The organism is Veillonella sp. R32 (assembly GCF_010093125.1).
In the GTDB taxonomy this organism is placed as follows: Bacteria; Bacillota; Negativicutes; order Veillonellales; family Veillonellaceae; genus Veillonella_A.
Map to the genome: position 1 here is coordinate 1 of NZ_NMZQ01000001.1, position 115,343 is coordinate 115,343.

Here is a 115,343-nt window from a genome sequence, read left to right on the forward strand (position 1 = left end):
ACTCATATTCAGTCAGGCCGAACATTAGGCGTGGCTTTATCTGTGTTGGCATTGTGTGCGGGGCTTACAGCTGGTGTAAATGCAGCAACTCCGTATTATAGTGTGAATGATTATAATGCAAAGTTAGCTCCGCTAGGCAATGCAAATGGTGATGCTGCCGGTGGTATTGGTTCTACCGCAGCGGGTATAGGCACTTCTGTTAAAACTAGTAGTCAGTTGCAAGGAGCTACTGCCACAGCGGTAGGTATGCTAAATACTATTGATGCATCTACCGGAGGTATGTTTGATGGCGTTGCTAATGCTGTTGTTGGTGCGGCTAATACAACACAGAATGCAAATGCAACATTAATTTTTGGCGCAGGAAACTTAGTTACCAACTCATATGGCGCAGTAATGATAAATCCTGAAACCATTAATCCGACGGACCCAGTTGGATTAAGCAAAACGTTAGCTGGTGCTGTAAAAGATAGTGGTGGACAAATTTTAGTTGTTGGTGGCGCCAATGTTGTTGATCATGCACGCTTTTCATCTATTACAGGGGTTAGTAATAACTTGACTGGTACTACAGATAAAGATAGTGAATATAACTTTATTTCTGGTGCTAAAAACACTGTTACTGGCTCTGACCATGCGTATGTAATTGGTACAGATAATGAAGTAACAAATAGTACTGGTAATACTCTAATTGGTGATAATCGTACCTTAACGGGTGTTACTAATTCAGTGATTTTAGGTTCTGGTTTAAATAGTGATACTAAATTAGGGGCTAAGGATGTTTCTAATGTAGTTGTAGCTGGTTATAAGGCAAATGCTACTGTAGCTGGTGGTGTAGCTATTGGATCTGATTCTATTGCTAATGTAGAAGCTGGTAAGATAGGTACAGCACCAACAAATACTACTGTAAGTGATGATGATAAGAAAAGTGCTACTTGGACATCTACCTTAGGTGCTGTATCTGTAGGTTATGCAGAATATAAGGATGAGAATGGTACAACAGTTCCTGCAGGCACTCGCCAAATTACAAATGTAGCAGCTGGTACACAAGACACTGATGCAGTTAACTTGGCACAGTTGAATAAAGTAGCTAGCTTAATCAATACAAGCAATACGGACAATGGTGTTAAATATGTGTCTATAAATTCTGACGCTGATGGCAATAAAGATAACTTAGGTGCAAGTGTTAACAATTCTATGGCTATTGGCCCTAATGCTAGCACAGCAGCTGTAGATAGCTTAGTGATTGGTAGTAGTACTATCAAAAATACAGGCACATTCTCTAAAGTAATTGGTAATGGCAATACCCTTTCTAGTACAGACGCATTTACCGCTGAGGACAGTAAAGTATTTGGTGATAATAATACAATAACAAATAGTAATCGTCAGTTAGTATTTGGGGATAATAATATAGTGAGTGGTCGTGATCAGGGCACAATATCTCCTGAAAAACGAATTACAGTATCTGATGTAATCATTGGAAAAGGGAATAATATTACAGGTAATGAGACTTATTGGTCAGGAAATGAATCACTCACTGTTATTGGTAATAATAATATTGGCAAAAATCCAGCTTCTGGCATTGTTATTGGGAATAATCAAAGTTTAGATGTAATATCGGCATCTGTTGTTATTGGCAGTTTAAAAGAGTCGATAAAAAATCAAGATTGGTATGGTGGCGGTAGTAATGTTGTTATTGGTCATCAAGCAATTAGTAAATCTAGTGGCAATGTTTTACTTGGAAATTCTACTGTTGCAGGTGGTGGGTTTCAAACGATAGCAGGTGCTGATACTAAGACTGGATATAGTGAGGATGGTAAGTCTGGACTATTAACGGCTGTATATGGCGCATTTAATAATATTGAGCATGGATATGAATTTGATAGCGAGGATATGGATGCTACAGCGAGCAGTATTGTAGGCTCATTAAATCATACGAATAGAGCTCGTGGTACAGTCATTGTGGGGGCTGGGAATGAAGTATTAAACTCTAATGGAGAAGGCGATGCTTCTAGCCAAACAATGGAAATAACGGGATTAATGCAATTTGGTAGCGAATATATACTTGAAATTGGGGATACTGATCATAAATCTTTACTAGAAAAAGAACTTAATTTGCTTAAATATACTGGCGGGGCTTCTGTAGTGTTAGGGAGTGCTAATAAATCTGATTATGCTAATCGTTCACAAATATTTGGCAATGGAAATATTTTAGAAGGTAAAGATAGTATTATTAGTTCATATAATACTATTAGTGGATATTCTAATATAGGTAATAATATCAGTCGAACTGCAATTATTGGGTCTGGCAATACAATTTCTAATACAACGGATAATATTGTACTAGGGGATTATCATGAAAAATCAGGTGGCGAACATAATGTTATTTTAGGATCTCAGAAATATACAGAAACAGCTAAGAAAATTAAAAATAATAGTTGGTTTGGCGAAATTGAATATGATGTAGTTATGCATACCCCTCAAAAACCTCACGCCAAAGATATCTCCAACGCTGTAATGCTTGGTTATAACACTGATGTATCTATCAACGGTGGTGTAGCGCTTGGTTCCGAGTCTATTGCAGCAACAGATTCTAGCGTACAAGGCTATAATCCAATTGCAGTAGAATCTACTACAACCGCTCTTACAGCTAGAGCAGCTGCTGATGCGTCTAGTGATGCTTCTGCATTAGGCACACCTACCTGGACATCTACCTTAGGTGCTGTATCTGTAGGTTATGCAGCTGATGGAGATACTCCTGCAGGCACTCGTCAAATCACAAATGTAGCAGCTGGTACAGAAGATACTGATGCTGTAAACGTAGCACAATTAAAAGCAGCTAAAGTAACTGTTACAGGGGGGACTAATATTGCTTCTGTAGAGTCTACAGCCACTTTAGATGGTGGTACTGTATATACAGTTAACGCCAAGGACATATATGTTACAAGTGCTACACTTAGTGATGGTACGTTAACAATTAACCAGAATGAAGGGAGCCCTATTAGAGTAACGGGGTTGGCAACTACTTCGGATGTGGAAAACAGTAAAGTGCATTACTACTCCACTAAAAGTGATAAAAAAGCAGACGGCTCTAACTTTGCAAATGATGGTGCTAAGGCTAATGATTCTATAGTAATTGGGATTAATTCTAGCAACTCGCAAGATGCGGTTAACTCGATTGTATTAGGTAATGGTACAACATTAGAAGGCTCTAAGAACGGTACGAATGGAAAAGTTAATAGTAGCGTTGTAGTAGCAAATGGTGCGACTATAAATGGTATTTATAACAGTGTACTAGCAACAGATTATAATAATAGTCCTTCAGGAGTAGCCACTCCAACGACTGTGAAGGGGCAACATAATACAGTTATTGGTGCAGGTAATACAGTAAGTGGAGACCAAGGTGTAACGATTGGTACACTTAATAATGTTATTGCGGCCTATGCCATTGGCCAAAATAATACAGTAAAGAGCAAAGGTTTAGCATTTGGTTCTAATAATACTGTCGGTCAAACTAGTGAAGATGGCGGTATTGCTATCGGTAGAAATCTTACTGTTGAAGGTTACGAAGGCGTAGCTATTGGTGGAGAAACTCAAGCGTTAGCTGATTATTCAATTGCCATTGGTAGTGGTATTCGCGCATCAGAACCAAGTACTGTTGTTGAAAAAGCAGCTACACAAGGTATTGCTCTAGGATATGGAGCTAAAGCTAAAGTTTCAGGTGGTATAGCCTTAGGGGCAGGCTCACAAGCCACTACGGCTGCCAAGGTAAAAGGATATGATCCAAGTACAGATGCGCAATCTACTAATACGACTGGCGTGTGGCAATCTGGTAAGGGTGCCTTATCTATAGGTACGCCTAATAATACTCGCCAAATCACAGGCGTAGCCGCTGGTTGGCAAGATACTGATGCTGTTAACGTAGCACAATTAAAAGCGGCTAAAGTATCCCTTGTAGGAGGAGATAATATTGCCTCTATCAGTACAGCATTTACTCCTGAAAATGGCACAACATATACAATCAACGCAGTAGATACTGATACAACTATTACTAAGGGCGAAGTAACATATAATGGCTCTGCAGGTAAACTAGTTTTAACAGATAGTAATGATAAAACTCTTGAAATTACTGGTTTGAGAGATCTTGATACAACAGGCGTTACTTTAAATGGTGACACATTAACCTTTACACGTAATGATGGCACTACGTATACTGTAGGCGGTTTAGCTACAGCTACTGATTTAGCGGCAAACAAGATTCATTACTACAGCGTAAATGGTCCTGCTACTCCAGGTGGCAACTACAATAATGATGGCGCTAAAGGTGACAATGCCTTAGCTGCTGGGGTAGGTGCTAGTGCGGTGGCTCACAATAGTATCGCTATTGGTAATAAGGCTTGGATTATTGATAGTAACGGTGGTAAAGGCAGTGGTGACATTGCTATTGGTAATGGTGCTAAGGTTGAAAATTATGCAGACCAAAGTGCTGGTATTTCCTTAGGTCAAAATGCATATGTTGAAAATATGGCAGGTAAGCAAGAAGCGATTTTTGCCCTTGGTCAAACTACCTTTAGTGGTAACTTCTTATCCAAAGCTCGTATTCCAGCCGATCCATCTAAGGTAGCAGCTGGTATATCCATTGGTGAAAATTCCTATGCTCGCTCTGGTAGTTTAATGGTTGGCACGCATAAGTATATTGGTAAATTAGGTGATGTAGATATTGATACTTCTACAGAAGAAACTCGTAGAAAAGCCGGTGTTGGTGTTAATAATACAACGATTGGTACCAATAGCTTTAATGGCGGTACGTTCTCGACTATTACAGGCGCCTATTCTATTACTACAACTAATTATGCGGGCGGACGTAACTCGATTGATGCAGGCAAGAACTTTGGCTCTACGATTATGGGCTCCTTGAATAGCATTGAATCAGCTACTGCGGAAAATTCTAGTTCTGGTGTAGCCAATAGTGTAGTTGGTTTTGCTAATAAAACGGCTAACGCTAATGGCTCGTTGATATTTGGTGCAGGCAATGAGATTACTAACTCTGTAACAACTATTTCCATTCCTGGTACTGGGTTATTAGATAGTTCTTCAGCAGCCGATTCTGCTAAAGAGTTGCAAGATAAAATGAAGGCTCTTGTTCAACGCTCTAACAGCGGCGGTGCAACCCTCGCTATTGGTGGCGGCAATAAAGCTGATTACACCCGTGCTTCCTCTATCATTGGGGTTAACAATACCTTAACTGGTACTGCTAATGATATTAGTGAATATAACTCCATTATGGGTTATAAGAATACTGCTGAAAATGTTTCTAATGTAACCGTAGCAGGTATTAACAACAAGATTTCAAATACTACAAGCGCTGTAGTATTAGGTGATAATCACAAAGTAACTGGTGCTAACAATAGTATTGTCATTGGTTCGGCTGATAAAGAAACTGAATTGACTGCCACTGATGCGGTTGTAATTGGTCGCAATGCAAATGTGGAAAAAGTAGGTGGTGTGGCTCTTGGTTCTGATTCTATTGCAAATATAGATAAAGGTGTATTAGGTTATATTCCTACTGGTAAGACATTAACTGATGCTGATAAAAAGAGCCCAACTTGGACATCTACATTAGGTGCTGTATCTGTTGGTGATGTGGCTAATGGTAAGACGCGTCAAATTACAGGCGTAGCCGCTGGTAAAGAGGCTACTGATGCAGTTAACGTTGCTCAATTACAAGCGGTAGCTGCAATTGCAGAAAATGCTGGTACAGCAGCCGGTAAACATACCGTTGTAAGTGTTAACGGTGGCGATACAGCTACTAATACAACATATGTTGGTGATGGCAATTTACAAATTAACGTTACAAGCAAAGATGGCCAAAACAGATATGATATTAAGTTAAGTGACAAGCTCACTATTGGTACTAAAGGTGAACCAGGCAAAGATGGCCAGCCAGGTACTAAGGGGAAAGCAGGTAGCATCACTATTATTGGTGAAAATGGTAAAGATGACAAAGGCAATGAACTTCCAGAAGGCAACAATACAAGTGCTAATATTTCCGTAAAAGACGGTGCCAAAGGTCTTGATGGTAAAGATGGCGTAACTCGTATTGTCTATCTAGATGAGACTGGCAAAGTTACTCATGAAGTAGCGACTATGGATGATGGTTTAAACTTTGCTGGTGATGATGCTAAACCTATTCCTAAAAAGCTTAATGAACAGTTAGATATTAAAGGTGGAGCTGATACTGAGAAATTAAGTGATAATAATATTGGTGTTGTTAGTGAAACTAAAGATGGAAAAACATATTTAAGTGTTAAATTAGCTAAAGATTTAACTGGCCTTACTAGCATCAATGTAGGTGGTACAAAAGGGGTTGACGGAAATTATATTGGTGGCATCACAATCAATACTGGTGGCATCAACATGGGTGATACACAAATCACTAATGTACGTAGCGGTGCAACTGGCGAAGATGAAAATGGCAAACCAGTATATAATAACAATAAAAATGTAGCTAATATTGGGGATGTCATTGCACTTGTAGGTAAAGAAGTTGAAGCAGCTAAGGTAACTGCTGGCGATAATATTTCTGTAGAAAATAATAAAGTATCGCTTAAAGAAGATATTACGCTTGGTAAAGATGAAGCTAATCAAGTGGCAATTAAAGGCTCCGACGGTACGATTACAGCTGGCTCTGGTGCAAATCAAGTCGCTCTTGATGGTAAGAATGGCCAAGTAACGATTGGTAACGCTGGCGATCAAATCATCATGGGCAACCAAGAAGTAAGCCCAATTAAACCAGATGGTAGTTCGTTAGGTACAAAAGAAAATGGTCAATTCATTACAGGTCTTGATAATACAACTTGGAACCCTAATTCTAACGGTTATGTACCTGACCGTGCTGCTACTGAAGGACAATTAAAAGATATTGCTGATAAGATTAATAATATTGATACAGCAGTAAAAGATTCTAGTCGTGTATTCGCTGGTGATGATGGCGCGAAAGTAACCGTTAAGAATGGTGACACCTTACATCTTAATGGCGGTGCTGATGCAGCTAACTTGTCTGATGGTAATATTGGTGTAGTAGCACATCTAGATGAACAAGGCAATACTAAAGATATTTTAGATATTAAATTATCGAAAAACTTAACAGGTTTAGAATCTGTAACTACAGAAAACTTGACTGTTAATAAAGGCGCTAATATCGGTGATGTATCTATTGCTGGTGATACAATTACAGTAGGTAAAGGTGATAGCCAAACTATTATCAATGACAATTCTGTAAAAACTGGCAATACGACTATCAACAACGATGGCTTAACAGTTAAAGGCCCTGAAGCATCGAAAGACATTACAATCCAGAACAATAATGTTAATATGGGTGGCAATGTAATCCATAATATTGGTGATGGAGTTGAACCTGGTGATGCTATCAACAAAGGTCAATTTGATAAAACAATTAACGATATTGGTAATGGCATGAATCATATGTCTAACCGCATTAGCAAATTGGATCGTCGTGTAGACCGTGTTGGTGCAGGGGCTGCAGCGTTGGCTGCTTTACATCCATTAGAATTTAGCCCAGAAGCTAAATGGGAAGTATCGGCTGGCGTAGGTAACTATAAAGGGGCTAATGCAGTAGCAATCGGTGCGTTCTATCGTCCAAATGGTGATACTATGTTTAGCATCGGTACATCCTTAGGTGGCGGTGAAAACATGGTTAACGCTGGTGTAACGTTACGTGTTGGTGATGGTGAAACTGAAAATTATCCAGCTCGTAAGGTAATGGCACAGCAAATTAAAGATTTACAATCCGTTGTAAATACGCAAAATGAAAAGATTGAACAATTAACTCAATTGGTTAATACGTTAGTAGGTGCTAATCAGCAAATTCAGCCAGTAGTAAGTGCTCCACAGGCACAAGCTGATGCTGAAGAAGCACAACAAGCTTAATGAGTATAAGACGTGTAAAAATATAAGACGTTTTATCAACTAATTAAGCAAAATAATTGCATATTTCGGTTTGTTTGTGACACACCTTCCTAACCAAGACTGGAACCGTCTCAGTAATGAGGCGGTTTCAGTCTTTTGCTGTTTCACGGGTAGCAAAAATCGCGTATTTTCGGTATAATTAATTGAATAAAGTACTATTTTATTAAATGAGAGGCATTTATCAAAGGTGATGAGGATACACTCGTTTTAGATAGGAAATTTTAAAATTAACAGACGCTAGTAGAAGGTAACAAAAGTTAGCAGAAATTAGTAGACGTTAGCAGAAACTTGTAAAAGTTAGCAAAAGTTAGTAGAAATTAGTAGAAGTATGAGGGTAGAGAGATGAAATACAGAAGTACGAGAAGTGAAGAAACAGTAAATGAGACGTATGCATTATTACATGGCTTGGCCAGTGATGGGGGCCTCTATGTGCCAGCCAAATTCCCAGAACGAACGATTACTTATGATATGGTAGCGGATAAATCGTATCAGGATATTGCGTACACCGTATTGCAACATTTTTTCCCTACGTTTAGCGAAGCGGCATTAAAAGAAATGATTAATGCGGCCTATAGTAAGGCTAATTTTAGCACTACTGATATTGCACCGCTTCATTCCGTGTTAGAGCGATTATCTGTACTCGAATTATTTCACGGACGGACGCAAGCCTTTAAAGATATGGCGTTATCCTTGTTCCCTTATTTGTTAGTAGCAGCTAAAGAAGCGGAAGGGGAAACGGATGAAGTCCTTATTTTAACGGCTACCTCAGGGGATACAGGCAAAGCGGCTTTAGAAGGTTTCAAAGACGTAGCAGGCACGCATATTCAGATTTTTTACCCTACTGATGGGGTGAGTCCTATGCAGCAGGAACAGATGCAAAAACAAGAGGGCGACAATGTAAATATAACGGCTATTCGTGGTAATTTTGACGATGCCCAACAGTTTTTAAAACGTTTATTTGTAGATAAAGAGATGGCAGATAAGGTAGCGGCAAAAGGGGTACGCTTCTCTAGCGCCAATTCAATCAATATTGGCCGTTTAGCACCGCAGGTTGTGTATTATGTAGCTGCCTATGCGGAGCTTGTGAACCAAGGGGCGATTCATCGGGATGAAGCGTTCAATGTGGTAGTGCCAACGGGTAATTTTGGGAATATTTTGGCCGCTTATTATGCGAAAAAAATGGGTGTGCCTATTGGTAAGTTGATTTGTGCTTCCAATCGCAATAATGTGCTTACTGATTTCTTTAAAACGGGCACGTATGATATGAATCGTGCGTTCTATACAACTATTTCCCCATCCATGGATATTTTAGAAAGTTCTAATTTTGAACGATTCTTATATTATGTAAGTGGTGAAGATTATGAATTGACTAATAAGCGTATGAAGGATTTGAAAGCGTCCGGTATACTATCTGTTACGGACGAAGAGTTAACGCGGATACAGCGTGATTTCAGTGGTCAATTTGTGTCAGATGAAGAAACAAAAGCGGTGATTGCGCAGGTATATAATTCTTATGGCTATGTATTAGATCCTCATACGGCGGTGGCTATGGGCGCCTATATGAAGGAATTGCAGGCTCATCCAGAAGATGGTAGCCGTCATACTGTCATTGCGGCGACAGCCCATCCGTTCAAATTCCCAACGCCAATTTGTGAAGCTTTGGAAATTCAACCAGGTGGCACGCCTTATGAAAGTTTAGAGCATATTAGTGCGGTTACAGGGGTGGCATTCCCTAAAGAATTAGCTGCGTTACAGAATAAAGAACTTCGTTTTACTAAGGTTATCGACAAAGAGTTGATGGGTAAAGAGATTTTGAGCTTTGTAGATACGTTTGGTAAATAAGTAGGTGGCGTGATTTAGAAAGAAGTGACTGTGTGAAACAAGCCTTTTTCTATGCTATCGCATCGGCGTTAGCATTTAGTATAATGAATTTATTTGTTAAAATGTTGGGTCAAGCTATGCCAGCCTCTGAGATTACGTTTTTCCGTGGTCTCATTGGCACGGTGGCGGTGCTCGCTTATATGTGGGCAAAGGGCATTGCTTTTTCAACAGAGCATCGTGGCATGCTTACTATTCGCGGGATTTTCGGCGGGGTAGGCACATTGATGAACTTTATTGCCTTGGCGTATATGAATTTGGCGGATGCGTCCATTTTATTTCAACTTTCAGGAATTTTTGTTTTCATTTTTAGTACCTTCGTACTACGTGAAGCGATTCCTAAAGGGGCGGGCAAATGGCTACTTACGATTTTTGTGGCGATTATGATTATGATTAAGCCGTGGTCGCTTAGTGAATTCCATTGGTATTCCTTGTATGCTATTGGCGGTGCGGCGTTTGCGGCCGCTGCATATACGACAATTCGTAAAATTAGCCAGGTTGGCCATCACAGTAATTATGAGATTATGTTTTATTTCTTGGTAACTACAATGATTGTAGGGGGCGCTTTGATGTGGCCAAACTTTGTATGGCCTGATGCGCGTCAATGGGGAATTATTGCCATTATTGGTGGTATTTCCGTATTTGCCCAGTTTTTCTTAACCGGTGCTTTTGTGGCGACCAATGCAGTCGTGGCGCAGTTTTTACAATATATTGGCGTGTTCTTTAATGCTATGTGGGGCTTTCTCATTTTTGGTGAAATTTTATCGTGGCTCACCGTATGTGCCGGTTTGCTTATGTTTGTAGCGTCGGTTATGATTGCTCGGTTGAAAGAGCAACATAAGGCTTAGCCATCATTCTAGGAAAGTAGGTGCTAGCATGTATTTAGCAGCCTTAGCGATTGAAAATTTCCGCAATTTGAATCATATGCAATTGGTTTTTCACGATCAGTGTAATTATTTGATTGGTGAAAATGCTATTGGGAAGTCAAATCTGTTAGCCCTTATTGCGATTATTACAGCTGGTCAAACCTTGCAGGCTTCTGACTTTTTTGATGTGACGAAGCCCGTTAAGGTGCGTCTAGAATTAGTGGTAGACCCTCAGGAAATGTTGCCCAAGCGGTTTCGGGGCGCTGTTAATGGGGGTCGCATTTTATTAGAATGGGAACAATTGGCCGTTATGGCTAAGCCTCAGTTATACGAGGTATTGACAGAGGATAAACGGCGACAGGTGCCGTTACGAGTCTTGCACTATATTCCCTATTTGGCATTGCGTGATATTGGTCTATATCAATTTGATAGGGTGAAACTTGGTGGTAATCCTAGTAGAATGACTGCTGGTGGGAATTCTAGCAGAGTAAATGTTGGTAGTCATCCTAGTAGAATGACTGAGAGTGTTAATTCTAGTAGCGCGGCTGATGGTGACGATGTTAGCAGTGTGCCCATTGAAGCTTCGTATGAGGCGTTGCGTGATTTCTTAGGGCACGCTTTAGAACGAGTGCTGGCACAAGAAGGTTCGGCTTCGCATAAATCTATGTCGCGCATTGCTTTGCGCATTCGACAATTTCAGCTCGTATTGCCACACTTACCAGATTATATGAGTATTGTCTTAGCACAGCTGACGCAGTGGCCTTTATTAGAGCGTGGTTCTTTGACTGATAAAAAAGCGCTTAAAACAGGTATTGCCTCTGGCGTGTTTGCTGGATTTTATACGCCTGATGCGTTGCGCCTCATTACTATGGTGGTATTGCGTTTGGTGAAACAAATTTTCTCCTTAGTTGAAGGGGGAAAGTTTGAATCCCATATAATCATGAAACGAGGCAAGCGCTATTTACCGCTTATCGTCAGTTTGGATGAAGTGGAAGCCCATTTAAATCCGCTCATGCAACGGGCTATGGTGGATTATTTCAAAGAAATTTTAGCCAATGAAAATATTGGCTTTTTACGAATTTTAAAAGACGTATTTGCCGTGGATGGTCTGTTAGGACAATTGTTTATTGTTACCCATTCGGCAGAAGTGTTGTCTGATGATTATCGGCAGATTATTCGCTTTTATCGGCAACCGTCGGGCTCTGTGAAGATTGCCTGTGGCGTTACGTTTGAAGTGTCGTCAGAAGCGGAGGAGCACTTAATTGCTTATTTTTCAGCGGTGAAAGAAGCGTTGTACACTCGCTGTGTTATGATTGTGGAAGGGGAAACGGAATATAGTAGTTTTCGGCAGTTTGCTAAAACGTTGGGCATCCCGTTCGACTTCTATGGCATTGGGCTGATTAATGCGCGGGGTCAAGGGTCGATTAGTCGCCTTGTAGAATTGTTTAACCGTTTTGACATTCCCGTTATCGCTTTGTATGACCGAGATGTGCGCACCGAGGCTAAGGCTTCTAAAAAGCAGGTCTATTTCACCGATACGCTTTGTTATGAATTTGATTTAGTGCATCATTTAATCCGTCGGAATCGCCGTGCTATTTTAGATGATATTGTGCGCATGGTGGTGAATTTAGAAGGCGGTTCTTCCTTGGTGAGTAAGAAAGCTATTACTCAAGGGGTGGACAAATTAATTAAATATGCAAAAGCACAAAATGAATCGCTCCAAGGCTTAGTAAATCGGGCGTTTCACGAACGAAAGTTGAATTCGATTCCCAATCGAGAGCTTCATTTGCTAGAAATTTATTATTTTAGCTGGCTTTTTTTTCAAAAAGGGATTACTATAGGTAAATGTATTGCGTATAATATAAAGGAACGGGAAGATATTCCGCCAGCCTTTGTAAAAGTTATAAAAAAAGCACAGCAGTTGGCGCAACAACAAGATGCGTGGCTAGCTGTGGAAGAGGAGACGAAATATGGAAAACAAAACATATGAATTTGGTTTAGTTGGTTTGGCTGTTATGGGTCAAAATTTAGCACGCAACGTAGCGCACAAAGGGTTCAGTATTGCTGTGTATAACCGTACACCTCAAAAAACGGATGAATTCTTGGCTAAATTTGGTCATGAAGGTACTATCGGTGGTGCTCACAGTCCCGAAGAGCTTGTTAAGATGTTGGCTAAACCTCGTAAAATTATGTTTTTAGTAAAAGCGGGTCAGCCAGTGGATGATATGATTGCAGCCTTTTTACCATACCTTGATAAAGGGGATATTTTGATTGATGGTGGTAATTCTCATTTCAGTGATACTCGTCGTCGCAGTAAAGAATTAGAAGCTAAAGGCTTCCGTTTCTTAGGTGTAGGCGTGTCAGGTGGTGAAGAAGGCGCTTTGAATGGCCCAAGCTTGATGCCAGGTGGTAATGAAACGTCGTATAAAGAAGTAGCGCCTATTTTTACAGCTATTGCAGCGCAGGTAGCCGATGGCCCTTGCTGTAGCTATGTAGGCGATGATGGGGCTGGTCACTATGTTAAAATGGTGCACAATGGCATTGAATACGGTGATATGCAGCTTATTTCAGAAGCGTATTTCATGATGAAAGAATTGCTTCATATGAGTGATGATGAAATGGGCGATGTATTTGCTGAATGGAATAAAGGCTTATTAGATTCCTACTTAATTGAAATTACGTCTAAAATTTTAAAAGTAACGGACAAAGAAACGGGCAAACCATTATTGGAAATGATTTTGGATAAAGCAGGCCAAAAAGGGACTGGTAAATGGACAAGTCAAGAAGGGCTAGAACTTGGTGTGCCAATTCCAACCATTGCAGAAGCTGTATTTGCTCGTGGTATGTCTGCGTATAAGACTGAACGTGTGGCAGCGGCTAAACAGCTTAAAGGGCCTGAAGGCGAATATACAGGTGATAAGAAAGCCTTTATTGATGCCATTCATTCTGCTTTGTATGCTTCTAAAATTTGCTCCTATGCGCAAGGCTTTGCGTTGATTAAAGCGGCGGCTAAGGAATATAACTGGAATATTAATTTCGGTGACATGGCACTTCTATGGCGTGGTGGCTGTATTATTCGTGCGGTGTTCTTAGAAGATATTAAAAAAGCCTTTGAACGCAATCCACAATTAAGTAACTTGTTGTTAGATCCATTCTTCATGGAAGCGATTGAAGAACATCAAGCTAAATGGCGTGAAGCCATTATTGAAGCTAAACGCTTTGGTATTCCGACTCCAGCCTTCTCGGCTTCTTTGGATTACTATGATAGCTACCGTCGTGAAAGCTTGCCAGCTAACATGATTCAAGCACAACGTGACTTCTTTGGTGCTCATACCTATGAACGAGTAGATAAAGAAGGAATTTTCCATACGGAATGGGAACAGGAATTGAAATAAATGAATAAAGCCTGCCATTACTACTTTTGCTCGCTGCGAGTCAAGCTCGTAAGGTCGCTGCAAGTAGTAATGGCAGGCTTTTTGCATGTTATATCTGTGGGAGTGGGGCGAAAGGTAAAAAGACCGTTCCCTATTTTTGCTTCCTACGAGTCAAGCTCGTAAGGTCGCTACAAATAGGGAACGGTCTTTTTTTGTGCCTCGGGGGGAATATATTAAGACTTACTTTGCATTATTTTTTTTACTAGTTTTGAGAGTATATAATAGGCATCTTCGAATTTTACTGATTTTGCATAAGCATATTCTTCTTGATAAGATTTCCACTGGTTTTGTAAGCTTATACTTGATTCTATAGATGAAAGGATTCTAGAATAATTTTCAAAAATAAAAAAGGAATTTCTTTTGGTGGCAGTAGATAATAATGCTTGATAGAGTAATGAATAATCGATGTCTTGAGATTTTAATTTTGCTAATATGTAAATATCATAATAGTCTCTTGGTCGAGTGCTTTGTGTTCCTCTAGATAAAATTGTTTCTATTTTTTCAGCTAATATTGTAGTTAGGTTATAAGCTAATATTTTAATAGATCTATTTTCGAACAAAAGGGGATACTCATATGTAATCTCTTTTGGAGTTATTTTATCACCTGTTGTTATATCAATTTTTAAATCTACTGATAATTTAGTTTCATCATATGTTGCTTTTAAGGAAACCCTATACCCACTGTAGTCATCTTGCTCTCTAATATTTTTGATAGATTGAAGTGAAAATAAGATATTATCGTTTAAGGGAATTTTTATAATATCTAATATCATTGTTTGGATACTTTCTGATGAAACAGGATAATTTTTTATTGTTACATCCATATCCATAGTTGCTCGAGAATTTAGCCCTGCTATTGAAGCAATGAGAAATCCACCTTTTACTATAAAATAATGGACATATATTGATTTTGATATTCTTTCTAGAAAACGCTCAAGCATAAAATTTTGTAAAACAAGTTGTGCTGTTATATGTTTTTTTTCAGCAAGTTTTTTTATTTGAGCTTTAAATTGCATTAAATTTTTCATTGTAGTACCTCAATATAAGGTTTTATTTTTTTTTCTACTTTTAGTATTTTTGCATATTCTGATAAGAGCGGAAGGTTTCTTTTGTAGCTTGCCATATATTGCTTAAAGGCAGCTGTGATTAATTGAATATCTACTCGATTTGAAGGTTTAACTATATCACATAATGTACGCTCGGCATTATATGTTTTTACTAAATTACCAGCTGGTGTTGTAGTAGTAATTATCCCTAGATTAAATTCTGTATTTTTCACTCGATTACAACGGTAGCCTTGATTTCTAGGGGCTGTTACATTATAGGAAGAGGGGAAAGTGAGTGTCAAAATGGCAGGCGTTCGATCAGTGAGGCCTAATAAAAAAAGTGCACTGCCTAGAGAAAAAACACTTTTTTTGTATCGTGTTTGTGCATTTAAGAACTCATCATCCCAGACTTCAGGTAATATGTATACGCCACGAGCTGTATGTTCTAGTTTTCCTATTTTTACTAAATAATGTAAATGGCCACGTGAAATTTTTTCTTCAGTAATCATAGCTGAAGTAATTGTCCCATTATTTTTATAAGCTAATTTTAGTACTTTAGACTGGCTCATACTATCACTCTCTCTCTATTTTTGACTTTCTTGCATTAATTATAAAAATAAAATGCAAGAAAGTCAAATTTGTAGAACCGGTGAATAAATTATATATATTAAGAAGGTCATTAACATAATACTAATAAAGAATTTAATTAAAAACTAGTAAAGAAAATAGGTTAAATAATGGTTCGCCAGATTTACTGTTTTTGCCAGATAATGATGTTGATAATTATACCAATGTGATAATGCGTATTCAGCCAGAGTTTTTAGAAGAGCCTGAATATGTATATAAGAAGGTGAAACGCAATACACTTACAGTCAATGAAAAATTAGATAATTCCCATAAAAAAGAGAAACCTCGTAAAAAGGTTTCTTCTGTAGTTGATGAAATTTTAAATTTAATGAAAGCAAATCCTCAAATTACAGCCGTTCAAATTGCGGATATCTTAGGGAGCATTACTGCGGCCGGTGTACGCTATAACATTGCCAATTTAAAAGCTAAAGGCGTCATTGAACGAGTAGGCTCCACTAAAGCAGGTACTTGGGTCGTATTGAAAGACTTATAAATTTAAATAGTAATTTTTATAAGTATTTTTCTTAGAGTTCAATTTTTAGAACACAAAAGAAGAGCGAATATTGTTTACAGCACTCATCTTTTTCCATCTAGTAAAAAAACTAGCCACTATTTGCAGATTTCAGAAAAAAGTATTTTTGTTGTGAAAAAGCCCATTCCCTATTTGAAGCGACCTTCAGAGCTTGACTCGTAGGAAGCAAGAATAGGGAATGGGCTTTTGCGTTAACACATTAAGACTTTAGCTTGACAAAGCAAAAATAGTGGCTAGTTTTTTAATACTCTTCATATTCCAATTTTGGCACTTCTAGTTGTACTGTATTAGCCAAGGTGCCAATGCCAGGAATGGTAATGGATACTTCGTCATCTTCTTGTAAGAAGCGTGGCGGATTAAATCCAACACCAACGCCGGATGGTGTACCTGTGGCGATAATGTCGCCTGGCTCTAAAGTCAATCCGCGACTTAGTGTGCTAACCAAGGTAGGAATGGAGAAAATAAGATCTTCCGTTGTGCCGGACTGACGAAGTTCGCTGTTTACATAGGTGCGAATTTCAAAGTCCTTTGGCTGCTTATCACCAATTAAAATAGCAGGTCCCATAGGGCAGAAGCCATCAAGGCTTTTACCTAAGAACCATTGGGAATGACGGCGCTGTAAATCACGAGCGGTTACGTCATTAATGATGGTATAGCCAAAGATGTAGTCATAGACTTCATTTTCAGGAATATTGGAACCTCGTTTGCCAATGATAATAGCCAGTTCGCCTTCATAGTCTACTTCAGCTGTAGCATTTCGATGTAAAGGAATGACTTGATTAGGCCCTGTAACCGCAGTCGGTAGTTTAGTGAAGAATATAGGATATTCTGGTTCACCGCCTGTTTTATCAAATTCGGCAATGTGTTCACGATAGTTTTTACCGACACAAAATACATTGCGATGTGGTGTGAAAGGTGTTTCAAGTACCACTTCAGATAAGTTGTATGGCACCGCAATCGGAGTTTCACGATGTTTTTCTAAGGCACTGGCGAGTAAGAGTACGCCTTCATCGCCCATATTGATGAGTTCTTCCATCGTTTCAGGTAAAAAGGAATAATACGATTCTTCTAAATCGGCACTACCTAAAATAGTTTGGTTTTCATCATCAATAATACCCCATTGGCGAAAGCCACTAGGTGCGGTAAATGTAGCTATTTTCATAGGACCTCCTGTTAATTATTTTTCAAGTAACTTAATTTTTTTGCTTAACCACTTTTCACAACTTTCGCGATCGTTAAAGAAGCGTAAATCACGGACTACATCAAAGTCTACATAGAGACCATATACAAAAGGGATAGGTGTATTTTCCGCAATATTAAAGGTGTCGATGGCAATGTAAGTGCCTGGTTCTTTAGGATCTTCGAGCGTTTCAAAAGGAATATCTTTAATCGCAAAGGCTTCTCCATTGGAACGACGACGAGTGCGTTTAGGAACTAGGGAGAAAGTGCGCGATTGACCTGATTCATTGATAGTAATGGTAACAGGATGATTAGGATCGTAATTGGTCATGAGTCGATTCAATACTGTTTTGAAATCACGCAGCGTTACTTCAGATTCAGTTAATGAGTCAATATATGCCATGGAAATTCCTCTTTTCAAATAAATAGTTAACCGTAAATTGACAAGGTAAACATATAAATAATTAAATATACAAATATAAGATATGGTTTGCCTAACTAAAGGGGATAAGGCCATATCTGACAGACGTATTTATATGTTAACTATAACATATATCGTTAATTTGATAAAGCTATTTAATAAATTGTCTATAAAAAACATGAGCATTTTAGATATCTTTTATCTCGATTTATAGATATGAAAATCATTCGCAATAATAAAAGATTAAAATATCTGAAATTTTCAATGTTTTTATTTTATCTAATGGCTCAAATTGTATATAATGAAAAGAAGGAACATAGTGTATAAGATGTATACCATTAATTTTGATAGATTACTTACTAGGAGGTTGATAATATGAGTAAACCTGTTGTAGTAGTACCTGGTTTGGTGCGTAAAGATGCGTTAGCGTATTTGAGTGAATATGTAACGATTAAGCAGTGGACGGAAAAGACGCCTATGCCTCGTGAAACCTTGAAGGAATGGCTTAAAGAGGCCGATGGTCTTTGGAGTATTAACAATGTAACTGTGGATGCTGATTTAGTAGCAGAAGCGCCTAATTTAAAGGTTATTGCACAAGCCTCGGTAGGTTATGACAATGTAGTTATTGATGATTTAACGGCGCGTCATATTCCGTATGGCAATACGCCAGATGTACTAACGGAGTCAGTCGCTGAGTTGGCGTTTACGTTGGTAGCGGCCGCTAGTCGTCGCGTTATGGAAAATGCAGAGTTTGTAAAAAGTGGTCAATGGGAACAACGTCCTTCGAATATTAAAGGGAAGGATTTGAGCCGTTGCACTTTAGGGATTATTGGCATGGGGAATATTGGGGTATCCATTTCACGTCGTGCCCGTGCTTTTGGGATGACGGTTATTTACAATAATCGCAAGCCTCGCCCTGATGAAAAGCTATATATGGTAGAGTATCGAGATCGAGATACGCTCTATGCAGAAAGTGATGTGGTGTTAGTAGTGACACCGTTGACTCCTGAGACGTATCACATGATTGATAAAGAAGCTTTTAAAAAGATGAAAAAAGAGGCGCTATTTGTGAATGTAGGTCGGGGGAAAATTGTTGATACGGATGCATTAGTATGGGCCCTCAATGAAGGCGAAATTGATTATGCCGCTTTAGATGTAACGGATCCTGAACCATTGCCAGCGGATCATCCCCTTTTGAAAACCGGCAAAGTGTTGGTGGTTCCTCATATTGCCTCGTTTACTGATCGTACACGACGCGATATGGCTATGCTTACAGCGGATAATTTGATTCTGGGGGTACAAGGTAAACCGTTAAAAACTTGTGTCAATAAAGATGTGAATTATAAAGCTGAATAGTTATTGGGTTAAACCCCAATAGTCATTGATTCGCTGATTCATGGCATAGATATGGGATTTATGATACAATAAAAAGATATGATAGAACCGCAAGAAGATATGAGCAAACCAGTATAAGTTGGTTTCACGTAGTGATTTTAGTTGGTTCCACGTAGAGAGGATGGTTATTGTTGGAAACTCCAAATACGGAAGCAGTAAATTTTATTGAAGCGATTATTAATAAAGACAATGAAGAAGGTACCTATGGCAAACGCGTGCATACTCGTTTCCCACCAGAACCAAATGGCTATTTGCATATTGGCCACGCTAAGTCAATTTGCTTAAATTTTGGCCTAGGTGAAAGCTATCAAGGGCTTACCAATCTTCGTTTTGACGATACGAATCCGGTAAAAGAAGATGTAGAGTATGTTAACTCTATTGAAGCGGATGTAAAATGGTTAGGTTTTGATTGGGCCGACCGTGAATATTTTGCGTCTGATTATTTTGACCAGATGTATGAATATGCTAAAGAGTTGATTAAAAAAGGTCGTGCTTATGTAGATGACCAAACGCCAGAAGAAATTAAAAATAGCCGTGGTGACTTTAGCACACCTGGTACGAATAGCCCTTATCGTGATCGATCGGTGGAAGAAAATTTACGCCTTTTCGAAGAAATGAAAGAGGGTAAATATAAAGATGGCGAAAAGGTGTTGCGTGCTAAAATTGACATGGCGTCGCCTAATATTGTAATGCGTGACCCTGTGCTATATCGTATTTTGCATGCGGATCATCACCGTACAGGCAGTAAATGGTGCATTTATCCTATGTATGACTATGCTCATCCAGTGGAGGATGCGATTGAACGCATTACCCATTCTGTATGTACCCTTGAATTTGAAGTGCATCGTCCTTTATATAATTGGGTGCTTGAAGAATGGCCTGATACAGAGAAGCCAAAGCAGATTGAGTTTGCCCGCCTAAATGTTACGAATATGGTTATGAGTAAACGCAAGTTGCGTCAATTGGTGGAAAAGAATTTGGTAAGCGGCTGGGATGATCCTCGTATGCCAACCATTTCAGGTTTACGTCGTCGTGGTTATACCCCAGAAGCGATTCGTGATTTCTGTCAGCGTATTGGTGTGGCTAAAGCGGATAGCGTGGTGGATATTGCTTTGCTTGAATTCTGTATTCGTGAAGATTTGAAAATGAAAGCACCACGCCAGATGGCAGTTATTAAGCCTGTTAAGGTAGTGATTACAAACTACCCAGAAGGGCAGACGGAAATGGTAACAATTGAAAATAACCCTGAAAATGAAGCTATGGGGACTCGTGAAGTGCCATTTGGTCGTGAAATTTACATTGAACAAGATGACTTCATGGAAGTACCTGTGAAAAAATTCTTCCGCATGACACCAGGCAAAGAAGTTCGTTTAAAAGGTGCTTACATTGTTATGTGCCATGAAGTGATCAAGAACGAAGATGGCTCCATTAAGGAAATTCATTGTACCTACGACCCTGAAAGTCGCAGTGGCAGTGGTTGCCAACGCAAAGTTAAAGGTACTCTCCATTGGGTAGAAGCTACGACTGCGGTGGATATGGAAATTCGTTTATATGATTACTTATTAAAAGCGGATGATGAAGAAACAGCAGACAAAGATTTCTTAGAACAATTAAATCCTGATTCCTTGACTATTTGCCAAGGCAAGGGGGAACCTGCTTTTAAAACTACGCAAGTAGGCGATCATTTCCAATTCCTTCGTCAAGGTTATTTTGTGACGGATACAGATAGTACAGCTGATCATATTGTAATGAATCGTATTGTAGGCCTTCGTGATAGCTGGGCGAAAGCACAGAAAAAAGGTTAAATTTAGATAGAGGAGTTGTCCATGAAAGCAAGCACTTGGTGTGCTACGTTGGCATTGGCGCTAGCGGTGAGTGTTACTAGCTTAGCTAGTGCCGCTACGCCAGCTACGGTAGCCATTAAAGATATTAAAGTACCAAATAATGTAACCTTATTGGCTGGTTCTCAAAAAGCCTTATTTACTGATAGCCAAGATTTTAAACAATTTTTATTAGATAAAGGTGTTTTAAGTGCTGATGTATATCAGTTGCGCTATAAGGTGGATAATGTGTTTTCCTATGGCTTAGTAGCCGATGTTCGTTTTGGCGAACAAGGTTTGCGTAACTTAGGGATTGATAGTAAAATGCCTGTTATTTCCTTGAAGAAAAAACAGGCCACCCCATCTTCGTTGCCAGAATTAGCGGCTGTAATTAATGCAGGTGGCATGAATACAGTGCAGACTTATCGTGTAGTAGAGCCATTAACCGTTCAGAAAAATGGTACTTATGTTGGCACATTGCGTTTTGATAATCCTGTAGGCGATGTGATTTATTCGGAAACCTTACACATTGTATTGTATGATAATGTGTATTTTGGACCATCGGCACGAATCATTGCTTTAAATAGTGCTGATGATGATACTTTATGGCCTTTAGTGAATGGCTTTGCCAAGGTCATTAAATAGTTTCATATTGAATGAGGAGTTTGAAGAGTATATATGAATTTTTTGTTTCATAATTTATTCCGTCATCAAGATTTAGGCTTATTGTTTTATCGCATTGTTTTTGGCCTATCTATGATGGCACATGGATATTTTAAATTTGCTGGCGGGGAACAAACCTTGTACAATATTGGTCATACTATGGCACAATTTGGTGTGCCTGATGGCTTTTTGTTATTAGGTATGGCGGCAGCGGCGGCTGAATTGCTAGGTGGTTTTTTAATCATTTTAGGCTTTTTGACTCGCTTAGGGGCTTTGCTTATAGCCTTTACGTTGTTGATTGCTACCTATGCAGCCTTAGGTGGTGGGTTCTTTAAATGGGATTACCCATCACAAATGATGTTTGGCGCGATTATGCTGTTTATTGCTGGCCCAGGTCGTTATAGCGTGGATAGTGCTTTTGCACGGCGGTAAATCCTTAAAAGGACATTACACTTATTGGTGTGGTGTCCTTTTTATATAGGCGAGGGTAGAAACGTTTACGTTTAATTAATATAAAATAAGGGTATAAATTTATGAAATTCATGGAAAAAAGTTTTCATTTGTCACTAGAAATGGTAAGATTAAGTATATACTTAGAACTAGTAGAAAGAAGACTATCTCATGAATATGACATATTTACAAACAATCCGCGGGGAGGAAACAACTCACTGCCCTGTATGGTTTATGCGACAAGCTGGTCGCAGTCAAGCAGAATATCGCCGTATTAAGGAAAAATACTCCTTGTTCGAGATTACTCAACAGCCGGAATTGTGTGCTTATATTACACGTTTACCGGTGGAAGAATATAATGTAGATGCAGCTATTCTATATAAAGATATTATGACGCCTTTAGTGCCGATTGGGGTTGATGTAGAGTTAAAACCGGGCATTGGTCCTGTTATTGGCAATCCTATTCGCACTGCGGCGGATATTGCTGCCTTGCGTGCGTTAGATATGGCTGAATCCTTACCTCATGTGTTAGAAACGATTCGCCTTTTAACAGAGGAACAATTGGAAGTGCCACTTATTGGATTTGGTGGCGCTCCCTTTACGTTAGCCAGTTATATGTTAGAAGGAGGTCCTTCTAAAACCTATCAGAAGACACGGCAGATGTTGGTGGCTCGCCCTGATTTATGGGATGCTTTGATGGCCAAATTGACGGCCATGAGTATTGTCTACTTAGGCGCTCAAATTGAAGCGGGCGCAAGTGCTATCCAAATTTTTGATTCTTGGGTAGGCGCGGTGAGTGCCCGTGAGTATGAGGCTCGCATTTATCCATTTATGAAAGACTTAATTACATCGCTAAAGGCACAATATCCGACGACGCCTATTACCATGTTTGGTGTTGGTACGTATCATTTATTGCCTTTATGGCGTACGCTATCACTTGATGTGATTGGCCTTGACTGGCGTTGTTCTATTGAAGAAGCACAGGCTATGGGTATTACGCAAGCGGTGCAAGGTAATTTAGATCCTGCGTATTTATTTGCTGATTGGACTACTATTCAACGTGAAATTGATCGCATTTTAGCGGCTGGCAAAGCTCATGGTAAACATATTTTTAATTTGGGTCATGGTGTTGTGCCAGAAGCGAATCCAGAAGTACTCAAACGAATTGTAACGTATGTGCATGAAGTAACGAGTTGCTAGTGGGGGCGCGATGAAACAAAAGATTGGTTTATTAGTAATGGCGTATGGTACGCCTGAAACAGAAGCAGATTTGATGCCGTATTATACGAGTATTCGTCGTGGCTATGCGCCGACAGAGGCTGAAGTAGCTGTTTTGAAACAACGTTATGATGCGATTGGTGGTTTATCTCCTTTGGCGGCGATAACGAAAGGGCAGGCCGAATTATTAGCTAAACAGCTGAATGAAGCGAGTGATAGTATAGAATATGAATTGTTTATTGGTCATAAACATATGGCTCCTTTTATCGAAGATGCAGTAACCGCTATGCATGAAGCGGGGTTGACTGAAGCGGTAGCGATTGTTATGGCCCCTTATTTTTCCATGTTTGCCACGGCTTCTTATTTTGAACGAGCGAAACGTCGTGCCGCCCGTTATGGTATGACGATTGGTGAAGTGACTGCTTGGAATGAGGAACCAGAATTTTTAGCTTACTGGAGCCGTGCCTTACAAGCTACGCTAGAAACGGTAAAGGAATCGAAAGTAGGCGTTATTTTTACAGCTCATAGCTTGCCCTATCATGTTATTCATATGGGGGATACGTATCCGCAAATGGTAGAAGCAACAGCTCAGCGCATTGCGGCGGAAGTAGGCCTTACGGAGTATGCTATGGCGTGGCAAAGTGCGGGCGTTCGTGGTGATTGGTTGACACCCGATGTGGCAGAAGTAACGCGTCAAGTGGCGCAGCACGTAGAAGCTATTGTCTATGTGCCCATAGGTTTTGTTTGTGATCACTTAGAAATACTCTATGATAATGATATAGCGTGTAAAGCGCTTTGCGAGGAATTAAATGTAATGTATCAACGGGTACCGATGCCGAATACAGATGCTGTATTTGTGAAAGCAATGGCCCAAGCGGTACGACGTTTACCAATAAAAGACGAGGTGAAAGCATGAGTCGAGTAGCTGTGATTGGCGGTGGTTTGACCGGGCTTACAGCGGCCTATTATTTAAGTCAAGCCAAGCCAGACTGGCAAATTGATGTATTTGAACAAGAAGACCGATTTGGTGGTAAAATTAAAACTAAGCGTGTTGACGGGTATGTAGTGGAAGTAGGGCCGGACTCGTATTTAGCTCGTAAACAAGCGATGACCGACTTAATTACTGAATTGGGTTTAGGTGATACGATTGTAACGAATGCAACGGGGCAAGCCTTTATCTATGATCGCGGTGCTATGCATCCTCTGCCAGGCGGCGCGATTGTAGGGATTCCTACGGAGTTTGTGCCATTTGCCAAGTCTACTTTATTATCTTGGTCTGGTAAAATTCGTGCTATGCAAGACTATTTTAAAAGTCCATATCCTACTGACGGGGATGTGTCTATTGGTGATTTTTTCAAATATCACTTAGGCCAAGAAATGATGGATAAGTTGATAGAGCCTTTATTATCTGGCATTTATGGTGGGGATATTTATGAATTAAGCCTAGATGCCACCTTCCCTGAGTTTCATAGTTTGGAACGAAAACATGGCAATATGGTTAAAGGCATGTTAGCAGCACGTAAACAGCGGGCTAGTAGCCATATTAAACCAAGCGGACAGTTCCGCCAGCTAACAGGTGGTTTAGAGTCGATTATTGATGCTCTAGTTGGTCAAATGCCAGCGAATGTAACGCTTCATAAGAGCACGCCTGTTACGGCTATTGAGAAGGTAGCTCAAGGCTATGTATTGGGGGGCACGGTGAAAAGTCCTTATAATGATGTGATTATTACGACGCCACCACAAAGTTATAAAGCGTGGTTTCAAGAGGATCCTCATTTTGAAGAGCTTATGCATATGGACTTATCTTCTTGTGCCATAGCGGTTATGGGTTTTGATCGAGCTAGCTTTGATGCTTCCTTAGATGGAACCGGCTTCGTAATTACCCGTAAAAGTGAAACGCCTTTGACGGCTTGTACCTATATTACGGCTAAATGGCCACAGACGACGCCACAGGATAAAGTGGTTTTACGTGTGTTTATGGGGAAACCAGGGGATGACACGGTACAACGTCTTGATGAGGAAGCCCTTAAAGAATTAGCTATTCGTGAGATTCAGCGTATTATGAAATTTACAGCTACGCCGATTTGGGTGGAGTTAACAAGACTTAATAAGAGTATGCCGCAGTATAAGGTAGGCCATCGTGAGTTAGTGGGCCGGTTGAAAGATTATGCTCATAAAGCGTATCCAGGTCTTCATATGATTGGCACGCCTTTTGATGGGGTTGGCATGCCTGACGGTGTACGGCAAGCTCATGAATTAGTACAACATATGGTGAATGAACAGTAATCATTACGCTAACAATAGCTGTTATATTTAATGTAACGATTTAATGTAACTAGTAAATACATATTACAAGTTTTAAAAGGAGGAATTTATAATGAGTGAACAACACATGGGCCATCCTGGTCATCACGGTCACGGCGATGCCGCTAGTATTGATGAAAAAGCAGTGCTTACTTATGAAGGTTGGTTTAGTATCCATGCTACCTACAAAATTAATTTTGAAAAGTGGCAGTCTTGGGATACGGAACGTCAGTTAAAGGCGTTGGCTGAATTTAAAGCCTTCATTGTGACTCTTGAAGAAGGTCATCAAGCGGAAACGTCTAGTTATGCGTTATATAATGTAGCTGGTGGCAAAGGGGATATTTTAATTTGGTTCTTGCAACCAACGTTGGAAGACGTAACGGCTAAAGAAATCGCTCTTCGTAAACTAGCTATTGGCGCCGTTTTAGAACCAACCGTTTCCTTTGTGTCCGTTATTGAAGTAAGTAATTACATGAAAACGGATATTAATCATCCAAAAGTACAGGCTCGTTTGTATCCACATATTCCTCGTTTAAAATATATGTGCTTCTATCCTATGAGCAAACGTCGTAATTTGGAAGATAACTGGTACATGACTGATCGTGCTGAAAGAGGTCGTATGATGCGTTCTCATGGCCAAATCGGTAAGAAATACGAAGAAACGATTAAAGAATTTACTACCGGTGCTTGTGGCTTAGACGATTGGGAATGGGGCATTACCCTTATGTCGGATGATGCGGTACAATTCAAAAAGATTGTCAATGAAATGCGTTTTGATGAAGTAAGTGCTCGCTTTGGTTTATTTGGACCATTTACGGTAGGTACCTTACTTGATGAAGAACGATTACAAGCTTTATTTGCTTAGTTTATGCTGATTAAGTGGCTGTTTATTTTAGGTGTATGACTATTTCGTTTTTACTTTAATAATTAAATATACTGTGTAAGGAAAGAGAGCAATGAGCTTTTTTAAGGAATATAAGTCGATTATTAGCCTTATCATTTTAGGGGGCTTAGTATTTTTATTTACCATTAAATTTGACTCTGTGTTGGAATCGTTCCGTATGGGGATGGATGCGATTATGCCACTCATTTGGGGGATTTTAATCGCCTTCGTGCTAAACATTATTGTGAAACGGTTTGAACGTATTTATTTCCCCACTAAAGTGAGCGGGTGGCAACACACAACTCGCCGTCCTGTTTGCGTGGTGCTCGCCATTTTGACTGTTTTATTAGCTATATTTCTAGTGGGCCGTATGGCAATCCCTCAATTGGTTCATTCCTTAGGGATTATCGTACAGGCGTTGCCTGATTTGTACAATGAATCTTCTCAATGGGTGGATCAATTTATTAATAATACACCGTACTTATCTACATCCGGTGTTATGAATTCCATTTCTTCTGATAATGTAGTAGAACAATTGCGACAGGTTGGCGCTGATAGTGGTCGCTACATTGTGAAAACTATGAGTGACACTGTAGAGATGGTCTTTAACTTTGTTATTGGCCTTATCTTTGCTATTTATGTGTTACTTGATAAAGAAGTGTTGCGTCGTCAATTAGGCCGTATGGCGCGTGCTTATGGTAAAGAGCATCGCATCAAGGGCTTTGTTCATGTATGGCGCGTAACGAGCCAAGTGTTCAGTAGCTTTTTTATTGGTCAATTTTTAGATGCCCTTATTTTAGGCATTATGGTAGGCATCGGTTTGTGGTGCTTCTCCGTACCTTATGCCACAACCATTGGTTGTGTTATTGGGCTTACGGCGTTGGTGCCTTTATTAGGGGCCTATATTGGTGGTTTAATGGGTCTTATTATGCTTTTATCGGTGAGTATGATGGATGCGTTAATCTTCCTCATTGTGTTGGTAGTGATGCAACAGATTGAGGGGAATGTGATTTATCCCCGCATCGTAGGTGGCTCAGTGGGGCTACCAGGAATTTGGGTATTTGCAGCCATTACGATTGGTGGTACTTTGTATGGTGTACCTGGCATTTTATTAAGCGTACCGTTAGCCGCTACCATTTATAAACTAATTAAAGAAGACGTGGATAAACGTCTTGAACATAAAATGGAAGACTCCGTAGCCGAGAAATAAGTCGGTGAAAGAGAACTGAAATGGTCCCTGAAATATCAGGGCGTAGCTTGGTAAGATTTTACGATATAGATGAGAGAAACTTTTGTTTGAAATTGAGTTTTCATAAGAGTCTATGGTATACTTAAAGAATAATAATGTACAGACAAGTCCAGGAGGTTATTATATGAAGAAGAAGTCTTTGGCTAGTGTGCTAGCTGGTGCTTTGGCAGTCAGTGCAGTAGCGGTAGCATTACCACAAACGGCTGTAGCTGCTGATGTAAATCCTACGTTACGTATTGAAGGTCCTAATCAGTCTATGATTTTGACAATGCGTCAGGTAGCAGGTATCTTTTTAGCGAAATATCCAAACTCTGCGGTTCATTCGATTACGTTGAAACCAGATCGTGGTCGTTTTGCTTATGAAGTAACTGGCTACACGTTGAAAAATACGTATAAAATTTCGGTAGATGTTATCACTTCTAAAATCCTAAAAGAAGAAATAGATGGTAAAGAAAAAGATATTCCAAGCAAAGTGTTCAATCCATTAAATGTAATCGAACCAAAACAAGCAGAAGCAGTAGCAGTTGCTAATATTGGTGGCGATGCGATTAGTAAAGGTTGGAAACTAGAAGCAGAAGAAAATAAAGTAAAATATGAAGTTACTATTTATCATACGGATGACAAACAAGGTCTTGTAGAACAAGATGTTCTTATTGACGCGGCTACTGGTAATGTGATTACTAAGACATTGCCTAAGAAGGTTGAAATCCCTGATGAAAATGATGACGGCTTTGTGCTTTGGGGTAATTAAGAATTAAGTTAACTGCTTTGGGCAGTGATTGTATGCCCAATAGGCTTACATAGTCGTATTGGGACGGGTTGGAAATGCACATTGTACAATGTGCATTTCCTTTTTTATAGTAGGAGGCTTCCGTGATAGTCAAAACCGCTCGCGAAGAGTTACTTCGCTTTAAGGGAAAGGCTATAGGTTTAGGGATTTTTAGTTTGCTAGGAACATTGGGCATTGTAGGGCAGGCCTGGTTCTTTGCAGTATTAATTGAAAAAACATTTTTTGAAGGCCAGTCGTTGACGGCGGTGTGGGGGACGCTTAGTTGCTTGTTGGGCGCAATTATGCTTCGCATGGTGGCTACGTATTGTCAAGAACGAACTGCAGGACGTTTGGTTGTATTAGCTAAACAAGATTTACGTCAAAAGATTTGGCATCATTTATTAGCCTTAGGGCCGTTTACGGGTGAACGCCATGGTGATGTAGTACATTTGATGACGGATGGCTTAGAAAGCGTAGAGGCTTATATTGCTCGTTATGTGCCACAAATGCTCTACGCGATGATGATTCCGCTGGTTATGGCCATTGCCATTATTGATGCGGCGCCTTGGGTAGCTATTATTTTATTAATTACATTTCCATTAATTCCTTTCTTTATGATTTTGATTGGCAAAAAAGCGGAATCTATGAATAAGGAACAATGGGAGCGCATGAGCTTTTTAAGCGGCCATTTCCTTGATGTGCTTCAAGGGATTGCTACACTTAAGTTATTTGGCCGCTCGGAAGAACAAGTAGAGGTCATTGCTCGTTTATCAGCCGAGTTTAGAGATTCTACGTTACGCGTGTTGCGAGTCGCTTTTTTGTCAGCTTTAGTTCTTGAATTAGTTAGCACCATTAGTACGGCTCTTATTGCTGTCTATATGGGGATGGCCTTACTCTATGGACATGAAACGTTTTTACCGGCTTTCTTTGTGCTTCTACTGGCGCCAGAATTTTATGCCCCTTTACGACAATTAGGGGCTGCGTTCCATACGGGCATGGCGGGCCAGGTAAGTTTAGCTAAAATTGATGATTTCTTGGCACTGCCTATTGAAGAACCGCCGTCTGGTCATTTACAGCCTAAGGTATCTATTGAGAGCATTGATTTTAAAGATGTATCCTATGCTTATGGGCAAGCTGATTCTGTAGGTGCGAAAACGGTATGGGCTGTAGAACATATTAATTTTACTTTACGTCGTGGTGAAGTGACGATGTTGGTAGGCGGCAGTGGTGCAGGCAAGAGTACGTTAGCTCATTTATTATTGCGCCTCATGCAGCCAACGGCAGGGCAAATTATGGTGGATGGTACCAATTTGTTGGCTTTAGCCAGTGAAACTTGGCGTGATGCCGTTACCTTTGTACCACAACAACCTCATTTATTCCGGGGGACTTTACGGGAGAATATTGCCTTTGGGCAAGCTGCTTCTGAGGCAGCCATTCAAGCGGCTGTTGTTGCGGCTGAAGCAGAAACTTTCGTTAATTCCTTGCCACAAGGATTAGATACGATGATTGGTGAAGGTGGCTTAGGCCTTTCGGGCGGTCAACGACAGCGGATTGCTATTGCTAGGGCGTTCTTAAAGCAATCGCCTATTTTAGTCCTTGATGAAGTGACGGCGCATCTTGATGTAGCGACCGAACAAAGTTTAGCAACTGCGTTGCAGCGGTTAATGAAAGATAAAATTGTATTATTAATTGGTCATCGTTTGCAGACCATGCGCTGGGCTGATACTTTATTAGTATTGAAGCAAGGTCGTTTGGTGGAACAAGGTTCCTTTGAAAATTTATTGGCTCGTAATGGTTATTTTAGCGAACTCGTCCATGCTGGCTTAGGCGATACGGAAGTAGCGGATGCTGAAGCTGATCATGAAACCAATAATCGAGCCAAAAGTGAAACTAATAGTCAAGCTAATAGTGAAGTCAATATGGCCTGCAATATGGGCGTTATGACTACATCAAGTGAATCCTGTGACAGAGGCAGTTCTGTAACACAGGCTGTGACAACGGTAATACCACAAGATGTGAGAACTACAGCACCACAGGGTGTGACAACAGTAGGACCACAGGGTGTGACAGCAGTAGTACCACAGGCTGAGGGAAACACAGCCTTATCTGCAAGTACAGTTTCTACTTGGCGTTCACTCCGTCGTTTATTTGCTGTTTTAGGGCCTGCTCGCAATTCACTGTGGCTAAGTTTGTTATTTTCCTTTTTAACGGTATTTATGAATGTAGGCTTATTGACTACGTCTGCTTGGTTAATTACATCAGCGGCTTTACGTCCAGAATTAGCAGCCCTTAGTTTATCTATTGTAGGGGTGCGCTTCTTTGGGATTAGTCGTGCTGTTTGCCGTTACATAGAACGCTATGTATCGCATCACATGGCGTTTCAAGGGCTCTATGGTCTGCGGGTGTGGTTTTATAAAAAACTGGAACCTTTGATGCCCGCCGCTTTACATCGTTTAGGATCTGGTGATATTTTAGGGCGCATTATGGCCGATATTGAAACCTTACAATTTTTCTATTTGCGTGTGATTATACCGCCGGTTGGGGCTATTTTGTTGACGGCGTTAGGTTTTTATTTCTTGAGTTTTTTCAGTTATTCCTTGCTTTGGCTATTGGCACTGGCTTTCTTCTTAGGTGCTGTGGCTATCCCGTTTATGGTGTATCGTCATAATCAATTGGCTACGGAAGCGGTCCTAGCTCATCGTAGTACGATAAAAGATACGATTGTCGAAAGCTTAGCGGGGATTATGGATATTATTACTTATAAGCAAGAAATGCGTGTTACCAAATTGGTGAGTGATCAATTTGAACAATTGACGAAGGCACAACAGCGTGTGCATACGGGTACGAATTTAGGGGATACTTTATTTTTAGGTTTGACGCAGTTGACCATGGTGGCAGGGGCGATTATTATGATTCCTTGGGCACAGGGGAGCCAGCAAGCAGGCATCTTTATTGCAGTGGTGGCGATTTCGTTACAATCGTACTTTGAAGCCCTAGGGCCATTAACTATTGCCTGGTATCATGGGCGTGAAAGTTTAGCAGCTATGAAACGATTAGTTCAGTTGGCTGAACAGCCACCCGTTGTTGAGGATAGTCGTAGCGACGGTGATGTGCCATCAGGGGCCGTGGCAATTCGTTTAGAAGATGTAAATTTTGCCTATGATAGAGAGTATGTGTATCAACATATGTCTTTGCATATTAAGGCTGGTGAAAAGGTAGCTATCGTAGGGCCTAGTGGGTCTGGTAAAACTACCTTGCTTACTATGTTGGAGCGCTTCTATGACTATGAAGGCCATATCTATCTGAATGACAAAGAATTGCGGACATTACCTATAGCACGAGCTCGCGATTTTTATGGTGCTTTAACGCAAGACACCTATTTATTCCATGCTACGGTAGAGGATAATATTCGCCTAGCTAAGCCGAAGGCGACTGATGAGGAATTAGCTAAAGCACTTGACTTTGCGGCCCTTACAGCTTGGGTTAAGACATTACCACAAGGGTTAAAAACAATTATTGGCAGTGGTGGTGCTGGTGTTAGTGGGGGACAGCGACAACGAATTGCATTGGCTCGTTTGTGGCTTCGCAATAGCCCTGTACTATTGTTAGATGAACCGTTAGAAGGGTTAGATCAAGTCGTTCGCCAGGAGTTACAAAATTCCTTATATGCTCTTATGAAAGATAAGACGGTGCTTTATATTACCCATCATTTGGGTGGCTTAGAAAAGATGGATCGCATCTTATTCCTTGAAGGGGGCCGCATTGTAGAAGACGGTTCTTATGAGGCCCTTATGGCTAAACGTGGGGCTTTTTATGCATACCGCAAATTATCGATGGAAACGGTGTAAGGGTATATGGTTCAAAAATAGGACGTCTTATGGTATAATTGGAATGTTAACAACGTGCTAAATCCATAGGAGGCGTTATGAATAATCTAGTCACGCGATTATTGGAGATAGCAGAATCGATGACAGCTAGATCACGCAAGCAGACAGTGGAGACTGCTACGCCTGTGCCTGTTGAGACAACTTTGTCGACGCCTAGTGAGGTCGATTTATATGATCATCGCATTATCAATGTAGAAGAAGATGCGATTAATCGTATCCTCAAAGCACAATTGCGCAATCATTGGTTGTTTTATTCTGTTACATTTGAATTTGAAGCTAATAATAAAGTATATCTAGGGATTATTACAACCTTAGGTAACGTAATTACCATAGAATTTACAATAGAAGATTTTTGGTTTGATGATTATGCGTCGAGCTTTTCGGTGAAACTCAATATGTCTGATGTGGATATGGGTGGTTTCATTTTAAATACGATTGTTCATCTCTTAGGGAATTGGAGTTTAAGCCTTTTAGGAACCTTCTTTAATCCCTTTGAAATTGGTGATGATAGCTCTACGTTGCGTTTTGAAAAGAAGGGGATTATTCGTTTCGACTTAGCCCCAGATAGTCCGATTCGCCGTTTAATTGCTTGGCCAAATCGTTGTCCAGAAGCTAAGGGGCCTGCTATTTTAATCAATGCTCGTACGGAACAATCGGTATTGCGCTTAGAATATTATGCCTTTCGCGATGAAGTAGAAACCTACAATGTGCCAGAAGTGCCGGTAAAAACAAGTTGGGTTCGTTCTATTGATATGGCAGCGGCCTTACTGTTGCCAATTGGGGTTTGGATTAGTTTTGTTATTTTACATCACTACTTGCCAACGGAAACGATAGAATTTTCTTTTTCTACCTACTTCTTAATTTCGTTAGGTATCTTGTGCATTAGTTTTATTGTAATGAACATTCCAAGGTATATTTACATGTACTTTGATTCGCGTAAAAAATGGCAAAGTGTGTTTGTTCATAATAATATTAAGATACAAATGCGCAAACTTCAGCGACGTATTTTAATTCAGCAACAAGCATTAAAGAAAAATGGCAAAGAAGTGGATGAAAAAAGCCAGGCTAGTATTCGCGATTTATTGCTCCAGATTCGTGATAAACGTTTCTTAGCGCAGCGTTTAAAAATTGCCGATGAAGATCGAGATCGCAAACAAAAAATTAAGTTTATTATTGCGTATATTGTATGTACTTTATTAGAATGGATGTTGCTCATTCGCTAAACTTTACAACACCTCCTCGCTGGAATGTATAACAGTGAGGAGGTGTTTTTTATGGAAGCAATCTTAACAGCTACGGCAAATTACGGATTTCCTATGGTGGTGGCCGCTTATTTATTAATTCGGCTAGAACACAAAATGGATTCCTTGAGCGCATCTATTAATGAATTGGTGTTTACCTTAAAGAACTGTAAATAAAAATACCTTAGTCTAAATTTAGGTAGCATATAAAGAGAAGCCCCCCTTCTTCACGACCCGAGTTGCTTTGCAACAATGGTCGCTACAGAAGGTGGGCTTCTCTTTTTGTATGCTAAAAATCGCAGAAATTAGGCTAAAGGCCTCTCTATATATTATCTTTATCGTCTTGTTCGTTTCGCCGGCCAAATAGCAGGTGCACCATAGCGATTGGCTTTATTTGTGCCTGGAATGACTAATAGGGCTAGGTTTACAATCCAGATGATGACCATAAAGGCTGCACTGGTAGATTTAATAGGCAAGTAGGGATAGGTGAAAGCAATGAATATACACCAACAAATGCCTACTATACCATGGAGTGAAAAGTCTTGTACACGTCGTGCGTAGAGGACGTAGTAGAGCGATAGAATCACTGTATGACCTAAGAAACCTAATAGGCGGACACCCCAATAGGATACTAAAATAACCACATTATTCATTAAGGTGCTAATGAGATTGTTAAATAGGCTAACTACCAAGGTAAGACCAATGAGTCCGATTAAAAATTGGAACCGATTGAGTCGCCCTTGGAGAAGTAATATTTTAATGTTATGTACATAGCCCCAGCGTGTAATTGTAAAGGCAATCAGTCCCATTACGAAGGCTTGGCCTACATTAAATAAAATATCCATGAAATCTTCCTTTTCTTGTTCTTCAATTTTATTATTATACCACGAAATGATGATATATGACTAGAAAAAATAAGTATTAGATGAAAAAAGGGGGAGAAAAGGGGATACCTGCCATAATAAAACGGCACAGGAGGGAGAAGCTCCTGTGCCGTTTTTGAGAGATATAGGTCCTTAAAAAGGAAAGATACCGATATATAGGAATCTTATTGCATGTAGGGTTATTTCTACATACGATAGATTATTTGTGAATGACTTTACGTAGGGCCTTTACTAAGAAAAGGGCAACTATGATGCCTACGCCACTGGTTAAGAAGGTAGCTGGTAAACGACTTACGGCAGCAGCAAAGCTGTTAAGTACGTATTCCCAAGCGACAAAATATCCTAGGGCTGTCCAGACACTACCTACGAGCATAGCGAATAAAAGGCGAAGCCAAGTTGTTTCACGGGCTTTTTTAGGATTAGGACGAAACCCTACTACTAAGTAACCTACGATTAATCCGGAAATACCTTTAATCACAATGGAAAATAGGGTATAGGCGGAATGACCCATCACTAAATCGAAAAGGCCAGAACCAATGGCGCCAGCTAGACCGCCATAAAGGCCACCAAATAAAGCCGAAATAGTAAAGAGTGCAGCTGACCCTAGGTGTACCATAGCACCGGTAGGTAATGGTATTAACAAGGTAGTGGCTAAGGCACAAAGGGCCGATAGCATACCGATATAAATTACATCACGAATTGAAAATTTCAACGTTGAGGACCTCCTCTTATTTTATTAAGTTAGTTAAACGTCCTAAGAGGCGTTCAAATAGTAACCCGTCACGCATGGAACCGATTGTTTCATGTGTATATTTTACCGCATCAGTAGTGAAGTTAGCTGCAATCTTAGCACTCTCTAAGGTATCATAACCTTGCATTAGGGCGCCTGTTAATACAGCGGTGAAAATATCGCCAGTGCCATGGGCTTTAACGGGTACTAAGGTAGTGCTTACAATTTGTAAATCATCGGTTTCACCATCGTATACAGCTACTACGGCTTCGGATTGATGAGGCACGCCTGACATGATGACGTGGCGAGGACCTAAGTCGTGAAGTTCTTTACATAATTGACGAATTTTAGCTTCATCTACTGTTTCAGGTTCATAAGCATGACCTAAGAGGAAGCTCGCTTCGGTATAATTTGGTTTAATAATATGGGCATGAGCAATGAGTTTGCGCATTTCTTGCACCATTGTATCATTGTATACGGCATAGAGTTTGCCATCGTCAGCCATAGCAGGGTCTACGATAATCAGCTTGTCTTTACCAAACCGTTCAATGGCTTCGATTACAATATGAATCTGATCAGGTGATGCGAGGAAGCCACTTTGAATGGCATCAAAGGTAATATTATTTTTTTCCCAGCAATCCATGAAAGGACGAAGATGTTCAGAGAAATCTACCATTTCATAGTTTGGGTATTCTAAATGATTACATAACAAAGCGGTGGGAAAAGGTACCGCTTGAGAGCCAAAGGCACTTAACAGTGGCATTGCTACGGTTAAGGAACAACGGCCAATGGAACTCATATCTTGGATAGACAGTACAACGGGAACTGGATTTTTCATGTATAGACCTCTTTTCTTTACCATAGTATAGTTCGTGTTCGTAAGAAATGACTACACTAGGTTCTTTTGTATGAAATACATTGTAGAAAATTGTGTGTCATATGTAAATATACAGAATTTATATTTTGTATAGGACAGATGGAGCTTTGTTTATTAATGTATACAGAACACATGTGACGGTTTCTATATTCTATCATAGGAAATCACGTAGACTCGTGTATAATAGATATATACATATTATCAACTAAGGAGTGTGATTATAGTGGGGACCTATTTGCTAAAACGTTTAGTGGGCGCCATAGTGGTTATGTGGGCTATTATTACGATTACATTTATGCTCATGCATGCCATTCCTGGTGGGCCATTTACGGAAGAGAAGAAATTGCCACCACAGATTAAAGCGTCCATTGAGGCAACGTATCACCTCAATGATCCCGTGTGGCAACAGTATACCGATTATATGAAACATGTGGTGCAATTAGATTTAGGGCCTTCCTATAAATATTTAGGTCGCTCAGTCAATGATATTATTAGTGAGTCCTTTCCTGTGTCGGCTCAATTGGGGCTAGGTGCGTTGTTGTTTGCTGTGTTAGCTGGCGTGACAGCGGGTATAGGCAGTGCTTTGAAACCTAATACTTGGCTGGATTATTTAATTACTTTTGGCTCGACGCTTGGTATCTCGGTACCCACTTTCATTATTGGGGCCGTATTAGTGTATTGGCTAGGCTTTGTATGGCCTATTTTCCCAGTGGCGCTTTGGAAGGGCCCAGCTTATATGGTATTGCCTATTTTGACGTTAGGCGCACAGCCCATGGCGTTTATTGCTCGTTTAACGCGAGCCACTATGCTAGAAGTGTTGCAACAGGAATACATTAAAACGGCTAGAGCCAAGGGCCTAGCTAATAGTACGATTATTTTGAAACATGCCTTAGGCAATGCTATATTGCCAGTACTTACGTATTTAGGCCCTTTAGCAGCGGCGTTATTGACAGGTAGTTTCATTGTGGAAACTATCTTTGCTATTCCTGGTTTAGGTAAGTATTTTGTAACCTCTATTTATAATCGAGATTATACCGTTATTTTAGGGGTTACTATCTTTTATAGTGCCCTTGTGGTTGGTTTTAACTTATTAGTGGATTTAGTGTATCCTTTAGTGGATCCACGGGTAACGATGGAAGAGGAGGATGCGCCATGAGAGCTGTTGATGATTTTTTACCATTAGCCCCTACGGCGGTAGCCACTGAAACGGCGTATCGTCCGCGCCCCAATGCTTGGCAACGGCTAAAAGAAAATAAACTGGCTTTAGTGGGGCTTTTTATTATTATATGTATGCTCCTATTAGCTATTGTAGGGCCTTGGCTATCGCCCTATACCTATGCTGATCAAAATTTAGCGCAAGCTAATCAAGGGCCATCTAGTGAACACTGGTTTGGTACAGATACGCTAGGTCGTGATTTATATGTGCGCGTAGTTTATGGGGCACGCATTTCGTTAGCGGTCGGTTTTGTTGCGGCGGCTATTAATCTTGTGATTGGCGTTATTTATGGTAGTGTAGCTGGCTTTTTCGGTGGTAAAGTGGACCGCTTGATGATGGGCTTTGTAGATATTTTATATGGTATTCCTTTATTGCTCTATGTTATTTTACTCATGGTAGTGTTATCCCCTGGTTTAACTTCCATTTTTATTGCCTTAGGGATTGCTTACTGGCTTACGATGGCTCGAATTGTACGTAGCCAGATTGTTACTTTGAAAAATGAAGAATATGTATTGGCGGCGCGCTCAATGGGGGTACCGGCATGGCGTATTCTATTTCGTCATATGTTACCTAATTGTGTAGGGCCAATTATCATTACTATGACCTTAGCTATTCCTGAAGCTATTTTTACAGAAGCTTTTTTAAGTTTTATTGGTTTAGGTGTTAATGCACCGATGGCTAGTTGGGGTGTTTTGGCTGCAGAAGGCATTAATTCTATGCGGTCCTATCCGTTTCAGTTAATTGCCCCTGCTTTGGCTATAGGGATTACGATGCTTGGTTTTACGTTCTTTGGTGATGGGTTGCGCAATGCCTTAGATCCGAAAGGGGAGGTGAAACGATGACAGCTATACATAATGAACGGGGGGCCGTATCGAAGGATACAATGACTTTAGCAGTAAAGAAAGACACAACGTCTTTAGCCTTACAGAAGGAGGCAACACCGTTAGTCGTCTTAGCTAATTTAGCTGTTACGTTTCATACTTTTGCAGGACCGGTTCCAGCGGTGCGTGGTGTATCCTTAACGGTTCAGCCTGGTGAAGTTGTGGGCTTAGTAGGGGAATCGGGTTGTGGTAAGTCTGTAACGTTACAGTCTTTGATGGGTTTGTTACCTACTGATCGAGCAACAGTTACGGTAGATTCCTTGCTGGTGCAAGGTGAAGAGTGCAAACAATATAGTGAAGCACAGTGGCGACAATTACGTGGCACTACCATAGCCATGGTGTTTCAAGATCCTATGACGGCGTTAAACCCAATTTTAGCCATTGGTACTCAGTTAAAGGAATCGCTTCGTCTAGGGGCTAAACGGCATAATGAAACGATTGCTGATGAAGAAGCGGCTGCGTTAGAGTTATTAACGAAAGTAGGCATCGCCGATGCGAAGCGCCGTTTGACACAATATCCACATGAATTAAGCGGTGGAATGCGTCAACGAGTGGTTATTGCTATGGCGTTAGCAGGTCGGCCAACACTATTGCTCGCCGATGAACCGACAACGGCTTTAGATGTTACTACGGAAGCACAAATTTTATTATTATTAAAAGAGTTAGTTAAAACAGAGCATATGGGGTTGTTGATTATTTCCCATAATTTGCGAGTTATTGCACAATTATGTGATCGCATGTCAGTTATGTACGCAGGCCAAGTGGTGGAAACCGGCACGGTTGAAGATTTGTTAGGTAAGCCACAACATCCGTATTTGCAAGGTTTGTTAGGGTCTTTGCCAACGAGTGCTACGACTACGTTACAAGCCATTGGCGGCCAACCGCCCGATATGTTTAGTCTCCCTAAGGGGTGTGCGTTCCATCCGCGGTGTAAGCAAGCTATGCGCGTGTGTGCCCGTGAAATGCCGAGTCTAACTGAAGGGGTTCGTTGTTGGCTTCAAGCTGAGAAAAAGGCGGTGAACGTATGAATATTTGGGAAACCGAGAATTTAACCAAGCATTTTACCGTACGTCGTGGTCTTTTGAAGCAACATCAACAAGTGGTACACGCTTTGAACGGAGTGTCTTTGCACCAAGGCGTTGGTGAAACCTTAGGTCTTGTTGGTGAGTCGGGTTGTGGGAAATCCACCTTTGGACGTACGCTTATGGGTTTATATCCTAAGACGGCTGGTCGGGTCCTGGTGGCTGGACGTGAAATTACAGGGCCTGCTGATACAGACCATGTGCTTAGTCATATTCAGATGGTGTTTCAAGATCCCTATGCATCGTTAAATCCACGTATGACAGTGCGACAAAGCTTATTAGAGCCATTAACGGTACGGGCGACTACAGGGACGTCGTTAAGTGAAACTGCTAAGCAAGCTAAAGTGGATGACATTTTAGAACAAGTTGGTTTGAGTAAAGCTCAGGGGGAACGGTATCCTCATGAATTTAGCGGTGGTCAGCGACAACGCATCGGCATTGGTCGGGCGCTCATTAGTTCCCCGCAATGCATTATTTGTGATGAGCCAATTTCTGCGTTGGATGTATCTATTCAAGTACAAATAGTATCCTTATTAGAACGATTACAAGCAGAACAAGGTATTAGCTATGTCTTTATTTCTCATGATTTGAATATGGTTCGCTATGTGAGCCAACGGATTGCCGTTATGTATTTAGGGGGTGTTGTAGAAGAAGGGCCTACTCAGGCTGTCTATGAAACGCCTTTACACCCATATACGCAAGCGTTAATTAAGTTAAATGCGCCGTTAGCCCCACATATGACGATTGGTCCGGTACTAACTGGCGAAGTGCCTAGTCCTTTAGCAGACCTATGGGGATGTCCATTTGCTTCGCGTTGTCCAGAGAAAATAGCGCAGTGTGAAGAAGCTAAACCACCATTAGTTGTCCGTGGTGAGCAAAAGGTAGCTTGTTGGCGACGCTAGGGTATGAAGCATAGAAATGAGAAAGTAGGCAAAGGAATATGGAAAAAATACTAGCCGGTAAAGGCTTAGAAATCGCATTAAATGCATGTATTGACCAATGGGCGCCTAAAGGGCGTATTTCCTATTTGGTAGCTCGTTTGGATGATGAATTGCCTATGGCTGAAATTGCAGGTCGAGGGATAACAACTGTTCATGCCAGTGCAAGCATGATTAAAGTGCTGATTATGGCTACTTTGTTTAGCAAGGCGATGGCAGGCACTTTAAATTTACAAGATACGGTGGGGTTACGGAATGTACCGCGCGTGTGGGGCGGTGGTGCTTTGCAGGAGTTAGATGTGCATCATCGTTTTACCTATTTAGAGCTGTGCCGTCTTATGATGGTGCTTAGCGATAATTGGGCAACCAATCTTTTAATTCATCATCTGGGTATGGAGACTATCAATGAATTTGCTCAGTCTTTAGGCTTAAAGGAAACAAAGCTATTACGGTATATGATGGACGCGGAGGCGCGTGCTCAAGGGCGGGAAAATGTGATGACCGTGCTAGATTTAATGATTCTTTATGAATATATTTATCGCTGCCGTGAAACGGGGCCGTTAGGACATGAAATGTGGCAGTTGTTAGGACGACAGCAATTTCGTGATAAATTGCCCTTTTATTGGGGGGAAGAAGTCGTATTTCATCATAAAACGGGAGTGCTAGAGGATGTAGAGCACGATGGAGGTATTTTACCGTTGGTAAAAGGTACATTTGGTTTAAATGTTTTTATTTCACAGGTGCCTAATTCAGAGGGGATTCCCTTAGGGGCTAAGCTGGGAGACATTATGAAAGATTTTTTAGAAAATTCACTACCATAACAGAGGGGTAAGGAGTTGTGTATGAAACGACTAGGAATATTTGTTAGGTTATTATTAGCCATACTGACCATAGCATTGGTGGCGGGCTGTACGCGCAGTGGTGAAACGATTCCGCCCAATACATTGCGCTATGCCTTAGAACAGGAGCCGTCTACCTTGGATCCAGCTAAGTCGTCAACGTTACCAGAATCAACGGTGGAACTGGCTGTATTTGAAGGATTAACTCGGTTAAATGATAAGGACATGCCGGAACCGGCTATGGCTGAGTCTTGGACTATTTCGGCAGATGGCTTAGTATATACGTTTAAAATCCGAGCTAATGCTCAGTGGTCTGATGGTAAGCCCGTTACGGCGCAGGATTTTGAATATGCTTGGAAACGAGCTTTAAATCCAGCGGTGGCTGCTAATAATGCGTATATGCTATATGTACTAAAAAATGGCGAAGCGTATAACACGGAAAAGGCGAGTGCTGATGAAGTGGGCGTCAAAGCGATTGATGACCATACCTTGGTGGTGACGTTAGTAGCGCCAGCTCCTTATTTTTTAGGGTTAACGGCGTTTCACGCCTATTATCCGGTACGGGCCGATATTGTAGAAGCGGCGCCTGATACTTGGGCTACTAAAGCGGATACCTTGATTGGTAATGGGCCTTTTAAATTGGTAAAATGGCAACATAGTGCAGAGTTACAATTTGTTAAAAATGAGCGATATTGGGATGCTGCTAAGGTTCGTTTAGAGGCTATGGAGTGGCCCATTAGTGAATCTCAAAGCACGCGCCTAACCTTAGTCGAAGGGGGCGCTGCCGATATTATGGTGGAACCGCCGGTGGCGGACCAAGCGCGTCTTAGTGAATTGGGCCTTTTCAAAGTGGCTCCATCGCTAGGGACGTATTATTATGTATTTAATGTTACAGCGCCACCTTTTGATAATCCATTGGTGCGCAAAGCTTTTTCACTAGTGATTGACCGCAAGGTGATTGTAGATACTATCGTACATGGGGGGAAAACGCCAGCCTATGCCTTTGTACCACCAGGCCTTACTGATGAAGCTACGGGCCAGGATTTTCGCAAGGAAGGGGGCCCTTTAGTAGCTTATAATGTGGTAGAGGCGAAGCGTTTATTGCAAGACGCTGGCTATGGTCCTAATAAACCGCTACCACCAGTGACGATTTTGTATAATACGAATGAAATGCATAAAGCTATTGCTGAAGCAGTGCAGGCGATTTGGCAAAATGAAATAGGGGCTACGGTAGCTTTGCAGAATCAGGAAACTAAGGTATTTATGGCCAATCGTGAAGAAGGTCATTATCAGGTAGCACGAGCTTCTTGGATTGGTGATTATGCGGATCCACAAACCTTTTTAGATGTTTTTTCAGACGAAGCGAACGATGCCCAATATCATAGCGAAGCCTATAATGCCTTAATGGAACGGGTGCATAATACCACAAACTTGAAGGTTCGCAGTCAATTGATGCATGAAGCAGAAGCTATGATATTTGACGATTCCGTAGTACTACCTATTTATTTCACCACTACGCCCTATGTGGTGCGTGACACGATTGATGGTTTCTTCTGGTCCAGTTTAGGCACGATAGATTTTAAAGAGGCCTATCGGAAATAAAAGAGCCCTATATAGGTTAGTAGGAGGTTGACATGGATTGGATATGGCCTAAACAAATTAAGCCTGGCATGACGTTGGGCTTTACGGCCCCCGCGTCAGCGGCGCAAGAGGATTTAGCTCACCTTGAAAGGCTAGCAAAGGCGCGTGGCTATGAGGTGTTATTTGGGCCCAGTTGTTATCGTCAGGGCCTGTATGGCGGTACGCCTGAGGAGCAGGCTCAGGAATTTAATGAATTAATGACTACCGCAGCTTGTGAGGCGGTTATTGCTTTGCGTGGTGGCTATGGTTCTGTGCGCTATTTACATCTATTAGATTATGAAGGGATTCGTCAATCTGCTAAACCCTTCGTAGGCTATAGTGATTGTACAGCTCTACATTGCGCCATAGGGCGCTATAGTCGTTTGATTACGTATCATGGCCCTATGGGGGTAGATTGGGTAAAGCCAGATCGTGAAACGGATTTAGCGCATTTATTTGATTTATTAGAAGGTCGAACTTCGGTGATAGAGCCTTTATTGGCGCCACCACGTGGCTTTATTGGCGCTACTATGGAAGAAGGGCGACTATTAGGTGGCAATTTAGCTATGTTATGTAGCTTAGGTGGTACACCTTATGCGCCAGCTACGGCCGATTGGAGCGATGCGATTTTATTGCTCGAAGATATTGGCGAAGCTCCTTATAAAATTGACCGCATGTTGCAACAGCTTCGCTGGCAAGGCGTGCTCAGTCAAGTTAAGGGGGTAGCTTTAGGCACTTTTACCCAGTGTGAAGGGGATCCTGAGGATGAAATATATGAAATCGGGGCTCACGTATTGGATTATATGTTGGCTGAACGTTCCGCAGAGGCGCCAGAACCATTTGTTTGTTATGTGCCTACTGGGCATGGTTCACCTCATTGGGCCTTACCGTTAGGGGCTTATGTAAGTTTTAGAGCTATATCTAATACATTATTAATTTTGCCACATTAATGGGCCTTAAGGTAAACGTTGACATAAATAGTTAGGAAAGGACGGCATAGTCATGGCGTATAGCGAAGACATACTAGAGCCTGATCAATTGCTGGAAGCTCGTGAGCAACGACTTCGTCAGGCCATAAAAGGGGCGGAAGGGGCGCTCATTGATTTAGCCAAGTATTTGCATGAAAATCCAGAGCTTGGTTTGGCAGAGCATAAAGCGGTAGCGGCTATCCGTGAATTATTAGTGCAGCACGGCTTTGCAGTGACTGTTGATGTAAGTGGTGGTGAAATTCCCGAATTGGCAACGTCTTTGCGAGCCGATAAAGGTGGTATAATAAGTCCTAGTGCTAGTAGTGCTAGGCCTAGTGGTGTAGGAACAGCATTGGTAAAGCCTGAGAAGGACGACCTTTATAAAATGGCGTTTCTTGGTGAGTATGATGCCTTGCCAGGCTTAGGCCATGGTTGTGGTCATAATCTGATTGCCGCTATGAGTGTGGGGGCGGCTCTTGGGTTTGCGGCCGCGGTGCCAGAAGCGTTGACTACCTTTTTTGGGTGTCCTGCCGAAGAAACTGTAGGTGGTAAAGTATTTATGGCCGATGCAGGCGTGTTTAATGGTTATAAAGGGGCCTTATTAACGCATCCGGCGGATGTGAACGAACTCGGTGGTTCCTCTTTAGCGAGCCATCCTTTGGAAGTCGTGTTTCATGGACGAACGGCACATGTAGCTGATTTAGAAGACCGAGGCGTGAATGCCCTTGATTGTGCCGTTGCTTTATATAGTGAAGTGAATCGTTTAAAGGCTCTGTGGGGATCAGAAGTGGTGATTGGTCAAATATTTACTGAAGCGGGGGAGGCGTCCAACATGATTCCATCTAGAGCTACCTTGCATATGACGGTGCGGGCTCATACGGTGACTTTTCTAGAAGATACTGTCTTGCCAACTATTAAAGAGGCGGCTGTAAGAATTGCTAAGGCCAAAGGTGCGACCGTAGCTTATCGTCATTATGAACCGCTTTTTAAAGATTTACGGGAAGATAAAACGTGGCGCCAGCTAGCAGAGACAGTCATGACAGAATGGGATGCGAAACCGACTCTGTTACCAGATAATTTGGCGGAAGGCAGTACCGATATGGGTAATGTATCGCAGGTGGTGCCTACCGTGCAATTAACCTTAGCTATTGGTGAACATATGGGACTTCATACCCCTGAATTTGCAGCGGCTACTGGTTCGCCTGCCGGTCTAGAAGCCATTCAAAAAGGCGCTCATATTATGGCCATTATGGCTCTACGCCATTGGTGGCAATATCATGGTAAAGGGTAACTGATAAAAAAGAGTGATTGTTAAACTTGACTGTTAAGAGCGTATATTATGACTGAAAGTAATGGTTATAGTTGGCGTTTTTGACATACCTACAAAATAAAGGTAAAATATAATATGGTTAATAAAGCCGTCTGTTTCAGGCGGCTTTTACATTAGATATACGTGTTGGGAGATGACTGATGAGTGTATTAACAGTATCCCATGTGACCCATGGCTTTGGTGCGCGTCAAATTTTAGACGATGCCTCCTTCCGTTTGTTAAAAGGGGAACATGTGGGCTTGATTGGTGCTAATGGCGAAGGTAAATCCACCTTTTTAAATATTATTACGGGTAAAATTTTGCCTGATGAAGGGACGGTTACTTGGTCTAATAAAGGCACGGTGGGTTATTTAGATCAGCACAGTGTGCTAGCTGAAGGCCAGACGATTCGCGATGTATTGCGCGATGCGTTTAGTGATTTATTTGAGTTAGATGCTCAGTTACAAGCTGCTTATAATGAAATGACAGATTGTGACGAAGATCGTATGAATGAATTGCTAGCGAAAACTGGTGAGTGGCAAGAAGAATTAGAGCAACGAGGGTTCTATGAAATTGATGCTACCATTGAACGGACGGCGCAAGGGTTAGGTTTGGTGGATATTGGGCTTGACCGTTTGGTGAATGAGTTGAGTGGTGGTCAGCGCACGAAGGTACTACTGACTAAGCTATTATTACAAAAGCCGACTATCCTATTATTAGACGAACCGACGAACTATTTAGATGTGGAACATATTGCGTGGCTACAATCGTATTTACAGGCCTATGAAAATGCATTTATTCTCATCTCTCATGATATGGAGTTTTTGAATTCTGTAGTCAATGTGATTTATCATATTGAACAGGCGCAGTTGACGCGCTATACGGGTAACTATGAGCAGTTTTTAGCGGCCTATGAAGTGCAGCGGGCGCAAGCCTTAAAAGCGTATGAGCGACAGCAACAAGAGATTGCGCGCATGGAAGACTTTATCCAACGTAATAAGGCCCGCGTAGCAACTCGTGGCATGGCTAATTCGAGAGCTAAACGTTTAGAAAAAATGGATTTATTGGAAAAACCAAAGGTTCATTTGGACGTGTCCTTTGGCTTTAAAGAAGGGCGCACGCCTAGTCGTTTCATCGTGACCAGTGAAGATTTGGTGCTCGGTTATAATGAGGCCTTGACGAAGCCGGTTAAAGTGTCCTTAGAGCGAGGGCAGAAGGTAGCTGTTCGTGGGGTGAATGGTTTAGGTAAGACAACTTTACTTAAAACCTTGCTAGGTTTAATTCAGCCTTTTGCTGGCAAGGTAGAACGAGGCGACTTTTTGCAAGTCGGTTATTTTGAGCAAGAGGATAGCGCTCATAATGATATGACGGCGCTTGATTATATTTGGAACGCCTATCCGGCTATGACCAATGCGGAAGTGCGGGCGGCGTTAGCTCGTTGTGGTTTAACGAATGAACATATTACGAGTCAGATGCGTGTGTTATCAGGCGGTGAAAACGCCAAAGTAAGACTTTGCAAGCTGATGCAAGAGTCCTATAATGTATTGGTGTTAGATGAACCGACAAATCATTTAGATGTGGCAGCTAAAGAGGAACTAGCTGACGCCCTACGTCGTTTTAAAGGAACGGTTTTATTGGTAAGCCATGAACCAGAATTTTATCGCTCTTGGATTACTGATGAGTGGAATGTGGAGGATTGGACCACTAAGATCGTATAGGAGGTCTTGTTATGAAGGAACAGGCCAGTGAGGGCATTGCTCAATTTTTAACAGCTTTGGGTATTGATTTAAAAGCGGCTGGTATGGAAAAAACACCAAAGCGCGTAGCTGCTTTATATGAAGAATTGTTTTCCGGCAGGCAGGTTAAAAGCGCGGATATATGGGGCGAGATTTTCCCTACTGAGTATAAAGGCTTAGTAGCCGTCACGGATATTCCCTTTTACTCCGTTTGCGAGCATCATTTGATGCCCTTCTTTGGTCATGTAGATATTGTTTATCAACCAAAGGATGGTCGCGTAGCAGGGTTAAGTAAGCTGAGTGATTTAGTGAATGTATTTGCCAAACGTCCGCAGTTGCAAGAGCGTATGACTCGTGAAATTGCAACGGCCCTTGCCACGGATTTACAAGCAGAAGGTGTGGTGGTGCGTATTAAAGCCACCCATTTATGCATGCTTATTAAAGGCGAATTGCAACAAGGTACGGCAGTGGTGACAATGGAATGTCGCGGCGTACTAAGTAAGACTGGTCAGCTTCGGGAAGAAGCTATGGCTATATTAGGAGGTACGGCAGATGTTCAAACGACGCAGTTATAAATGGAGTGATGGCAAGACTTTAGAATTAAATAATAGCACCCTTATTATGGGGATTCTAAATGGCACGCCAGACTCTTTTTCTGATGGAGGTAAATACAACAATCCTGAAGCAGCTGTAGCGCATGCCAAAGAAATGGTAGCGCAAGGAGCGGATGTTATCGATTTAGGCGTAGAATCTACACGGCCTGGTCATACTCATATTTCCGTGGCTGAAGAAATTAGCCGTATGGAAGCTTTATTGGAACCTGTTTTAGCGGCATCTAAGGTGCCTGTATCTATTGATACCTATCGTGCTGAAACGGCGGATTATGCCCTTTCTCATGGGGCCCATATTCTAAATGATATTTGGGGCCTTCGTTATGATCCTGATATTGCAGCGGTAGCCGCTAAACATAAAGTACCAGTTATTATCATGCATAACCAAGATAATACAGAATATGGCGATATTATTGAAGATATGAAAGCCTTTTTCTTTGCTTCGGTGGATATTGCGTTAAAAGAAGGGGTTATGCCTCAAAATATTTGGCTAGATCCAGGTATTGGTTTTGGTAAAACGGGGGCACAAAATATTGAAGTTATGCAGCGCTTAGGGGAATTGACGGCCTATGAATATCCTGTGTTATTGGCGCCAAGTCGTAAACGTTTCATTGGTGCTATGCTTAACGACTGCCCTGCAGATCAACGGGATGAAGGTACGGTGGCTGCTTGTATTACAGGCTTAATCCAAGGTATTGACATGGTGCGCGTTCATAATGTGGATATGCATAAGAAGGCCTTGACTGTGGCAGATGCCTTGTTGAGAGGAGAGTTTTAATGGATAAGATTGTCTTAAAAAACATGGGCTTTTTTGGTTATCATGGCAATTTAGCGTCTGAAACAAGCCAAGGTCAACGTTTTTTTATAGATGTGACGATTGTGACAGATTTGACAAAAGCGGGACAGTCCGATTTATTGGAAGACTCTATTAATTATGTAGAAATTTATAATACGGTAGAACGTATTGTAACAGGGGCACCACAAAAATTATTAGAAAAGGTGGGCACTTTGATTGCTGATGAGCTATGGAATAACTATCGTGGTATTGTAGGGTTAGCGGTAGCCGTTCGTAAGCCTGCGGTGCCGATTCCTGGCATGTTAGATTACGCGGAGATTACCATTACCCGTGGTCAAATGTAATATATTGGCTTCTATATGACTGTTAAGTCGTAGTTGTTTGGTTGTGTTAATGGGCCATAAATAGGAGCTTATATTAATGGGCCATTAACAGGAGCTTGTATTAGTTAACAGAATTAGAGGTAACAGCGTAGCTGAGGATATGATATGAACTATGTGTATTATATTAGTTTAGGTTCCAATTTAGGTGATCGACAGGCCTATTTAGATCAAGCTATTCTTGGATTAAAGCAACAGGCCGGGATTATCTCTGTTGAAGCTTCGACTTGGTTGGAAACCCCACCGTGGGGCAATACGGAACAAGGGCCGTTTCTCAATGGTGTTGCCAAAGTAGTGAGCTCATTAGCGCCTGAGGCTATGTTGCAAGGTATGCAACAGTTAGAACAAGCGGCTGGGCGACAACGAATTATTCATTGGGGGCCACGAACGCTTGATTTGGATATTGTTTGGGCTGAAACAGAAGGGGGTGCCCCTTTAACGGTGGCTACGGAGGCGCTTACCATTCCCCATCCGTATTTATGGGATCGCACGTTTGTGTTAATTCCCCTCAAAGAGTTGTATCCACATTTTACGTTTCGTGGTCAGACCATTGGGGCACGCATTGCTGAACTAGAGTCGTAAGGTCTTGTCAAAAGCCGTTAAAATGTAATTGAACCCCGTTTATAATGATGTTATAATAGGTTCATTCACAAGGTTGTTAGACAAAGAGGTACAGTCATGGCGGAAGAGGCGAGAACAAAAAATACGAAGCGCAAACGACCACAACCTAGACGAAATCCCATTGTGTTTTGGTTACAGATTATTGTTGTTGTATTTGGCATATTTTTTGTTGTCCGCACGGGCTATGAGATTTATGTTATTAAACAACAGCAACAACAATTAGAACTTCAGATTAAGGATTTAAAAGAACGGAATGAAGTGTTAGAACAAGAGCGTCAACGTTTACAAGATCCTAAATCGATTGAAGAGGTAGCGCGTGAAGAATTGGGCCTCGTAAAACCAGGCGAGGTACCCTACGTAAAATAAAGCGTATAGCAAAGTGTAAAGTAAGCTAGGACATTCGTGAAATAGCAGTTGACAAGGTTTTTCATAGACCTATATAATGAACGTAGTATGCATAGATTAGGTGCAACAGCAGTTTTTTTGAATTTAGGAGGACATCGGGTTAGCATGGCCATTGAAGTTGGTAGTGTTCTTGAAGGCACAGTTACGGGTATCACAAAATTTGGTGCGTTTGTCGATTTAGGTAACAAACAAACTGGGTTAGTACACATTTCAGAAGTAGCAAATGAATATGTGGAAAATATTTCAGATTTTATTAAGGAACAAGACACCGTTAAAGTTAAAGTTCTTAGTGTAGATGAAAAAGGTAAGATTAGCTTATCCATTAAGCAGACACAACCTAAGCCAGAATCAACACCACGAGCTCCTAAAGGAGAAGGTCGTGAACCAAAAGAGTTCCGTCCACGGCAACATGAGGCTCATAGTCGCGCTGATGGTAATCGTCGTAACTCTTTTGACCGTAAAAGTGGCGGTATGTCCTTTGAAGATAAAATGAGTCGTTTCTTGAAAGATAGTGAAGAACGCTTAACTGATTTAAAACGTAATACAGAATCCAAACGAGGCGGTCGAGGCGGTCGCAGAGATTAATGTATGAGATGATGCGGAGCTCCGCATCATCTTTTTTATATAGTCAATATTGAGGTGACAAAATGAGTGAAAGTACTAAGAAATTAGCTATTGTTGATTTAGGGTCTAACTCCTTTCGATTGTTATTGGGCACGTATGGTAAGACAGGTTGGCAATGGGAACCTAAACGTTTGTGGGGCACTCGCTTAGGTAAACGAGGCACTGATGGACAATTGACGAAGGAAGCTATGACACGTAGTTTGGCGGCTTTAGCTGAGATTCATAATGTGATTGAGGCTTATGGTGCCAATCAAGTGGTAGGGGTAGCTACTAGTGCTATTCGTGAAGCTAGTAATGGCGGTGACTTTATGGAGCAGGCTGTAGCGATTTGTCCTATGGAAGCAATGGTAATTAGTGGTGAAGAAGAGGCCGCCCTTGGCTTTGAAGGGGCGGTTACTACGTTCCCTGTTGATCATCGTCACTATGGCCTCATTGATATTGGGGGTGGCAGTACAGAAATTGCGTTAGGCACTCATGAAGGCACATATTGGCAACGATCCTATCCTATGGGGGCGGTGCGTTTAAAAGAGCGCTCTGATGAAGGCCCGCAGGAAGTATGGCAAGAAACTCGGCCGTGGTTTGAACCTTTGCCTATTGCTGGACCTTTTGGTGAATTTATTGCCGTAGGCGGTACGGCTACGACTTTGGCAGCGATGCATTTAAAAATGGAAGTCTATAATCCAGGCAAGATTCAAGGGCACCAGTTAAGCCGTGAAGTAATCGAAGCTATGCTTTTAGAATTGCGTTATATGACGCCCGAGGAACGCTTGACAGTGCCTGGCTTACCGGCTAATCGAGCGGATATTATTGTTGCCGGTGGGGAGATTTTAACCTCTTTTATGGATTGGTATGAAATCCCTCATGTGATTGTAAGTGAACGAGATGGTATGGAAGGTATGGCTGCTAGATTGGTTAAATGAAAGCTAGGTAGCCATAAGCGAACGTAATTGTTAGGTATTTAGGTCGTGAATAATGGTGAGGAGGTTTAGCATGGAAGCGATTGCACAATTTGAAAAACAAATATTGACCTACGAACGCACCCATGCTACGGTGCCTAAGGGTAGTCATGTATTGGTGGCTTGCTCAGGGGGGCCTGATTCGATGGCTTTATTGCACTGGTTGGTTACGACTAAAGGGGTATCAACAGCCTTTGGTTTGCATTTAGGCGTTGCTTGTGTAGATCATTCCTTGCGGCCAGAAAGTAAGGCCGAGCTCGCTATGGTAAAAGCGTATGCAGCGCAGTACGGCTTACCTTTTTATGAATTAACCTTTGATGCGTTGGCACTAGCTAAGGCACAAAAACAATCGGTAGAAACTGTCAGTCGTCAAAAGCGTTATGCTTTTTTTAGAGAGATAGCGCGGCAGCATGGCTATGCATTTATTGCGACCGCTCATCATCAAGATGACCAAGGTGAAACGGTGTTATTGCATTTACTGCGTGGTGCGGGCACAAAGGGCCTACGAGGGATGCAGGTCATTGATAAGGATTTGTGGCGTCCTTTATTGGGGGTTACGAAAAAAGACATTTTGGCGTATTTAGAGGCGGTGGGGCTTACTTATGCTACCGATATGACTAATGAAGAGCCTTTGTATGTACGAAATCGTATACGCTTAGAATTATTACCGCTTTTGAAAACCTATAATCCGAATATTGTAGCTACGTTGGCTCGTTTAGGGGATAATATGGCGGCCGATGAAATATATTTACAAAGGGCTACGGAGGAGGTTTGGCAGTCAGTGTGCCTTGCTTTTGATGAAACTGCACCGGCTATTACATTGAAGCGTCAAGGGGTAGCCGATTTGCCAGAGGCCTTATTCTATCGTTTGTGGCAACGGATTGTTGAAATCTTTCAGGGGGCGGATACTTTTTCTCAAGCACAATTAAAGGCCTTGCAGGCGGTGGTGCAAGGAAAAAAGCCAAAACAATTTATTGGTTCCCAGATGAAGGTTGTCGCACAATATGATATAATACAAGTTGGACGTTTAAACGTTACGCCACAAAGACAGTTACCGAAGGTAACAGCGTATCGCTTAGTAGGGCTTCGACAGGTTACTTGGCTAGGACCTACGGCAGGGGCACCACCACTACAGGCTGGTGAAACGGTACTGATTCCGCAGTCATTAGCAACTAAGGGGCCTTCGATACGGCATCGCCAAGCGGGTGATCGCATAACGTTACGTCACAAAGATGGGCGCATTTGGGGGCATCGCAAGTTAAAAGACTGGCTCATTGACCGAAAGATTCCACAAGAGGAACGAGATTCCCTATGGTTTTTATGTGGGGATTCGGTGGTATTAGCATTAGCCAACCCTAAGGCGGTCACAATTGTATGGGAAGAACAGGCTACAACATATTGGGCTTGTTCTATCGAGGAGGACGATTAAATGTTAGATTCCATTAAGGAAGTATTGATTACAAAAGAAGCATTACAGGAACGCGTTGCTGAGTTGGGTAAACAAATTTCTGCTGATTATAAAGGCGAAGAGGTTGTGCTCGTATGTGTCCTAAAGGGAGCGGTTATGTTCTTTGCCGATTTGGCGCGTGCCATTGAAGGCAATGTAACACTCGATTTTATTTCTTGCTCCAGTTATGGAAATAGCACGCAGAGCAGTGGCGTGGTTCGCATCATGAAAGACTTGGATAAGCCTGTGGAAGGTAAGCATGTCATTGTAGTGGAAGATATTGTTGATACGGGCAATACGCTTCATTACTTGTTAGAAAATTTAAAATCACGTAATGCTAAAAGTGTACGTTTAGTAGCTTTGCTTAACAAACCAGATCGTCGCACTGTTGAGGTTCATGTAGATTATCAAGGGTTTGTGGTACCAGATTACTTTGTAGTAGGTTATGGTCTTGATTACGCCGAACAATATCGTAATCTACCATATATTGGTGTATTGAAAGAAGAAGTGTATCAATCGAAGTAATCCAATGTATACAATGAAATGCATTGTATGTACGATAAAAATATGTTAATATGTTGGTCAGAGTATATTTTTCGATATAGAAATGGCAGATACCATGTTGAGAACTTTGTGAAAGGGGTAATAGATTGGGTCGTTTTATGAAAAATGCACTGCTTTACATTTTAATTATTGTAGCGGCTGCTACAGTGATTAATTCGTTTTCCAGTACAAATACGGCAAAGTCAGAGATTAGCTATACGAGCTTCTTACAACAAGTAGCTCAGAAGAAGGTAGAGAAGATTACCATTACTGATAATCATTCGATTGTGGGTACATTAAAGAATGGTACAGAATTTAGTACATACGCACCAACCGATCCTACCTTGATGAATCAACTGACTCAAAATGAAGTTGAAATTACAGCAAAACCACCAGAACAACCATCTTGGTGGATGGGGCTTCTTAGCTCCGTATTGCCAATTTTCTTATTAATTGGCGTTTGGTTCTTTATTATGCAGCAAACCCAAGGTAGCGGTGGCCGTGTAATGAACTTTGGTAAAAGCCGTGCTAAAATGCAAGGCGAAGGCAAAGTAAATGTAACCTTCAAGGATGTGGCTGGGGCTGATGAAGCTAAGCAAGAACTTGAAGAAGTGGTAGAATTTTTACGTAATCCAAGCAAATTTAATGCGATTGGCGCGAAGATTCCTAAAGGGGTGCTATTATTTGGCCCTCCAGGGACAGGTAAAACCTTATTGGCTCGTGCCGTAGCGGGCGAAGCCGGGGTGCCATTCTTTAGTATTAGTGGTTCTGACTTCGTAGAAATGTTCGTCGGCGTTGGGGCATCGCGTGTGCGTGACCTTTTTAGCCAAGCTAAGAAAAATGCACCATGTATCATTTTTATCGATGAAATTGATGCAGTAGGTCGTCAGCGTGGGGCTGGTCTTGGTGGCGGTCATGATGAACGGGAACAGACTTTGAACCAATTGCTCGTAGAAATGGATGGCTTTGGTGCTAATGAAGGTATTATTACGGTAGCGGCGACTAACCGTCCTGATATTTTAGACCCTGCTTTACTTCGTCCAGGTCGTTTTGACCGTCAAGTAACAGTGGATAAACCAGACCTTCGCGGCCGTGAAGCTATTTTGAAAGTCCATGCTCGCAATAAACCATTAGATGAAGATGTTAACTTGCAAACGATTGCTAAGAAAACACCTGGTTTTACAGGGGCTGATTTAAGTAATTTACTTAATGAAGCGGCTTTATTAGCTGCCCGCCAAAATCGTAAAAAAGTGTCTATGGCCGATTTAGAAGAAGCCAGTGAAAAGGTAAGTTATGGTCCAGAACGTCGTAGCCATGTAGTGAGCGATAAAGAACGTCGTTTAACGGCGTATCATGAATCGGGTCACGCGATTGTGGCTCATTTATTGCCTGATGCGGATCCAGTTCATAAAGTAACGATTATTCCACGTGGTCGTGCTGGTGGTTACACTATGATGTTACCAGTGGAAGAACAAAACTATATGACGAAATCGCAAATGTTAGCCCGCATTCGTGTAGCTTTAGGTGGTCGTTGTGCTGAAGCATTAGTGCTTAAAGAAATTAGTAGTGGTGCTTCTGGTGACTTACAGCAAGTAACCAATATCGTACGCCATATGATTACTCGTTTAGGTATGAGCGATGAATTGGGACCACTTGTATTTGGTGAACATCAAGAACAAGTATTCTTAGGGCGTAGCCTCGGTCATGAACGCAATTATGGCGAAGCGGTAGCTGAGAAAATCGATGCAGAAATGCATAAATTAGTATCAGAAGCGTATAATGATGTAATGCAATTGTTATCGGATAATATTGAGTTTTTACATAATATGGCGAATGTGTTATTAGAAGAAGAAACCATTGACCATACACAGATTGAAAACTTGTATAAATACGGTACTATTACGGATCCTAATAAGGTAGAAGTGAATGAAGCGAAAAGTGCGTTAGAAGCAGCTGGCATTATTGTGCCAGATGCGATTGCTACTGACTCTACAGTGAAAGTCGAAGAGTCGACGGCAAAAGATAACTAGCCTTATACAAGCGAATAATAATCGGTATACACCGATTGGCATAGGGCCGCCGGTAGGCGGTCCTTTTTCATAAAGGAGGCATCGGGTTTATGAGAGATGCAATTTTAGAATTGTTGCGTGAGAATAAAGGGAGTTTTGTGTCGGGGCAGCGAATGTCAGAACATTGTGATGTATCCCGTACAGCTATTTGGAAACATATAGAAGCATTGCGCAAAAAAGGCTATGTTATAGAATCATTTACCAAAAAGGGGTATCGATTAATGGAAGAGCCGGATTTAATGAGTTGGCTTGAAATGGAATCTGTATTGACCACGAACACGTTTGGTCGAAACTACCACTATTTAGAAAGTGTAGAGTCGACTAATCGGATTGGCCGTGAATTAGCTAATGATGGGGCCCCTGAAGGCACCGTGGTAGTAGCGGAAGAACAGGTGGCTGGGCGTGGTCGTTTGGATCGTGGCTGGTATTCACCTTATGGTAAAGGTTTATGGTTTAGTCTAATTTTACGCCCTAAATTTTTACCTATTGAAGCACCTAAGTGTACCCTTATGGCGGCGGTAGCCCTGATTAAGGCTTTTCGTCGCTTAGGTTTAACAACAGCGGGTATTAAGTGGCCGAATGATATTTTAGTGAATGGCCGCAAGTTGGTCGGTATTTTAACAGAAATGAACGGCTCTATGGAAGAAATCTCGTACATTGTTATGGGGATTGGCATTAATACGAGCAGCACTTTAGAGGATATTCCCGATTTCTTACAAGATATTGCCACTTCCTTTGCTATGGAAGGGGTAGAAGTTGATCGCCGTGAAGCGTTAAATACTATTTTAGAAGAACTAGAAATGCAGTATAATAAAGTATTGGCTGAAGGCTTTGAAAGTACTTTAGCAGAGTGGAAAGAATTAAGCATTACCTTAGGCAAGCAAGTTGAAGTGCGGGCCCCTGGTAATACTTATGAAGGTAAAGCCATCGACCTTGATCAAGATGGCAATCTCATGATAGAACGTGCTGATGGCTCCGTAGAACGAGTGGTGGCCGGTGACGTATCCATACGACCAGCACATAAAGTAGGAGGCTAATTTACATGTTATTAGTGATTGATGTAGGAAATACTAATATTGTTCTTGGGGTGTATGATAAAAAAGAATTGGTAGGTCATTGGCGTATTTCTACTGACCGCGTACGCACCACTGATGAGTATGGCGTAATTATTATGAATTTATTTTTCCATGATCGTCAGGTCAATGTGAATGATATTGAAGCCATCATTATTTCCTCCGTAGTGCCACCTTTGATGCCAACTTTGGAACGGGTGTGCTTACGTTACTTTAATGTGAAACCGATTATTGTAGGGCCTGGCACTAAGACCGGGATGGCCATTAAATATGATAATCCCCGCGAAGTGGGGGCTGACCGTATTGTCAATGCGGTGGCAGCGTATGAAAAATATGGCGGTCCATTGATTGTTATTGATTTTGGTACAGCCACTACGTATTGTGCTATTTTAGAAAATGGTGATTACATTGGTGGCGCCATTGCCCCTGGGGTACAAATTTCAGCGGAAGCCTTATTCCAACGGGCCGCTAAATTGCCACGTATTGAAGTGCGTAATCCAGGGCAAGTAATTTGCCGTAATACGGTCACTTCTATGCAGTCTGGTGTGCTTTTTGGCTATGTTGGCCAAGTGGAAGGCATTGTAGGGCGTATGAAAAAAGAAATGCCACCGCAGGTTAAAGTGATTGCTACAGGTGGCTTAGCGCATCTAATCAATGCAGAAACTAATGTAATTGATCATATTGAACCAATGTTAACCTTAGAAGGATTACGATTGTTATATGAAAGAAATAAATAATGACCTCTGGCATATTGGCAAGGTTGCCATTTCAGGGCGGGCTATTTTAGCGCCTATGGCTGGCGTAAGTGATATTGCATATCGCTTATTAGCTAAAGAGCAGGGGGCAGCTTTAGTATGTACTGAAATGGTCAGTGCTATGGGCATTAAGTATGAAAATGAACATACCAAAGATTTGCTATTTATGGAAGCGGTAGAGCATCCCGTATCCATGCAAATATTTGGATCTGACCCTGAAGCAATTGCTTTAGCCGCTAAGGTGGTTGAACGAGCTGGGGCTGATATTGTAGATATTAATATGGGTTGTCCTGTGAAAAAAGTAGTATCTTCTGGCGATGGTTCCGCCTTAATGAAAACGCCTGATTTAGCAGCGCGGGTAGCAGAAGCAGCGGTAAAAGCGGTAGAAGTACCGGTTACGGTTAAAATGCGCTTAGGTTGGGATGATGATTCTAAAAATGTCCTCGACTTTGCTAAACGAATGGAGTCAGTAGGTGTAGCGGCTGTAGCCGTTCATGGCCGGACACGGGAGCAAATGTATATGGGACGAGCCGATTGGTCGTATATTAAGGCCGTTAAAGAGGCTTTGACTATTCCTGTTTTAGGTAATGGGGATGTGGTGGATGGGTTGTCAGCGAAAGCTATGTTGACTGAAACTGGTTGTGATGCTGTCCTCATTGGTCGTGGCGCCCAAGGTAATCCCTGGGTGTTTCAAGAAGTGAATCACTATTTAAGGACTGGTGAGATTTTGCCTAAGCCAACGGCGGTGGAACGACTTCATATGTTGCGCCGTCATTTTGAATTATTGTGTCACTACAAAGGTGTGCCTCTAGGGGTGCGCGAAATCAGAACTCATGCGGGCTGGTATATTAAAGGGTTGCCAGAAGCAGCTAAGTGGCGCAACCGAATTAATACCTTACATACTATGGAAGCATTCAAAGATGCATTAGCGACTTATGAAGCTGAATTGACAACGGCAATGTAATATTGATATAATGTTACGAGTAAATTACGTAAATATATGTGATGATAAAGTAAAGGTGTCAGTATATTGACACTTTTTCTTTATAGCTATTTATAGCTAAAGACGATATAGAAAGAGGAGTTCTATTATGGCAGAAGTAAAAGAAACGCTGTTAACCGCAGAAGGTCTTAAAAAACTAGAAGAAGAATTAGCGTATTTCAAATCCGTACGTCGTATTGAAGTGGCTCAACGTATTAAAACCGCTATTGAATATGGCGATATTAGTGAAAACTCAGAATATGATGATGCTAAGAACGAACAGGCATTCATTGAAGGTCATATTATTGAGTTAGAAAACAAAATTAATACCGCTAAGATTATCGACGAAAGTACTCGCAAAAATGTGGTATCCGTTGGTAGCAAAGTTAAATTATTAGATGAAGAATACAACGAAGAATTGGAATATGTAATTGTAGGTTCCTCAGAAGCGGATCCTTTCAATAATCGTATTTCTAATGAATCCCCTGTAGGGAGCGCTATCTTAGGTAAGAAAAAGGGCGCTACAGTAGAAGTTAATACACCTGATGGGGTAGCATCCTTTAAAATTTTAGCAATTAGCTAATTATAAATAGTAATTCCCATGACGTATGAAGTTAGGAGGCCATGTAAGTGAGCGAAGAAAAAGCGACTACAGCACAAGAACAACAACAAGAATTAAATGATCAAATGTTAATTCGTCGCGAAAAGCTTGCACAATACGAGGCAGACGGAGTGTATCCTTTTGGCCAGCGTTTTGTAGTACAGCAACATGCGGCAACGATAAAAGAAAACTTCCGTGATTTTGAAGATCAGCCAGTAACGGTAGCGGGCCGTGTTATGACTATCCGTTCCCACGGTAAAACTGCCTTTGCTAATATCCGCGATTTATCTGGGGATATTCAGATTTACTTGCGTAAGGATATGCTTGGTGAAGAGGCTTATAAGCATGTTAAAATGCTTGATATGGGTGATATTGTAGGTGTAGAAGGTCACGTATTCCGCACTCATATGGGCGAAATCACAATTAAAGTAGATAAATTGACTTTGCTTTCTAAATCGTTACGTCCATTACCAGAGAAATGGCATGGCTTAAAAGATACTGAACTTCGCTATCGTCAACGTTATGTAGACTTGATTGTTAATCCAGAAGTACGTGATACCTTTGTAAAACGTACTCAAATCGTAGCTAAAATGCGCCAATATATGAATGCCCATAACTTCATGGAAGTAGAAACACCAATGCTTCATGCAATCCCTGGTGGTGCGGCCGCTCGTCCATTCATTACTCATCACAATGCTTTGGATATTGACATCTATATGCGTATTTCCCCAGAATTACATTTGAAACGCCTTATTGTAGGTGGTTTAGAACGAGTATTTGAAATCAACCGTTCTTTCCGTAATGAAGGGATTGATAATCGTCATAACCCAGAATTTACTATGATGGAATCGTACCAAGCCTATGGTAACTTTGAAGATGCTATTGAATTAACTGAAAATATCGTAGCCTATTGTGCACAAGAAGTATTAGGCACTACGAAAATTAACTATCAAGGTACTGAGATTGATTTAACCCCACCTTGGAATCGTATTACGATGCAAGAAGGGATTAAAAAATATACCGGCGAAGATTTTGATGAGGTAGAAACTATAGAAGAAGCACGTGCTATTGCGGATCGTTTGAATGTAGAATACACCGAACGTGATGGCATTGGTAAAATTATTAACCTTTGCTTTGAAGATTATGTAGAAGAAAACTTAATTGAACCAACTATCGTATATGGTCACCCAATGGAAATTTCCCCATTGGCTAAACAAAACCGTGAAAAACCATTGACTACGGAACGCTTTGAAGCGTTTATTTATGGTCGTGAATTAGCGAATGGCTATTCCGAGTTAAATGACCCAATCGACCAACGCCAACGTTTTGAAAAACAATTACAAGAACGTGCTGCTGGTGATGATGAAGCACATCGCATGGACGAAGACTTTGTAGCCGCTCTTGAGTATGGTTTGCCACCAACAGCAGGTCTTGGTATCGGTATTGACCGCTTAGTTATGTTCTTGACTGACTCTGCATCAATTCGTGATGTATTATTATTCCCGCTCATGAAACCAGAGTTGGATGTAAAATCAACGGATACAGAAGACAGCGAAGGTGCTGATAAATAAAGACTAAGAGGCTAGTAACGGAGTTACCGTTGCTAGCCTTTTTGCATAGGCGAACGGTCATTTGTAATGCAAAATGAGCTTTACTGTAATGCAAAATGGGCTTTATTGCAATGCAAAATGAGCCTTACTGTAATGTAAAACTATCTTTTTTGCAATGCAAAACGGTCCTTTTCCGTGGTAAAAATTAAGTAAATGTGGTATGATTAAGTGTAATTAATAATACATGGGCCCTTAGGGTACACTTTTTTAGTAAGAGGTTATGGATATGTTAGATTTACGTTTCGTTCGAGAAAACCTAGAAGCAGTACAACAAAACTTGGATAATCGCCATACAACTGGTGATTTGGAAAACTTTGCTAAATTGTATGATTTGCGCAAAGAGTTAATTCAAGAAGTAGAGCAGTTAAAAGCACAACGTAATGCAGTCACTGCTGAAATTAGTGCATTAAAGCGTAATAAAGAAAATGCTGATGATAAAATTGCTGAAATGCAAAAAGTAGGGGATACCATTTCAGAGTTGGATGGCAAAATTCGTGAAACAGAAGCTTCGCTTCAAGATATTGCCCTTATGTTGCCCAATATGTGCGACGCTTCGGTGCCAGTAGGTGAAGATGAAAATGATAATCCTGAAATGCGCCGTTGGGGTAAACCTCGTGAATTTGATTTTCCAATTCAAGCTCATTGGGATTTAGGGGAAAGTTTGGATATTTTAGATTGGGAACGGGCTGCTAAAGAAAGCGGTGCTCGTTTCACATTCTATAAAGGCTTAGGAGCTCGTTTAGAACGTGCGTTAATCAACTTTATGTTAGATCTTCATACGGAACAACAGGGGTACACCGAAATGATGACTCCTTACATGGTAACGCGCCAGACTTTAACTAACACAGGGCAATTACCAAAATTCGCCGAAGATATGTATAAAGTAGAAAATACAGAATATTTCTTGATTCCAACAGCGGAAGTTACCTTGACTAATTTCCACAGTGGTGAAATCTTGAACGTTGATGAATTGCCTAAATACTATACCGCTTTTACAGCTTGTTTCCGTGCTGAAGCTGGTTCGGCTGGTCGTGATACCCGTGGCCTTATTCGTCAACATCAGTTCAATAAAGTAGAAATGGTTAAATTTGCAACGCCAGAAACTTCGTATCAGGAATTGGAATCCTTAACAGATAATGCAGAAGAAGTACTTCGTTTGTTGGAATTGCCACATCGTGTAATTACGCTTTGCACAGGTGATATTGGTTTTGGTTCTGCTAAAACTTACGACGTAGAAGTTTGGATGCCAGCACAAGATTGCTATCGTGAAATTTCTTCCTGCTCCAACATGACTGATTTCCAAGCACGTCGTGGCAATATTAAATTCCGTCGCGATGCTAAGAGCAAACCTGAATTTGTTCATACCTTAAATGGTTCCGGGCTTGCTGTAGGGCGTACGGTAGCAGCTATTTTGGAAAATAACCAAGAAGCCGATGGCTCGGTACGCATTCCTAAAGTATTGCAACCATATATGGGTGGCGTAGAAGTAATTAAACCAGTAAAATAAATTATATAAATTCTTAAAGTATTGTAAAAAGGAGCTCTTATGAAAATCTTTATTGATACAGCTAACTTTGACGAAATTAAAGCAGCTTATGAGATGGGGTTTATTGCCGGCGTAACGACTAATCCATCCTTAATCGTTAAGGAAAAACGTGATTTGAAAGAAGTGATTAAACAAATTGCGGACTTAGTAGAAGGGCCAGTAAGTGCTGAAGTTATTGCCACAACAGCACCAGAAATGGTAAAAGAAGCTCATGAACTTGTTAAACTTGGCGATAATGTAGTGATTAAAGTACCTATGACTGAAGAAGGGTTAAAAGCAGTATCCATTCTTCACAAAGAAGGCATCAAAACAAATGTGACTTTAATCTTTTCCGTGAACCAAGCTCTATTAGCCGCTCGCGCTGGGGCAACCTTTGTTAGTCCTTTTGTAGGCCGCATTGATGATATGAGCATGGATGGTATTACTTTGATTGAAGATATTGCAGAAGTATTCATGGTTCATGATATTAAAGCAGAAATTATTGCCGCTAGTGTACGTACACCAATGCATATGACACAATGTGCTAAAGCCGGTGCTCATATTGCCACGGTGCCATACAAGGTGTTAACTGCCTCTATGAAACATCCGTTAACGGATGCAGGCCTTGCTAGATTCTTAGCCGATTGGGAAGCAGCCAACAAATAAATGGGAACAGGTAAAGCCCTGCCTATTTAAAGAGGGCATTTTAAGGAGGTAACGAACTGTGGATAGAACATTAGCTTTGGAATTTGTACGTGTAACAGAAGCAGCAGCGCTTCGTAGTGGTCGTTTATTAGGGCGTGGTGAAAAAGATGGCGCCGACCAATTGGCTGTAGATGCTATGCGTCAGACCTTTGATACCGTACCTATTTCCGGTACCGTAGTTATCGGGGAAGGGGAAATCGATGAAGCCCCTATGCTATATATTGGCGAAGAAGTAGGTGCTGGTGGTGAAGCGGTAGATATTGCGGTGGATCCAATTGAAGGAACTAATTTGATTGCTAAAGGTCAAAATGGTGCTATTGCTGTATTGGCGATTGCCCCTAAAGGTGGTTTACTTCATGCACCAGATATGTACATGCAGAAATTGTGTGTAGGTCCACGTGCTAAAGGTGTTATCGACTTAAATGCTAGTGTTACTGAAAACTTGCGCCGTGTAGCGGAAAAGATGGAACGTGGTATTGATGATTTAACCGTTGTTATGCTTGACCGCCCTCGTCATGAAGCTATTATGCATGAATGCCGTGAAGCAGGTGCTCGTATTCGTTTGATTACCGATGGGGACGTAAATCCAGCTATGGAATGTGGTCTTGAAGGTTCTGGTATTCACATGGTTATCGGTACTGGTGGTGCACCAGAAGGTGTATTAGCAGCGGCCGCTTTGAAATGTACTGGTGGTGACATGCAAGCTCGCTTGTTACCAGAAAATGATGAAGAAATTCGTCGTTGCCATGCTATGGGCATTACTGATTTAAATAAAGTATTGACCATTGATGATTTAGTACATGGGGAAGATGTTATTTTCTCTGCTACAGCAATTACTGAAGGCAATATTTTATCAGGCATTAAATACTTTGCTGGTGGTGCTCGTACCGAATCCGTCGTAATGCGTTATAAAACAGGGACAGTTCGTTTTGTAGACACTATCCATCGTTTAGATCGTAAATTAAAATCTATGAAAGCTCGTTAATCGTTCATTCATAAGCGCTTAGGAGAGGGGCCTTCGTAAGAAGGTTCCTCTTTTTACGTCTATAGGGTACTTGCTGAACAGGCTGTTTTAAAGTATACTATAAGGTAGAATTTATGGATAAAACTATCTTGACTATAGATGAATAGATTGCATTATGGGAGGAAGTATTGTTGGAAAAGCTCATCATTAACGGTGGTAAACCGTTGAATGGTCGCGTACGTGTAAGTAGCGCTAAAAATGCGGTGTTGCCGATTATTGCGGCCACCATGTTAGCATCGACACCAAGTCGATTAGTAGAAGTTCCTCATTTAGAGGATGTACATACAATTTGCGAGGTAATTGCCTCTTTAGGAGTTAAAGTTACCAGAGATGAAGCTAAGGAAGAAATTATTTTTGATGCCGCTAACATTACGGCTACAGAAGCTCCCTATGAATTAGTACGCCGTATGCGGGCGTCCTTTTTAGTGATGGGGCCTTTATTGGCACGCCGTGGGGAAGCACGTATTTCCTTACCAGGAGGATGTGCGATTGGCAGTCGTCCTATCGATTTGCATTTAAAAGCTTTTGAAGCTTTAGGGGCCACCATTGAAATGGGTGATGGTTATGTATTAGCTACGGCACCTGAAGGGCTAAAAGGCAATCAGATTTATTTAGACTTCCCAAGCGTAGGGGCTACTGAAAATGTCATTATGGCAGCGTCTATGGCAGAGGGGAAAACCATTATTGAAAATGCCGCAGAAGAGCCTGAAATTGTTGATTTAGTAACATACTTAAATAGTATGGGTGCTGATATTCGTGGGGCCGGTACGAATGTGATTCGTATTCAAGGTGTAAAAGAATTAAAAGGAGCTACTCATACAGTAATTCCTGATCGCATTGAAGCAGGTACCTATTTAATTGCAGCGGCTATGGCTGGTGGCGATGTATATGTAGAAAATGCTTTGTCGGAGCATTTAAAACCAGTAGTGGCAAAGCTTAAAGAAGCAGGCGTACGGGTAGAAGAAGATGTGGATGGCATTCGCGTAGTGTCTGATGGCCATGTGAAAGCCGTAGATATTAAAACCTTACCATATCCAGGCTTCCCAACGGATATGCAAGCTCAATTTATGGCCTTTACGACTATTGCTGAAGGGACGAGTACTGTTATGGAAACGGTGTTTGAAAATCGTTTCATGCATGTGGATGAATTGAAAAAAATGGGCGCTCAAATCCGCATTGAAGAACGACGCGCTATTGTAGATGGTGTACCTAAATTAAAGGGCACTGAAGTGCGTGCTACGGATTTGCGTGCTGGAGCAGCTTTAGTGTGTGCTGGTTTAGCAGCTGAAGGGGTTACCAAAGTAACACAATTATCTCATATTGACCGTGGCTATGATAACTTAGTAGGCAAATTAAAAGGGCTAGGTGCTGACATTGTTCGGGTGGACGAGTAAGAAAAAAGTAAGTCGTGCCGATGTCTTGCAGAAACGGGAGGAACGACGTAAGCGAAGCACGCAACCTATTGCCACAACGACACCTAAGAATCAAAGCCGTAAAGAGCGCACCACTGTGTCACCATTTGAACGGTTAGCCTTGTGGTGGGCCTATGACATTGGCATTGATTTGGGCACTACGAATGTATTAATTTACATCAAGGGCAAAGGGGTAGTTCTTGACGAGCCCGCTTATGTGGCCTGGAATATTCATACCCATGAGGTGGTAGCCGTAGGCGAAGATGCGCGCATTATGTTAGGGCGTACACCGGCCGATATTGAAGTGATTCGACCGCTTCAAGATGGGGTTATTAATAATTATGATATGACGGAATTTATGCTTCGTTATTATATTAAGAGTGTATTGCCAGCGTCTTCATTTTTTAAGCCACGTATTGTTATTTGTGTGCCTTCTGGCATTACGCCCGTAGAAAAGAGGGCCGTTATTGAAGCGGTCTTACAAACAGGGGCTCGTAAAACAGTATTGATTGAAGAACCATTGGCGGCTGCTTTAGGGACGGGCCTAGATAAAGCGTCTTCAGCTGGTGCTATTGTGGTGGATGTAGGTGGCGGTACTACGGATGTAGCTGTGCTTTGTACGACTGGCGTAGTGGTTAGTAAATCACTTCGTATGGGTGGCGATAAGTTTGATGAGGCTATTATTGATTATATCAAGCGACGCCGTAAACTATTGATTGGTCGTCGTACTGCAGAAGAAGTAAAAATCGCTATTGGTACGGTCGATCGGAAAGCGCCTATTGAGGAAATTACCGTTCGAGGCCGTGACATAGTTAGTGGTTTACCGCAGGCTATTACGGTTACCTCTAAGGAAGTGCAAAAAGCGTTAGAGCGCCCAGTCAATACAATATTAGAAGGGATTAAGGACATTTTAGAAAAAACGCCTCCTGAATTAGTAGCTGAGATTTGTGATCACGGCATTATTTTAACGGGTGGCGGAGCTCTTATTAGTGGCTTTGATCGCCTCATTACCCGTGCTATTGGTGTGGCGGCCTACTTAGTAGACAATCCACGCTACTCGGTAATTGTAGGTACTGGGAGAGCGTTACGAGAGATGGACCGTTTTCAAGATAGTTTAGAAGAATTACAGTAAGCATTATTATAATTAAGCATCGTTATAACTAAGCAATTGTGAGCTCCTTAGGGGCTCACTTTTTTGTGGCCGTTCATCTTTTCAACGGGGATATATGATATAATAAATAAAACAAGCTAATCATAAACGTAGTATAAGTACATTGATTTAGGAGGGACTATGAACGCATATAAACAGACGTTTACCTTGGCTCTATTGGCCAGTATACTGGGTGCTAGTGTTGCATCACCTAGTATGGCCGCTGACTTGACCGCTGTGCGCGCGACCAATGAAATGGGTCATACTCGCGTAGTATTAGATATGCAAGGTCTTCCTGATGGATGGAGTTCTATTTATAATGAAAAGGCCCAACAGTTAAAAGTACATTTGCCAGCTACGACCAATAAAACGACGGGGCCTGTGCAATATAATAATCGCACTAGTGGTGTCCTCAAAGGGGTTGGCTTAGTGGCGACTGATGAAGGCTTAGATATGAGCTTAGCGGTAAATCAAGATGTGCGCTATCATATATTTACCTTAGCGCAGCCAGATCGAGTGGTCCTTGATTTATTTAATAATTATGAACAACGGACAACTAAGTTGTTAAAACCAGGGGTAACCCATACGCAGTGGGATACAAGTACCGATACAGGGCGCGTGAAAGTAGATGTACTGGAAATTGCCCCTACGGAGTCAGTGAACTTAGTAGCTAATTTGCCAGAAGCTAATACGTTGCAAAATATGGGACCTACAGGTAGTATAGTAGTCGGTCTTTTACCAGCTGGTGAAAACATGGGCACTGACCTTAGTAAGATGACTAAAGGGACGGTTAAAACAAGTAGTGGCAAGGAAATTCCTATAGTGACAGAGGCTGGGATTGCTCCAGAGGCAACCATACGTTATATACCTAATCAAGGGTATACGTTTAGTTTACAAGCTAAACAATTACAACTTACAGAAGGGGCCAGTACATATACTATTTCCGGTGTAAATCGACCTCGTGGTGCTAATGAACTGATTGCCTATACCAATCGGTATGGTACGGCTACGGGGACGAATGTATATGGGCAAGAAGTAACGATTCGTGATAATGTAGTAGTTGCTAAAAATCAGGCCAATTCAGAGATACCCGTAGGGGATATTGTATTATCCGCCCATGGAACCATGATTCCAGTGTTACAAAATCTAGCGGTAGGTGATACGGTGGATTTAGAAATTGTGCAGCCCGTGGCGACTATTAGTAAAGCAGGGACGTCTTTATATGAAACGAATCAAATTGTATTGCGTGATTCCGTAGTCACTCGTTTTGAAGAGGGCCGTTATCGAGGCCGTACCTTATTAGGGGTAAAAGCTGATGGTACCTTGGTGGTGCTTATGGCTACAGGGAATTATCGTGCATATACGGGCATAACCGGGGCGCAAGGCGGTGCTATGTTAAAACAATTTGGTGCCATTAACGGTATTGATGTAGGGCTTAATCGGGATAATGATATATTTGCTAATGACAGTTATTTACACCGTGATATGACTTCTAGTGGTCCTGCTTATTATGAACGGGCTATAATCTTTCCCTAATTAATTTGCTATTTCGTGTTATAATATATATAGACGTTAGTCAAAGGAGGAAATCGTATGAAAAAATATATGAAATTTTTTGTAATGGCTGCTATTGGTTTAAGCGTAGCAACCGGCTTTGTATTCAATGCCTCCGCAGCCAATGTCAACCAAGAGTCCGTGTTAACAGGACAAGTAGTGTCGGTAGTGCCAGTAGGTACTACGGTTAAAGAAGGGGACGTCCTCGTTACCGTTCAATCTTTAACAGGGCCTATGCCAGCTGCTCGTTCTACCGTTAACGGGGTAGTTACCAATGTATCTGTGAAGAATGGCGATCAAGTAACACGTGCTCAGGTTGTAGCCGTGGTTGATGGTAAATAGTATAGAGAGGAGATATGAATGAAGTTAATTCGTTCATCACGCCGGTATATGAAAGGTGTACTGGCGCTTTTCTTTTATTGTACAGTAGCGTCTTCAGCGCAGGCTGTTGACTTCTTGCCTGTGTCAGACGTGCGTACGGGAATGGAAGGGCATGTTGATACCGTTGTAACTGGTGACGATATATCCAGTTTTAATTTAAAAGTATTAGGGGTCATGAAAGACCGCGGTCCTTCAGGGGATTTAATCTTAGCTAAATTTTCAGGACCTATTATGGATCAAACGGGTGGTATCGTTCATGGTATGAGTGGTAGTCCTGCTTATATTAATGGCAAGCTCGTGGGGGCGGTAGCCTATGGTTGGGGCTTTGCTGACGGTACCATTGGCATGATTACGCCTATAGAAGATATGGTTAAGTTATGGAATATTCCCTATGAGAAGAACTTGGCGAATCCTTGGCGCGATAGCCAGTTGATTCCGTTAGGTACACCACTTATGGCCTATGGGTTTGACCCTGATGCGCTAGACTATATGAAAGGTAAATTGCCATCGTATCAATATAGTACTTACGATACGGCGGCCGCTGATGGCGATGATGTGCCTAAACCATTGAAAGCTGGTGGTTCGGTGGCAGCCCTATTGGTTGATGGCGATTTGAAATTGGGTGCCATCGGTACTGTTACCTATGTAGATCAAGATAAGGTTGTTGCTTTTGGACATCCCTTTTTGAAACGCGGTTCAGTCGGTTACTTTATGCATAATGCCTCCATTTTTACGGTAGTAAAAAGTGTGGAGTCTGGTTTTAAATTAGGTTCTATGGGGGCCGAAGTAGGGGCTGTTACGGAAGACCGTGGGGCTGGCATTGCGGGAACATCTGGTCATATTATTAGTGGTATTCCTATGGCGATTACCATTCGCGATTTGGACATGAATCGAACTCGTGAAGCTGGTGTTAAAGTGGTAGAAGCGGATGAATTGACACCTACTTTAGGTGCGACGGCGGTATATAGTTTCTTAAGTAAAACACTGGATCGCAGTGGCGAAGGGACGTCTACCCTGTCTGTGAAGATTCAACCACGGGACAGTAAAATTCCAACTTTAGAGCGGACGAATATGTTCTATTCCTCTGAATCCATTGGCGTAAAGAGTGTAGATGAATTTTATAATATTTTAGATGCACTTATGAATAACCGCTTTATTAATTATGAAATTGCAGGTATTCAAGTAGATGCGGCAGTTACTAAAGATACTAAGACGGCGATGGTTGCGGATGCCACCTTGTCGCCTGCCGTAGCTTCACCAGGGGATACTATTGTGATTAATGTTAAATTACAACCATTCCGCGGAGAACCGGTGACAAAAGAAATCTTTTTCACCGTGCCTAACGATCAACCTTTAGGCGAAGTAACACTAGAAGTACGAGGCGGTGGCGTTATACCATTGCCATACTTATTGGAAAAGCAGAAGTATAATTTAACAGATGAAATTATTCGTCGGTTGAAGACCTATAAGGATTTCGATGAATTTTACAAAGAGCTTCGTAATACAGATACAAATAATCAGATTGTTGTTGAAATCTTGGAAGATGGCGTGAGCATGGTAGAAGATAGTGATAGTTCTTCCACTAAGAGCGCTAAAATCGATGGCGTAGAAGATACGCAGATTCCTGGCGCAGTGCCAAAGGCAAAGGGCAAGGAATCGATTCCAGGTATTGACGATAAAAATGATAAAGAACCATATAAAGCAAAGATTGACACAGAATATGTCATTCGTGGTGATGGTCAATTTGTATTAAATATTATGTCCCCAGCGGATCGTGATAAAGCGAAAGCAAAATTGGCGAAAGAACATGCCAAGAAATTGAAAGAGGAAGCTAAGCAAGAAGCGGCTAAAAAAGATGATGCTAAGCAGACGTCGACCAAGCAAGGCGACGTGAAAGCTTCTGACTCTAACAAGGATGAAGTGAAACCGACGGATTCTAACAAAGAGGCAGTGAAACCGACTGATTCTAACAAAGAGACAGTGAAACCAGCTGATGCTAGTAAGGATGAACAAAAGCCGAGTGACACTCATAAAGGAGAGTCAAAACCGTCTGATTCAAACGGTGATACTAGTGAGACTTCTAACTTAGAATAAACTTTGAATAGAAGCTGTATGACTAATTGCACATAATTAGTTGTACAGCTTTTTGCGTATTTTTCTAGGGGGAGTGCGTATTTCCTAAAGGTTTTGCATCATTGTGAAGGGCGTATGAAATAATTATGAAGAGTATGTGACTTAAATTGTAAAGAGAAGGAAAATTTTTTCAAAATAATCGAAAAAATGGGCAGAAACCTTGCTGGTACTGATGACAATAGCTTTGGTTTTGTGCTAAAATGAGGGGTAGTAATCATGTTCAGTAATTTTATTGCTAACATGTAAATTAGAAGCTGAATAGGCTTGGTTGTAAGAGGAGGAATATCCTTGCAGTGGATAGAGGCGATTGGCCGTGAAGTGCTACTTTGGCTAGCCCGTTGTGGTGAAGCGGTCATTTTAATTGGACAAACAATTAAACAATTGGGACAGGCTAATTGGCGGCATGTAATATTTCAGATGGCTCATTTGGGGGTTGATTCACTACCCATTATTAGCTTAACGTTGTTATTTGCAGGGGCCGTAATGACTTTGCAAATTACGGATATTTTGGTGCGTTATGGCGCGCAAGGCACGGTTGGTGGCATTATGGCGATTGCTATGGGCCGTGAATTGGGGCCCGTGCTAGTAGGTGTAGTCCTTGCTGGTCGAGTGGGGGCTGCTATTACAGCGGAACTAGGGACGATGAAAGTAACAGAACAAATTGATGCCCTTAAAGTGATGGCCGTCAATCCTATTGGTTATTTAGTGGTGCCAAGAGTGATTGCCTGTATGATTATGGTGCCAATTTTAGCTTTTTATGGCGTGCTTATTGGTATTGGTGGCGGTTATGTAGTGGCTACGGCTTTTAAAGGCTTAGCGGGTATGACCTATACTGATTCCATTCAGCTTTTTGCAGTGACCAGTGATTTGACTTATGGTTTGATTAAAGCTAGTGTTTTTGGTGCTGTTATCGCTTTGGTAGGTTCTTATAAGGGCATGTACACTAAAATGGGCGCTGCTGCCGTAGGGAATGCAACGACTAGCTCGGTAGTTACTAGCATTATTTTAGTCTTTGTGTTGAATTACTTTTTATCGTTATTATTATATTAAGTAATAATTTTTTGCATTAAATGATATGTATTGTATTAAAAGATAATTCGTAGTATTTTGAATTAAGAAGAGTTTGAGGATAGTTTCATGATTGAACTGCAAGATGTAGTGGTGGCTTACGATGATCGAGTCATTCTAGATCATGTAAATTTGAAAATAGAAGATGGCGAGACCTTGGTGGTACTTGGTGGTAGTGGTGCTGGTAAAAGTACTATTTTGCGACTCGTTATTGGACTACAACGTCCTAATAGTGGCCGAATTTTAGTTGATGGTGTTGATGTGGTAGGCCTAGCCGAGGATGAGTTTAACCGGGTACGTGAAAAGATGGGTATGGTTTTTCAGTACTCTGCCTTGTTTGACTCTATGACGGTAGCGGAAAATGTAGCATTTGGTTTACGGCAACACACAGAGCTAAAAAATTCCCATATTAAAGAGATTGTACAAGAAAAATTAGACTTAGTAGGTCTACCTGATACGGCTGATTATATGCCCAATGAACTATCAGGGGGGATGAAAAAGCGAATTAGCCTGGCTAGAGCCATTGCGCTCAATCCGAGCATAATTTTATATGATGAACCGACGTCTGGCTTAGATCCGATTACATCGGGTACTATTAGTAAGTTAATTCGAGGTATGCAACAGCATTTTCATTGCACCTCGATTGTAGTTACTCATGACATGCAGTCCGCTTTTTATGTGGCTGACCGTATTGCCTTGTTAGATGAAGGCAAGTTTATTGAAGTTTCGAGTCCAGCGGTATTTAGACAGTCGAAGAATCCGTTGGTACAGCAATTTATACATGGCGGTGATATGCTTGAAACCGCAGATAGGGGGACGAAATAAATGAAGTGGAGTACAGAGGCTAAGGTAGGCTTGTTTACCATAATTGGCCTTTGCTTATTTGCGGCATGCGTTATCTTTTTAGGTCGTTTGGAGTTATTCCAACCACCGCAAATGCATATTACAGGGGAGTTTCAGTCAGTAACAGGGCTTAAGACAGGCAATCAGATTAAATATTCGGGGGTTGCTGTAGGTCGGGTTACGGATATGGAAGTAACCTCAAAAGGCGTTGTGTTGACTATGGAAATTAAAGAAGACACTGAAATTCCTATTGATTCAGAATTTATTTTAGCAAATGATGGGATTTTAGGGGATAAATTCATCCAAATCACACCTGGACATTCTAAAACATTCTTAAGGGATGGTGATACGGTACAGGGGGATGGGCAAAGTGACATTGATAAAACGATGCGTCAAGCTACGGTATTAATGGAAGAGGCCAATAAAACCTTAGGCTCCATTAATAATATTATTGGTGATGCGCAGACTCAGGCATCCTTACGCAATGCGTTGCGTTCGACCGAATCCATTGCTAATAATACGGCTGAGCTTACGGCCCGTATGAATCAGATGGTAGCTGCCAATGAAGGTAATTTGAATGAAATTACCTCTAATATGGCGAACATCACTCGGAATATGACTGATATTACCAGTCAATTAGATACGTCGTTAAATGAACTAAATGGCGATGGTCAAGCGGCCAGCGATATGCGTGCTATTTTAAGTAATTTGAAAACGACAACAGATAGTATCAATAATATGGCTACATCTATGGAGGGGGTCGTTACTGATCCGCAAAGTAGTAAGGATATTAAAGAAACGCTGCATAATACAGCTCAATTAACTACAAAGTTAAATCGTCTCACTGGGGGAGATGTAGATAGCAGTGATTCCGGAAAAAAGTACCCTTTTAAGGCAAGCGCCAATATGGAGCTGTTGTATAATACAACGCGTAATAAATACAATCCTAATGCAGATTTCCGTTTGCAGTTTGGCAAGAGTATGTTCACGTTAGGAGCTACTAATATTGGTGATGATAGTCGTTTAGAGCTTACTTATGGTAAGTATGTAGCGGATGATTTTTTGTTCCGTGGTGGTTTGTTTGATGGTGACGTAGGCGTAGGCATTGATTATGGTCTAAATGGTCCGTTTTCTATTTCAGCAGCCGTTATGGATTTAAACGATACACGCTATCGTATTCGCAGTGAAGTTCGTTTATTTGAAGACACTTATGCAGTGGCTCAGTTTATTCGACCGTTTAGTGCTGAAAATGGTGGCAATTTCTATGGTATTCGACATGTCTTTTAATACTTGGAGGTAATAAGCATGGTAAATAAAAAAGCACTTTCTTTGGCCGTTGTAGTAGCTTTATCAGCTACTAGCGTATGGGCCGCTGACACAACAACTGATAGTAAACTTACAAAATATCAACAAGCCGCGTTAGTTACAACACAGCAAACGGTAGCCAACAAAATTGCCACGGATGAAGTAATTGGTGATAAAGTATCCTTAACATTACCACATACGGTGGAATTAGCTTTGAATAATAATCGTGATGTACGTCAAGCTGGTTGGGCTTATGAAGCAGCTAAAGCACAGGTTAGTGTGGCCGCAGCGGCTAAAAACCCAACAATAAGTTATGGTTATAGCGGTGGCCGCGGTAGTTCACAAACTCAAACGGGCGGCACAGTAATTGGTGACTCAGCTAGCAATACCTTTACCTTAGCAGTACCAATTTATACAGGTGGTAAAGCGGAAGCAGCTATTGATGCAGCTCGTTATTCCCGAGAAGGTTATAGTGCTGCGTTAGAAGCTGAGCGTCAAACTGCAAAATTAACAGCGGCTACGAATTACTTCACGCTCATTCAGGCTCGTAATAAAGTGGATATTGCTGAACAATCCGTTAAAGATTATGATGGTCATTTAACGAATGTAAATCAACAATACAATGTAGGGATTGTAGCTAAGTCGGATGTATTAGCATCGCAGACTTCGTTAGCGAATGCCCAAACTTCTTTAGTAGAAGCTAAAAATGCAGCTGATTTAGCAGAAGCAACTTTAAATAACTCCATTGGTTTACCTGTTAATACTAGTGTAGAAACGGCTGATAGTAGCCTTGGCTATACCCCTTATAATGTAAGCCTACAGGAAGCACAGGCTTATGCAATGCTTCATCGTGCTGAATTAGTACAGAATACTATGGCTGTAAAATCGTATGAGGAACAAATTAAATCTGCTAAAGCTGGTTATTTACCAACCTTAAGCGCTACGGCAAAGCAAGCTTGGTCTGGCAGTGACTGGGGCGGTACTGATAATGATAACTGGACAATTAGGGCGTCTGTATCCTGGAGTTTATGGGATGGTGGCGCTACTAGTGAAGGAATTAAAGTAGCTGAAGCTAATTTAGAAAAAGCTAAAGAAGCAAACTACCAGGCTATGGACAGCATTAATTTAGCAGTTCGCAAAGCGTATTTAAATATGAAATCTGCTGAACAAACGATTCAAAGTACTAAAGTGGCGGTAGAACAAGGTCAAGAAAACTTCCGTATTGCTTCCTTACGCTATCGTGCTGGTGTAGGCACTAACCTTGATGTACTCGATGCTGAAACTGAATTAGAAACAGCTCGTAATAATTATGTAGATGCTTTATTTAATTACAATATTGCCGTTGCTTCCTTAGAAACGGCTATGGGGGTACCTTTGGAAACCCCAGTAGGTGGTGCGGAAGCGTTAGTTAATGAGGCTAAGGCAAGTCAAACATTGTCAACGTTAGTAGCTGGGGCTAGTAAATAAAGATAGGTTTCAAGTGACAATTGCTGTATAATAATATTGAAAAATCAGGATTTATAAAGTGTCAAGAGCCGGAGGCGAGGCTTTTGATGTAGACTATATTTACTTTGAGTGGACTATGTGCGAGGAGTTGTAAATGAAAAAGGGACAGCGTAAGTGGCTGGCTGCAGCAGTAGCGTTAGCTGTAGCCTTTGGCGGCGCCCAACTATTGCGACCTGTAGGGGAACAAATAGTAGGACCTATCGTACAAGAACAATTAAATACAGCAATTAATGGTACGGCTTCCTATAAGAGTTTCAAAATAGGTTGGGATGGCACCGTTCATATTGACGATTTGCAGATTAAGGATCAGCATGGTGCGTTAGTTGCCGATGTGCCTAATACAGAAGTGTCATTAGACATATTAGAAGCAGCTAAATTACCATTTACAGAATCGTCAGCGTTGCGTTTGATTCATTCGGTGACATTAACGGACCCTACGGTGTATGCCGTAGAAACCTCTGAGAATACATGGAATGTAACTTCCTTAGTCAAGAAGAGTGATAGCGATAAGCCTATGGAGTTTCGTGGCAATATTATTTTGAATAATGGGATTGCTAAATTAGCGTGGCTCAATGGGCGTAAAACTTCAGTTGATGCGATTAATGGGGCTGTTAAACTAGGAGAGTATCCTGTTATTGATGGGGCTTTATCGGCTAATGTGGATGCCCAGCCAATTACAGTTAAAGGTTCGTATACTAATGATGAGTCAGCTGACTTTTCCTTATTTATAAAATCGCCATCCCTTACGTTGAATTATATTAATGACTTAATTCCTAAGGACGTAAGTGCACAGATTTTAGGGGGCACGGTTGAAAATGTGGCGTTAACCATTAATCGTAAAGAAGGTGCTATGACCTATGAAGGCGGTCTTGATCTTAAGAATATGGCCGTAGATTATAGTAATTCCGATATAGGGACTACGCCGTATGAACTTCGACAAGGAGCCGGTCATGTTAACTTTGATGGCACTACGATTACTGTTACGGATGGCCGTGTAGCTATTAATGGGCAGCAATTTTTTGCTCATGGTAATGTAGATGTGGCGGACTTAGATGCGCCAGCACTTAATTTAACCTTGCGTGGTCAAGCCGTTCAAATCGAAGCCTTGCTAGATAAAGGCGTTACAGGCTCTGTTGATGCGGTGGCCCATGTGTATGGCACGTTTACAGACCCTATTGTGAACGCTACGGTGGAAGCTAATAATGTCAATTATGAAGGTTATGTACTACAAAAAGGGATTGCCACGCTGGCGTATAGCAAGGATGTGCTAGACATATCTGATGTAGAGTTGGCTCTAAATGGTGGCGAAGCGAATGGTCGTGGCCAATTCAATTTGAAATCGCAAGACTATGAATTATCGCTGGAAGGCAGTCATATTCCATTGGGCATTATAGGACAAGCCATCGGTGAACCCCTTCATGGTACTGTCCGCGGTAAAGCCTATGTAAAAGGCAATGTAGTATCGTCGGCACCTACGGTATCTGCTACCTTTGAAGGACAAGGGATTGGCTATGAATCCATTGCTACCGATACTTTATCAGGCCAGATTGATGGCGCTGATGGTCAATATCGTATTAACTATTTAAATGGCACTATAGGTGAGGGGTCCTTTACAGCCTACGGCACAGCGACGACTGATAGTTTAGACTTACAATTTAATGCTAAGGACGTGCCGCTAGCTATGTTTAGTGAGTATGTCAACCAACCTATGGAGGGGACAGGCACTATTACGGGGACTGTTGAAGGCAGTTTCAATAATCCGACAGTAGCGGCTAAAATTGCTTCTGACGGCGGTCGTATAGCAGGTGTTCGCTTTGACAATGCGTATGCGGATATTGCGATGAATAATAAATTGGTAACTATTACCAATGGATTTGTGCAAGATGGTCATGGTTACTACAATGTGGCTGGTACGGCTGATTTAGGGGCTTCGCAAGCCTTAGATTTACAAGCTAGTGCTTATACAGTCCGTATTGAAAATGTAGCACAAAGTTTTGTGCCTGATTTGCCAATCACTGGTTGGCTTAATTTGCGAACTGAGATTAAAGGTACTTTGGCAAATCCGCAGGTTCGTGGTTTTGTTCACGCTTGGGATGGCTCTGTGAAGGGGAAACTTTTCAGTGATGTGCGCTTTGCCTTCCGCTATGGGGATAATGCTTTTGGAATACGCGATTTAGTGGCCCAAGCTTATGGAGCGACCTTCCATGGTCATGGTATATATAAAGATGGGAATCTTAATTTTAGTTTCTTAGGCGATACTATTTATCTTCGCCCTTGGCTCAAAGAGTATGCGGAAGTCGATGGTTACATGACGATTGAAGGAACGCTTACAGGTACGTTGGATAAGCCGGTGGTACAGGGCACCTTAGGGTCTAGTGAAATTGGCATTAATGGAATGACCTTGCGTAATGTATCCGGTGGTATTTATGCGGACCCAACGGTCGTTCATTTGGATAAGGTATCCTTTGAAGAAGGGGAACAAGGTAAATTCCTCATTGATGGTGGTATGTCCTTAGATGGAAGCCAACGATTATTTGGCTATGCTACTATGGAAAATGGCGAATTGTCCAATTTCTTACGACTAGCTAATATTGATGTACCTAATACCAGTGGTTTCATTAACGGCCGTCTTGATTTAGGCGGCAATCTTAAAAACCCTGACATGACTTTGACCGGTACTATTGATGATATCGTTGTAGGTGGTAATCCTTGGGGCACGGCTAATTTAGAAGTAACCTTACAAGATAAAAAAGTGACCATAAAAAAAGGTGAACTACCTATTGGTTCTGGCATGCTAGCGGCGGTAGGTACGGCTGACTTAAATGGAGATAGTGATATTCAGATTGCAGCTAATAATGTAGCTATTGAATCACTATTACCTTTGATGAAACAGCCTGTTGCCGCTTCTGGGAATATCCATTTTATAGCGAATGTAACGGGTAAAACCTTAAATCCTCATGTAGAATTATCGGCTGAGTTGGCCGGTGCTAGCTATAATGGGGTTGGCCTTGACCGTGTATACGCCATGGCGACTATGGAAGATAAGGTCATCCATTTGCAACAATTAGTGGGGCAACGGGGTGAATATAAGGCAAAACTCCGTGGTACAGTGCCATTAGCGGCCTTCTATACATCAGGTTATTTACCACCAGGTGATACATCAGCTATGGATTTAACCCTTGATGTGAATGAGGCTGATTTGGCTGTATTACCGCTCATGTTCCCAGCTATTACTGAAGGGGTGGGCCCATTAAAAGGGGTACTCCATATTACTGGGAATTATGATCAACCTTTAGTAAATGGCACGATTAGTGTAGATAATGGTTTGATTCATTTTGATGGTGTAAAAAAAGATTTAACTGATGTGTCGGCACAATTAATTTTCAAAAATCAGAAAGCTGAATTAATTGGTGGCGCTACTATGGGTAAGGGCAATGCTGGTTTATCTGGCGAATTGAGCTGGCAAGGTACTAGCTTGACGAATTATGCAGGTGTTATTCAATTAAATAATTTAGAAGTAGAACACGAATACTTTACAGGGCCATTAAATGGTGAAGTTGGTATTATGTTGAAAGAGGGATTACCTACGGTAGTAGGACACCTAGATTTAGAAAAAGATACCTTGATGATTCCATTATCCTTTGCTACGACTGAGGGGGGCGACCCTATTGGTTTGGACTTTACCGTTAATGTAGGTAAAAAAGTTCGCTTATATAGTGGTGGTTTATATGACTTCACTCTTGGTGGTGGCGCTCATATTGGTGGTACTACGGCGTTCCCTCATGTGGAAGGGGAATTCCATGTTGAGGAAGGTACTTTAAAATACTTGAATAATAGCTTTAAGATTACTGAAGGTAAAGCGGATTTCATGCAAGGCTCGTTCTTACCATTATTGCATGTAAAAGCTGAGTCGCGTGTTCGTTCCTATCGTGTTTATATGGAAGTAGAGGGTTCGGTTGAACAAATGGATTTACGATTGACCTCTGATCCGCATTTAGAGGAACGTCAAATCGTGTCCTTACTTACCTTCGGCTATAGTTCCGGCAATGACAGCAGTGTATCTTCAGATGATGCTAATGCTTTGTTAGCGGCTGGGGTACGTTCCGCATTGATGGGCTATATTGAAGGGCCGTTAAAAGACACCTTTGGGCTTGATTTAATCAATATAACAACTGGTTCTATTGACCCTAATGAACCTATCAATAGTGAAACGAACAGTTATTATAATATTGAAATTGGCAAGTATTTATTGCCAAACTTAATGGTAACTTATAGCCAAGGGCTTAATAATGATTTACAGTCCTATGGTATTTTGTATGATATTAATAATAATTTTAGTATCAATGGTTGGATGAATAGTAATGACCATTCGTACATTGGTGGTCAGTGGACCTACGAATTTTAAATGAGGAAGGAGGGTCGTTATGTTTACGTCATATTTGGCAGAACTGGAAAAAATTAAATTGTTAACGCCAGAAGAAGAGCGCGCTTTATGGCAAGCGTATCGAGAGAATGATGATGAAACGGCACGAACGGCCCTCATTGAACATTATCAACCCTTGGTATTTCGTGAAGCGATGGCCTATCGGCAAGTTGTGGCGGATGTAATGGATTGTGTTCAAGAAGGTACTGTAGGCTTGATTGAAGCGGTGGAACGCTTTGACTATACTAAAGGTGTTGCCTTTTCTTTGTACGCAGTGCATCGCGTGCGTGGTCGCATACTTGATTATTTGCGTAAAGAGGGCAAGGGTGGTACCGTTTTAAGTGCACCCAATGAGGAGGATGAATATTGGTGGGAACAACTGCCTGATGAAGGTCCTTCCATTGAAATGGCCGTAGAGTCTAAAGCGTTTCAACAAGTGGTTGTTGATGCTCTAGAACGTTTGCCTGGCAATGAACGACATGTGATGGAACAAGTGTATTTAGCGGATCGTTCTATTGCCTCAGTAGCTGGTGAATTAGCTACGAGTAATAGCTATATTCATCGCTTGCATCGCCAGGGGATTAAACGCTTGCGCGGTATGCTGAGTCGTACGCGGAAAATTTGGAATGAATAATAAGAAGAACTGCTCTAAGAGATGGCTCATAGAGTGGTTCTTTTTTTGATTAAAAACGGCTGAAAAGCTAAACTTTTAAAAAAATATTATAAACTAACCGTGAAGTTGCAAGGAATTCTTAATAAAATGTCGTATCTGTGCTATAATAAAACAGATTAATGTGATATAAGTAGTTCACAAAATCATCCTTTCTTACGAATATGTAAGTATGAAAGGAGGCCGTTATGAATAAGACGAGTGACAATATGGAGAAACGCATTCGCTCAGTGAAGACTTGGCTTGACAAGGCTGAACAAGCGTATGCCGATGATTCCACCACTAAAGGGCAGTTACAATTGATGCTAGCTAAGGCGGAAATGCAACATCTTGATGAGAAGCATACGCCTACCTTATGGCAGCGCTTAGGTTATTGGCCGTTGGTAATAGGTATACTTTTATTACTAGGTATGACCTATTATATGTGGCAAGGTTCGCTAACACCCGTGCCGCCAACAACGCCAGCCGTAGATAGACTACAAGAGTCAGATTCTATAGGAACAACGGTAAAGCCTTCAGTACCTGCATCGACAGCTACACCAGTGACGGAAACGAATGATGTTAGTCCAGCGATTAATCAGAATACTTCTGAGCCGGCAAGTGCAAATCAACCAGTTGTTACGTCTGCACCGAATACGGGGGCTGGGGTGGAACCAAGTTCAGAAGTTTCACCGTCGTCAGATACTAAGAGTATTCCTGAGGAAGCACCGGTGGCGGCCACTGAAAATACACAAACAAACGAAACAGTTACAACACCAGTTATAAGTACAACTCAGATTCAAGAGGCTGTACGCGAAGGGGGACGAAGTCTGAGAGGACAAGAATAATAGGTACAATGTAATTTAGAAGTAATAAACAATGTGTTTAAAATAAGAAGGCATTATTTTTTAGGAGGATGTAGTAAATGATGAATAAGAGAGCCTATAAGAACATGTTGGCTGTAGCTGTAGTCGCGGCATTAAGTGGCACTACGGTGTGGGCCGCTGATGAAACAACGGCTACAAACACACAGACCACAACGACGGTAGCTAGCACAGTGGATGCTAGTGAGGCAGCGGCACAAGACGCTATTACAGCGGCTCGTGGTGGTATTGAAGAAGCACAACAATCTGATGAAAAAGAAGCAAAACGTCAGGAATTAGATAACTCATCGTTAGCTACACAAGATAAAGGTGTTTTGACGATTGCTAAAGGGGAAGGTGCTAAACTAGAACAGCAACAAGCTGCTGGGGTACAGACTGAAATTACGACACCAGATGCTCGTTATTTCTCCAGTGTGACCGATGAAGCCTTACAGCCATATGTGGGGAAAGTTATGACTGGTTTCTCTGTTGATGGTATTCCTGCGGACGTGCAAGGGGAATATGTAGCTCTCTTGAAAAGCCATATTGGTGATACCTTAACGGTGGATACCATTAAAGCAGACATTGCTGCTTTAGGCGCTACAGGTTATTTATCTGAAATCAACCCTGTTATTACAGTTGTACCAGAAGGTGTTAAAGTAGCTTATAAAGTTACCGTTAACCCTATTGTTAAATCTGTACAATTTGAAGGTAACACTGTATATAGCAATGAAATGCTTGTTAACTATTTGAATGTACAGCCTAATACAGTTCTTAATACAGTACAAGTAGGGGAACGCATTCAAGGGATTAATGCCGCCTATAATCGTGATGGCTACATTTTGGCTCGTGTTAATGATTTAGCCGTTGATGAAAATGGTGTGCTTCATATTTCCATTACGGAAGGTATTGTGGAAGACATCGTGCCTCATGGTAATAAAAAGACCAAAGATTATGTAATTCTTCGTGAATTTAATCAAAAGAAAGGCCAACCTTTCAATAAATTCTTAGTTCGTCGTTCCGTTGAAAAAGTTTACAACTTAGGCTATTTTGATGATGTTAACGTTCGTTTATTAGAAGGTTCTACACCAGATAAAGTGGTTCTTGAAATTGACGTATTGGAACATAAAACAGGGACTATCACCTTAGGTGCTGGTTATTCTGATTCTGACGGTTTCGTAGGTATCGTAGAAGTTGGGGAAGACAACTTGCGTGGTACTGGCGATAAAGTTAAAGTTCACTGGGAATTTGGTGGAACGGCTGGTTACAAAAACTACTCTGTATCCTATTTACGTCCTTGGATTGATGACAAAGGGACGTCCCTTGGCTTGACTATTTTTGACCGTGAAGATACTTATACTGACTATAACTCTGACGGGGAAGATATTTCCGAATACGTTAAAACTCAAAAAGGTGTGAGCGTATCCTTAGGTCGTCAGACTGGCGAATATACTCGTGACTATGTAACTCTTGAAACACGTAAAGACGGCTGGAAGTTTGACGAAGATGAAAATAGTGGTTATAACTATGCTGCCGGTGCTGGTGAAGGTCCTAAGACACAAGAGGAAGCAAATCGCTTCCCTGGATATTCCTGGAATAATGGTAAATACGATTTTGCTGGTGATAACTATATTGAAAATAACTTTGGTCGTACCAATAGTGTAACTTGGCAAAAAGTATTTGACTCCCGTGATAATATTTATGATCCAAAACGTGGTAAACGTTTATCTGGTACGGTTCAATGGGCTGGTCATGGTCTTGGTGGTGATTTTGATTACTACAAATTTACAGGTGAATATCGTAGCTATAAACAAATTGGCAAAGATCAAGTTCTTGCCTTCCGTGCTCGTTTAGGTTGGGCGCAAGGGGATGTACCGTATAGTGCCCTCTATACCTTAGGTGGTGCTGATACGCTTCGTGGTTTTGAAGATGATCAGTTCCGTGGTAAGAAAATGTACAATGCTACCTTAGAATACCGTGTACCAATCTTCAATAAAGTAACGGGCGTACTCTTCACTGATATGGGTGATGCTTGGGATGCACCACATGTTACTTGGTATGATGATGATAAATCCTTCAACATCTCCGTTGGTGCTGGTGTTCGTATTTCTACACCAATTGGACCAATTCGTCTTGACTATGGTGTAAGTAAAGATGACAAGAAATTCCACTTCAGCTTTGGTGGACAATTCTAATTATGAAACGTTGGGGCTTATGCGTGGGGGCGGCCATTTGTATGGCCGCTACTACCACATCGATTGCTCACGCAGAACCGATTGAAGCGGTGACGGTGCATCTAGAAGGTGCTAAACAGCCGTTGCCAGCTGTATTGGCCAAGCGTATGACCGCTGCGGTTCAAACAGCGGCCGATAAATTGTATATTGGCGTTGATACTGAGGTTGTGCAAGCTGGTGAAGCCACCTATCATAAGGTTACAACGGATATTATTGACCGTATTTTATACGGCTATACAGTTGAGTCTTTGACTATTACGCCCGGCACGACTAGTGAATTAGCGGTGCGGTTACGGCCTTATGGTCAAACCATTCAAACTGTGGATGTAGCCGTAGAGTATGGTAATTTAACACCGACTGCACAACAACTAGTGGCTCAGGATGTAGCGTTTGTAGAACCAAGAATTGAGCAAATTCTACTAGGGGCGCCTTTAGATTCGTTAGATTGGGCATCGGCTGTAACCAGCCAGTTGGTGCGCAATGAGTTAGAAGGAGCCTTACCAGAATTTATTCCCCAAGTAGACATTACACCTGGCACTCATACAAAAGTGCGGGTGTATTTAATTCCTCAAGGTGCCGTTGTACGTCATAGTAGCACGGAAATTGCTTCCAATACGCTACCGTCTAGCATCTTTTTTGCTACGAAACGGTACTATGATAATTACTTAGTTGGTTTTGAAGGTGTGCCCGTGGCGTTTATTGCACGTCATGAAGGGGATATTTTAAGTCAGGTACAACAAGGCTTAAATAATAGTCGTGCCAGTGAACGATTTGGCATCTCTATGATGCCTAGTTTACAATTAGGCACTGATTTATTGTTAAAGATTCAAGTGGACTCGTCCCGTTATATTGTACGAGGCGAAGCGTACTTGGATATGGGGTCTGAGGCAGAACATAATGTAGGATTTAAGCTCTTTACAGGGGTGAAACAAGGGCGAGGCGATTGGTATTTAGAAACTAATTTCTTCCCTGATTCCTATAAATGGTCTTTTTATCCGTCCTATGCCTATCATATTACGCCGGATACGACGATTGCGTATCAATATAATCTATCTGATAAATATAGTCGTGCTTGGCTTCGTCAAGATATTGGCGAGCGATGGCATGTAAGAGCGCAACGAGATTTCGGTATTAACCACAATGAATTTGGTTTAGCGTATGATTTGAATAATTACTTAACCTTGGAATATGTGGTGACGGAAGATAATAAATGGCTCCGTTTAATCGGTTATATTTAAAATATAGGTTATAATGTAATTAGAAGTTAGTAAGAAAGAAGGTATATTGCCTATGATGCGGTTAATTAATAACCAAAAAAATAAAAAATTTGTTTCCTTGTTTGTTGCTGTTATTTTCTTGTTAGGTATTGGGGCTATCGCCTATACACAGATGGCTACGCCAAGTATGGCTTCCGATACAAATAGCAACATTGGTGTTATTGATACTACTAAAGTATTGAGTGCTGCGTCACCAGCTGTAGTAGCGGCTAATAAAGAGTTAGATGACTATAAAAAACAGCTTAGTGATGAATTCAATAGCAAATCTGCTAATATGGATGACAATCAAAAAGCTGAGTTAGCCTCTCAATATCAAGGTAAAGTACAAGATAAAATGATGGAAATTCAGAAGAAAATTCAGGACCAAGTAGGCGAAGCATCTAAAGCAGTGGCTGATGCGAAAGGCTTGTCAATTGTTATGGATAAACGTACCGTTTTATATGGTGGCGTTGACATTACTGATCAAGTACAGAAAAAATTAAACAGTGGTGCTGAAACAACTGATGGAAATAGTCAAAAATAATCAATTAATGAAGAATTCGTATGGATGGATAGGTAGAAAGGAGGCCTTGCAATGAAGCTAACCTATCGTTGGATTTTAGTAGCTGTCGTTGTTATTGTGGCCTTACTACTAGGGATTTTTATTCATAATCGGTTAGATACGGCTAAGCCTACGAGCAATACTAATTTGCCTAAGGTAGGGCTGGTTAAAATGGATAAGGTAATCTCATTCAATCCTTCCTATGAAGAATATACGAAAGCTAAAAAAGAATTAGAAGATTTGCAAGCTAAGTATAAAAGCGAGCAACAATCGTTAACCTTGAAATCACAAGAACAGTCCTTAGCTTTACAGTCCTTAGGTTCTGATAAAGAAATTACGGATTTACTCAATACGGAATTAATGAGTAAAGTTAAAGCCAAAGAACAAGAATTAAATATTGCCTATCAAAAACAACGCATTACTCTTATTAATAAATATCGCAGTGAATTAAAGACTGATATGACTGATGCGGATTTAAGAATTGTTAATCTGCAATTAGAATTGAGTAGTAATACCCAACCGCTAGCAATTACTGAAGAACAAAAAGCTTCTATTGCCGCTGAACGGGCAGCTAAAGAAGAAGAACTAAAAACATTGTTAGCACAGCGCAGTCAATCTGTAGCGGGGCATGAAATTCAAGAATTAGAGCAAAAAGTAGATGGTGAATTGGCGCCATTACGCGCTTCAGGGCAAAAGGAATTGGATGACTATGCCGCTAGTTTACAAAAAGAGTTACTAGCTCGGCGCGATGAAATGATGAAAGCGAAGGCCGATTCTATTTTGGCAACTAATAATTTGCCTAATCCAGCGGATTGGAATACGGCTTGGGATAGTCGTTTGAAGGCTAAACAGAGTGAAGTAGATGCGTTACATGATGCTATTTTAGAAGATGTGCGCATGCGTGCTATGGTAGTTGCTAAAGAACAGAATTTAGATTTAATCGTTATTAATGAAGTGTCAAATGTAAATGCTGTGGATGTAACGGATGCTATTATTGCTTCTTACAGTGCAGCGCAATAAAGGAGTTTTCAGGAATGAATAAGAATGTAAAACGTGTATTAGCTGGTTTAACTATGATGGTATCTGTAGGTTTAATTGCTGGCTGTGGTAGTTCTGAACAAGTGGGCTATGTAGATATGCAAAAAATCATGACCGATAGTCAAAAAGGACAGGATACACGTTCTAAATTAGAAGCTAAATATAATGAAATTAATGCCCGTTTAGCACAAGAACAAAGTGCTGGTCAAGATGCTAATGCGATGATGCAGAGCAAACAAAAAGCTGAACAGGAAATGCAAGTGTATCAACAAGCTATGATTAATGATTTCCGTAACTCTGTTGATACTAATGTGCAAGCGATTGCTAAAGAAAAAAACATTACTGCTGTTGTTGAAAAGAACGCTCTTATCAGTGGCGGTGTTGATTTAACGGAAGACGTATTGACTAAGATGGGTAAAGCTGAAAACAAAGAGCAAGGATCTGCTACTAGTGGTGATGCCAATGCTAATGCTAATGCTACAGGCGAACAACAAACTGAGAATAAATAAGCTTAATTTCATGGATTGAGAGGAGACTTTCAAAGTGACGTATACAGTTGAGGAACTGGCTAACAGTGTACAGGGTAAAGTAGTAGGTGATGGATCGGTTGAGATTGCTGAAACACGGAGTCTTGATCAAGCAGCTCCACAGGCAATTTCCTTTGCAGTGGGCGAATATTGTGAATATGTGGGACAAAGTAAAGCAGGCGCAGTCATTGTAGAGGCACCATTAGCAGATGTAAGCATTCCTCAAATTGTGGTACCCAATGCGAAAGTAGCCTTTGCCCAAATTTTGCAACAATTCCATCCGCCAGTAGTTTTTCCTACAGGTGTACATGAAACAGCCATTATTGGTAAAAATGTAACCTTAGGTAACAATGTAACGGTAGGCCCTTACTGTGTTATTTACGATAATGCAGTAATCGGTGATAATGTAGTACTACACCCATATGTATATATTGGCCATAATGTAAAAATTGGTGAAGATACGGTAATTTATAGTGGTGCCATTGTTCATGAAAATTGTATTTTAGGAAAACGCGTCGTATTACGAGCTAAAGCGGTTATTGGTGGCGAAGGATTTGGCTTTGCTACTGAAAATGGTGTACATACCCATATTCCACAGGTGGGCAATGTTATTTTAGAAGATGATGTAGAAATCGGTTCTTGCTCTTGTGTAGACAATGCGACCATGGGTTCTACTTTAGTGCGCCGTGGTACTAAGATTGATAACTTGGTACATTTAGGTCATAATGTAGAAATTGGGGAAGATTGTTTCCTCATTGCCCAAGTAGGGATAGCAGGCAGTACTAAATGTGGGAATCATGTTATTTTCGCTGGTCAAACAGGCTGTACTGGTCATATTACGATTGGTGATAATGTTACCTTTGCAGGTAAAACGGGGATTATTGGCAATGTACCATCCAATGGTACCTATGCAGGTTTCCCTCAACGACCACATAAAGAATGGCTTAAATTATCAGCTTATGAAAATCGATTGCCTGAAATGGCGAAGACGGTTAAGCGATTAGAGAAAGAGTTAGCTGCTTTAAAAGAGCAACTAGCAGCTAAGTAGGGAGCGTCTATGTATAGATTTATGAAACTGTTTAGCGCCTTAATTTGCGCGTTACCTCATAGTTTGCAATATGCCATCGGACATTTGCTAGGGGAATTGTGCTGGCTTTGCTTGCCACCAAAGCGCCGTAAATTGGCCATTGGACAGATTTTGTTTTGTCATATAACAGATGATCCAGCGGAAGCTAGACGGATTGCAAAGAAAAGTACCACTCGATTTGGGCATATGATTATCGACGTATTGCGCTATCCAGAAATTAAAGATGGCAAATATAAAGAGATGTTTGAATGGGTTGACCGCGAATATTTGGATGATGCCCAAGAAGGTGGCAAGGGCGCCGTTTTAATGGCTATTCACAGTAGTAACTGGGAATTATTAGGCGGTATTTTGGCTTCAGAAGGATATCCTCTTATTTCCGTAGCTATGAAACAAAATGGTGACGCAGATAAATTTATTAATGAATATCGGGCTATCATGCATCAACATGTGACCTATAAAACAGGCGTGCGTGAAATGATTAAAGAACTTCATGGTGGCGCTATGATTGGCTTAATCATGGACCAAGACCCTGGTGATAAAGGGCAGTTAGTGCCATTTTTTGGCTATGAAACCTTGACGCCAGTAGGTCCAGCCGTTATGGGACGTATGCGCGATGTGCCAATCATTCCTGTAACGATTCGTTTTGATGAATACAAAGATAAATATATTGTTACCGTTCATAAACCATTTTATGCTGAACATACAGAGGATAAGAAACGCGATACAGCGGTTACCTTAACGCAACTTAATGAATGGATTGAAGACTATATTCGTCGCTATCCAGAAGATTGGTTCTGGCTCCATAATCGTTGGAAATGGACGCGGCGTTATTATAGTGGCAAGATTGAAGTACCACCAGATCCAATGAAAGACTAGGCAATGGCTTGCCTTGTCTTTGTGGAATGGTATATAATGAATAACAGTGTCATTTAAACAGGGATATATATGGGCTTGTATATAGGAAAGCCTATATACAGGTGCATTTGTAGTTAACAAAGCCTGGGTGAATATGACAAAATTTGGATCGTTAATAGAGGAAAGGAGGAGTCTCATGGTATTAAAGCAAAAGACGCTGGTTAAAGATATTGCTTATGAAGGGACAGGTTTGCATAGTGGTTTACCTGTAACTATGACATTACGCCCTGCCGAAGCTGATACAGGCATTATTTTTGTGCGTACCGACCTACCAGGACATCCTTCAGTAAAAGCGAGTCCTGCTAATGTGACGAATACGAATCGTGCTACCACATTGGAAGCAGGGGAGGCTAAAGTATTTACTGTAGAACATTTATTAGCTGCCTTTTATGGCTTAGGCATAGACAATTGTTATGTAGAACTTAATTCACCTGAACCGCCAGTTGGTGATGGGAGTGCTGCTGTATTCGTGGATTTAATGAAGACGGCGGGTATTCGAGAATTAGAGGCAGAACGAGCTGTGTATGCGGTAAAACAGTCCCATGCTATTTATGATGGGGACCGATATATTTTGATTGTCCCTTATGATGGGTTGCGTGTTACATTTACATCTATTAATGATCATCCCTTATTAGGCACTCAGCAGGTGGATATTCACCTTGATTCAGAAGCTGTTTTTGAAAAGGAAATTTCACCAGCCCGTACCATTGGTTTTATGAAAGAATTAGAACAATTACAGGCCATGGGATTGGCTAAGGGTGGTAATACTGATAATGTACTAGTTTATGACGATACCAGCTGTTTATCAGTACCACGGTATGATGATGAATTAGTGCGTCATAAAATTCTCGATATTCTAGGGGACTTGTTTCTCCTCGGTCCTATTACAGGGCATATTATTGCGTTAAAATCGAGTCATGAATTAAATTCGCGCTTAGCCCGTGAAATTTTGCAAGAAATGAAGGAGGATTAACATGATTCTTAATATTGAAGAAATTATGGAGATTTTACCACATCGCTATCCATTTTTGTTGGTAGATCGTATTATTGAATTGGAACCAATGAAACGTGCTGTAGGTATTAAAAATGCCACTATGAACGAATTATTCTTCCAAGGCCATTTCCCAGGTAATCCAGTAATGCCAGGGGTATTATTGACTGAAGCTATGGCGCAAGTAGGGGGCATTGCTTTACTGTATCCAGAAGAAAATCGTGGTTTAACACCCATGTTTACAGGGATTGATAAAGTTCGTTTCCGTCATCCAGTAAAACCTGGTAATCAAGTACGTATGGAAGTAGAAGTAGTAAAAATTAAAGGCAAAATGGGCAAAGTAGAAGGTAAAGCTTATGTAGGTGATAAATTAGCTGTTACTGGAGAATACATGTTTGCTCTTGTTTAAGAGAAAAGTGTTGAAATAGTAAGAGAAAGTGTGTTAAGCGTATATTTTCTCCATGTTATTTTATAAAATTCTCTGTTTAAGGATAAAAAGTCTGCAAAATAGCAGTTCAATAATTTTGTTTTGCAACGATTATAATATTAATAAAGCAAGTATGTGAAGCAAAAGTCGCAATCTCAACAGAGCAAGGAGTGACATAGATGATAGTAGTAGGCATGGAAAATGCTACCTCCAATATACATAGCACAGCAGTTGTACATCCAGATGCCAAAATTGGTGAAGGGGTTGTTATTGGTCCAGGTGCCGTAATTGGGGAAAACGTAACCATTGGTGACGGTACTCAAATTGGTGCTAATGTAGTAGTTGGTGGATGGACTACCATTGGACAACGTTGTGAAATTTACCCAGGTGCAGCGGTAGGTCTTGAACCTCAGGACTTGAAGTTCAAAGGGGAAAAAAGTTTTTGTAATATTGGTGATGAAACAGTAATTCGCGAGTGCGTTACCATTAGTCGGGCCACTGGCGAAGGCGAAGAAACTCGAATTGGCAATAATTGCCTGTTCCAAGCATGTACACACATTGCTCATAATTGTATTGTAGGCAATAATGTAATCATGAGTAATTGCGCTGGTTTAGCAGGCCATGTAGTGGTAGAAGATCGCGTTGTTATTGGTGGTATTGCAGGGGTACACCAATTTGTTAAAATCGGTCGCAATGCCATGGTAGGTGGTATGGCTAAGGTTGTACAAGATATTCCACCATACGTAATTGCTGATGGCCAACCTGCTCGTGTTATTGGCCTAAATTCAGTAGGTTTATCTCGTGCTGGTATTTCTGAAGACGTACGCCATGATTTAAAACAAGCGTTTCGTATTATTTATCGGTCTGGCTATAGCTTATCGCGAGCTATTGAAGAAATGGAATTACAATTGAATTCCTCCGTAGAAATTGAAAACTTATTGCGTTTCTTGCGCAATGCAGACCGCGGTATTATGCGAACTCGCCGTGATTAAAATGTAAGAGTCTTGCCTTAACGGGTCAAAAGTAGTTTGACCCTGAAAGGGAAGGCTCTTTTTATTCAAAAAAAGGGCGAAATTTGATATAATATAGTGTAGTGTGTCTAAAAGTAGAACCTAAAACACTAGGAGGAAATGATGGCAAAAGTCGGATTATTAGCTGGCGTAGGTAAATTGCCGTTGGAATTTTTACGAGCAGCACAATTAGAAGGCTATGAAGTCGTTGTCATTGCTGTAATTCCTAACACGGAGCCTGCTTTGGCAACGGAAGCAAATGCTTTTTATGAAATTAATGTCGCTAAAATCGATAAAATATTTAAAACTCTTCATAAGGAAGGGATTACAGAAGTAACTATGCTTGGCAAAGTTACGAAAGAAATTTTATTTAAAGGTTTGGTTATGCCTGATTTGCGGACAATTCGTTTATTGACGAAGTTACGCAATCGCAAGGACGATACTATTATGATCGCTATAGTTGAGGAATTGGCTAAAGAGGGCATACACGTAGTGGATCAAACGTTATATATGAAACCACTAATGCCTAAAGCTGGCGTGTTGACTAAAGCAAAGCCGTCTAAAGAACAGATGGCTGATATCTTATTTGGCTTTGACGTGGCGAAGCAAATGGGTGGCCTTGATATAGGTCAGACCGTAGTGGTTAAAGACTTAGCCGTTATGGCCATTGAAGCCATTGAAGGTACCGATGCTTGTATTAAGCGGGGCGGTGCGTTAGGACGGGGTGAAGCGGTAGTAGTTAAAACGGCCAAACCGCGTCAAGATGTACGTTTTGATGTACCTGCGGTGGGCTTGCAAACAATTCATTCCATGTTGGAAGGGAATTGTAAAGTATTAGCTATGGAAGCAGAGCGGACCATTTTTGTCGAACAAGCAGACGTTTTACGATTAGCTAATGAAAAAGGATTAATTATTTGTGCCGTTGAAGGGCCTGAAGAAGAATAATCTGGAGGTTTGGATGAAAGTCATGTTTTCTGCTGGCGAAGCATCAGGGGATACCCATGCAGCTAGCGTAGCGAAGGCGTTAAAAAGCATATATCCGGACGTGACCATGTTTGGCATGGGCGGCTCGCGCATGGCTGAAGCAGGCGTCCAAATCGTGTATGATATTAAGCAATTAGGCTATATTGGCATTGTGGAAGTGATAAAACACTTGCCTTCTTTTTTCAAATTGCGCACATTTTTGAAAGAAACGATGGTCCGTGAACGGCCTGATGTGCTCGTTTGTGTTGACTATCCTGGCTTTAATATGAAGCTAGCCAAAGTAGCTCATGATTTAGGCATTCCTGTTATTTATTACATTGCCCCTACCATTTGGGCTTGGCATCGTAGTCGAGGGAAGGATATTGCTAAGACAGTAACCAAAGTAGCCTCTATTTTCCCTTTTGAGGCGGAAGCGTATCGCCAGTTTGGGGTAGAGGTAGAATTTGTAGGTCATCCTCTATTAGATATTGTGAAACCAGCTATGTCTTATGAAGAGGGACTGGCATACTTTCATATGGAGCCTAATACTAAGCGTGTCTTGCTTATGCCAGGCAGTCGTAAGCAGGAAGTATTAAGTCTATTAGATCGTATGCTAGCAGGGGCTGAAATAGTTATGGCTAAACACCCTAATTTAGCATTTTATTTGCCTAGAGCGCATACGATTGACAAAACAGAGTTAGAAAGCATTACTAAGAAATATAAGGTGCCTGTTACGATTACGGAGGACCAGACCTACGATTTAATGCAATGTTGTGACGTTTGCTTAGCCGCTTCGGGGACAGCCACTTTAGAAACAGCCCTCATGGAGTTGCCTACGATTTTATTGTATCGTCTGTCGCCGATTACCTATGCTTTAGGTAAAGTCCTAGTAAATTTAACTCATGTTGGGTTACCTAATATTGTGGCAGGCCGTGAAGTTATTCCCGAGTTATTGCAAGGTGCTGTTACGCCTGCCAATATTGCTAAGGAATTGAATTCTTTATTAGAGGATACGAAACGACGCCATACGATGATTACAGATTTGCGTTCTGTACGTGATGCCCTTGGCGGAACTGGTGCAGTAGTACGTGTAGCTAAGTTGATTGCTACGGTAGCACAAGCTAACCGGGGTGCGGAGGAAATGAATGGGAAGTTATAAACGATTACTGGTCTATGTAAGACCTTATATAGGCCGTTTGATTTTTGGTTTGATTTGTATGATTATTGCGGCGGCTGCCTATTTGGTAGTGCCTTGGCTGATTAAGGATGTAGTAGATAAAGTGCTACAAGCGAAAGATTTAGCTATGTTGAATCTTGTAGTGGTGGCGATTTTAGCTGTATTTTTAATTCGTGGCTTTGCCACGTATGGTCAGACCTATACTATGTCGTATATTGGGCAGCGCGTTATTATCGATATTCGCGAAGCCTTATTTAAACATTTACAACGTTTGGATCAAGCCTATTTTGATCGCCGTAAAACAGGCGTTGTTATGAGTAATCTTACTAATGATGTGGGGGCTTTACAAACCGCCATTGTGGATAATTTAGTTTCCTTTATTACGGAAGGAGTTACGCTTATTGGGTCGCTAGTATCCATGATTTTAATTGATTGGAAATTGACCTTAGTTACCTTGATTATTGTGCCAGTAGTACTGGGCATTATTAATATTTTTGGGAAACGACTGCGTTCGGCAGGGCACGATGTACAGGGGCGCATTGCGGATATTACGTCTTTATTGCAAGAAGTGATTTCTGGTATCCGTGTAGTTCGCTCGTTTGCTCGGGAAAACCACGAAGTAGTTCGTTTTGAGAAAGAAAATCAAAGAAACTTTTTAGCGGCTATGCGTGCTACGAAATTATCGAGTTTACTCAGTCCATTAGTTGAGTTTTCAGCAGCGATTGCGGTAACAGTTATTCTTTGGTATGGTGGTTACTCCGTAGTAACGGGGGCCATTTCGGCGGGGTCCTTGATTGCCTTTTTGATTTATGCTATTAACTTATCCAATCCGGTAAAACGATTGAGTCAGGTGTATGGTAATATTCAAAAAGCGATGGCTGCTGGGGATCGGGTGTTCGATATTTTAGATACAGAGCCAGAAGTAAAAGAAAAACCAAATGCTACTGCGTTGCCAGAGGTGAGTGGCCATGTGGAATTTGACCATGTGTCCTTCTCCTATGATGGTGAAAAAATGGCATTGCAAGATATGAATTTAGATGTACCGGCAGGTCGGATTATAGCCATTGTAGGGCCTTCTGGAGCGGGTAAAACAACGATTGCTAATTTGTTGCCACGTTTCTATGATGTATCGGCGGGGGCCATTCGCATTGATGGTATTGATGTACGGGATGTGACCTTTACGTCCCTCCGTGAACAGGTCGGTTTGGTACCACAAGAAACGATGTTATTTAATGCTACTATTCGAGACAATATTTTATATGGTCGCTTAAATGGTACGGAAGAAGAAGTATATGAAGCCGCTAAGGCAGCGAATGCGTTAGAGTTTATTGAAAAATTACCTGATGGGTTTGACACGTTAGTTGGTGAGCGTGGTAGTTCTTTATCCGGGGGACAACGGCAACGGATTGCTATAGCGCGGGCTATTTTAAAAGATCCGAAAATATTGATTTTAGATGAAGCTACCTCGGCATTAGATACGGAAAGTGAAAAGTTAGTACAGGAAGCATTAGAACGGCTTATGAAAGGGCGTACGGCGTTTGTGATTGCCCATCGCTTAAGTACGATTAAGAATGCTGATCAGATTGTAGTATTGCGTCAAGGTCAAATTGAAGAGCTCGGGACGCATGAGGAATTATTAGCACAGAATGGTTTATATAAACACTTGTATTCCGTGCAATTTGCAAGTAAAGGACAATAGGGATGTATTGGGTATACAACATATTACTAATTATATATTGGATTGGGTTAATCCCAGTCATCCTTTATCGCTTAGCCTTTGAAGAGGGCTTTTATGAGCGTATCCGTCAAAGTGCGGGACTTATGCCTGATTCCTTAATGCGGAAGATTGAAGGGCGTCGTGCGATTTGGGTGCATGCTGCTTCTGTAGGGGAAATTGTAGCGACTAGTCCTATTGTAAAGGATATTAAGAAGAAATTTCCTGAAGCGGTAGTGGTAGTGTCTGTCGTTACGGCCACTGGCCATGCGATGGCGCATCGAATCATTCCCGAAGCGGAAGGCATTATTTTCTTCCCGCTGGATTTGCCATTTTTAACACAGCGAATTTTGGATATTATTAAGCCAATTACTATTTTGCTAGTTGAAACAGAGATTTGGCCAAACTTTTTACGAATTGCAGAAAAAGAAAAAATTCCTGTAATGATGGTAAATGGTCGTATTAGCGATCGCAGTATGAAACGCTATATGATGATTCGGTCTTTTACTAAAGAAATGTTAGCCTCTATTCAGTATTTCTGTATGCAGTCTAAATTAGATGCTGAGTATATTCAGGTCTTAGGGGCTGCGAAAGAACGCATTACGGTTACAGGGAATACTAAGTATGACCAGACCTATGCGCAGGTTACTGAGGAAGAGAAGCGACAATTACAAGATGAATTTGGTTTTGGTCGTAATCATCCTATTATTGTAGCTGGCAGTACTCACCGTGGTGAAGAAGAAGCGGTGTTGACAGCGTTTAATGAAATTTTAAAGGCCTATCCAGAAGCTCGTTTATTGATTGCTCCGCGAGAAATTATGCGGGGTAATGATGTAAAAGCATTGGCTGAAAAAAATGGTCTACGTGCTATTTGTCGTAGTACTATGACAGGGCCAGTGCATGTGAAAACACCGGTAGTGGTATTGGATACAATTGGTGAATTAGGTCGACTATATAGTTTAGGCGACATCATCTTTGTGGGTGGTTCCTTAGTTAAAACTGGGGGCCATAATATATTAGAACCGGCAGCTCATGGCAAACCGATTTTAGTAGGGCCTCACATGTTTAACTTTAAAGAAATATATTCCTTATTAAGTTCGCGCCATGCGTGCTTGATGGTAAAAGATACTAAAGAGTTAGTAGATACTATGTTACTTTTATGTCGCGATAAGGAATTGCGTGATACGATGGGGCAAAATTGTTTAGATATTGTCCATGAAAATCGTGGTGCTACGCAGCGTAATACGGAAGAATTGCGCAAGTTATTTGAATCCCACCAGATTATTCCATAGATGTAATTATTTAGTCTATGGTAAAGGAGGTAGAGCTCATGAATGGGGAACGATTGTTTAAGCATATAGTAAGCGGTAAGGCTAAAGGCCCTTTGGCTAGTGTGGCTCGGACTGGTTTAGGCGTACTAAGTGTTGCTTATGCACAAGGGGTACAACAACGGAACAAGAAGTTTGATAGAGCTGATGGCGTTATTCGTGCTGCGGCGCCTGTTATTAGTGTCGGCAATATTACAGCTGGCGGCACCGGTAAAACACCGATGGTTCGTTATATTTGTCAGTACTTAGAGTTGGCTAATTATGCACCAGCTATTTTGAGCCGTGGCTATCGTGCGAAAGATAATGAAGAGGCTATTGTTGTATCACGGCGTGGCCGGTTGGAAGTAACCCCTGCAGTAAGTGGTGATGAAGCTTGGCTCCTAGGTAAAGGTTTGGGCCATACTAGCGTTGTTATTGGGCGTAAACGGGTTAAATCCGCTCAATTAGCGACAGCCACTTTAGGGAGTGATATACTAGTATTAGATGATGGTTTTCAACATCGTCAGCTAGGTCGCGATTTAGACATTGTTCTCATTGATGCAGCTAACCCATTTGGCTATGGTCATGTATTACCGCGTGGCTTATTACGTGAACCTTTAACGGGCTTGCAACGGGCTGATGTGATTGTTTTAACTAAGACAGATCAAGTGCCAAGCGATATTTTATTTGGCATTAAACAACAACTTTTGAAATGGGCGCCACAGGCACCTATTATGACAACCGTTCATCAGTCATTGGGGATTCAAACGTTGGCATCGTGGGAACGCAATGAAGCACCACAAACGGCACCAGTGGGGCTTGAAGAACCAAATTTTTTGACTGTTAGTGGTATTGGGCAACCGGATTCCTTCCGCCATACCGTGACTTCCTTAGGGTATACGGTGTGCCATAGTTTAGATTTTGGCGATCATCATGAATATACTACTGATGATGTGGTGCGCATGTGGAGTGAAGCATTTGCTAAAGGGGCGAATGCTATTGTAACGACCGAAAAAGATGCAGTTAAATTAAGTCAGTTACAAGCGGTTCATGATTTGAAAATTCCTGTATTCGTAATTCCTATTGGCATTGCCTTTACAGAGGGCGAAGAACAGTTTAAAACTTATATTAGTGAGGTTGGAAAGAAGGTTACACTATGAAAATAGCTTGTGTCATTCCTGCTCGATATGCGTCTACTCGTTTGCCTGGTAAACCGTTAGCTGATATTGCTGGCAAACCTATGATTCAACGAGTGTATGAACAAGTTTCAAAAGCTACGGTACCGGATGACGTCATTGTTGCTACCGATGATCAACGAGTGGCAGAGGCTGTCAATACTTTTGGTGGGACTGTAGTTATGACGAAAGCCGATCATCTGACAGGTACGGATCGTCTAGCAGAGGTGGCTGAGTTACGTCCTGACATTGATGTTATTATTAATGTACAAGGGGATGAACCTTTAATCGAAGCCTCGTTGATTGACGAATTAAGTGCTTTATTCAAGGATGATAGTCAGTTACAAATGGCAACGGTAGGCGCTCCTTTGCAAGAAGCGGAATATGGAGAACCGTCAGCCGTTAAAGTGGTATGTAATTTAAAGGGCTATGCTATGTATTTCTCGCGCTCTTTAATTCCTTATCCACGAAATGCTTTTGTCAATCCCCCGTTGAAGCATATTGGTATTTATGCGTATACGCGTGATTTCTTATTAGAATTTGCTCGATTAGCACCAACACCAGCAGAATTAACGGAATCCTTAGAACAATTGCGAGCCTTAGAAAATGGTGTAGCTATACGAGTAATTAAAACAGACGCACGCTTCGTGGGGGTAGATACACCAGAAGATTTAGCGGCTGTTAATGAAATCTTTAAAGCAAAAGAACAGTCGTAATCGGCTGGTTATACTACATAGTATTTGATAGATAGTGAGATTAAAAAGGAGACATCCATGAAAGAAGTAAAAGTTGGCAACTTAACCCTTGGTGGTGGTAAAGGCTTATTCTTATTAGCTGGTCCTTGTGTAATTGAGGATCCTGAACGGACTTTAAATATTGGTCGTCGCACTAAAGAAATTTGCGACCGTGTGGGCATTCCTTATATTTTTAAAGCCTCTTTTGATAAGGCTAATCGCTCTAGCTTTGGGTCTTTCCGTGGGCCAGGTCTGGAAGAAGGGCTTAAGATTTTAAGCCATATTAAAAAAGAGTTACAAGTACCTATCGTAAGTGATATTCATTCGGTAGAGCAAATTGAACCAGCTGCTGAAGTGCTTGATATTTTACAAATTCCTGCGTTCTTATGTCGCCAAACGGATTTAGTATATGGAGCAGCGAAAACAGGCAAATGTATTAACGTGAAAAAAGGGCAGTTCTTAGCACCAAAAGATATGAGCAATGTGGTGAAAAAGGTGGAAGAAGCGGGTAATCACAATTTGATGCTTACTGAACGAGGCGCTACCTTTGGGTATAATAACTTAGTAGTGGATATGCGTTCTTTCCCTATTATGCGTAGTTTTGATTACCCAGTTATCTTTGATGCAACCCATAGCGTGCAATTACCAGGTGGTGCTGGTACTAGTTCTTCAGGACAACGTGAATTTGTACCCAATTTGGTACGGGCAGCCGTAGCGGCTGGCGTGGATGGCTTATTTATGGAAGTTCATGACAAGCCAGAAGAAGCTTTATCTGACGGTCCGAATATGGTACGTTTAGATGATTTAGAAGCGCTGTTGCGCGATTTGGTAGCCATTGATAAAATTGTAAAAGGTTAATTGACGAATAGAGGGGATGGATCATCCATGAACGTTTTAGAACAAGCAGCACAGGTGCTTCACGAAGAAGCGCAGGCCATTGAAAAACTAATTACCACCTTAGATAGTAATTTTACAGAGGCCGTTAATATGATTTTGAATTCCAACGGTCGCGTTGTATGTACGGGCATGGGAAAATCAGGTCATATTGCTCGTAAAGTAGCGGCTACGCTAGCTTCAACAGGCACACCTGCCTTATTTTTACATCCTGGTGAAGGGGTGCATGGTGATTTAGGTATGGTCACATCGGAAGATATTGTGTTAGCTTTTTCTAATAGTGGTGAAACGAGCGAAGTTATCAGTTTATTACCTTCTTTACGCCGTATTGGGGCGCGTCTTATTAGCGTAGTAGGGAAGCATAATTCTACCTTAGCTAAGAATTCCGATATTGTTCTCTTAGTAGAAGTGGAACGAGAAGCGTGTCCGCTTGGCTTAGCACCTACTACAAGTACGACTGTGGCGTTAGCTTTGGGTGATGCTTTAGCAGTATGTTTATTGGATCGTCATAAATTTACGCCTGAGAATTTTGCCATTTTCCATCCCGGTGGTTCCTTGGGGCGTAAATTATTGCTTACTGTAGAAAACATTATGCACAGTGGCGAAGATAATCCTGTGGTCTATAAAGGGGCGACTGTTCGTGATGCTTTATTTGTGATGACGGAAAAAGGCTTAGGCGCTACTAATGTAGTGGATGAAGATGGCCGCTTGTTAGGGCTTGTAACGGATGGTGATATTCGTCGCGGTTTAGATGCAGGCAGTAATTTCTTAGAATGGCCAGTAGAGGATATGATGACGGCTATGCCACGAACCATTACAAAAGATAAATTGGCTGCCGAAGCCTTACATTTAATGGAAAAGAATCAACCTCGTCCAATTACGGTGTTGCCAGTAGTGGACGATAACAAACATTGTTTAGGTATTGTCCATATTACTGACTTATTACGTCGAGGTATTGTATAATGAACATAAAATGTTTAATTCTAGATGTAGACGGTGTGATGACGGAAGGCGGTATTATTTATACTGCCAAGGGTGATGAAATCAAGTGTTTTAACTCACAAGACGGTTTAGGCCTAGCGTTAGCGCGTCTCGGGGGCTTGAAATTGGCCGTTATTACAGGCCGTCACTCTGAAATGGTAGATCGTCGCACCAAGGAATTAAAATTTGATTTTGTCCGTATGGGCTGTCATAATAAGACAGAAGCTATTAAAGAATTAGCTGCGGAATTAGACATTTCAACGGATGAAATGGCGTATATGGGGGATGACCTTAATGATTTAGGGGCTCTTTCCGTAGTAGGCTTTCCTATGGCACCGGCTAATGGGGTAGCTGAAGTTAAAGCAGTGGCTAAATTTATTACTACAAAAGGTGGCGGTCACGGTGCTGTTCGTGAAGCTATCGAATATATTTTTAAGGAAGTTGGTCGTTGGGACCAATTAGTTGATGATTATCGTAATGAAGTATATAGTCAAGGTCAGTAGCGAAAGGAGGTACGTACGGTATGTCAAATGAGTGGCAATATAAATTGTTAAAAGGCTTAAGTGCTTTAACTTGTAAGATGTCGTATCGCACGATACTTCGTATAGGGGCGACGTTAGGACCTTTATATTCGCTTGTAGGGAAAAAACAAAAGAAGCGAGGTATTTATAATGTAATGAAAGGCATGAATGTGTCGGAAGCTGAGGCTGCTCAAATTTTAGAAGAATTATTCAAGAATTTGGGACGGTCCGCTTTGGAAATTCTATACATGCCGAATTTAACCAAGGAATTTATTGCTGAGCATATTGAAATGTACGGCTTAGAATATTTAGATAAAGCCTTAGCTGAACAACGAGGGGTCGTTATTTTGACAGCCCATGTGGGCAACTGGGAATGGATGGGGGCAGCCTTAGCGGCTTGTGGCTATCCATCCACAACCATAGTTAAAAAACAACCTAATGCACAGGTGACACGCTTGCTCAATGAATACCGTGAAATGGTCGGCTTAGAAGTATTTGCTCGTGGTGGGTCTGAAATGATTCGGGCTGTAAAAGCAATGAAACAGAAGAAGTTATTAGGTTTCTTAGCGGATCAAGATGGTTATATTCAAGGCTTACCAGTTGAGTTCTTAGGTCAGGATTCCTCGGCCGTTACAGGGCCAGCTACGTTTGCCCAGAAATTTAAAGCACCAGTAGTGCCTGTATTTACCCATCGCAAGGCTGACGGTATTGGCCATGTGGTAGAAATTTTACCGCCGCTTTATTATGAAGATACGGGCCATGAAGCGGAAGACATTTACCGTTTAACAGAAGCCACGGTGCGGGTAACAGAAGATTTTATTCGCCAACATCCAACGGAATGGCTTTGGTTCCAACATCGCTGGAATACGAAATTGCATGAAATTGTAGATATTGATGAGAAATTGAAGGTGAGGGACGCAGTACATGCTAAAGAATAAGAAAACAATCTTAGGTATAGCCATTGTGGCGTTGCTCATCGGTCTGTTCGTGTGGATTTTCTTAATCAGTGATGGCGATACGGCCTCGGATCCTACTCAGCCAAAGGGAAATTTGGTGACTTTTGAAGGGTCCACTATTACGGAGGAGCAAGCCGGTAAGCTAGCTTGGTCAGTGACGGCGGAGCAGATTAAAGTCAATCCAAAGACTAAAGAAATTTATCTGACGAATATGAAGGGCACTTTTTACGATGGGGATAAGACTTTAGTTGTTACGGCCCCGCGAGGTTATATGACTGGTGACCATAGTAAATTTCAATTAGCTGGTGGTGTAAAAGGCACCAATGGAGCCGATGTAGAATTGACAACAGAAGCAATTGCTTTTGATAATAAGACGAAAAAGTTAACGTCAGACACTCCGTTTACCTTTACCAATCAAGAGGCAACGGTGACAGGTGACAAATTAGAAGCAGATACGGTACTCAATAAAGTAACTGCTCATGGTCATGCTAAATTGGTTAGAAAGTGATGGGAGGACTCATAAATGAAATTGTCAAAAGTAATGGCGATTACCGCATTGGCGGCTAGTATAGCGGTGCCTGCCTGGGCAGCGACTTCTAATATGACAATTACCGCAGATGTGTTGCAATATGATGGTAATAGCGGCTTAGCACAGGCTAAGGGGAATGTAGTTATTATCAATGAAGATAAAACGATGACGGGCAAAGAAGGCTGGTATAATACGAAGACTCAAGAAGCTCGTTTAACAGGTGGTATTAGTATGATTGGTACCGATACTTCTATGTCCGCGCAAGAATTACATAGTACGAATAATGAACAATTAGAAGCTAAAGGTAATGTACGCTTGCAAAAAGAAAACAAGCAAGTATTTGGTGACATTGTAACGTATAATACGAAGACGGAATATGGTACTTCTCGAGGCCATGGTAAATTAGTTATGGATGATGCTGTACTTACTGGTGATTATATTGAAGGTTGGTTAGGGCAAATTCGTGCGACCGCTCAAGGCAATGTAACCTTGCATAGTGCTAAGCATAATTTAGATGCTAGTGCCGATAATGCGGTGTATACGCAAACGCCTGGTCAAGATGATGGGGTAGCGTATCTTACTGGCAATGCACATGCCGTACAGAATGGTAATGTGCTCAATGCACCAGAATTAAAATTAGAAATGAAAGATAATTCAGTACAAACTGTAGGGGGCCGTAGTACCTTAGTTATTACGCCACAACAGTAAGGAGTTGCCTTAATGTTTATTGAAACGAAGGATTTAGTAAAAACCTATAAGGGCCGTAATGTAGTTGATGGCGTTAGTGTCCGTGTGGAAGAAGGCGAAGTAGTTGGTTTATTAGGCCCCAATGGGGCTGGTAAGACTACGACTTTCTACATGATTGTAGGGATTGAAAAACCAAATAAAGGAAGCATTACGATTGGTGGTAAAGATATTTCCCATATGCCTATGTATAAGCGGGCTGACCAAGGTATTGGTTATTTACCACAAGAGGCCTCCGTCTTTCGATCTTTATCGGTAGAAGACAATATTCGGGCCATGTTAGAAACGACGGAGAAATCAAAACAAGAAATTGAAGCTACTGTAGAGTCCTTGTTGCAAGAATTCCATATTGAACATGTACGTCACCGCCAAGGTATGCAGTTGTCGGGCGGTGAACGTCGGCGTGTGGAAATCGCTCGTTGTATTGCGTTAGCGCCACGATTTATTTTATTAGATGAACCATTTGCTGGCGTTGATCCAATTGCAGTAGCCGATATTCAATCCATTATTCGACATTTGAAAGAACGCGGTATTGGGGTCTTGATTACGGACCACAATGTACGTGAAACCTTAGGTATTGTAGACCGGGCTTATATTTTAAGTAATGGTAAAATATTACTAGAAGGGTCTGCTGATGAAGTAGCTAATAGTCCAGTAGCGCGTAAGCATTACTTAGGGGATAGTTTTAATTTATAGGGGTCAGGTGAACACGAATGCGTATATTAGATAAATATATATTGAAAAGCTTTGTCGGCCCCTTTCTCTTTGGTATATTTGCTTTTACCAGTATTTTTGTAGGGACGGGGACTTTATTCCGGATTGCTCAGTACATTACGGAATATGGTGCCTCCTTGTGGGCCGTAACGCGAGCTTTTATTTTGGCCTTGCCAAGTATTGTAGTCCTTACTTTCCCTATGGCCGTGTTATTGGCTTCCTTACTAGCCTTTGGGCGTTTGAGTGGTACGAGTGAAATCATTGTTATGCGTGCTGGGGGCCTTAGCTTTTTACGGTTAGCTATGCCAGTGTATATTGCGGCTTTCTTTATTTCTATCGGTGCTATTGCCTTTAATGAATATGTAGTCCCAGCGGCAAATCATGCGTATCAAAACATTATTCGCAATGAAATTAAAAAACAAGCAGAACCGCCAGCGCAGGAACATATTGTACTAAAAACGATGGAGGGGGATGAAATTAGCACCCTCATGTATGCTAAAAAATATGATTCCAAGACGAAGTTAATTACTGGTGTAACAGCGCAACTATTTACAAATGGTAATGTAACCCAGATTGAACATGCTGAAACGGCTACTTGGAATGGTACCTATTGGGTTATGCACGATGGGGTTATTTATGATTTAGCAGTTGATGGCAATGGTATTGAACGAACTTTACGTTTTAAAGATCAAGTATTGCCAATTGCGAAAGATCCCGATCAAATTTCTCAAGAACAACGAGATCCTGAAGAAATGACAATCAAGGAGTTACGGGAGCAAATCAAAGCGTTAAAAGCGAGTCATGTAAAATCGACTAAATGGGAAATGGAAATGTATCAACGATTTACAATCCCTATTGCTAGCTTTGTCTTTGCCTTGGTAGGGGCCCCTTTAGGCCTTCAAAAGCAACGGTCAAGTTCCTCCATTGGTTTTGGCCTTAGTGTTTTAATTATTTTTGTTTATTATGGCGTCATGACCTTTACCGGTGCTTTGGGTAAAGGCGGGGCGTTGCCACCAGTAGTAGCGGCGATTATACCAGATACCTTAGGGATTATTGCTGGTTTGTGGCTAAACTGGAAAGTATCAAAATAAATACAGAATAAGTGCAGTCTATATAAAACGACCTTGAGATAGCAATCAAGGTCGTTTTTATATGATAAATAATACTTTTTTCATAGTAATTCACTTTTTCTTTTTTTGAAAATAGAGTACAATAGAAACTGAGCATAAGATATAGAGTACCGTATATAGACTAAGTATGAGTTAGTGAAAGGAGCGCACCTTCTATGTTGGTAGGTTTGAATATTATATTAATCATCGCTATCATGGGTGGGGCGATTGCGTTCATTGGCGATAAATTAGGATCTAGAATAGGCAAAAAAAGAATGTCTATTTTTGGCTTACGGCCAAAACATACCTCCATTATTATGACGATTATTACGGGGATTTTTATTTCCGCCAGTACGTTGGGGATTTTGGCCTTTGCTTCTGAAAATGTACGAATTGCTTTATTTGGGATGGAGCAATTGCAAGCTGAAATGGATCAATTAAATAGTGATGTAGCTGCTAAAAATAAAGAATTAGAGGCTGGTAAAAAAGAGTTAAGTGAAAAGACAGTGGCTTTAAATACTATGCGTAAAGATGTGCAAGCCACTCAAGAAGAATTAGAAGAGGCACGAGCTGCTCGTAACTCTATGAGCGAAGAATTAATTTCGGTGCAAGAAGCGTATCGACAAGCGGATGCGCGGTTAGCACAGTCTACTAATGATGTAAAGGCTTTAGAAAGTACTAAACAGGAATTAGAGGCTCACATTGAAGATTTGAAAGTAACCACTAAGCGGTTAGAAGAAGGGATTACGCATGTTCGTGAAGGCACTGTTTTATTCCGTGTTGGTGAAGTGCTCAGTGGCGCGTTAATTCGTCCAGGCCTTAATGAAGAAGAAAGTGCGAAAGCAATTACCAATGTATTGAATGATACGAATGGCTTAATTTTACGCCGTTTAGGCATTGATGAAAATAAGGCTGTTATTTATGTAAGCCGTTCTAATTTAGAAGACGTAGCTAAACAAGTGGCTAATGCGTCGGAACCAATGACCATTCGCATAACGGCAGCGGCTAATATTATTTATGGTGAAGCGGCGTTGGCAGAAATTCATGCGTATCCTTATCGCAAAGTATATGATAAGGGGGATGTCATTTGGACGACCACAGTACAAGGTGGTGGAGATGCACAATTTACAGTATTATCGTTCTTAAAAGATGTAAATGGGCAGGCTAAGACACAGGGTATTTTACCCGATCCACTGAGTGGTGATGTAGGTTCAATGCCAGGTGATGAATTGTTTGATACCATTCGTGAGCTCAGTCGTATGTCCGGGTCGGTTCGTTTAGAAGCAGTCGTACGGGAAGATACTTATACGACTGGACCGGTACAAATAGAGTTGCGATTGAGTCCGGAGTAGTTATGGTAATTATGCATAAAATGCATAATTTAGATTAAAATTAGTAACTAAGCGTTATTGACTTTATGGTATAATAAGTATATCGAAAATATTCGCTTATATGGTTGAATACATCCGTTTAAAGTATTTAAGGATGTATATTGGGTTAATACATAGGCGTTTATTTTCAGAGATTACTATGCCGGAACAGATACAAATGCTGCCGATAGCTTAGCTACCGACAGCATTTTTTGTGGACATTTCTGATTAAAAGGAGGCGTATTACGATGAATAGCGATCAATTATCAGGTATAAGGGACCAAGCTTTATTGTTAGCTGTCGACCCAGGCCGTGAGAAAAGTGGCGTTGCTATTATGATTCGCGATACTGCTGAATTAGTAGTTAAAGCTATTTATCCGACGGATCAATTAGACCGTCAGTTACAAGCCTTAGGCGAGCAGTATAAGGGGCATATTAAAGAGCTAGTCTGCGGTAATGGGACCAATCACAAATATGTATTTCACTTGTTGGAAAATTTGGCGAAGCAATGGGCTATAACGGCGCAGCTTGCTGAAGAGGCCCATACTACTGAAATGGCTAGAAAACGCTATTTTCAGTGTCATCCGCCAACGGGCTTGAAGCGGTTAGTACCAAAAGGCATGTTATATCCACCAGTGCCAGTTGATGATTTTACAGCTTGGATTATTGGTGAACAATATATTTTAAAGATGTCTAAACATGCACAAGTTTAGACAAAGATGAGTTGCAAAGGAGAAAGGGGATACGCAATGGCTGCTTATAAAAAAGCACAAAAACTTACTTGGAAAGATATTTTAATACGTTATATATGGATTGTAATTGGTGCCGCCATATATACTTTTGGACTCGATGTATTATTGGTACCTAAAAGCATCATCGACGGTGGTGTAGTTGGTTTAGCCTTGATGGCAGCGGAATTAACCGGCATTTCCTTCAGTATTTATTTGGTACTGATTAATCTGCCATTCCTCTATGTGGGCTATAAATTGATAGGACGTAGTTTTACGGTAGCTACTTTATTTGGCGTTGTATGTATTTCTATTATGTCTTTGTACATGCATACGATTACGCCACCTGATATTGATCCTTTCTTAGCCTCTATCTTTGGTGGGGTCATCCTTGGTATCGGGGTAGGGCTCATTATTCGTAATGGGGGCTCTTTGGATGGTGTAGAAATTGTAGCTATTATTATGGATAAGAAAAGCTCCTTCTCGGTAGGTGAAATCGTTATGATTTGTAACTTATTTATCTTAGGAGCGGCTGGTTTTGTTTATAGCTGGAATAGTGCTATGTATTCCTTAATTGCTTACTTTGTTGCCTATAAAATGATGGATATGACTATTACCGGTCTAGAAGAGTCTAAGGGCATTATGATTATTACTGATAGCCCTGATGAAATTCGTGAAGTCCTTATGCATCGCCTTGGCCGTGGTGTAACTGTTTTATTCGGTGAAGGTGGCTATTCAAAAGAACCAAAAAAAGTGTTATACTCAGTAGTGACGCGTCTTGAGATTACAAAAATGAAAGACATCGTGTATGAACAAGATGAAAACGCGTTTATTACTATTACTGACGTACATGATGTATTTGGTGGTCAATTCGGTAAGAAGACGATTCACTAAGTGGCTGTATGCGGTTCTTGGAGAAAGGAGTCTAGCGTAGCGTTTGCTTGTTAAGGAGTAGGTCAAACGGCTAGAAATTTATATGGCAGAAGAAAAGACAATTGGTAAACAAATTATACATGAAATAGGCGAATGGTTATATGCCATTATTATTGCGTTGGCGATTGCCATTGTAGTTCATTTATTTGTAGGTCAAATTACGCGTGTATCTGGCGAGTCTATGGAAGATACATTTCACAATGGTGACTTCTTAGTGGTATCAAAATGGGACCACGTACGTGGCAATATGCCTAATTATGGTGATATTGTGATCATTGATAGTCGCGTTAACCGTGAACGCACTTGGCAAGATGATGTGACGGATGTAGTATCTAATTATTTATCCGTGTTTAGCAAGTCAGCAGAACGGCATGATGCTTGGGTAAAACGTGTTATTGGCTTACCTGGTGACACCTTAGAATTTAAAGGCGGTCATGTATGGCGTAATGGGCAGGAGTTAGAAGAGCCTTATACGAAGGAGCCTACTATGAATTATTCGCAGACGGCTCCAGTAGTTATTCCAGAAGGTCATGTATTTGTTATGGGGGATAATCGTAATCACTCTAGTGATAGTCGCTTTATTGGACCAGTACCAGTTAAAAATGTCATTGGTCACGTAGTGTATGATCTTAGTTTTTAATCTTAAACTTGTGAATTTAATACTTTACATCTCTCTTTTAGGCATGGCCTAAGAACGGGATCGATAATGGAAACAGTTGTGTCTTGGTTAGCTGAGGTTCAACTGTTTTTGTTTGTTTAGAGGGCCTGTTTAGTGAGTCATTTTACTTTGAGCGTTGGAGATGTTTTGCCTCTTTAAAAAGGGTGAAGTTTAATGTTTATTTATGCTTTGTTTATTTGCCAAAGTTTTAAAAATTTAGTAAAATGAAGTCGCAATCAAGGAAACGGAGGCAGAGTATGTTATTGTCAGTAGTGGTGCCCGTATATAATGAAGAGGCAAATATTAAAAAATTTTATAGTTCTGTAAAAGCCGTATTAAATACGTTACCTTATGAACAGGAAATCATCTTTGTAGATGATGGCTCTGCTGATAATTCAGCTTTAATGCTTAAACATATTGCTGAGGAGGATAAGGCTGTTAAAGTATTGTTATTGGCTCGTAATTTTGGTCATCAATTAGCTTTGACTTGTGGCCTAGATTATGCTAAGGGGGATGCTGTTATTACCATGGATGGGGATATGCAACATCCACCTGAATTAATTCCTCAACTCGTGCATTTATGGGAGGAAGGTCACGATGTAGTACGGACGATTCGTGATTCTACAGAAGATGCTAGTTGGGCCAAAGCCTTCACGTCTAAGTATTACTATAAATTAATGAATAAAATGGCGAATGTACCTATTGTAGAAGGTGGGTCTGATTTTCGCCTCATGAATCGTAAAGCGTTAAATACTTTGTTGCGCTTTAGAGAACATGGTCGCTTTTTGCGCGGTATAGTAGGAGATATTGGCTATAATCAAGCGGAAATTCATTTTGTGGCACCCCCTCGATTTGCCGGTAAATCTAAATTTAGTGTTCGTAAAATGTTGCATTTTGCCTTAGATGGGATTGCAGCATTCTCCAAAGTACCACTACGAGCTGCCTTTTATGTAGGCTTGTTATCTGGTTTGTTGAGCCTAATTATGATTTTGCATATTTTATTCGTTCACTTTTTCACGGACTCGGCTGTTAGTGGTTGGGCTACTTTAGGTGTAGCTATTTTTTTCCTCGGTGGCGTGCAATTAATTGGCCTTGGTATTATTGGGGAATATGTAGGTCGCGTATTTGAAGAAGTGAAACATCGTCCCTTGTATTGGGTGCGCGATAGTTTTAATTGCGAGGCTAGTCATAAGCAAAATCCACAGTCAGAGTCATATAATCAGATGCCTAAATAGGAAAATTAAATTTCGAATACTTGCTTTATATACTACCAGAGTATCTTTTTAGAGGCTCTGGTACTGTTATAATATACTGTAATTGAGTAGGATATAGCCAGTGTACTACATTGTGTGGTATAATAAAGAGTAAACAGTTCGACTTGTCATAGCTCGAGCTGCTAAAGAAGTGTACTCAGAGATTAGTTTGAGGATAAGGCTATGAAATCAATTCAAAGAAAAGTCGCCTTAGCAGCGGCTATGGTATTAGTGGTAGGTTCTCACTGGGGAGTCAGTGCTGCTAGTTATACTTATGGCGCTAAGGGTGGCGATATTCCAGCGATTCAGAAGAAATTGATTGCTGCTGGTTATAATGCTCGCTTGAATGGTGAGTATGATGCAAATACTAAATGGGCCGTTCGTTTATATCAACGAGATAATGGTTTGCCCGTGAATGGTGTACTAGATGCTACTACGTATAAGAAATTGATGGGCAAATCGTTGAATGAAAAAACAGTGGCTAGTTTGGGGCGTATGTCTGATGAAAAGATTGCCGCAGAAATGGCAGCTGGTCGTAAAAGTACGAGTACTGTCAAAGCTAGCGATAGTGAAACAGCAGCGTCTCCTAAAGTAGCTAACAAGGCAATAAAGACGAAAGCGAATGCTAAGCAAGGTAAACAAACTAGCAAAAGTAAAGATAAGACGAGTCAAAGCAAATCAAGCAGTTCGTCAAGCTTGTTAGATCCAATTGAACCTGATTTTATTTTTACAAAAACGGCGAATGTGCCAAAATCAGTGCGGACAATTCTTAAAGAAGCAGAAAGCTATAGTGGGGTGCCTTATTTATTTGGTGGTACTACGCCAAAGGGCTTTGACTGCTCTGGCTATGTGCGCTATGTATTTGCTAAGTCGGGGATTACCTTACCACGCAGTGCTGATGAGCAATATACAGTGGGACAAAAGATTGGTAAGCATAATTTGCAACCGGGCGATTTAGTATTTTTCCAAACCTATGAACAAGGTGTATCTCATTCAGGGATTTACATTGGGGAAGGTAAATTTATTAGTGCTACCTCTAGTCGTGGCGTAACGGTAGCCAACATTAATGATGGCTATTGGGGCGAACGCTATATTGGAGCTAAGCGCGTAATTTAAGGTATATTGTGAAGAGGAGGCTCCAGCCTCCTCTTTTAGCCTATATAGCACAAGGAGTATTACATGGGCGAAATTGTTTTAGAGAAGGTACAATTTAATTACGAGCAAGACAGTATCTTACGGGATATTTCCGTTACTATACCAGAAGGGGACTTCACCATTGTAGTAGGCCCTAATGGCGCAGGGAAGACGACCTTTTTACGTTTGGTGGCTGGTTTATTACAGCTAGCTAGTGGCAGCGTAACTATTGATGGCTATACGGTAAGTGAAGCGCAACGTTTAGGCTTATTGCATTTAGTGCCTCAGATTTATAATAAAAATGCGGCTCAATTTCCGGCTACTTGTGGCGAAATTGTAGAGCTAGGGTTACGTATTCAAGGCATTAAACATAAAGAACGACAAGCATTAGCTCATAAAGCGTTGGCACAGGTGGGCATGGCGGAGTTTACGCATCGCCGGATTGGAGATTTAAGTGGTGGGCAACAGCAACGGGTCATGATTGCCCAGGCATTAGCTAGAGGTCCTAAGTATTTATTGTTAGATGAACCAACTAGTGGTATTGACTATCAAGTGAGCGAGCATATTATGACACTATTGCGTCAATTATGTGATGAAGGTATGACTATTCTTATGGTCACTCATGATATTGTAGATGCTTGTGAAGTGGCCAATCAAGTGATTTGTATCAATCGTCATGTTTGTTACGAAGGGAATAGTCAGGGGTTTTTAGATAGCCATATGGGCACCTCGTTGGCTTGGCATATAGGAGGTTAAGATGGACATTTTTTCCTATGAATTTATGCAACGGGCCTTTGTTGCGGGGATTATAGTGGCCCTTATGTGCCCTTTGATTGGTACTTTTATAGTGATTAAACGGCAATCCTTGCTGAGTGAAGGCTTAGGTCATGTAGCTTTTGCGGGCGTAACAGGGGCGTCTTTATTACAAATATATCCTCCTTTAGGGGCGGCGGCCTTAACCGTGTTGACCGCTATTGGTATTGAGTTGGTGCGACGTCGTCAGAACCAGTATACGGATATGATTTTAGCGTTATTTTTTTATACAGGCCTAGCCTTAGCCGTCATTTTTGCGACTATGACTAAAATGCCAAGTACAGGCCTTTTAAATTTCCTCTTTGGTAGTATTTTAACAGTAACGACTATAGACATTATTACGATTGCAATCGTTGCCGTCTTCGTAGCCATTATTGTATATGCGATTTACTCTCGCCTATTATTTACTGCTTTTGATGAACAAATTGCCTTAACCGCAGGGATTTCGGTAGGGCGTATTAATATGTTATTTGCTATTTTAACGGCCTTAGTAGTTGTTATGGGGATGACCATAGTGGGGATTTTGCTCATTGGGGCGCTTATGATTGTGCCAGTTGCTTCCGCTCATTTATGGCGTCAAGGCTTTGTTAAAACTTTAATGCTTAGTGAAGGCTACTCCTTGTTGAGTGTAGTCCTTGGGTTGTGGGCAGCCTTTGAATTTGATTTAGCCCCTGGCGGTACTATTGTATTAGTGGCGATTTTAGGATATGCCATAACCTTTCTCATTTTCATTAAAAAATAGACAAATATAGGTTTAAAGAAGTATAATAAGGAGTAATCGTATTTATTTAGGAGGCTGAACTCATGAAGGGTAATGAGCTGCGTCAGGCTTATTTGAAATTTTTTGAAAGCAAACAACATTTGATCTTAGATAGTTTTTCCTTAATTCCGGAAAATGATCCCTCATTATTACTCATTGGCGCTGGTATGGCACCATTGAAACCATTTTTTACAGGTAAGCTAGTACCACCACGTACGCGCGTTACTACTTGTCAGAAATGCATCCGTACAGGGGATATTGAGAATGTAGGCCGCACTGCGCGCCATCATACCTTCTTTGAAATGTTAGGTAACTTCTCCTTTGGAGATTATTTCAAAAAAGAAGCGATTCATTGGGCTTGGGAATTTTTAACAGAAGTGATTAAACTTGATAAAAATCGCTTGTATGTTACAGTGTATCCTGATGATCAAGAAGCTTATGATGTTTGGCATAATGAAATCGGCTTACCAGATGATCATATCAGTCGTTTAGAAGATAACTTCTGGGAAATTGGTGAAGGTCCATGTGGTCCTGACAGTGAAATTTTCTATGATCTTGGTGAAGAACGTGGTTGTGGGGAACCTGATTGTGCACCAGGTTGTGATTGCGATCGCTATCTTGAAATCTGGAATCTTGTATTCACACAATTTAATCGTACGGCAGATGGCGAATATGTGCCATTAGAAAAGAAAAATATTGATACTGGCGCCGGCCTTGAACGTTTGGCTTCGGTATTACAAAATAAAGAAAGCAATTTTGAAACGGATTTGATTTTCCCTATCATTGAAAAAGCAGCACAAATGGCTAACGTAACGTATCACACAGATGCGAATACCGATGTATCTTTAAAAGTAATTGGTGACCATGTGCGTGCTATTTCGGTGCTCATTAGTGATGGCGTATTGCCTTCTAATGAAGGTCGCGGTTATGTGTTGCGTCGTATTTTACGTCGTGCCGTTCGCCATGGTCGTTTGCTTGGTATTGAAGGTCGTTTCTTAACGGACTTAGTAGATGTAGTTATTGATATTTTAGGTTCTGGTGTGCCAGGCTTAACTGAAAAACATGACTTCATCAAACGAGTTGTGGCTAATGAAGAAGATCGTTTTAATCAGACCTTGGCACAAGGCCTTGAATTATTGAGTGCTTTAATTGCAGACTTGAAAGTCCATAATGCGAAAGAAGTGCCAGGTACTGAAGTATTTAAGTTATATGATACCTATGGATTCCCTTGGGAATTAACGGAAGAAATCGCTATGGAAGCGGGTCTTATCATTGATATGGCTGGTTTTGAAAACGCCATGGCAGAACAACGGGCTCGTGCGCGTGCGGCTCGCGAAGATGTGGATGCCAAAGTAGCGACACCAGACATTACCTTCCTTCGTGATGAAAAATTGACCGATGATGAATCGGCGACGTCTTCTGAAATCCTTATGCTTGGTGAAGGGGCTAATCGCCTTGATAGTGCTTCCGATGGTATGGAAATTACCTTAATTGTACGCACTACACCATTCCATGCTGAAGGGGGCGGCCAGCTCGGTGATTCTGGTTTCATCGTAGGCCCTATGGGTAAAATGGAAGTTCATACAACTCGTAAATTACCAGAAGGTACGACTTATCATGTAGGGACTATTGTGGAAGGCAATTTACAAGTAGGTGACACAGTAAGTTTTGAAGTAGATACGAATCGTCGTTTAGCGATGGCTCGCAACCATACGGCTACTCACTTATTGCATGCTGCGTTGAAACAAGTATTAGGCAGTCACGTTAATCAGGCTGGTTCCTTGGTAATGCCAGATCGTTTACGTTTTGACTTTACTCATTTTTCACCAGTCACAGCGGATGAATTGCAACAAATTACTGATTTAGTCAATGGTGAAATCTTAAAAGCAAGTAATTTAACAATTCAAGAAATGTCCATGGACGAAGCTAAAAAGCTTGGCGCCATGGCGCTCTTTGGTGAAAAATATGGGGATCGAGTACGCGTTGTTACAGTACCAGAATTTAGTGTTGAACTTTGTGGTGGTTCCCATGTTGTAAATACGGCTGTTATTGGTACATTCCGTATTCTTTCTGAAGGCGGTATTGGTTCGGGTGTACGGCGTATTGAAGCGGTAACAGGCGAAGCTGCGTTAGCTTTAGCACAGCAGGAACAGGCTCAACTTCGTGAAGTGGCAACTATTTTAAAAACAAAACCAGAAGATGTTGTAGCTCGTGCTCAGCAGGTTGTGGCTGAAGTAAAACAATTAGAACATGATTTAGGGGCTGCTCGTAAAGAATTGATGTCTGGCGGCTTAGAAACTGTTTTAAGTAGTGCTTTTGAGGCCGGTCAGTTCAAAGCGGTTGTAGCCGAGGTAAAAGCGGCTGATATGGATGAACTTCGGAGCATTGCCGATATGGTACGCGACAAAGTGGGTTCTGGCATTGTGCTGTTAGGCATGAAACACGAAGATAAAGTTAATTTCGTATGTATGGCTACGAAAGATGCTGTTAAAGGTGGCTTCCATGCAGGTAATATCGTAAAAGCTACGGCTCAGGCTGCTGGCGGTAATGGTGGTGGTCGTCCTGACATGGCTCAAGCTGGTGGTAAAGAGGCGAGTGCTTTAGGGGCTGCTTTAGAAAAAGGTAAAGAAACTATTTTATCTATGGTAAAATAGAAGTATAGTATAAATACTATAAAGAGTAATCATTCTGTGTGTAGCTTGGTAGCGCTTAGGCGCTACTGGCTATGCCGTTGCAAAGGAGGCTTTTGCATGAGTGTATCAGATGAAACTATGATGTTTCAAAAAGTAAATGATGTTCCTTCTGCTGGTGAAGTGTTACGTGATGTGTATCACGCTTTACAGGAAAAAGGATACAATCCAGTGGAACAAATTGTAGGTTTTCTTATCTCCGGCGAGCCTACTTATATTACGAGTTATAACAATGCCCGTAGCATGATTCGTCGCTTAGATCGGGATGAATTAATTGAAGAGCTAGTTGTAGAATACGTAAAGGCTAAGAAATTATAATATGAGAATTATGTCATTGGATGTGGGCAGTCGTACGATTGGCGTTGCTTGTAGTGATGCTTTATATTTGACGGCCCAAGGCATTGAAACGATTCGTCGCACTTCGTTGGAGAAGGATTTTCAGCGCTTACAAGAGCTTATTACAGCGTATGAAGTAGAAGAGCTCGTAGTAGGGATGCCTA

The 115,343-nt window shown here is 41.2% G+C and carries 100 protein-coding genes (1 of these 100 running past the window's edge); 93 read left to right on the top strand and 7 right to left on the bottom strand.

What is annotated here, in order from left to right:
• The first annotated feature begins 42 nt into the window (after positions 1-42).
• The 5 genes from VER_RS10365 to gndA all read left to right on the top strand — a co-directional run bounded on the left by VER_RS10365 (position 43) and on the right by gndA (position 14,122).
• Positions 43-7,944 (top strand): YadA-like family protein, encoded by a 7,902-nt coding sequence (locus tag VER_RS10365; RefSeq protein ID WP_304941387.1) that lies wholly within the window; start codon positions 43-45, stop codon positions 7,942-7,944.
• A gap of 381 nt (positions 7,945-8,325) precedes the next feature.
• Positions 8,326-9,825 carry a threonine synthase gene (thrC, locus tag VER_RS00030; protein WP_162098850.1) on the top strand — a complete coding sequence of 500 codons (1,500 nt, stop codon included), beginning with the start codon at positions 8,326-8,328 and terminating at the stop codon, positions 9,823-9,825.
• 32 nt (positions 9,826-9,857) lie between these two features.
• The gene (locus VER_RS00035; protein WP_162098851.1) at positions 9,858-10,709 is read left to right on the top strand and encodes a DMT family transporter; all 852 of its coding nucleotides are present in this window, start codon (positions 9,858-9,860) and stop codon (positions 10,707-10,709) included.
• Between the two features lie 28 nt (positions 10,710-10,737).
• A complete protein-coding gene (locus tag VER_RS00040; protein WP_162098852.1) occupies positions 10,738-12,717 on the top strand; it encodes an ATP-dependent endonuclease in 1,980 nt (659 codons plus the stop codon).
• Positions 12,698-14,122 carry an NADP-dependent phosphogluconate dehydrogenase gene (gndA, locus tag VER_RS00045; RefSeq protein WP_162098853.1) on the top strand — a complete coding sequence of 475 codons (1,425 nt, stop codon included), beginning with the start codon at positions 12,698-12,700 and terminating at the stop codon, positions 14,120-14,122. The genes VER_RS00040 and gndA overlap by 20 nt, the downstream gene beginning before the upstream one ends.
• Before the next feature lie 212 nt (positions 14,123-14,334).
• Here gndA and VER_RS00050 read toward each other — a convergent pair whose 3' ends face one another.
• Positions 14,335-15,189, bottom strand: a complete 855-nt coding sequence (locus tag VER_RS00050) for a nucleotidyl transferase AbiEii/AbiGii toxin family protein (protein WP_162098854.1) — start codon at positions 15,187-15,189, stop codon at positions 14,335-14,337.
• Complete coding sequence (locus tag VER_RS00055) at positions 15,186-15,776, bottom strand: type IV toxin-antitoxin system AbiEi family antitoxin domain-containing protein (protein ID WP_162098855.1); 591 nt, start codon at positions 15,774-15,776, stop codon at positions 15,186-15,188. The genes VER_RS00050 and VER_RS00055 overlap by 4 nt, the downstream gene beginning before the upstream one ends.
• A gap of 191 nt (positions 15,777-15,967) precedes the next feature.
• Here VER_RS00055 and VER_RS00060 point away from each other — a divergent pair, with 191 nt between their 5' ends.
• A complete protein-coding gene (locus VER_RS00060; protein WP_162098856.1) occupies positions 15,968-16,327 on the top strand; it encodes a winged helix-turn-helix transcriptional regulator in 360 nt (119 codons plus the stop codon).
• A gap of 280 nt (positions 16,328-16,607) precedes the next feature.
• On the opposite strand, the gene VER_RS00065 is transcribed toward VER_RS00060, so the two are convergent.
• Together VER_RS00065 and VER_RS00070 are read right to left on the bottom strand one after the other, a co-directional pair.
• Positions 16,608-17,528, bottom strand: coding sequence for a fumarylacetoacetate hydrolase family protein (locus VER_RS00065; RefSeq protein ID WP_162098857.1), 921 nt, complete (start codon positions 17,526-17,528; stop codon positions 16,608-16,610).
• A gap of 15 nt (positions 17,529-17,543) precedes the next feature.
• Complete coding sequence (locus tag VER_RS00070) at positions 17,544-17,948, bottom strand: hypothetical protein (protein ID WP_162098858.1); 405 nt, start codon at positions 17,946-17,948, stop codon at positions 17,544-17,546.
• 393 nt (positions 17,949-18,341) lie between these two features.
• Here VER_RS00070 and VER_RS00075 point away from each other — a divergent pair, with 393 nt between their 5' ends.
• From VER_RS00075 to VER_RS00135, 13 genes are all read left to right on the top strand, one after another.
• A complete protein-coding gene (locus tag VER_RS00075) occupies positions 18,342-19,322 on the top strand; it encodes a D-glycerate dehydrogenase (RefSeq protein ID WP_162098859.1) in 981 nt (326 codons plus the stop codon).
• Between the two features lie 170 nt (positions 19,323-19,492).
• Entirely contained in the window at positions 19,493-21,166 is a 1,674-nt protein-coding gene (locus tag VER_RS00080) for a glutamine--tRNA ligase/YqeY domain fusion protein (RefSeq protein WP_162098860.1), read from the top strand.
• A 21-nt stretch (positions 21,167-21,187) separates the two neighbouring features.
• Positions 21,188-21,826 carry a hypothetical protein gene (locus tag VER_RS00085; RefSeq protein ID WP_162098861.1) on the top strand — a complete coding sequence of 213 codons (639 nt, stop codon included), beginning with the start codon at positions 21,188-21,190 and terminating at the stop codon, positions 21,824-21,826.
• A gap of 33 nt (positions 21,827-21,859) precedes the next feature.
• Positions 21,860-22,276 (top strand): DoxX family protein, encoded by a 417-nt coding sequence (locus VER_RS00090; protein WP_162098862.1) that lies wholly within the window; start codon positions 21,860-21,862, stop codon positions 22,274-22,276.
• Between the two features lie 189 nt (positions 22,277-22,465).
• Positions 22,466-23,494, top strand: coding sequence for a uroporphyrinogen decarboxylase (gene hemE, locus VER_RS00095; protein WP_162098863.1), 1,029 nt, complete (start codon positions 22,466-22,468; stop codon positions 23,492-23,494).
• Positions 23,495-23,504: 10 nt separating this feature from the next.
• The gene (gene hemH, locus VER_RS00100) at positions 23,505-24,428 is read left to right on the top strand and encodes a ferrochelatase (RefSeq protein WP_162098864.1); all 924 of its coding nucleotides are present in this window, start codon (positions 23,505-23,507) and stop codon (positions 24,426-24,428) included.
• Positions 24,425-25,798: a protoporphyrinogen oxidase gene (hemG, locus tag VER_RS00105; protein ID WP_162098865.1), complete on the top strand. Its 1,374-nt coding sequence runs from the start codon at positions 24,425-24,427 to the stop codon at positions 25,796-25,798. Before hemH ends, hemG begins: the two co-directional genes overlap by 4 nt.
• A 91-nt stretch (positions 25,799-25,889) precedes the next feature.
• Positions 25,890-26,681 carry a hydrogen peroxide-dependent heme synthase gene (gene hemQ, locus VER_RS00110; protein ID WP_162098866.1) on the top strand — a complete coding sequence of 264 codons (792 nt, stop codon included), beginning with the start codon at positions 25,890-25,892 and terminating at the stop codon, positions 26,679-26,681.
• A 91-nt stretch (positions 26,682-26,772) separates the two neighbouring features.
• Positions 26,773-27,909, top strand: a complete 1,137-nt coding sequence (locus tag VER_RS00115; RefSeq protein ID WP_162098867.1) for an AI-2E family transporter — start codon at positions 26,773-26,775, stop codon at positions 27,907-27,909.
• Positions 27,910-28,072: 163 nt separating this feature from the next.
• Complete coding sequence (locus VER_RS00120) at positions 28,073-28,699, top strand: PepSY domain-containing protein (RefSeq protein ID WP_162098868.1); 627 nt, start codon at positions 28,073-28,075, stop codon at positions 28,697-28,699.
• Positions 28,700-28,821: 122 nt separating this feature from the next.
• On the top strand, positions 28,822-32,565 hold the full coding sequence (gene cydD / locus VER_RS00125; RefSeq protein ID WP_162098869.1) for a thiol reductant ABC exporter subunit CydD: 3,744 nt from the start codon (positions 28,822-28,824) through the stop codon (positions 32,563-32,565).
• A gap of 77 nt (positions 32,566-32,642) precedes the next feature.
• Complete coding sequence (locus tag VER_RS00130) at positions 32,643-33,827, top strand: hypothetical protein (RefSeq protein WP_162098870.1); 1,185 nt, start codon at positions 32,643-32,645, stop codon at positions 33,825-33,827.
• A 51-nt stretch (positions 33,828-33,878) separates the two neighbouring features.
• Positions 33,879-34,022, top strand: coding sequence for a YvrJ family protein (locus VER_RS00135; protein WP_162098871.1), 144 nt, complete (start codon positions 33,879-33,881; stop codon positions 34,020-34,022).
• A 158-nt stretch (positions 34,023-34,180) separates the two neighbouring features.
• On the opposite strand, the gene VER_RS00140 is transcribed toward VER_RS00135, so the two are convergent.
• The 3 genes from VER_RS00140 to VER_RS00150 all read right to left on the bottom strand — a co-directional run bounded on the left by VER_RS00140 (position 34,181) and on the right by VER_RS00150 (position 36,297).
• A complete protein-coding gene (locus VER_RS00140; protein ID WP_162098872.1) occupies positions 34,181-34,690 on the bottom strand; it encodes a DUF805 domain-containing protein in 510 nt (169 codons plus the stop codon).
• A gap of 238 nt (positions 34,691-34,928) precedes the next feature.
• A complete protein-coding gene (locus VER_RS00145; protein WP_162098873.1) occupies positions 34,929-35,441 on the bottom strand; it encodes an ECF transporter S component in 513 nt (170 codons plus the stop codon).
• 16 nt (positions 35,442-35,457) lie between these two features.
• Positions 35,458-36,297 carry a pyridoxamine kinase gene (locus VER_RS00150; protein ID WP_162098874.1) on the bottom strand — a complete coding sequence of 280 codons (840 nt, stop codon included), beginning with the start codon at positions 36,295-36,297 and terminating at the stop codon, positions 35,458-35,460.
• A 262-nt stretch (positions 36,298-36,559) separates the two neighbouring features.
• Here VER_RS00150 and VER_RS00155 point away from each other — a divergent pair, with 262 nt between their 5' ends.
• The 74 genes from VER_RS00155 to ruvX form a co-directional block, all read left to right on the top strand.
• Positions 36,560-37,492 (top strand): ABC transporter permease, encoded by a 933-nt coding sequence (locus VER_RS00155; RefSeq protein WP_162098875.1) that lies wholly within the window; start codon positions 36,560-36,562, stop codon positions 37,490-37,492.
• Positions 37,489-38,394: an ABC transporter permease gene (locus VER_RS00160; RefSeq protein WP_162098876.1), complete on the top strand. Its 906-nt coding sequence runs from the start codon at positions 37,489-37,491 to the stop codon at positions 38,392-38,394. The genes VER_RS00155 and VER_RS00160 overlap by 4 nt, the downstream gene beginning before the upstream one ends.
• Entirely contained in the window at positions 38,391-39,461 is a 1,071-nt protein-coding gene (locus VER_RS00165) for an ABC transporter ATP-binding protein (protein ID WP_238390098.1), read from the top strand. The genes VER_RS00160 and VER_RS00165 overlap by 4 nt, the downstream gene beginning before the upstream one ends.
• Positions 39,458-40,417, top strand: coding sequence for an ABC transporter ATP-binding protein (locus VER_RS00170; protein WP_162098877.1), 960 nt, complete (start codon positions 39,458-39,460; stop codon positions 40,415-40,417). Before VER_RS00165 ends, VER_RS00170 begins: the two co-directional genes overlap by 4 nt.
• Positions 40,418-40,455: 38 nt before the next feature.
• Complete coding sequence (locus VER_RS00175) at positions 40,456-41,274, top strand: serine hydrolase (RefSeq protein ID WP_162098878.1); 819 nt, start codon at positions 40,456-40,458, stop codon at positions 41,272-41,274.
• Between the two features lie 21 nt (positions 41,275-41,295).
• The gene (locus tag VER_RS00180) at positions 41,296-42,894 is read left to right on the top strand and encodes a peptide ABC transporter substrate-binding protein (RefSeq protein ID WP_162098879.1); all 1,599 of its coding nucleotides are present in this window, start codon (positions 41,296-41,298) and stop codon (positions 42,892-42,894) included.
• Positions 42,895-42,926: 32 nt separating this feature from the next.
• Positions 42,927-43,862, top strand: coding sequence for an LD-carboxypeptidase (locus VER_RS00185; protein WP_162098880.1), 936 nt, complete (start codon positions 42,927-42,929; stop codon positions 43,860-43,862).
• Positions 43,863-43,914: 52 nt separating this feature from the next.
• Positions 43,915-45,171, top strand: a complete 1,257-nt coding sequence (locus VER_RS00190; RefSeq protein ID WP_162098881.1) for an amidohydrolase — start codon at positions 43,915-43,917, stop codon at positions 45,169-45,171.
• Between the two features lie 179 nt (positions 45,172-45,350).
• A complete protein-coding gene (locus VER_RS00195; protein ID WP_162098882.1) occupies positions 45,351-46,907 on the top strand; it encodes an ABC-F family ATP-binding cassette domain-containing protein in 1,557 nt (518 codons plus the stop codon).
• 11 nt (positions 46,908-46,918) lie between these two features.
• Positions 46,919-47,500: a GTP cyclohydrolase I gene (gene folE / locus VER_RS00200; protein ID WP_162098883.1), complete on the top strand. Its 582-nt coding sequence runs from the start codon at positions 46,919-46,921 to the stop codon at positions 47,498-47,500.
• Complete coding sequence (folP, locus tag VER_RS00205; RefSeq protein WP_162098884.1) at positions 47,478-48,314, top strand: dihydropteroate synthase; 837 nt, start codon at positions 47,478-47,480, stop codon at positions 48,312-48,314. Before folE ends, folP begins: the two co-directional genes overlap by 23 nt.
• A complete protein-coding gene (gene folB, locus VER_RS00210; RefSeq protein ID WP_162098885.1) occupies positions 48,314-48,676 on the top strand; it encodes a dihydroneopterin aldolase in 363 nt (120 codons plus the stop codon). The genes folP and folB overlap by 1 nt, the downstream gene beginning before the upstream one ends.
• Positions 48,677-48,820: 144 nt before the next feature.
• Positions 48,821-49,294: a 2-amino-4-hydroxy-6-hydroxymethyldihydropteridine diphosphokinase gene (gene folK / locus VER_RS00215; protein WP_162098886.1), complete on the top strand. Its 474-nt coding sequence runs from the start codon at positions 48,821-48,823 to the stop codon at positions 49,292-49,294.
• A gap of 96 nt (positions 49,295-49,390) precedes the next feature.
• Complete coding sequence (gene ftsL, locus VER_RS00220) at positions 49,391-49,699, top strand: cell division protein FtsL (protein WP_162098887.1); 309 nt, start codon at positions 49,391-49,393, stop codon at positions 49,697-49,699.
• A gap of 144 nt (positions 49,700-49,843) precedes the next feature.
• A complete protein-coding gene (locus VER_RS00225; protein WP_162098888.1) occupies positions 49,844-50,323 on the top strand; it encodes a S1 domain-containing RNA-binding protein in 480 nt (159 codons plus the stop codon).
• Positions 50,324-50,385: 62 nt separating this feature from the next.
• Complete coding sequence (locus tag VER_RS00230; RefSeq protein ID WP_162098889.1) at positions 50,386-51,282, top strand: phosphatase; 897 nt, start codon at positions 50,386-50,388, stop codon at positions 51,280-51,282.
• Between the two features lie 70 nt (positions 51,283-51,352).
• Positions 51,353-52,747 (top strand): tRNA lysidine(34) synthetase TilS, encoded by a 1,395-nt coding sequence (gene tilS / locus VER_RS00235; RefSeq protein WP_162098890.1) that lies wholly within the window; start codon positions 51,353-51,355, stop codon positions 52,745-52,747.
• Positions 52,748-53,290, top strand: coding sequence for a hypoxanthine phosphoribosyltransferase (gene hpt / locus VER_RS00240; protein ID WP_162098891.1), 543 nt, complete (start codon positions 52,748-52,750; stop codon positions 53,288-53,290).
• Between the two features lie 137 nt (positions 53,291-53,427).
• Positions 53,428-55,338 (top strand): ATP-dependent zinc metalloprotease FtsH, encoded by a 1,911-nt coding sequence (ftsH, locus tag VER_RS00245; protein WP_162098975.1) that lies wholly within the window; start codon positions 53,428-53,430, stop codon positions 55,336-55,338.
• 89 nt (positions 55,339-55,427) lie between these two features.
• Positions 55,428-56,414 carry a biotin--[acetyl-CoA-carboxylase] ligase gene (locus VER_RS00250; protein WP_162098892.1) on the top strand — a complete coding sequence of 329 codons (987 nt, stop codon included), beginning with the start codon at positions 55,428-55,430 and terminating at the stop codon, positions 56,412-56,414.
• A 5-nt stretch (positions 56,415-56,419) separates the two neighbouring features.
• Positions 56,420-57,187 (top strand): type III pantothenate kinase, encoded by a 768-nt coding sequence (locus VER_RS00255; RefSeq protein ID WP_162098893.1) that lies wholly within the window; start codon positions 56,420-56,422, stop codon positions 57,185-57,187.
• Positions 57,171-58,169: a tRNA dihydrouridine synthase DusB gene (dusB, locus tag VER_RS00260; RefSeq protein ID WP_162098894.1), complete on the top strand. Its 999-nt coding sequence runs from the start codon at positions 57,171-57,173 to the stop codon at positions 58,167-58,169. Before VER_RS00255 ends, dusB begins: the two co-directional genes overlap by 17 nt.
• Before the next feature lie 127 nt (positions 58,170-58,296).
• On the top strand, positions 58,297-58,770 hold the full coding sequence (gene greA, locus VER_RS00265) for a transcription elongation factor GreA (protein ID WP_162098895.1): 474 nt from the start codon (positions 58,297-58,299) through the stop codon (positions 58,768-58,770).
• A gap of 47 nt (positions 58,771-58,817) precedes the next feature.
• Complete coding sequence (lysS, locus tag VER_RS00270) at positions 58,818-60,359, top strand: lysine--tRNA ligase (RefSeq protein WP_255493954.1); 1,542 nt, start codon at positions 58,818-58,820, stop codon at positions 60,357-60,359.
• A gap of 265 nt (positions 60,360-60,624) precedes the next feature.
• The gene (gene serS / locus VER_RS00275) at positions 60,625-61,905 is read left to right on the top strand and encodes a serine--tRNA ligase (RefSeq protein ID WP_162098896.1); all 1,281 of its coding nucleotides are present in this window, start codon (positions 60,625-60,627) and stop codon (positions 61,903-61,905) included.
• Positions 61,906-61,944: 39 nt separating this feature from the next.
• The gene (fsa, locus tag VER_RS00280; RefSeq protein WP_162098897.1) at positions 61,945-62,589 is read left to right on the top strand and encodes a fructose-6-phosphate aldolase; all 645 of its coding nucleotides are present in this window, start codon (positions 61,945-61,947) and stop codon (positions 62,587-62,589) included.
• A gap of 58 nt (positions 62,590-62,647) precedes the next feature.
• Positions 62,648-63,613, top strand: a complete 966-nt coding sequence (gene glpX / locus VER_RS00285; RefSeq protein WP_162098898.1) for a class II fructose-bisphosphatase — start codon at positions 62,648-62,650, stop codon at positions 63,611-63,613.
• 170 nt (positions 63,614-63,783) lie between these two features.
• Positions 63,784-65,046 carry a UDP-N-acetylglucosamine 1-carboxyvinyltransferase gene (gene murA / locus VER_RS00290; RefSeq protein WP_162098899.1) on the top strand — a complete coding sequence of 421 codons (1,263 nt, stop codon included), beginning with the start codon at positions 63,784-63,786 and terminating at the stop codon, positions 65,044-65,046.
• A complete protein-coding gene (locus tag VER_RS00295; RefSeq protein WP_304941388.1) occupies positions 65,018-66,196 on the top strand; it encodes a rod shape-determining protein in 1,179 nt (392 codons plus the stop codon). The genes murA and VER_RS00295 overlap by 29 nt, the downstream gene beginning before the upstream one ends.
• A gap of 159 nt (positions 66,197-66,355) precedes the next feature.
• Complete coding sequence (locus tag VER_RS00300; protein ID WP_162098900.1) at positions 66,356-67,750, top strand: phosphodiester glycosidase family protein; 1,395 nt, start codon at positions 66,356-66,358, stop codon at positions 67,748-67,750.
• 57 nt (positions 67,751-67,807) lie between these two features.
• Entirely contained in the window at positions 67,808-68,110 is a 303-nt protein-coding gene (locus VER_RS00305; RefSeq protein WP_162098901.1) for a biotin-requiring enzyme, read from the top strand.
• Between the two features lie 18 nt (positions 68,111-68,128).
• Entirely contained in the window at positions 68,129-70,243 is a 2,115-nt protein-coding gene (locus VER_RS00310; RefSeq protein ID WP_162098902.1) for a SpoIVB peptidase S55 domain-containing protein, read from the top strand.
• Between the two features lie 327 nt (positions 70,244-70,570).
• Positions 70,571-71,332 carry an ABC transporter permease gene (locus tag VER_RS00315; RefSeq protein WP_162098903.1) on the top strand — a complete coding sequence of 254 codons (762 nt, stop codon included), beginning with the start codon at positions 70,571-70,573 and terminating at the stop codon, positions 71,330-71,332.
• Positions 71,333-71,419: 87 nt separating this feature from the next.
• Positions 71,420-72,175, top strand: a complete 756-nt coding sequence (locus VER_RS00320; protein ID WP_162098904.1) for an ABC transporter ATP-binding protein — start codon at positions 71,420-71,422, stop codon at positions 72,173-72,175.
• Positions 72,176-73,480: an MlaD family protein gene (locus tag VER_RS00325; RefSeq protein ID WP_162098905.1), complete on the top strand. Its 1,305-nt coding sequence runs from the start codon at positions 72,176-72,178 to the stop codon at positions 73,478-73,480.
• Between the two features lie 18 nt (positions 73,481-73,498).
• The gene (locus VER_RS00330) at positions 73,499-74,965 is read left to right on the top strand and encodes a TolC family protein (RefSeq protein ID WP_162098906.1); all 1,467 of its coding nucleotides are present in this window, start codon (positions 73,499-73,501) and stop codon (positions 74,963-74,965) included.
• A gap of 133 nt (positions 74,966-75,098) precedes the next feature.
• Positions 75,099-79,409 carry a translocation/assembly module TamB domain-containing protein gene (locus VER_RS00335; protein ID WP_162098907.1) on the top strand — a complete coding sequence of 1,437 codons (4,311 nt, stop codon included), beginning with the start codon at positions 75,099-75,101 and terminating at the stop codon, positions 79,407-79,409.
• Between the two features lie 19 nt (positions 79,410-79,428).
• Complete coding sequence (locus VER_RS00340) at positions 79,429-80,061, top strand: sigma-70 family RNA polymerase sigma factor (RefSeq protein ID WP_162098908.1); 633 nt, start codon at positions 79,429-79,431, stop codon at positions 80,059-80,061.
• 224 nt (positions 80,062-80,285) lie between these two features.
• Positions 80,286-80,924 carry a hypothetical protein gene (locus VER_RS00345; protein WP_162098909.1) on the top strand — a complete coding sequence of 213 codons (639 nt, stop codon included), beginning with the start codon at positions 80,286-80,288 and terminating at the stop codon, positions 80,922-80,924.
• A gap of 77 nt (positions 80,925-81,001) precedes the next feature.
• A complete protein-coding gene (locus VER_RS00350) occupies positions 81,002-83,134 on the top strand; it encodes an outer membrane protein assembly factor (protein ID WP_162098910.1) in 2,133 nt (710 codons plus the stop codon).
• Between the two features lie 2 nt (positions 83,135-83,136).
• A complete protein-coding gene (locus VER_RS00355) occupies positions 83,137-84,411 on the top strand; it encodes a hypothetical protein (RefSeq protein WP_162098911.1) in 1,275 nt (424 codons plus the stop codon).
• A 52-nt stretch (positions 84,412-84,463) separates the two neighbouring features.
• On the top strand, positions 84,464-84,973 hold the full coding sequence (locus tag VER_RS00360) for an OmpH family outer membrane protein (RefSeq protein WP_162098912.1): 510 nt from the start codon (positions 84,464-84,466) through the stop codon (positions 84,971-84,973).
• Positions 84,974-85,024: 51 nt separating this feature from the next.
• Entirely contained in the window at positions 85,025-86,011 is a 987-nt protein-coding gene (locus VER_RS00365; protein WP_162098913.1) for a hypothetical protein, read from the top strand.
• A 14-nt stretch (positions 86,012-86,025) separates the two neighbouring features.
• Positions 86,026-86,538 (top strand): OmpH family outer membrane protein, encoded by a 513-nt coding sequence (locus tag VER_RS00370; protein ID WP_162098914.1) that lies wholly within the window; start codon positions 86,026-86,028, stop codon positions 86,536-86,538.
• A 34-nt stretch (positions 86,539-86,572) separates the two neighbouring features.
• Positions 86,573-87,604, top strand: coding sequence for a UDP-3-O-(3-hydroxymyristoyl)glucosamine N-acyltransferase (lpxD, locus tag VER_RS00375; RefSeq protein ID WP_162098915.1), 1,032 nt, complete (start codon positions 86,573-86,575; stop codon positions 87,602-87,604).
• Positions 87,605-87,613: 9 nt separating this feature from the next.
• A complete protein-coding gene (locus VER_RS00380) occupies positions 87,614-88,519 on the top strand; it encodes a lysophospholipid acyltransferase family protein (RefSeq protein ID WP_162098916.1) in 906 nt (301 codons plus the stop codon).
• Between the two features lie 175 nt (positions 88,520-88,694).
• Entirely contained in the window at positions 88,695-89,531 is an 837-nt protein-coding gene (gene lpxC / locus VER_RS00385) for a UDP-3-O-acyl-N-acetylglucosamine deacetylase (protein ID WP_162098917.1), read from the top strand.
• Between the two features lies 1 nt (position 89,532).
• Positions 89,533-89,958: a 3-hydroxyacyl-ACP dehydratase FabZ gene (gene fabZ / locus VER_RS00390; RefSeq protein WP_162098918.1), complete on the top strand. Its 426-nt coding sequence runs from the start codon at positions 89,533-89,535 to the stop codon at positions 89,956-89,958.
• Positions 89,959-90,155: 197 nt separating this feature from the next.
• The gene (gene lpxA, locus VER_RS00395) at positions 90,156-90,968 is read left to right on the top strand and encodes an acyl-ACP--UDP-N-acetylglucosamine O-acyltransferase (RefSeq protein ID WP_162098919.1); all 813 of its coding nucleotides are present in this window, start codon (positions 90,156-90,158) and stop codon (positions 90,966-90,968) included.
• Between the two features lie 141 nt (positions 90,969-91,109).
• The gene (locus VER_RS00400; RefSeq protein ID WP_162098920.1) at positions 91,110-91,931 is read left to right on the top strand and encodes an LpxI family protein; all 822 of its coding nucleotides are present in this window, start codon (positions 91,110-91,112) and stop codon (positions 91,929-91,931) included.
• A gap of 13 nt (positions 91,932-91,944) precedes the next feature.
• A complete protein-coding gene (lpxB, locus tag VER_RS00405) occupies positions 91,945-93,108 on the top strand; it encodes a lipid-A-disaccharide synthase (protein ID WP_162098921.1) in 1,164 nt (387 codons plus the stop codon).
• The gene (msbA, locus tag VER_RS00410) at positions 93,095-94,825 is read left to right on the top strand and encodes a lipid A export permease/ATP-binding protein MsbA (RefSeq protein ID WP_162098922.1); all 1,731 of its coding nucleotides are present in this window, start codon (positions 93,095-93,097) and stop codon (positions 94,823-94,825) included. Before lpxB ends, msbA begins: the two co-directional genes overlap by 14 nt.
• Positions 94,826-94,827: 2 nt before the next feature.
• On the top strand, positions 94,828-96,132 hold the full coding sequence (locus VER_RS00415; RefSeq protein ID WP_162098923.1) for a 3-deoxy-D-manno-octulosonic acid transferase: 1,305 nt from the start codon (positions 94,828-94,830) through the stop codon (positions 96,130-96,132).
• 38 nt (positions 96,133-96,170) lie between these two features.
• Entirely contained in the window at positions 96,171-97,307 is a 1,137-nt protein-coding gene (gene lpxK, locus VER_RS00420; RefSeq protein WP_162098924.1) for a tetraacyldisaccharide 4'-kinase, read from the top strand.
• Positions 97,304-98,038: a 3-deoxy-manno-octulosonate cytidylyltransferase gene (kdsB, locus tag VER_RS00425; protein WP_162098925.1), complete on the top strand. Its 735-nt coding sequence runs from the start codon at positions 97,304-97,306 to the stop codon at positions 98,036-98,038. Before lpxK ends, kdsB begins: the two co-directional genes overlap by 4 nt.
• A gap of 57 nt (positions 98,039-98,095) precedes the next feature.
• On the top strand, positions 98,096-98,914 hold the full coding sequence (gene kdsA, locus VER_RS00430) for a 3-deoxy-8-phosphooctulonate synthase (protein WP_162098926.1): 819 nt from the start codon (positions 98,096-98,098) through the stop codon (positions 98,912-98,914).
• Positions 98,915-98,941: 27 nt separating this feature from the next.
• Positions 98,942-99,913 (top strand): SIS domain-containing protein, encoded by a 972-nt coding sequence (locus tag VER_RS00435; protein WP_162098927.1) that lies wholly within the window; start codon positions 98,942-98,944, stop codon positions 99,911-99,913.
• The gene (locus VER_RS00440) at positions 99,913-100,434 is read left to right on the top strand and encodes an HAD family hydrolase (RefSeq protein WP_162098928.1); all 522 of its coding nucleotides are present in this window, start codon (positions 99,913-99,915) and stop codon (positions 100,432-100,434) included. The genes VER_RS00435 and VER_RS00440 overlap by 1 nt, the downstream gene beginning before the upstream one ends.
• A 20-nt stretch (positions 100,435-100,454) precedes the next feature.
• On the top strand, positions 100,455-101,390 hold the full coding sequence (locus tag VER_RS00445; protein WP_162098929.1) for a lysophospholipid acyltransferase family protein: 936 nt from the start codon (positions 100,455-100,457) through the stop codon (positions 101,388-101,390).
• Positions 101,377-101,916, top strand: a complete 540-nt coding sequence (gene lptC, locus VER_RS00450) for an LPS export ABC transporter periplasmic protein LptC (RefSeq protein WP_162098930.1) — start codon at positions 101,377-101,379, stop codon at positions 101,914-101,916. Before VER_RS00445 ends, lptC begins: the two co-directional genes overlap by 14 nt.
• A gap of 15 nt (positions 101,917-101,931) precedes the next feature.
• On the top strand, positions 101,932-102,645 hold the full coding sequence (locus tag VER_RS00455) for an LptA/OstA family protein (RefSeq protein WP_162098931.1): 714 nt from the start codon (positions 101,932-101,934) through the stop codon (positions 102,643-102,645).
• A 12-nt stretch (positions 102,646-102,657) separates the two neighbouring features.
• Positions 102,658-103,377, top strand: coding sequence for an LPS export ABC transporter ATP-binding protein (gene lptB, locus VER_RS00460; protein WP_162098932.1), 720 nt, complete (start codon positions 102,658-102,660; stop codon positions 103,375-103,377).
• A 17-nt stretch (positions 103,378-103,394) separates the two neighbouring features.
• The gene (locus tag VER_RS00465; protein WP_162098933.1) at positions 103,395-104,486 is read left to right on the top strand and encodes an LptF/LptG family permease; all 1,092 of its coding nucleotides are present in this window, start codon (positions 103,395-103,397) and stop codon (positions 104,484-104,486) included.
• A 194-nt stretch (positions 104,487-104,680) separates the two neighbouring features.
• A complete protein-coding gene (locus VER_RS00470; RefSeq protein ID WP_162098934.1) occupies positions 104,681-105,856 on the top strand; it encodes a DUF3084 domain-containing protein in 1,176 nt (391 codons plus the stop codon).
• 266 nt (positions 105,857-106,122) lie between these two features.
• The gene (locus VER_RS00475) at positions 106,123-106,587 is read left to right on the top strand and encodes a hypothetical protein (RefSeq protein WP_162098935.1); all 465 of its coding nucleotides are present in this window, start codon (positions 106,123-106,125) and stop codon (positions 106,585-106,587) included.
• A gap of 36 nt (positions 106,588-106,623) precedes the next feature.
• Positions 106,624-107,496 carry a YitT family protein gene (locus tag VER_RS00480; protein ID WP_115310009.1) on the top strand — a complete coding sequence of 291 codons (873 nt, stop codon included), beginning with the start codon at positions 106,624-106,626 and terminating at the stop codon, positions 107,494-107,496.
• Positions 107,497-107,578: 82 nt separating this feature from the next.
• Positions 107,579-108,175, top strand: a complete 597-nt coding sequence (lepB, locus tag VER_RS00485; protein WP_162098936.1) for a signal peptidase I — start codon at positions 107,579-107,581, stop codon at positions 108,173-108,175.
• 275 nt (positions 108,176-108,450) lie between these two features.
• The gene (locus VER_RS00490) at positions 108,451-109,428 is read left to right on the top strand and encodes a glycosyltransferase family 2 protein (protein WP_162098937.1); all 978 of its coding nucleotides are present in this window, start codon (positions 108,451-108,453) and stop codon (positions 109,426-109,428) included.
• A gap of 201 nt (positions 109,429-109,629) precedes the next feature.
• On the top strand, positions 109,630-110,562 hold the full coding sequence (locus VER_RS00495; RefSeq protein WP_162098938.1) for an NlpC/P60 family protein: 933 nt from the start codon (positions 109,630-109,632) through the stop codon (positions 110,560-110,562).
• A gap of 63 nt (positions 110,563-110,625) precedes the next feature.
• Entirely contained in the window at positions 110,626-111,336 is a 711-nt protein-coding gene (locus VER_RS00500; protein WP_162098939.1) for a metal ABC transporter ATP-binding protein, read from the top strand.
• A 1-nt stretch (position 111,337) separates the two neighbouring features.
• On the top strand, positions 111,338-112,135 hold the full coding sequence (locus VER_RS00505; protein WP_162098940.1) for a metal ABC transporter permease: 798 nt from the start codon (positions 111,338-111,340) through the stop codon (positions 112,133-112,135).
• A gap of 62 nt (positions 112,136-112,197) precedes the next feature.
• Positions 112,198-114,807 carry an alanine--tRNA ligase gene (gene alaS, locus VER_RS00510; protein ID WP_162098941.1) on the top strand — a complete coding sequence of 870 codons (2,610 nt, stop codon included), beginning with the start codon at positions 112,198-112,200 and terminating at the stop codon, positions 114,805-114,807.
• 96 nt (positions 114,808-114,903) lie between these two features.
• Positions 114,904-115,161: an IreB family regulatory phosphoprotein gene (locus tag VER_RS00515; RefSeq protein WP_115310002.1), complete on the top strand. Its 258-nt coding sequence runs from the start codon at positions 114,904-114,906 to the stop codon at positions 115,159-115,161.
• A 1-nt stretch (position 115,162) separates the two neighbouring features.
• A protein-coding gene (ruvX, locus tag VER_RS00520; RefSeq protein WP_162098942.1) for a Holliday junction resolvase RuvX crosses the window boundary here: on the top strand, positions 115,163-115,343 show its 5' end (the start). 239 nt of this gene lie beyond the right edge of the window; 181 of the gene's 420 nt are visible here — the first part of the coding sequence; its start codon is at positions 115,163-115,165; its stop codon lies beyond the right edge, outside the window.

What these genes read in the sequence shown, in the direction of transcription:
- VER_RS00255 (WP_162098893.1), top strand. Translation starts at nt 56,420, where the DNA reads ATGTTATTAGTGATTGATGTAGGAAATACTAATATTGTTCTTGGGGTG.
- VER_RS00355 (WP_162098911.1), top strand. Translation starts at nt 83,137, where the DNA reads ATGAAACGTTGGGGCTTATGCGTGGGGGCGGCCATTTGTATGGCCGCT.
- VER_RS00300 (WP_162098900.1), top strand. Translation starts at nt 66,356, where the DNA reads ATGAACGCATATAAACAGACGTTTACCTTGGCTCTATTGGCCAGTATA.
- VER_RS00475 (WP_162098935.1), top strand. Translation starts at nt 106,123, where the DNA reads ATGAATAGCGATCAATTATCAGGTATAAGGGACCAAGCTTTATTGTTA.
- VER_RS00165 (WP_238390098.1), top strand. Translation starts at nt 38,391, where the DNA reads ATGACAGCTATACATAATGAACGGGGGGCCGTATCGAAGGATACAATG.
- VER_RS00440 (WP_162098928.1), top strand. Translation starts at nt 99,913, where the DNA reads ATGAACATAAAATGTTTAATTCTAGATGTAGACGGTGTGATGACGGAA.
- VER_RS00445 (WP_162098929.1), top strand. Translation starts at nt 100,455, where the DNA reads ATGTCAAATGAGTGGCAATATAAATTGTTAAAAGGCTTAAGTGCTTTA.
- dusB (WP_162098894.1), top strand. Translation starts at nt 57,171, where the DNA reads ATGAAAGAAATAAATAATGACCTCTGGCATATTGGCAAGGTTGCCATT.
- lptC (WP_162098930.1), top strand. Translation starts at nt 101,377, where the DNA reads ATGCTAAAGAATAAGAAAACAATCTTAGGTATAGCCATTGTGGCGTTG.
- kdsA (WP_162098926.1), top strand. Translation starts at nt 98,096, where the DNA reads ATGAAAGAAGTAAAAGTTGGCAACTTAACCCTTGGTGGTGGTAAAGGC.
- hemH (WP_162098864.1), top strand. Translation starts at nt 23,505, where the DNA reads ATGAAACAAAAGATTGGTTTATTAGTAATGGCGTATGGTACGCCTGAA.
- folP (WP_162098884.1), top strand. Translation starts at nt 47,478, where the DNA reads ATGTTCAAACGACGCAGTTATAAATGGAGTGATGGCAAGACTTTAGAA.
- VER_RS00365 (WP_162098913.1), top strand. Translation starts at nt 85,025, where the DNA reads ATGAAGCTAACCTATCGTTGGATTTTAGTAGCTGTCGTTGTTATTGTG.
- hemG (WP_162098865.1), top strand. Translation starts at nt 24,425, where the DNA reads ATGAGTCGAGTAGCTGTGATTGGCGGTGGTTTGACCGGGCTTACAGCG.
- hemE (WP_162098863.1), top strand. Translation starts at nt 22,466, where the DNA reads ATGAATATGACATATTTACAAACAATCCGCGGGGAGGAAACAACTCAC.
- tilS (WP_162098890.1), top strand. Translation starts at nt 51,353, where the DNA reads ATGGAAGCGATTGCACAATTTGAAAAACAAATATTGACCTACGAACGC.
- VER_RS00400 (WP_162098920.1), top strand. Translation starts at nt 91,110, where the DNA reads ATGGCAAAAGTCGGATTATTAGCTGGCGTAGGTAAATTGCCGTTGGAA.
- VER_RS00075 (WP_162098859.1), top strand. Translation starts at nt 18,342, where the DNA reads ATGAGTAAACCTGTTGTAGTAGTACCTGGTTTGGTGCGTAAAGATGCG.
- VER_RS00370 (WP_162098914.1), top strand. Translation starts at nt 86,026, where the DNA reads ATGAATAAGAATGTAAAACGTGTATTAGCTGGTTTAACTATGATGGTA.
- VER_RS00305 (WP_162098901.1), top strand. Translation starts at nt 67,808, where the DNA reads ATGAAAAAATATATGAAATTTTTTGTAATGGCTGCTATTGGTTTAAGC.
- VER_RS00345 (WP_162098909.1), top strand. Translation starts at nt 80,286, where the DNA reads ATGAATAAGACGAGTGACAATATGGAGAAACGCATTCGCTCAGTGAAG.
- VER_RS00140 (WP_162098872.1), bottom strand. Translation starts at nt 34,690, where the DNA reads ATGGATATTTTATTTAATGTAGGCCAAGCCTTCGTAATGGGACTGATT.
- VER_RS00175 (WP_162098878.1), top strand. Translation starts at nt 40,456, where the DNA reads ATGGAAAAAATACTAGCCGGTAAAGGCTTAGAAATCGCATTAAATGCA.
- VER_RS00310 (WP_162098902.1), top strand. Translation starts at nt 68,129, where the DNA reads ATGAAGTTAATTCGTTCATCACGCCGGTATATGAAAGGTGTACTGGCG.
- VER_RS00090 (WP_162098862.1), top strand. Translation starts at nt 21,860, where the DNA reads ATGAATTTTTTGTTTCATAATTTATTCCGTCATCAAGATTTAGGCTTA.
- folK (WP_162098886.1), top strand. Translation starts at nt 48,821, where the DNA reads ATGAACTATGTGTATTATATTAGTTTAGGTTCCAATTTAGGTGATCGA.
- VER_RS00160 (WP_162098876.1), top strand. Translation starts at nt 37,489, where the DNA reads ATGAGAGCTGTTGATGATTTTTTACCATTAGCCCCTACGGCGGTAGCC.
- lptB (WP_162098932.1), top strand. Translation starts at nt 102,658, where the DNA reads ATGTTTATTGAAACGAAGGATTTAGTAAAAACCTATAAGGGCCGTAAT.
- VER_RS00465 (WP_162098933.1), top strand. Translation starts at nt 103,395, where the DNA reads ATGCGTATATTAGATAAATATATATTGAAAAGCTTTGTCGGCCCCTTT.
- VER_RS00340 (WP_162098908.1), top strand. Translation starts at nt 79,429, where the DNA reads ATGTTTACGTCATATTTGGCAGAACTGGAAAAAATTAAATTGTTAACG.
- hemQ (WP_162098866.1), top strand. Translation starts at nt 25,890, where the DNA reads ATGAGTGAACAACACATGGGCCATCCTGGTCATCACGGTCACGGCGAT.
- ftsH (WP_162098975.1), top strand. Translation starts at nt 53,428, where the DNA reads ATGAAAAATGCACTGCTTTACATTTTAATTATTGTAGCGGCTGCTACA.
- lepB (WP_162098936.1), top strand. Translation starts at nt 107,579, where the DNA reads ATGGCAGAAGAAAAGACAATTGGTAAACAAATTATACATGAAATAGGC.
- VER_RS00330 (WP_162098906.1), top strand. Translation starts at nt 73,499, where the DNA reads ATGGTAAATAAAAAAGCACTTTCTTTGGCCGTTGTAGTAGCTTTATCA.
- VER_RS00505 (WP_162098940.1), top strand. Translation starts at nt 111,338, where the DNA reads ATGGACATTTTTTCCTATGAATTTATGCAACGGGCCTTTGTTGCGGGG.
- lpxB (WP_162098921.1), top strand. Translation starts at nt 91,945, where the DNA reads ATGAAAGTCATGTTTTCTGCTGGCGAAGCATCAGGGGATACCCATGCA.
- VER_RS00250 (WP_162098892.1), top strand. Translation starts at nt 55,428, where the DNA reads ATGAGAGATGCAATTTTAGAATTGTTGCGTGAGAATAAAGGGAGTTTT.
- hpt (WP_162098891.1), top strand. Translation starts at nt 52,748, where the DNA reads ATGTTAGATTCCATTAAGGAAGTATTGATTACAAAAGAAGCATTACAG.
- VER_RS00040 (WP_162098852.1), top strand. Translation starts at nt 10,738, where the DNA reads ATGTATTTAGCAGCCTTAGCGATTGAAAATTTCCGCAATTTGAATCAT.
- gndA (WP_162098853.1), top strand. Translation starts at nt 12,698, where the DNA reads ATGGAAAACAAAACATATGAATTTGGTTTAGTTGGTTTGGCTGTTATG.
- folB (WP_162098885.1), top strand. Translation starts at nt 48,314, where the DNA reads ATGGATAAGATTGTCTTAAAAAACATGGGCTTTTTTGGTTATCATGGC.
- VER_RS00190 (WP_162098881.1), top strand. Translation starts at nt 43,915, where the DNA reads ATGGCGTATAGCGAAGACATACTAGAGCCTGATCAATTGCTGGAAGCT.
- VER_RS00455 (WP_162098931.1), top strand. Translation starts at nt 101,932, where the DNA reads ATGAAATTGTCAAAAGTAATGGCGATTACCGCATTGGCGGCTAGTATA.
- VER_RS00325 (WP_162098905.1), top strand. Translation starts at nt 72,176, where the DNA reads ATGAAGTGGAGTACAGAGGCTAAGGTAGGCTTGTTTACCATAATTGGC.
- VER_RS00500 (WP_162098939.1), top strand. Translation starts at nt 110,626, where the DNA reads ATGGGCGAAATTGTTTTAGAGAAGGTACAATTTAATTACGAGCAAGAC.
- VER_RS00495 (WP_162098938.1), top strand. Translation starts at nt 109,630, where the DNA reads ATGAAATCAATTCAAAGAAAAGTCGCCTTAGCAGCGGCTATGGTATTA.
- VER_RS00335 (WP_162098907.1), top strand. Translation starts at nt 75,099, where the DNA reads ATGAAAAAGGGACAGCGTAAGTGGCTGGCTGCAGCAGTAGCGTTAGCT.
- VER_RS00490 (WP_162098937.1), top strand. Translation starts at nt 108,451, where the DNA reads ATGTTATTGTCAGTAGTGGTGCCCGTATATAATGAAGAGGCAAATATT.
- kdsB (WP_162098925.1), top strand. Translation starts at nt 97,304, where the DNA reads ATGAAAATAGCTTGTGTCATTCCTGCTCGATATGCGTCTACTCGTTTG.
- lpxC (WP_162098917.1), top strand. Translation starts at nt 88,695, where the DNA reads ATGGTATTAAAGCAAAAGACGCTGGTTAAAGATATTGCTTATGAAGGG.
- VER_RS00320 (WP_162098904.1), top strand. Translation starts at nt 71,420, where the DNA reads ATGATTGAACTGCAAGATGTAGTGGTGGCTTACGATGATCGAGTCATT.
- folE (WP_162098883.1), top strand. Translation starts at nt 46,919, where the DNA reads ATGAAGGAACAGGCCAGTGAGGGCATTGCTCAATTTTTAACAGCTTTG.
- VER_RS00135 (WP_162098871.1), top strand. Translation starts at nt 33,879, where the DNA reads ATGGAAGCAATCTTAACAGCTACGGCAAATTACGGATTTCCTATGGTG.
- VER_RS00130 (WP_162098870.1), top strand. Translation starts at nt 32,643, where the DNA reads ATGAATAATCTAGTCACGCGATTATTGGAGATAGCAGAATCGATGACA.
- fsa (WP_162098897.1), top strand. Translation starts at nt 61,945, where the DNA reads ATGAAAATCTTTATTGATACAGCTAACTTTGACGAAATTAAAGCAGCT.
- VER_RS00070 (WP_162098858.1), bottom strand. Translation starts at nt 17,948, where the DNA reads ATGGCATATATTGACTCATTAACTGAATCTGAAGTAACGCTGCGTGAT.
- serS (WP_162098896.1), top strand. Translation starts at nt 60,625, where the DNA reads ATGTTAGATTTACGTTTCGTTCGAGAAAACCTAGAAGCAGTACAACAA.
- alaS (WP_162098941.1), top strand. Translation starts at nt 112,198, where the DNA reads ATGAAGGGTAATGAGCTGCGTCAGGCTTATTTGAAATTTTTTGAAAGC.
- VER_RS00230 (WP_162098889.1), top strand. Translation starts at nt 50,386, where the DNA reads ATGAGTGAAAGTACTAAGAAATTAGCTATTGTTGATTTAGGGTCTAAC.
- msbA (WP_162098922.1), top strand. Translation starts at nt 93,095, where the DNA reads ATGGGAAGTTATAAACGATTACTGGTCTATGTAAGACCTTATATAGGC.
- VER_RS00360 (WP_162098912.1), top strand. Translation starts at nt 84,464, where the DNA reads ATGATGCGGTTAATTAATAACCAAAAAAATAAAAAATTTGTTTCCTTG.
- VER_RS00055 (WP_162098855.1), bottom strand. Translation starts at nt 15,776, where the DNA reads ATGAGCCAGTCTAAAGTACTAAAATTAGCTTATAAAAATAATGGGACA.
- fabZ (WP_162098918.1), top strand. Translation starts at nt 89,533, where the DNA reads ATGATTCTTAATATTGAAGAAATTATGGAGATTTTACCACATCGCTAT.
- VER_RS00120 (WP_162098868.1), top strand. Translation starts at nt 28,073, where the DNA reads ATGAAGAAGAAGTCTTTGGCTAGTGTGCTAGCTGGTGCTTTGGCAGTC.
- VER_RS00415 (WP_162098923.1), top strand. Translation starts at nt 94,828, where the DNA reads ATGTATTGGGTATACAACATATTACTAATTATATATTGGATTGGGTTA.
- VER_RS00380 (WP_162098916.1), top strand. Translation starts at nt 87,614, where the DNA reads ATGTATAGATTTATGAAACTGTTTAGCGCCTTAATTTGCGCGTTACCT.
- VER_RS00225 (WP_162098888.1), top strand. Translation starts at nt 49,844, where the DNA reads ATGGCCATTGAAGTTGGTAGTGTTCTTGAAGGCACAGTTACGGGTATC.
- VER_RS00180 (WP_162098879.1), top strand. Translation starts at nt 41,296, where the DNA reads ATGAAACGACTAGGAATATTTGTTAGGTTATTATTAGCCATACTGACC.
- VER_RS00435 (WP_162098927.1), top strand. Translation starts at nt 98,942, where the DNA reads ATGAACGTTTTAGAACAAGCAGCACAGGTGCTTCACGAAGAAGCGCAG.
- VER_RS00050 (WP_162098854.1), bottom strand. Translation starts at nt 15,189, where the DNA reads ATGAAAAATTTAATGCAATTTAAAGCTCAAATAAAAAAACTTGCTGAA.
- VER_RS00515 (WP_115310002.1), top strand. Translation starts at nt 114,904, where the DNA reads ATGAGTGTATCAGATGAAACTATGATGTTTCAAAAAGTAAATGATGTT.
- greA (WP_162098895.1), top strand. Translation starts at nt 58,297, where the DNA reads ATGGCAGAAGTAAAAGAAACGCTGTTAACCGCAGAAGGTCTTAAAAAA.
- VER_RS00170 (WP_162098877.1), top strand. Translation starts at nt 39,458, where the DNA reads ATGAATATTTGGGAAACCGAGAATTTAACCAAGCATTTTACCGTACGT.
- ftsL (WP_162098887.1), top strand. Translation starts at nt 49,391, where the DNA reads ATGGCGGAAGAGGCGAGAACAAAAAATACGAAGCGCAAACGACCACAA.
- lpxA (WP_162098919.1), top strand. Translation starts at nt 90,156, where the DNA reads ATGATAGTAGTAGGCATGGAAAATGCTACCTCCAATATACATAGCACA.
- VER_RS00195 (WP_162098882.1), top strand. Translation starts at nt 45,351, where the DNA reads ATGAGTGTATTAACAGTATCCCATGTGACCCATGGCTTTGGTGCGCGT.
- VER_RS00085 (WP_162098861.1), top strand. Translation starts at nt 21,188, where the DNA reads ATGAAAGCAAGCACTTGGTGTGCTACGTTGGCATTGGCGCTAGCGGTG.
- VER_RS00470 (WP_162098934.1), top strand. Translation starts at nt 104,681, where the DNA reads ATGTTGGTAGGTTTGAATATTATATTAATCATCGCTATCATGGGTGGG.
- VER_RS00065 (WP_162098857.1), bottom strand. Translation starts at nt 17,528, where the DNA reads ATGAAAATAGCTACATTTACCGCACCTAGTGGCTTTCGCCAATGGGGT.
- VER_RS00185 (WP_162098880.1), top strand. Translation starts at nt 42,927, where the DNA reads ATGGATTGGATATGGCCTAAACAAATTAAGCCTGGCATGACGTTGGGC.
- lpxK (WP_162098924.1), top strand. Translation starts at nt 96,171, where the DNA reads ATGAATGGGGAACGATTGTTTAAGCATATAGTAAGCGGTAAGGCTAAA.
- VER_RS00115 (WP_162098867.1), top strand. Translation starts at nt 26,773, where the DNA reads ATGAGCTTTTTTAAGGAATATAAGTCGATTATTAGCCTTATCATTTTA.
- thrC (WP_162098850.1), top strand. Translation starts at nt 8,326, where the DNA reads ATGAAATACAGAAGTACGAGAAGTGAAGAAACAGTAAATGAGACGTAT.
- VER_RS00350 (WP_162098910.1), top strand. Translation starts at nt 81,002, where the DNA reads ATGATGAATAAGAGAGCCTATAAGAACATGTTGGCTGTAGCTGTAGTC.
- VER_RS00480 (WP_115310009.1), top strand. Translation starts at nt 106,624, where the DNA reads ATGGCTGCTTATAAAAAAGCACAAAAACTTACTTGGAAAGATATTTTA.
- VER_RS00150 (WP_162098874.1), bottom strand. Translation starts at nt 36,297, where the DNA reads ATGAAAAATCCAGTTCCCGTTGTACTGTCTATCCAAGATATGAGTTCC.